At 69.0% G+C, this 113734-nt stretch carries 101 protein-coding genes and 13 pseudogenes (2 of these 114 only partly in view); 61 read left to right on the top strand and 53 right to left on the bottom strand.

The genetic code is table 11. The features are described 5' to 3' along the window. The 14 genes from ACK8N7_RS00530 to ACK8N7_RS00595 all read left to right on the top strand — a co-directional run. Positions 1 to 432: the 3' portion of a MaoC family dehydratase gene (locus tag ACK8N7_RS00530; protein ID WP_500440341.1), read on the top strand. The gene continues 111 nt to the left of window position 1, outside the view; 432 of the gene's 543 nt are visible here — the last part of the coding sequence; the start codon falls outside the window, past its left edge; the stop codon is at positions 430 to 432. Positions 433 to 447: 15 nt separating this feature from the next. After that, positions 448 to 1623, top strand: a complete 1176-nt coding sequence (locus ACK8N7_RS00535; RefSeq protein ID WP_500440342.1) for a GNAT family N-acetyltransferase — start codon at positions 448 to 450, stop codon at positions 1621 to 1623. Positions 1624 to 1738: 115 nt separating this feature from the next. Then, a complete protein-coding gene (locus tag ACK8N7_RS00540) occupies positions 1739 to 2629 on the top strand; it encodes an aminoglycoside phosphotransferase family protein (protein WP_500440343.1) in 891 nt (296 codons plus the stop codon). A gap of 110 nt (positions 2630 to 2739) precedes the next feature. Beyond that, entirely contained in the window at positions 2740 to 3783 is a 1044-nt protein-coding gene (locus ACK8N7_RS00545; protein WP_500440344.1) for an Ldh family oxidoreductase, read from the top strand. 25 nt (positions 3784 to 3808) lie between these two features. Then, positions 3809 to 4954 carry an LLM class flavin-dependent oxidoreductase gene (locus ACK8N7_RS00550; protein WP_500445635.1) on the top strand — a complete coding sequence of 382 codons (1146 nt, stop codon included), beginning with the start codon at positions 3809 to 3811 and terminating at the stop codon, positions 4952 to 4954. Continuing rightward, on the top strand, positions 4951 to 6492 hold the full coding sequence (locus ACK8N7_RS00555; protein WP_500440345.1) for a Gfo/Idh/MocA family protein: 1542 nt from the start codon (positions 4951 to 4953) through the stop codon (positions 6490 to 6492). The genes ACK8N7_RS00550 and ACK8N7_RS00555 overlap by 4 nt, the downstream gene beginning before the upstream one ends. Further along, entirely contained in the window at positions 6489 to 7508 is a 1020-nt protein-coding gene (locus ACK8N7_RS00560; RefSeq protein ID WP_500440346.1) for a phosphotransferase family protein, read from the top strand. Before ACK8N7_RS00555 ends, ACK8N7_RS00560 begins: the two co-directional genes overlap by 4 nt. Continuing rightward, the gene (locus tag ACK8N7_RS00565; RefSeq protein WP_500440347.1) at positions 7505 to 8809 is read left to right on the top strand and encodes a phosphodiester glycosidase family protein; all 1305 of its coding nucleotides are present in this window, start codon (positions 7505 to 7507) and stop codon (positions 8807 to 8809) included. The genes ACK8N7_RS00560 and ACK8N7_RS00565 overlap by 4 nt, the downstream gene beginning before the upstream one ends. Beyond that, a complete protein-coding gene (locus ACK8N7_RS00570; RefSeq protein ID WP_500440348.1) occupies positions 8806 to 9558 on the top strand; it encodes a PIG-L family deacetylase in 753 nt (250 codons plus the stop codon). Before ACK8N7_RS00565 ends, ACK8N7_RS00570 begins: the two co-directional genes overlap by 4 nt. Next, positions 9555 to 10550 carry a phosphotransferase gene (locus ACK8N7_RS00575; RefSeq protein WP_500440349.1) on the top strand — a complete coding sequence of 332 codons (996 nt, stop codon included), beginning with the start codon at positions 9555 to 9557 and terminating at the stop codon, positions 10548 to 10550. The genes ACK8N7_RS00570 and ACK8N7_RS00575 overlap by 4 nt, the downstream gene beginning before the upstream one ends. A gap of 234 nt (positions 10551 to 10784) precedes the next feature. Continuing rightward, complete coding sequence (locus ACK8N7_RS00580) at positions 10785 to 12155, top strand: glycosyltransferase family 4 protein (RefSeq protein ID WP_500440350.1); 1371 nt, start codon at positions 10785 to 10787, stop codon at positions 12153 to 12155. A 687-nt stretch (positions 12156 to 12842) separates the two neighbouring features. Then, positions 12843 to 13232: a hypothetical protein gene (locus ACK8N7_RS00585; protein WP_500440351.1), complete on the top strand. Its 390-nt coding sequence runs from the start codon at positions 12843 to 12845 to the stop codon at positions 13230 to 13232. Positions 13233 to 13418: 186 nt separating this feature from the next. After that, positions 13419 to 13922, top strand: coding sequence for an NUDIX domain-containing protein (locus tag ACK8N7_RS00590; protein ID WP_500440352.1), 504 nt, complete (start codon positions 13419 to 13421; stop codon positions 13920 to 13922). A gap of 543 nt (positions 13923 to 14465) precedes the next feature. Further along, entirely contained in the window at positions 14466 to 14669 is a 204-nt protein-coding gene (locus ACK8N7_RS00595; RefSeq protein WP_010982331.1) for a cold-shock protein, read from the top strand. A gap of 733 nt (positions 14670 to 15402) precedes the next feature. Here the strand turns inward: ACK8N7_RS00595 and ACK8N7_RS00600 are convergent. After that, positions 15403 to 16530, bottom strand: a complete 1128-nt coding sequence (locus tag ACK8N7_RS00600; protein ID WP_500440353.1) for a hypothetical protein — start codon at positions 16528 to 16530, stop codon at positions 15403 to 15405. A gap of 120 nt (positions 16531 to 16650) precedes the next feature. Next, positions 16651 to 16800: pseudogene (locus ACK8N7_RS00605) on the bottom strand (telomere-protecting terminal protein Tpg); the annotation flags it as partial. 206 nt (positions 16801 to 17006) lie between these two features. Here ACK8N7_RS00605 and ACK8N7_RS00610 point away from each other — a divergent pair. Beyond that, the gene (locus ACK8N7_RS00610; RefSeq protein ID WP_500440354.1) at positions 17007 to 17528 is read left to right on the top strand and encodes a hypothetical protein; all 522 of its coding nucleotides are present in this window, start codon (positions 17007 to 17009) and stop codon (positions 17526 to 17528) included. 152 nt (positions 17529 to 17680) lie between these two features. Here the strand turns inward: ACK8N7_RS00610 and ACK8N7_RS00615 are convergent, their stop codons facing one another. From ACK8N7_RS00615 to ACK8N7_RS00645, 7 genes are all read right to left on the bottom strand, one after another. Beyond that, entirely contained in the window at positions 17681 to 17842 is a 162-nt protein-coding gene (locus ACK8N7_RS00615; RefSeq protein ID WP_500440355.1) for a hypothetical protein, read from the bottom strand. 388 nt (positions 17843 to 18230) lie between these two features. Continuing rightward, positions 18231 to 19283 carry an RHS repeat-associated core domain-containing protein gene (locus ACK8N7_RS00620; RefSeq protein ID WP_500440356.1) on the bottom strand — a complete coding sequence of 351 codons (1053 nt, stop codon included), beginning with the start codon at positions 19281 to 19283 and terminating at the stop codon, positions 18231 to 18233. Positions 19284 to 19517: 234 nt separating this feature from the next. Beyond that, on the bottom strand, positions 19518 to 20390 hold the full coding sequence (locus ACK8N7_RS00625; RefSeq protein ID WP_500440357.1) for an IS3 family transposase: 873 nt from the start codon (positions 20388 to 20390) through the stop codon (positions 19518 to 19520). Next, a complete protein-coding gene (locus tag ACK8N7_RS00630) occupies positions 20387 to 20698 on the bottom strand; it encodes an IS3 family transposase (RefSeq protein WP_032774357.1) in 312 nt (103 codons plus the stop codon). The genes ACK8N7_RS00625 and ACK8N7_RS00630 overlap by 4 nt, the downstream gene beginning before the upstream one ends. Positions 20699 to 21064: 366 nt before the next feature. Beyond that, positions 21065 to 21541 carry a hypothetical protein gene (locus ACK8N7_RS00635; protein ID WP_500440358.1) on the bottom strand — a complete coding sequence of 159 codons (477 nt, stop codon included), beginning with the start codon at positions 21539 to 21541 and terminating at the stop codon, positions 21065 to 21067. Between the two features lie 219 nt (positions 21542 to 21760). Then, positions 21761 to 22024 (bottom strand): hypothetical protein, encoded by a 264-nt coding sequence (locus ACK8N7_RS00640; RefSeq protein ID WP_403218764.1) that lies wholly within the window; start codon positions 22022 to 22024, stop codon positions 21761 to 21763. 448 nt (positions 22025 to 22472) lie between these two features. Next, positions 22473 to 23180 (bottom strand): hypothetical protein, encoded by a 708-nt coding sequence (locus ACK8N7_RS00645; RefSeq protein WP_500440359.1) that lies wholly within the window; start codon positions 23178 to 23180, stop codon positions 22473 to 22475. A gap of 89 nt (positions 23181 to 23269) precedes the next feature. On the opposite strand from ACK8N7_RS00645, the pseudogene ACK8N7_RS00650 reads away from it, so the two are divergent. Then, positions 23270 to 23461 (top strand): annotated as a pseudogene (locus tag ACK8N7_RS00650) (IS5/IS1182 family transposase); the annotation flags it as partial. 41 nt (positions 23462 to 23502) lie between these two features. Here the strand turns inward: ACK8N7_RS00650 and ACK8N7_RS00655 are convergent. Both ACK8N7_RS00655 and ACK8N7_RS00660 read right to left on the bottom strand, forming a co-directional pair. Further along, a pseudogene (locus ACK8N7_RS00655) lies at positions 23503 to 23754 on the bottom strand (transposase family protein); the annotation flags it as partial. Between the two features lie 67 nt (positions 23755 to 23821). After that, positions 23822 to 24022: pseudogene (locus ACK8N7_RS00660) on the bottom strand (helicase associated domain-containing protein); the annotation flags it as partial. A 247-nt stretch (positions 24023 to 24269) separates the two neighbouring features. On the opposite strand from ACK8N7_RS00660, the gene ACK8N7_RS00665 reads away from it, so the two are divergent. After that, the gene (locus ACK8N7_RS00665) at positions 24270 to 24524 is read left to right on the top strand and encodes a galactose oxidase early set domain-containing protein (protein WP_403218839.1); all 255 of its coding nucleotides are present in this window, start codon (positions 24270 to 24272) and stop codon (positions 24522 to 24524) included. A 241-nt stretch (positions 24525 to 24765) separates the two neighbouring features. After that, entirely contained in the window at positions 24766 to 28020 is a 3255-nt protein-coding gene (locus tag ACK8N7_RS00670) for a phosphoinositide-specific phospholipase C-related protein (protein WP_403218768.1), read from the top strand. Here the strand turns inward: ACK8N7_RS00670 and ACK8N7_RS00675 are convergent. After that, entirely contained in the window at positions 28004 to 28456 is a 453-nt protein-coding gene (locus ACK8N7_RS00675; RefSeq protein ID WP_500440360.1) for a hypothetical protein, read from the bottom strand. The genes ACK8N7_RS00670 and ACK8N7_RS00675 overlap by 17 nt on opposite strands. 437 nt (positions 28457 to 28893) lie before the next feature. Between ACK8N7_RS00675 and ACK8N7_RS00680 the strand changes: the two are divergent. Further along, positions 28894 to 29046 (top strand): annotated as a pseudogene (locus ACK8N7_RS00680) (IS5/IS1182 family transposase); the annotation flags it as partial. 19 nt (positions 29047 to 29065) lie between these two features. Here the strand turns inward: ACK8N7_RS00680 and ACK8N7_RS00685 are convergent. Then, on the bottom strand, positions 29066 to 29671 hold the full coding sequence (locus ACK8N7_RS00685) for a peptidase inhibitor family I36 protein (RefSeq protein WP_500440361.1): 606 nt from the start codon (positions 29669 to 29671) through the stop codon (positions 29066 to 29068). 90 nt (positions 29672 to 29761) lie between these two features. Then, a complete protein-coding gene (locus tag ACK8N7_RS00690; protein WP_403218774.1) occupies positions 29762 to 30736 on the bottom strand; it encodes an AraC-like ligand-binding domain-containing protein in 975 nt (324 codons plus the stop codon). A 726-nt stretch (positions 30737 to 31462) separates the two neighbouring features. On the opposite strand from ACK8N7_RS00690, the pseudogene ACK8N7_RS00695 reads away from it, so the two are divergent. The 5 genes and pseudogenes from ACK8N7_RS00695 to ACK8N7_RS00715 all read left to right on the top strand — a co-directional run. Next, a pseudogene (locus tag ACK8N7_RS00695) lies at positions 31463 to 31705 on the top strand (transposase); the annotation flags it as partial. Between the two features lie 84 nt (positions 31706 to 31789). Beyond that, complete coding sequence (locus ACK8N7_RS00700) at positions 31790 to 32833, top strand: site-specific integrase (protein ID WP_403218778.1); 1044 nt, start codon at positions 31790 to 31792, stop codon at positions 32831 to 32833. A 2-nt stretch (positions 32834 to 32835) separates the two neighbouring features. After that, positions 32836 to 33312, top strand: a complete 477-nt coding sequence (locus ACK8N7_RS00705; protein ID WP_403218780.1) for a hypothetical protein — start codon at positions 32836 to 32838, stop codon at positions 33310 to 33312. A gap of 243 nt (positions 33313 to 33555) precedes the next feature. Next, on the top strand, positions 33556 to 33924 hold the full coding sequence (locus ACK8N7_RS00710) for a hypothetical protein (protein WP_403218782.1): 369 nt from the start codon (positions 33556 to 33558) through the stop codon (positions 33922 to 33924). 17 nt (positions 33925 to 33941) lie between these two features. Beyond that, positions 33942 to 34952, top strand: coding sequence for a quinone oxidoreductase family protein (locus ACK8N7_RS00715; protein WP_393849624.1), 1011 nt, complete (start codon positions 33942 to 33944; stop codon positions 34950 to 34952). A 340-nt stretch (positions 34953 to 35292) separates the two neighbouring features. Here ACK8N7_RS00715 and ACK8N7_RS00720 read toward each other — a convergent pair whose 3' ends face one another. Then, positions 35293 to 35865, bottom strand: coding sequence for a Tn3 family transposase (locus tag ACK8N7_RS00720; protein ID WP_403218785.1), 573 nt, complete (start codon positions 35863 to 35865; stop codon positions 35293 to 35295). 538 nt (positions 35866 to 36403) lie between these two features. Then, on the bottom strand, positions 36404 to 36976 hold the full coding sequence (locus ACK8N7_RS00725; RefSeq protein ID WP_403218786.1) for a TetR/AcrR family transcriptional regulator: 573 nt from the start codon (positions 36974 to 36976) through the stop codon (positions 36404 to 36406). 48 nt (positions 36977 to 37024) lie between these two features. Between ACK8N7_RS00725 and ACK8N7_RS00730 the strand changes: the two genes are divergently transcribed. Continuing rightward, positions 37025 to 38011, top strand: a complete 987-nt coding sequence (locus ACK8N7_RS00730) for an NADP-dependent oxidoreductase (RefSeq protein ID WP_457810845.1) — start codon at positions 37025 to 37027, stop codon at positions 38009 to 38011. Positions 38012 to 38172: 161 nt separating this feature from the next. Here ACK8N7_RS00730 and ACK8N7_RS00735 read toward each other — a convergent pair whose 3' ends face one another. From ACK8N7_RS00735 to ACK8N7_RS00755, 5 genes are all read right to left on the bottom strand, one after another. Next, positions 38173 to 39066, bottom strand: a complete 894-nt coding sequence (locus ACK8N7_RS00735; protein ID WP_403218788.1) for a recombinase family protein — start codon at positions 39064 to 39066, stop codon at positions 38173 to 38175. A gap of 48 nt (positions 39067 to 39114) precedes the next feature. Beyond that, a complete protein-coding gene (locus tag ACK8N7_RS00740) occupies positions 39115 to 39540 on the bottom strand; it encodes a zinc finger domain-containing protein (protein WP_457810846.1) in 426 nt (141 codons plus the stop codon). An 18-nt stretch (positions 39541 to 39558) separates the two neighbouring features. Continuing rightward, entirely contained in the window at positions 39559 to 39795 is a 237-nt protein-coding gene (locus ACK8N7_RS00745) for a hypothetical protein (protein WP_500440362.1), read from the bottom strand. Beyond that, a complete protein-coding gene (locus ACK8N7_RS00750) occupies positions 39792 to 39992 on the bottom strand; it encodes a hypothetical protein (RefSeq protein WP_403218792.1) in 201 nt (66 codons plus the stop codon). Before ACK8N7_RS00750 ends, ACK8N7_RS00745 begins: the two co-directional genes overlap by 4 nt. 774 nt (positions 39993 to 40766) lie before the next feature. Further along, positions 40767 to 41105, bottom strand: a complete 339-nt coding sequence (locus ACK8N7_RS00755) for a MerR family transcriptional regulator (RefSeq protein ID WP_500440363.1) — start codon at positions 41103 to 41105, stop codon at positions 40767 to 40769. A 1023-nt stretch (positions 41106 to 42128) separates the two neighbouring features. Between ACK8N7_RS00755 and ACK8N7_RS00760 the strand changes: the two genes are divergently transcribed. Then, positions 42129 to 42365: an STAS domain-containing protein gene (locus ACK8N7_RS00760; protein WP_500440364.1), complete on the top strand. Its 237-nt coding sequence runs from the start codon at positions 42129 to 42131 to the stop codon at positions 42363 to 42365. A 231-nt stretch (positions 42366 to 42596) separates the two neighbouring features. Here the strand turns inward: ACK8N7_RS00760 and ACK8N7_RS00765 are convergent. The 4 genes and pseudogenes from ACK8N7_RS00765 to ACK8N7_RS00780 form a co-directional block, all read right to left on the bottom strand. Further along, positions 42597 to 42782, bottom strand: a pseudogene (locus ACK8N7_RS00765) (MerR family transcriptional regulator); the annotation flags it as partial. A 45-nt stretch (positions 42783 to 42827) separates the two neighbouring features. After that, the gene (locus tag ACK8N7_RS00770) at positions 42828 to 43367 is read right to left on the bottom strand and encodes an SMI1/KNR4 family protein (RefSeq protein WP_500440365.1); all 540 of its coding nucleotides are present in this window, start codon (positions 43365 to 43367) and stop codon (positions 42828 to 42830) included. Positions 43368 to 43785: 418 nt separating this feature from the next. Beyond that, positions 43786 to 43959, bottom strand: coding sequence for a CsbD family protein (locus ACK8N7_RS00775; RefSeq protein ID WP_403218799.1), 174 nt, complete (start codon positions 43957 to 43959; stop codon positions 43786 to 43788). 115 nt (positions 43960 to 44074) lie between these two features. Next, positions 44075 to 44436: pseudogene (locus ACK8N7_RS00780) on the bottom strand (DUF6009 family protein); the annotation flags it as partial. Between the two features lie 154 nt (positions 44437 to 44590). Here ACK8N7_RS00780 and ACK8N7_RS00785 point away from each other — a divergent pair. Both ACK8N7_RS00785 and ACK8N7_RS00790 read left to right on the top strand, forming a co-directional pair. Further along, complete coding sequence (locus ACK8N7_RS00785) at positions 44591 to 44785, top strand: ArsR/SmtB family transcription factor (protein ID WP_500440366.1); 195 nt, start codon at positions 44591 to 44593, stop codon at positions 44783 to 44785. A gap of 208 nt (positions 44786 to 44993) precedes the next feature. Further along, positions 44994 to 45377 carry an SH3 domain-containing protein gene (locus ACK8N7_RS00790; RefSeq protein ID WP_500440367.1) on the top strand — a complete coding sequence of 128 codons (384 nt, stop codon included), beginning with the start codon at positions 44994 to 44996 and terminating at the stop codon, positions 45375 to 45377. A 139-nt stretch (positions 45378 to 45516) separates the two neighbouring features. Here ACK8N7_RS00790 and ACK8N7_RS00795 read toward each other — a convergent pair whose 3' ends face one another. The 3 genes from ACK8N7_RS00795 to ACK8N7_RS00805 all read right to left on the bottom strand — a co-directional run bounded on the left by ACK8N7_RS00795 (position 45517) and on the right by ACK8N7_RS00805 (position 47686). Continuing rightward, positions 45517 to 45651: a flavodoxin family protein gene (locus tag ACK8N7_RS00795; RefSeq protein ID WP_403218805.1), complete on the bottom strand. Its 135-nt coding sequence runs from the start codon at positions 45649 to 45651 to the stop codon at positions 45517 to 45519. 68 nt (positions 45652 to 45719) lie between these two features. Next, on the bottom strand, positions 45720 to 46805 hold the full coding sequence (locus ACK8N7_RS00800; protein WP_403218807.1) for an LLM class flavin-dependent oxidoreductase: 1086 nt from the start codon (positions 46803 to 46805) through the stop codon (positions 45720 to 45722). Between the two features lie 104 nt (positions 46806 to 46909). Next, on the bottom strand, positions 46910 to 47686 hold the full coding sequence (locus tag ACK8N7_RS00805) for an MBL fold metallo-hydrolase (RefSeq protein ID WP_403218809.1): 777 nt from the start codon (positions 47684 to 47686) through the stop codon (positions 46910 to 46912). 86 nt (positions 47687 to 47772) lie between these two features. On the opposite strand from ACK8N7_RS00805, the gene ACK8N7_RS00810 reads away from it, so the two are divergent. Then, positions 47773 to 48390, top strand: a complete 618-nt coding sequence (locus ACK8N7_RS00810; protein ID WP_403218811.1) for a CGNR zinc finger domain-containing protein — start codon at positions 47773 to 47775, stop codon at positions 48388 to 48390. A 79-nt stretch (positions 48391 to 48469) separates the two neighbouring features. Here the strand turns inward: ACK8N7_RS00810 and ACK8N7_RS00815 are convergent, their stop codons facing one another. The 7 genes and pseudogenes from ACK8N7_RS00815 to ACK8N7_RS00845 form a co-directional block, all read right to left on the bottom strand. Continuing rightward, positions 48470 to 50023 carry a PQQ-dependent sugar dehydrogenase gene (locus tag ACK8N7_RS00815; protein ID WP_500440368.1) on the bottom strand — a complete coding sequence of 518 codons (1554 nt, stop codon included), beginning with the start codon at positions 50021 to 50023 and terminating at the stop codon, positions 48470 to 48472. Between the two features lie 117 nt (positions 50024 to 50140). Beyond that, a complete protein-coding gene (locus tag ACK8N7_RS00820) occupies positions 50141 to 50812 on the bottom strand; it encodes a lytic polysaccharide monooxygenase auxiliary activity family 9 protein (RefSeq protein WP_403218815.1) in 672 nt (223 codons plus the stop codon). Between the two features lie 1119 nt (positions 50813 to 51931). Beyond that, entirely contained in the window at positions 51932 to 52060 is a 129-nt protein-coding gene (locus tag ACK8N7_RS00825) for a hypothetical protein (RefSeq protein WP_500440369.1), read from the bottom strand. Continuing rightward, positions 52057 to 52575 (bottom strand): peptidase dimerization domain-containing protein, encoded by a 519-nt coding sequence (locus tag ACK8N7_RS00830; protein ID WP_500440370.1) that lies wholly within the window; start codon positions 52573 to 52575, stop codon positions 52057 to 52059. The genes ACK8N7_RS00825 and ACK8N7_RS00830 overlap by 4 nt, the downstream gene beginning before the upstream one ends. A gap of 2 nt (positions 52576 to 52577) precedes the next feature. Next, positions 52578 to 53333: a transposase family protein gene (locus ACK8N7_RS00835; RefSeq protein WP_403218819.1), complete on the bottom strand. Its 756-nt coding sequence runs from the start codon at positions 53331 to 53333 to the stop codon at positions 52578 to 52580. 317 nt (positions 53334 to 53650) lie between these two features. Beyond that, positions 53651 to 53851, bottom strand: a complete 201-nt coding sequence (locus ACK8N7_RS00840) for a hypothetical protein (protein ID WP_500445948.1) — start codon at positions 53849 to 53851, stop codon at positions 53651 to 53653. 19 nt (positions 53852 to 53870) lie between these two features. Continuing rightward, positions 53871 to 54212: pseudogene (locus tag ACK8N7_RS00845) on the bottom strand (DinB/UmuC family translesion DNA polymerase); the annotation flags it as partial. An 871-nt stretch (positions 54213 to 55083) separates the two neighbouring features. On the opposite strand from ACK8N7_RS00845, the gene ACK8N7_RS00850 reads away from it, so the two are divergent. Beyond that, positions 55084 to 55506, top strand: a complete 423-nt coding sequence (locus ACK8N7_RS00850) for a peptidoglycan-binding domain-containing protein (protein WP_364503294.1) — start codon at positions 55084 to 55086, stop codon at positions 55504 to 55506. A 526-nt stretch (positions 55507 to 56032) separates the two neighbouring features. Here ACK8N7_RS00850 and ACK8N7_RS00855 read toward each other — a convergent pair. Both ACK8N7_RS00855 and ACK8N7_RS00860 read right to left on the bottom strand, forming a co-directional pair. After that, complete coding sequence (locus ACK8N7_RS00855; RefSeq protein ID WP_403218821.1) at positions 56033 to 56959, bottom strand: hypothetical protein; 927 nt, start codon at positions 56957 to 56959, stop codon at positions 56033 to 56035. Between the two features lie 554 nt (positions 56960 to 57513). Then, on the bottom strand, positions 57514 to 57960 hold the full coding sequence (locus ACK8N7_RS00860) for a hypothetical protein (RefSeq protein ID WP_500440371.1): 447 nt from the start codon (positions 57958 to 57960) through the stop codon (positions 57514 to 57516). Positions 57961 to 58368: 408 nt separating this feature from the next. Here ACK8N7_RS00860 and ACK8N7_RS00865 point away from each other — a divergent pair, with 408 nt between their 5' ends. Further along, positions 58369 to 58632 carry a hypothetical protein gene (locus tag ACK8N7_RS00865; protein WP_403218825.1) on the top strand — a complete coding sequence of 88 codons (264 nt, stop codon included), beginning with the start codon at positions 58369 to 58371 and terminating at the stop codon, positions 58630 to 58632. Beyond that, the gene (locus tag ACK8N7_RS00870) at positions 58629 to 58994 is read left to right on the top strand and encodes a hypothetical protein (protein WP_403218827.1); all 366 of its coding nucleotides are present in this window, start codon (positions 58629 to 58631) and stop codon (positions 58992 to 58994) included. Before ACK8N7_RS00865 ends, ACK8N7_RS00870 begins: the two co-directional genes overlap by 4 nt. Here ACK8N7_RS00870 and ACK8N7_RS00875 read toward each other — a convergent pair. Beyond that, a complete protein-coding gene (locus ACK8N7_RS00875) occupies positions 58975 to 59883 on the bottom strand; it encodes a zinc finger domain-containing protein (protein WP_500440372.1) in 909 nt (302 codons plus the stop codon). The two genes, ACK8N7_RS00870 and ACK8N7_RS00875, sit on opposite strands and share 20 nt — an antisense overlap. Positions 59884 to 59967: 84 nt before the next feature. Between ACK8N7_RS00875 and ACK8N7_RS00880 the strand changes: the two genes are divergently transcribed. The 4 genes and pseudogenes from ACK8N7_RS00880 to ACK8N7_RS00895 form a co-directional block, all read left to right on the top strand. Next, on the top strand, positions 59968 to 60273 hold the full coding sequence (locus ACK8N7_RS00880) for a transposase (RefSeq protein WP_500440373.1): 306 nt from the start codon (positions 59968 to 59970) through the stop codon (positions 60271 to 60273). Then, positions 60270 to 60923 (top strand): IS3 family transposase, encoded by a 654-nt coding sequence (locus ACK8N7_RS00885; protein WP_500440374.1) that lies wholly within the window; start codon positions 60270 to 60272, stop codon positions 60921 to 60923. The genes ACK8N7_RS00880 and ACK8N7_RS00885 overlap by 4 nt, the downstream gene beginning before the upstream one ends. A 20-nt stretch (positions 60924 to 60943) precedes the next feature. Beyond that, positions 60944 to 62356, top strand: a complete 1413-nt coding sequence (locus ACK8N7_RS00890) for an IS30 family transposase (RefSeq protein WP_500440375.1) — start codon at positions 60944 to 60946, stop codon at positions 62354 to 62356. Positions 62357 to 62360: 4 nt separating this feature from the next. Further along, a pseudogene (locus tag ACK8N7_RS00895) lies at positions 62361 to 62663 on the top strand (integrase core domain-containing protein); the annotation flags it as partial. A 601-nt stretch (positions 62664 to 63264) separates the two neighbouring features. On the opposite strand, the gene ACK8N7_RS00900 reads toward ACK8N7_RS00895, so the two are convergent. Beyond that, positions 63265 to 63606, bottom strand: a complete 342-nt coding sequence (locus ACK8N7_RS00900; RefSeq protein WP_403218833.1) for a DUF5713 family protein — start codon at positions 63604 to 63606, stop codon at positions 63265 to 63267. A 113-nt stretch (positions 63607 to 63719) separates the two neighbouring features. Continuing rightward, the gene (locus ACK8N7_RS00905; protein ID WP_403218835.1) at positions 63720 to 64196 is read right to left on the bottom strand and encodes a MarR family winged helix-turn-helix transcriptional regulator; all 477 of its coding nucleotides are present in this window, start codon (positions 64194 to 64196) and stop codon (positions 63720 to 63722) included. Between the two features lie 87 nt (positions 64197 to 64283). Here ACK8N7_RS00905 and ACK8N7_RS00910 point away from each other — a divergent pair, with 87 nt between their 5' ends. The 3 genes from ACK8N7_RS00910 (at position 64284) to ACK8N7_RS00920 (ending at position 69514) form a co-directional block, all read left to right on the top strand. Then, positions 64284 to 65174, top strand: coding sequence for an alpha/beta fold hydrolase (locus ACK8N7_RS00910; protein ID WP_500440376.1), 891 nt, complete (start codon positions 64284 to 64286; stop codon positions 65172 to 65174). Between the two features lie 1016 nt (positions 65175 to 66190). Beyond that, positions 66191 to 66679 carry a GGDEF domain-containing protein gene (locus ACK8N7_RS00915; RefSeq protein ID WP_500445637.1) on the top strand — a complete coding sequence of 163 codons (489 nt, stop codon included), beginning with the start codon at positions 66191 to 66193 and terminating at the stop codon, positions 66677 to 66679. Positions 66680 to 67297: 618 nt separating this feature from the next. Then, positions 67298 to 69514, top strand: a complete 2217-nt coding sequence (locus tag ACK8N7_RS00920) for a tetratricopeptide repeat protein (protein ID WP_500440377.1) — start codon at positions 67298 to 67300, stop codon at positions 69512 to 69514. 254 nt (positions 69515 to 69768) lie between these two features. On the opposite strand, the gene ACK8N7_RS00925 is transcribed toward ACK8N7_RS00920, so the two are convergent. Then, positions 69769 to 71004, bottom strand: coding sequence for an IS30 family transposase (locus ACK8N7_RS00925; protein ID WP_500445639.1), 1236 nt, complete (start codon positions 71002 to 71004; stop codon positions 69769 to 69771). Positions 71005 to 71413: 409 nt separating this feature from the next. On the opposite strand from ACK8N7_RS00925, the gene ACK8N7_RS00930 reads away from it, so the two are divergent. Both ACK8N7_RS00930 and ACK8N7_RS00935 read left to right on the top strand, forming a co-directional pair. Beyond that, entirely contained in the window at positions 71414 to 72136 is a 723-nt protein-coding gene (locus ACK8N7_RS00930; RefSeq protein WP_403218500.1) for a zeta toxin family protein, read from the top strand. 82 nt (positions 72137 to 72218) lie between these two features. Next, the gene (locus ACK8N7_RS00935) at positions 72219 to 72680 is read left to right on the top strand and encodes a hypothetical protein (protein WP_403218499.1); all 462 of its coding nucleotides are present in this window, start codon (positions 72219 to 72221) and stop codon (positions 72678 to 72680) included. A gap of 149 nt (positions 72681 to 72829) precedes the next feature. Here the strand turns inward: ACK8N7_RS00935 and ACK8N7_RS00940 are convergent, their stop codons facing one another. Both ACK8N7_RS00940 and ACK8N7_RS00945 read right to left on the bottom strand, forming a co-directional pair. Next, entirely contained in the window at positions 72830 to 73414 is a 585-nt protein-coding gene (locus ACK8N7_RS00940; protein ID WP_403218498.1) for a hypothetical protein, read from the bottom strand. A 122-nt stretch (positions 73415 to 73536) separates the two neighbouring features. Further along, positions 73537 to 74124 (bottom strand): DUF4913 domain-containing protein, encoded by a 588-nt coding sequence (locus tag ACK8N7_RS00945; RefSeq protein ID WP_403218497.1) that lies wholly within the window; start codon positions 74122 to 74124, stop codon positions 73537 to 73539. Between the two features lie 172 nt (positions 74125 to 74296). Between ACK8N7_RS00945 and ACK8N7_RS00950 the strand changes: the two genes are divergently transcribed. Next, positions 74297 to 74992 (top strand): hypothetical protein, encoded by a 696-nt coding sequence (locus ACK8N7_RS00950; protein ID WP_500440378.1) that lies wholly within the window; start codon positions 74297 to 74299, stop codon positions 74990 to 74992. 16 nt (positions 74993 to 75008) lie between these two features. Continuing rightward, positions 75009 to 75199: pseudogene (locus ACK8N7_RS00955) on the top strand (IS5/IS1182 family transposase); the annotation flags it as partial. A gap of 406 nt (positions 75200 to 75605) precedes the next feature. Here the strand turns inward: ACK8N7_RS00955 and ACK8N7_RS00960 are convergent. Further along, positions 75606 to 75812 (bottom strand): hypothetical protein, encoded by a 207-nt coding sequence (locus tag ACK8N7_RS00960; RefSeq protein WP_403218495.1) that lies wholly within the window; start codon positions 75810 to 75812, stop codon positions 75606 to 75608. A 516-nt stretch (positions 75813 to 76328) separates the two neighbouring features. On the opposite strand from ACK8N7_RS00960, the gene ACK8N7_RS00965 reads away from it, so the two are divergent. The 4 genes and pseudogenes from ACK8N7_RS00965 to ACK8N7_RS00980 form a co-directional block, all read left to right on the top strand. Then, a complete protein-coding gene (locus tag ACK8N7_RS00965; RefSeq protein WP_500440379.1) occupies positions 76329 to 76667 on the top strand; it encodes a hypothetical protein in 339 nt (112 codons plus the stop codon). Positions 76668 to 76714: 47 nt separating this feature from the next. Then, a protein-coding gene (locus ACK8N7_RS00970; RefSeq protein WP_403220033.1) for an IS3 family transposase occupies positions 76715 to 77967 on the top strand; the annotation gives its coding sequence in 2 pieces (ribosomal slippage) (positions 76715 to 76997 and positions 76997 to 77967; 1254 coding nt in all). 60 nt (positions 77968 to 78027) lie between these two features. Continuing rightward, positions 78028 to 78750, top strand: a complete 723-nt coding sequence (locus ACK8N7_RS00975) for a hypothetical protein (protein ID WP_500445641.1) — start codon at positions 78028 to 78030, stop codon at positions 78748 to 78750. Positions 78751 to 79195: 445 nt separating this feature from the next. Further along, positions 79196 to 79569 (top strand): annotated as a pseudogene (locus ACK8N7_RS00980) (aminoglycoside phosphotransferase family protein); the annotation flags it as partial. A gap of 648 nt (positions 79570 to 80217) precedes the next feature. Here the strand turns inward: ACK8N7_RS00980 and aztD are convergent. The 4 genes from aztD to aztB form a co-directional block, all read right to left on the bottom strand. Further along, positions 80218 to 81417 carry a zinc metallochaperone AztD gene (gene aztD, locus ACK8N7_RS00985; protein ID WP_500440380.1) on the bottom strand — a complete coding sequence of 400 codons (1200 nt, stop codon included), beginning with the start codon at positions 81415 to 81417 and terminating at the stop codon, positions 80218 to 80220. A 110-nt stretch (positions 81418 to 81527) separates the two neighbouring features. Further along, the gene (gene aztC, locus ACK8N7_RS00990; protein WP_500440381.1) at positions 81528 to 82505 is read right to left on the bottom strand and encodes a zinc ABC transporter substrate-binding protein AztC; all 978 of its coding nucleotides are present in this window, start codon (positions 82503 to 82505) and stop codon (positions 81528 to 81530) included. Further along, positions 82502 to 83737, bottom strand: coding sequence for a hypothetical protein (locus tag ACK8N7_RS00995; protein ID WP_500440382.1), 1236 nt, complete (start codon positions 83735 to 83737; stop codon positions 82502 to 82504). The genes aztC and ACK8N7_RS00995 overlap by 4 nt, the downstream gene beginning before the upstream one ends. Before the next feature lie 21 nt (positions 83738 to 83758). Next, complete coding sequence (aztB, locus tag ACK8N7_RS01000) at positions 83759 to 84619, bottom strand: zinc ABC transporter permease AztB (RefSeq protein ID WP_500440383.1); 861 nt, start codon at positions 84617 to 84619, stop codon at positions 83759 to 83761. Between the two features lie 15 nt (positions 84620 to 84634). Here aztB and aztA point away from each other — a divergent pair, with 15 nt between their 5' ends. Further along, positions 84635 to 85378, top strand: a complete 744-nt coding sequence (aztA, locus tag ACK8N7_RS01005; RefSeq protein ID WP_500440384.1) for a zinc ABC transporter ATP-binding protein AztA — start codon at positions 84635 to 84637, stop codon at positions 85376 to 85378. Positions 85379 to 85583: 205 nt separating this feature from the next. On the opposite strand, the gene ACK8N7_RS01010 is transcribed toward aztA, so the two are convergent. After that, the gene (locus ACK8N7_RS01010) at positions 85584 to 86444 is read right to left on the bottom strand and encodes a DUF3592 domain-containing protein (protein WP_500440385.1); all 861 of its coding nucleotides are present in this window, start codon (positions 86442 to 86444) and stop codon (positions 85584 to 85586) included. Between the two features lie 271 nt (positions 86445 to 86715). Here ACK8N7_RS01010 and ACK8N7_RS01015 point away from each other — a divergent pair. The 3 genes and pseudogenes from ACK8N7_RS01015 (at position 86716) to ACK8N7_RS01025 (ending at position 90298) form a co-directional block, all read left to right on the top strand. Beyond that, positions 86716 to 87695: pseudogene (locus ACK8N7_RS01015) on the top strand (IS5 family transposase). Positions 87696 to 87754: 59 nt separating this feature from the next. Beyond that, the gene (locus ACK8N7_RS01020; RefSeq protein ID WP_403220031.1) at positions 87755 to 88900 is read left to right on the top strand and encodes an IS701 family transposase; all 1146 of its coding nucleotides are present in this window, start codon (positions 87755 to 87757) and stop codon (positions 88898 to 88900) included. Between the two features lie 264 nt (positions 88901 to 89164). After that, a complete protein-coding gene (locus ACK8N7_RS01025) occupies positions 89165 to 90298 on the top strand; it encodes an IS630 family transposase (protein WP_500440386.1) in 1134 nt (377 codons plus the stop codon). Between the two features lie 7 nt (positions 90299 to 90305). Here ACK8N7_RS01025 and ACK8N7_RS01030 read toward each other — a convergent pair whose 3' ends face one another. Continuing rightward, the gene (locus ACK8N7_RS01030; RefSeq protein ID WP_500440387.1) at positions 90306 to 91562 is read right to left on the bottom strand and encodes a hypothetical protein; all 1257 of its coding nucleotides are present in this window, start codon (positions 91560 to 91562) and stop codon (positions 90306 to 90308) included. A gap of 8 nt (positions 91563 to 91570) precedes the next feature. Between ACK8N7_RS01030 and ACK8N7_RS01035 the strand changes: the two genes are divergently transcribed. From ACK8N7_RS01035 to ACK8N7_RS01045, 3 genes are all read left to right on the top strand, one after another. Then, positions 91571 to 92131 carry a hypothetical protein gene (locus ACK8N7_RS01035; protein ID WP_500440388.1) on the top strand — a complete coding sequence of 187 codons (561 nt, stop codon included), beginning with the start codon at positions 91571 to 91573 and terminating at the stop codon, positions 92129 to 92131. A 706-nt stretch (positions 92132 to 92837) separates the two neighbouring features. Then, entirely contained in the window at positions 92838 to 93437 is a 600-nt protein-coding gene (locus tag ACK8N7_RS01040) for a hypothetical protein (RefSeq protein ID WP_403218485.1), read from the top strand. A 710-nt stretch (positions 93438 to 94147) separates the two neighbouring features. Then, positions 94148 to 94852: a hypothetical protein gene (locus tag ACK8N7_RS01045; RefSeq protein ID WP_500440389.1), complete on the top strand. Its 705-nt coding sequence runs from the start codon at positions 94148 to 94150 to the stop codon at positions 94850 to 94852. A gap of 108 nt (positions 94853 to 94960) precedes the next feature. On the opposite strand, the gene ACK8N7_RS01050 is transcribed toward ACK8N7_RS01045, so the two are convergent. Together ACK8N7_RS01050 and ACK8N7_RS01055 are read right to left on the bottom strand one after the other, a co-directional pair. Beyond that, positions 94961 to 96094, bottom strand: a complete 1134-nt coding sequence (locus ACK8N7_RS01050; RefSeq protein ID WP_500440390.1) for an outer membrane protein assembly factor BamB family protein — start codon at positions 96092 to 96094, stop codon at positions 94961 to 94963. Positions 96095 to 96794: 700 nt separating this feature from the next. Further along, positions 96795 to 97691 (bottom strand): LysR family transcriptional regulator, encoded by an 897-nt coding sequence (locus tag ACK8N7_RS01055; protein ID WP_500440391.1) that lies wholly within the window; start codon positions 97689 to 97691, stop codon positions 96795 to 96797. A 124-nt stretch (positions 97692 to 97815) separates the two neighbouring features. Between ACK8N7_RS01055 and ACK8N7_RS01060 the strand changes: the two genes are divergently transcribed. Beyond that, positions 97816 to 99024 carry an MFS transporter gene (locus tag ACK8N7_RS01060; RefSeq protein WP_500440392.1) on the top strand — a complete coding sequence of 403 codons (1209 nt, stop codon included), beginning with the start codon at positions 97816 to 97818 and terminating at the stop codon, positions 99022 to 99024. A gap of 117 nt (positions 99025 to 99141) precedes the next feature. Here ACK8N7_RS01060 and ACK8N7_RS01065 read toward each other — a convergent pair whose 3' ends face one another. Continuing rightward, complete coding sequence (locus tag ACK8N7_RS01065; protein ID WP_403218480.1) at positions 99142 to 99960, bottom strand: alpha/beta fold hydrolase; 819 nt, start codon at positions 99958 to 99960, stop codon at positions 99142 to 99144. Positions 99961 to 100139: 179 nt separating this feature from the next. On the opposite strand from ACK8N7_RS01065, the gene ACK8N7_RS01070 reads away from it, so the two are divergent. The 6 genes from ACK8N7_RS01070 to ACK8N7_RS01095 all read left to right on the top strand — a co-directional run. After that, complete coding sequence (locus ACK8N7_RS01070) at positions 100140 to 107372, top strand: amino acid adenylation domain-containing protein (RefSeq protein ID WP_500440393.1); 7233 nt, start codon at positions 100140 to 100142, stop codon at positions 107370 to 107372. A 1-nt stretch (position 107373) separates the two neighbouring features. After that, a complete protein-coding gene (locus ACK8N7_RS01075) occupies positions 107374 to 108588 on the top strand; it encodes an FAD-dependent monooxygenase (RefSeq protein WP_500440394.1) in 1215 nt (404 codons plus the stop codon). Positions 108589 to 108608: 20 nt separating this feature from the next. Further along, a complete protein-coding gene (locus ACK8N7_RS01080) occupies positions 108609 to 109487 on the top strand; it encodes an SDR family oxidoreductase (protein ID WP_500440395.1) in 879 nt (292 codons plus the stop codon). A gap of 91 nt (positions 109488 to 109578) precedes the next feature. Then, positions 109579 to 111315 (top strand): phenylacetic acid degradation protein PaaN, encoded by a 1737-nt coding sequence (paaN, locus tag ACK8N7_RS01085; RefSeq protein ID WP_403218476.1) that lies wholly within the window; start codon positions 109579 to 109581, stop codon positions 111313 to 111315. Between the two features lie 35 nt (positions 111316 to 111350). Further along, a complete protein-coding gene (locus tag ACK8N7_RS01090) occupies positions 111351 to 112571 on the top strand; it encodes a LuxR family transcriptional regulator (protein WP_500440396.1) in 1221 nt (406 codons plus the stop codon). A 64-nt stretch (positions 112572 to 112635) separates the two neighbouring features. Beyond that, on the top strand, positions 112636 to 113734 hold the 5' portion of the coding sequence (locus tag ACK8N7_RS01095) for an NAD(P)/FAD-dependent oxidoreductase (protein ID WP_500440397.1). It continues 359 nt past the right edge of the window; 1099 of the gene's 1458 nt are visible here — the first part of the coding sequence; its start codon is at positions 112636 to 112638; its stop codon lies beyond the right edge, outside the window.

A 113734-nucleotide genomic window follows, 5' to 3' on the forward strand; every position in this document is an offset into this window, starting at 1 on the left:
ATCGAGCACCGGCCCGCTCGGACGGTGACCGAGACCGAGCACGTGCAGGTCCTCGCGCTGATGGGCAACGAGGCACCCGTCCACTCCGACACCGAGTACTGCCGCCGTACCGGGCACCCGCAGGTCCTGGTGTGCGGGATGCTCACCCTGAACATCGTGCTCGGCATGACGGTCCGCTCCACCAGCGGCATGACCACCGGCAATATCGCCCTGGACGCGGTCAGCTGGACAGCGCCCGTCCACGTCGGCGACACCCTGTCCGCGCGCAGCACCGTCCTGTCCGCCCGGCGCTCGGGCAGCCGCCCCGATCAGGGCATCGTCACGTGCCAGGTCGCCGGGTTCAACCAGAGGGGCGAGCTGGTCGTCACCGGCACCCGCACCTTCTTCGTGCCCGCCGACCCGGACGTTGTCCGCGACGCCACCGGCTATTAGAACGGGGGCCGATTCATGGATGTGGAGTTCGCCGAGGCCGACGACGGCCAGTGGGAGGAGTACGACGCTCTGGCCGGCCGCGCGTACGGCCGGCCGGTGCCCGACATCACCCGCCTGGGCCCGTATGCGGACCGGCGCGTGGCGGTGCGCGGCGGCCGGGTCGTCGCCGGGGGCATGGGATTGCTGGTGCCGCAGTGGTTCGGCAGCCGGCCGGTACCTGCCGCGAGTATGGGCTGCGGGTGCGTCGCCCCGGAGGAGCGCGGCGGCCGCCTCGCGGCCCGTCTCGTCTCCGAGCGGGTGCGCGCCGTGCAGGAGAAGGGTGCGGTGCTCGCCACGCTGTGGACGTCGTCCAACGGCTACGTGCGGCGCCTGGGCTGGGAGTCCCCGTCCCAGGTGTTCTCCTGGACCGTGCCGACCACCGCCCTCAAGCACCCGGCCGCCGACACCGTGGAGATCGCCCACGGCGACACCGCGCAACTGGAACGGTTGCGTGATGGGCTGGCCGGGCGGTGGAACGGCCCGTGGCAGCGCCCCGGGTGGTGGGGCTCCTGGCAGCAGGAACAGCATCCGGGTCTGGCAACGTACGCGTTCGCCGAGCACGGACGGGACCCGGGCGGCGTCCTGACGGTTGTCACCCAGCACACTCCGGACGGAAGGCAGCTGGTCGTCCACGACTTCTGGGCCGCCGACGCGGTGGTCGCCGACGCGATGTTCGCCTTCCTCGGCCGGCACCACGGACGCATCGCCACCGTGCTGTTCGAGCGCACCGGTCTGCCGCCCGGACCGCTGCTGCAGCAGCGCCTGGCGAGCGTCGGAGCGGCGAGGGCCAGGTCCTGGCATCCGTGGATGCTGCGTGTCCTGGATCCGGTCCGCGCCGTCGAGCTGCGTGGCTGGCCCGGCCACGTGGACGACGAGATCGTGCTCGATCTCGGCGGCCCGGGCGGCGCCGGCTCCAGCCGGTACACCCTGAACGTCAGCGCGGGCAGCGCCCGCCTTGCCCCTGGGGGCGCGCGGCGCGGCCGTACTGCTGACGTCACGCTGACCAGCGGGCAGTTCGCGCTCTGGTACGCCGGCGGCTACCGCACTCCGGCCGCCGCCGCGATGGCCGGTGTGCGCGGGGAGAGCTCCGCCATTGGCCGGCTGCTGGCCACCACCGCCGACCGGGAGCCCTGGCTGGCCGACTACTTCTGACCTGCAGGCGCTCACCCCACCCCTCCTCCGGCCGTTAGACCGGCGGGAACTGAGACCGGCCTCGTGCATCCACCCAGGGATCCCCCCTTCCCACGTCTGTTCGGAGACCAATGTGATGACGACCGCCAAGCCCTTTCCTCCCGCGCTGCGCGACTGGGTCGCCGCCCATCTGCCCGGCCTGGACACGTGCGAGGACCGTTCCTGGCCGCGCAGCACCTCCCGCGTGTGGCACGTGGGGGCGGGGATGCGGGACGCCTACGTGAAGATCAGTCCCAGCGCCCTCGAATTCGAGCGCGAGGTGGCCGGATACGCTTTCACCGCGGCGCACCTGAGTGTGACGCAGGCGCCGCGGCTGCTGGCCAGCAGCGCTGACCTGGGTGCGATTCTCAGTTCGCCGCTGCCCGGACGCGTGGTGCGGGACCTGCCGCTGGAGCTCGGTGCCGAGCTGGGTCTGTACGAGGACGCCGGGCGTCTGCTGCGTCGCTGGCACGATGCGTCCGCTCCCGGCACGGGTGCGGACCGCGCGGCGGTGCGCTCCGACATGGAGGACAAGGCCCGCGAGGCCGCCGACTGTCTCCGGGATGTTGCGCCGCATCTGGGCGCCGACCGGCTCGCTCTGGTCGAGGCCGCCTCGCAGGAACTTCAGGGTCTCGCTGAGCAGTTGCCGCTGGTCTACCGGCATGGCGACTACGAGACCCGGAACTGGCTGTACGACGAGAGCACTGGTGCTCACGGTCTGATCGACTTTGCGACGGCCACGCACGGCGTCGCCGCGTCCGAGTTCGTATGGCTGCTCGGGGCCGTCTGGTCCGTCCGTCCGGAGCTGCGCGAGGCGTACTTCACAGGCTACGGCCGTCCTCTGACGGACATCGAGGACCGGCTGCTGCACTTGCTGACCGTTCGCCTGGGCGTGTCCTACCTGCGCACCGGCCTGACCAAGAACCTCGACGAACTCGTTGCGCGCGGCCACCTCGTCCTCGACCGCATGGCCGTCCACCGGCCGTAGCCCGCACCAGCCGCCTGCCGCTACTCCCCCACCCGATGTGTCACCACCAACCAAGGCCGAGGCCTCACCGGAGCCCGGCTCCACCTAGCCATGTCCAGAACGGGAGAGTTATGTCCGACACCGCTCCCTCGCTCCGCCGCACCACGCCGGCCGAACCGGGCGTCGTACTGGTGCCGATCGCCGAACTCGCGGACCTGATGGTCCGCACCTGCCGGGCCGCGGGCGTTCCCGACAGCGCGGGCCGCAGAGTGGCCGATCACTTCCTTACGGGAGAACTGCGTGGCAAGCGCTCCCACGGTCTGGCGAAGTTCGCTTTCGAGTCCCGCTTCTTTCCCGAGCGGCAGGGGCCGCCTGAGATCGTCCGTGAGCGTGGCGTGTTCGCCGTCATTGACGCCCAGCGCGAGCTCGGACCGCTCAGCGCCGAGTTCGCGACCAGCGTGGCCATCGAGCGGGCCCGCCGTTTCGGTGTCGGTCTGGTCGGGGTCATCAACACCCAGCGCTACGGTGTCCTGTCCACGTTCACCGAGGCCATCGCCGCCCACGGCCTGATCGGTATCGCCGCCAACACCTCCCGGGCCGAGGCCGTCCCGGCCGGCGGCGCCACTGCGGTGCTCGGCGTCAATCCCCTTTCCTTCGCGCTGCCCACCCTCGGCGAGCCCCTGAGCGCCGACATGGGCACCACCCTCGCGCCGATGGGCGTGCTGTGGGAGCACCGCCGCTCGGGCAGCCTCCTGCCCGAGCGGTGCTTCGTCGACGCGGAGGGCCGCACCACCCGCGATCCGCACGCCGCCTCCTCCGCGGTCGTCTTCGGCGACCACCGCGGCTTCGCACTGTCCCTGCTCCTGCAAGCCCTGACCGGGTCCCTGTTCGGCTTCCCCATGGGCAGCGACGTCGACTCCACCTGGGGCACCGGCTACGCCTTCATCGCCCTCGACCCCACGTTCGCCGACCCGGACCACGACGCGGCCGCCGCGAACACCCGCCTCGGCGACCAGCTGCGGGCCGCGGCGGCGGCCGACGGCACCTGGCGGATGCCGGGCGACCGGGGCCGCGCCCTGGAAGCAGCCGCCCGTTCGAGCGGCACCATCGCGGTCCCCGGCCCGCTCCTTGACCGCCTGTCCGCCCGCGCTGCAGGCGACTTCACCTCCGACTGACCACCAGGAGAACCCCGTGACTTCCCTGAAGTTCCACTGGTTCCTGCCGACCGGCAGCGACGGCCGCACCCTGACCACCGGGATGCGCGGCACCCACGGCCCCGGATACGACACCGCCGCGACCGCCGGACCGGGTGCCGACCGGCACCGCTCCCCCGACCTGGGCTACCTCACCCAGATCGCCCTGGCCGCCGAGCACACCGGCTTCGACGCGATCCTCACCCCCGCCGGCACCTTCAACGAGGACCCCTGGATCACCTGCTCAGCCCTGGCCCAGGCCACGGAGCGACTGAAGTTCCTGGTGGCGCTGCGACCGGACTCCATATCCCCGGTGCTCGCCGCGCAGATGGCCGCGACCTTCCAGCAGCAGTCTGGGGGCAGGCTGCTGCTGAACGTCGTCACCGGCGGAGACCCCGCCGAGCAGGCCCGCTTCGGGGATCACCTCGACAAGGCCGCCCGGTACGCGCGCACGGACGAGTGGCTGACCGTCCTGCGCGGTGCCTGGGCTCCCGAGCCGTTCGACCACACGGGCGCGCACTACGACGTGCGCGGGGCGGCGGTCTTCTCACCCCCCGACCCGCTGCCCGGAGTGTACTTCGGTGGTTCGTCGGCGGAGGCCGCCCCGGTCGCCGCCCGGCACGCGGACGTCTACCTCACCTGGGGTGAACGGCCCGCCGACGTCGCCGCCAAGCTGGACCGCATCCGTGACCTGGCTGCCGACGCCGGGCGCAGGTCGCCGCGGTTCGGGATCCGGTTCCACGTCGTCGCCCGCGACACCACCGAGCAGGCGTGGGCCGCCGCCGAGCGCCTGCTGACCGGGATCGACCCGGCCCACGTCGCCCAGGTCCAGGCCACCTTGACCGGCAGCCAGTCCACCGGGCAGTCCCGCCAGAGCGGCCTGCACGCCGCTTTCCGGGACAGCGGCCGGACCTCCGACCTGGAGGTGTGGCCGAACGTGTGGGCGGGGGTGGGGCTGCTGCGCGGCGGGGCGGGCACCGCCCTGGTCGGCTCGCACCGCGAAGTCGCCGACCGGATCAGCGAGTACGCAGAGCTCGGCATTGAGGAGTTCATCCTGTCCGGGTTCCCGCACCTGGAGGAGGCGTACGAGGTCGGGGAGGGCGTTCTGCCGCTGCTCGGCGCCGGCAGCCTCGCCGTGGGGGTGGGCCGGTGAGCACCACTGTGAACGTGCTGGTCATCGGAGTCGGTCCGCACACCCGCCTCAACCACCTACCCGCGCTCGCCGCCGCCCAGGACGCCGGGCTCGCAGGAACCGTCACCGGCCTCGATCTCCCCCACGCGGCGGCCTGCTCGGTGGAGTACGGCACGCCCGGCCGGCCGAGACGGATGCCGGTCATCGCTGTCCAGCCGTTCCCCGCCTCCCACCGGGCCCTCCCGGGCGCAGTGCGCCAGGTACTGGACGACGTGGTCGCCCGGGAGCGGATCGGTGCGGTGGTCGTGGCGACCGAGCCGTCCGTCCACCTGCCCTACGCCCTGTGGGCGGTGGAGCGGGGACTTCCCGTGCTGCTGGACAAGCCGCTGACCGTTCATCCGGGCGCGTCCACCGATCCGGCGGCCGCGCAGGCGATCGCCGACGACTTCGATACCCTGCTGGGCGCTTACCGGGCCGCGCGGCGGCGCCACCCGAAGATGGTGGTCAGCGTGCTGAGCCAGCGTCGCTGGCACCCCGCGTTCCGCCGGGTTCGGGAGCTGATCGACGAGGTCGCCGAGGCCACGAACTGTCCGGTCACCTCCGTCCAGTCCAGCCACGGCGATGGCCAGTGGCGGCTGCCCGACGAACTCGTCGACCTCGGCTACCACGGTTTCGACCGCGGCTACGGCAAGGCGGCACACTCCGGCTACCACCACTTCGACACCGTGCCGTGGTGGCTGGCCGCGGGCGAACGCGCGGGCAAGGAGATCGACGAGATCGAGGTCCACGCCGCGTGCACCAGGCCCTCCGACTTTCTCGCCCAGCTCACCGTCGCCGACCACGGCCGGCTGCTGCCCGCCTTCGCCGACCGCAACCCGTACACGGAGCAGGATCTGCTTGGGCTCACCGCCGGGCATGGCGAGGTCGACGTGTTCCTCAATGTCGCCTACCGCCACCGCGGCCGGGTGATGGCGCTGGGCAACCACAGCCTCGCCCACACCAGCTTCTCCCAGCGCGGGCCCCTCCCCCCGGTGTCCGGCGGCCTCTACAAGGGCAACGGCCGGATCGGGCAGGAAACCCACATCGTCCAGCAGGGGCCCTTCCAGGCCGTTCATCTGCAGGTCCTGCAGACCCTCCACGGCGACGACGAAGGGATCGACCCGCGTGCGGTAGGCGGCGCCGACCACATCGAGCTCCACGTCTTCCGCAACAACCAGGCGCGCCCCGACTGGCAGCGGCACCAGCCGCTCCACTTCACCGACCTCATCCAGGGCGGCGGCGACAGCACGGTGCTGCCGACCCAGCGCTCGGCCCGCACCTGCGCCGTCACCGAGTTCCTGGCCCACCTCAACGGCCGTGTCCCACGGTCGGAGTTGGCCTCGGACCTGGCCGATCACCGGCGCCCTGCCCGCCTGATGGCCGCCGCCTACCTGTCGATGGCCCGCCGTGCGGCCAACGACGGGCGGCCTACGGCCCCCGCCGTGCTCGACTTCCACCGCACAGCTCTCCCCGCCGAGCGCACCGAACGCTCGCTCACCACCCTCGGGGCCACGCGATGACCGCCCCGTCGACCGCCATGCTCACCCAGCCCACCGGTATGGGCGCACTCCTGGGCCCGCACCTGCGTCCGGTCCTCTCCGCATGCCGCCTCCACACCGGGCGCCCCACCCGTGTGGAGTCATGCACCGGCGGAAACGTCAGCCACGTCTTCCGCGTGTCCGGCGACAGCGGCAGCGTGATCGTCAAGGTCCGCGGCCGCCGCTTCGCCCGCCTTGCGCACATCGCCACCGACCCGGCACTGATCGCCATCGAACACCGGGCCCTGACCCTCCACCACCGTCTGCTGCCCGACCTGTTCCCGAAGGTCCTGGCGTTCCTGCCCGCCGCGCACGCCATGGTGATGACCGACGTCTTCCCCGACGGCCGCTCGTGGCGCGAGCACCTCGATCAGCGGCCCGCCACCGCCGATGAATGCAGACGTCTGGGCACCGCTCTGTCCCGCATTCACCACGCGACCACCGGTCTGCCGCCGCTGCGTGACGGTGACGGCGACGACCGGTTCCGCGCCGAGCACGCCTACGGCTATAGCCTGCGCGCCGCCGGCCACCGCGCCCTCGATGACGCGTGCCGTCACCTGGACGCTCTCCCCGGACAGCAGCTGATCCTCGGGGACACCTGCCCCAAGAACCTCAGCCTCGCCGCCGGGAGAGCTGCGTTCGTCGACCTCGACAACGTGCACACCGGAGCGCCGCTGTTCGACCTCGGCTACCTCCTCGCCCACCTGGTGCTGCACCACATCACCCGGCCCGAACACCTGCGCCCGCTCGCGACCGTGTTCCTCGACACCTACAGCCTCCCCTCCCCTCCCCGCCCCTGGCGCGGCGACGGCCTCCTCGCCACGGTCACCGCCGGGATCCTGCTGTACCGGCTGGAAGCGCGTACGGTCCCATATCCGCCGACTGCCCCGCCCGGCACCGCAGATCGGCTGCGCCGACGCGTTCGTCATCTGCTGGACGCCGGGGCGTTCACCGTCCCCGATGTGCTGGACACCGCCGCTGGGGTGGTGACCGGATGAGCGTCCCCGTCACACCGTCCGGGTGCCACCCGGACCGGGTCTCACTCGCCGAGCTGGGCGCCCGCGGCATCCACCTGGCCGATATCCAGTCCCTCGCCCACGACCAGAGCGCGTTCGCCCGCCCCACCCCGCTCTGGACCCGGCACCCCGCGCCGGGCGTCGCCCTCACCGCCCGCCCGGTCCACCTCCCAGACGGATGCCTCACCAACGCCTACACCCTCACCGTCGACCTCGACCGCGCCCGGGTCCGGCCCGTTTCCTCCCGCGCCGGATTCCACCTGCGTGACCTCGTCACCGGCCCTGCCGTCGCCGCGGTCTCCGGTGCCTTCGCCTACATCTCCGACGACCCCGACTACCAGCCCGCCGAACCCTGCCTCGACCTCGCCGTCCGCGACCAGCACGTCGCCAGCCTGCCGACCACCACCAAGCCCGCCCTCCTCATCCACCGGGGCCGCCCGCTCGTGCGGACCGTGGCCGCCACCGGCACCCTCACCATCGCCGGGCACCCGCACATCTGGTCCGGCTCCAAGGAACCCCCGCCGCCCACGCCCCTTCCCGGCCATCTCACCGTGTTCGGCGCGGCCAACTGCCGCATCCGCTACCACGACGACGCCCGCACAGGCTTCCGCCGCGACACCGACCCGGCCACCAACACCACCCCCCGCGACCCGCTCGCGCTCGACTGCACCGTCACCACCACCCCCACCGGAGCGCGGATCACCGCCCTTCACCCCGGCGGCGGCGCCGACCTGTTCGTCGGCGCCCACGTCCTACGCAGCCACCGCCCGTGGCCCAGCCACCTCGCCCTCGGCGCACCCGTCCACGTCACCCAGATCGACTCCCTCGCCGCCGCCGACGTGGACAGCGCCCTCTCTCTGGGGCCGTCCGCAGCTGACGCCGCCGCCGGGCGCACCCCCGCCTGGGACCAGAACCTGGGGACGAGCCCGTTCCGCCCCAACGCCCGCTACGCCCGCACTCTCCTCGCCGTCGATGACCGGCGCCTGACCCTCACCGTCCTGGACGGCGCGCCTCTCGCCTCCGGGTTCCAGGGCGTCACCGCCCGCGAGGCCGCGGAGCTGTGCGAGCGCGCCGGCCACGACCCGGCAGCGGTGTTCCACCTCGACGGCGGCCAGACCTCCAAGATCGCCTACCGGAACGGCCGCGGACCGGTGGACGCCGTCGGCAGCCTCCACTACCTGCGCTGGCCCCGCCACCCGCACGAGCCGTTCCGCTGGCAGGGCCTTGACGGCCGCCGCCTGCACAGCGCCATGAAGATCACCACCACCGAGGAGTCCCGTTGACCACCTACCGGGCCGTGCGGTCCGTCCTGGTCGTCGTCGCTCACCCCGACGACGCCGAACTCGCCATGGGCATGCGCATCCGCGATCACGTTCTTTCCGGCGACCGCGTCCGAGTGCACTGCCTGAGCGCCGGGCCGACCGACGGAGACGACGGCGCTGCACGTCGCGACGAATGCCTGGCCGCCGCGAAGGTCCTCGGCGTCAGCGACTACACCTTCTCCTCGATCCCCGACACCCGCTTCACCGACCACCGCGGTGCCATCAACGGGGCTCTGTTCGACACCTTCGCCACCGACCGCCCCGACCTCGTCTACACCCACTACCCCGACGACCAGCACCTGGACCACGCCGTCACGGGTGAGGAGGCCACCACCGTCGCGCTGCGCGAGGCTGCCGACCTGATCCACTTCCGCTCTCCCTACAGCCGGAATCTGGAGCCGAACCTCTACTTCGTCGGTACCCCCGAGCTCCTGGCCGCCAAGCGTGCCGCCCTGGCCTGCTTCGCCTCCCAGCAGCAGCTCGACATGACGGTCTTCGACGGCCTGACCACGCTGGCTTACCGGCAGCACGTCCATCACCGCGTCGTCGAACGCTTCCCCGCCAACGCCAACGGCGCCGAGATGTTCCACACCGCCCGCCAGATCCTCCACGCCACCCCAGCGGCTGCCCGCCCGCAGACGCGGCGCCGACCGCACCCGCACACCTCAAGCACCCTGCCCACCACCCGATCAGGGAGGCACACCCGATGAGCACCCTCACGCACAGCGGCGAGGGAACACTCCCCGCCCTCCTGGAAGCCTGCCTCCGCGCAGGCTTCGACGCCTCCCAGGCCCAGTTGATCCGTGCCCTTGACAACGGCATCTGGCGCCTGACCGCCGGCATCATCGCCCGTGTCCACCAGCCGGGCACCATCGACAGTGCCCGAACCGAGATCCGCGGCGCCTACTGGCTCTACGGCAACGGCATCCCCGTCTCCCTGCCCAGGCGGCCCGAACCTGTGGTGGCCGCCGGGCGCCCCGTGACCTTCTGGACCGACCTCGGCCCGGGCGGCCCGGCAAACCCCGCCGACGCCGCCCGGCTGCTCCGGACCCTTCACAACCTCCCGGCCGCCGCCGACCTCCGCCTCCCCTCCCACGACCCCTTCGCCCGCTTCCGCGCCCAGATCGCCGCCGCTCACGCCACCCCCGAGGAGAAGGACTGGCTGACGGCTCACGCCTCCCAACTCCGCGAGCTGTGGCTCGCCCTGGACTGGCCGACTCCCCGCTGCGTCATCCACGGCGACGCCGGGCCCGGCAACACCACGGGCACCACGGCCGGAACGTTCCTGATCGACTGGGAACGGCTCTCCATCGGCCACCGCGAATGGGACCAGGCCACCGCCGCCTGGCACCGCGACCTCTTCGGCGCCAGCTCCGACGACTACACCGCCTTCGCCCACGTCTACGGCCACGACATCACCACCTGGCCCGGCTACCACGTCATCCGCGACATCCGATCCCTGTGCGCCACCCTGTTCGCCTTACGCCACGCCACTGTCAGCCCTGAAGTCCGCGCCGAAGCGGACCACCGCCTGTCCTGCCTGCGCAGAACCGCCGGCCCCACCCCGAAGCCGTGGATCGGCCGCACGTGGCAATGGGCCCGTCCCGCTGCGGGTGCCGCCGGGCGGCCCGACGAACCCACCCGGCCCGTGCCCGGGCCCCTGAACCTCGGCATCCCGGCCGAAAAGCCCGTGAAGGTGTGATCCCGCCCGGCAAGGGCCCCGCTCCCGCAAGCCGCAGCACGACCTGACCCGGACGAGCACGTCACCCCGCACAGCCCGCCTCGAAGGCCAGCCCCTCACCCAGCGGATCCACGCCGGACTGCACCGCCTGATCCGCCGCACGCCACAGATCCGTACGCCGTCGGCCACCGCGACGCCGTCCCCCACCCGCGTCCCTCACCAACAGCGCACACCCACCAAAGGAAAGACAACTCCGTGAGCACTGACAGGGCCGTGGACCACGGCATCCTCTTCTACCCCCGCGGCGGATCCTCCCTCGTCGTCAAGAACCTCACCGAGCAGACGCTCGCCGCCGACCGCCCGGCCCGAATCTTCGCCGGCTCCCTGGGACAGCCGGGCGCGTACTCCCACGCCCCCACCTTCTACGACGGCCTGCCACTGATTGTCTCCGACTACAACCCGGCCGCAGCCGCCCACGCCCTGGGCGAGGACGCCCTCGCCCAGGCCATACCCCTCCACCCCAGCTACGAGGACCGTGTCGATGTCCCCGACCAGGTCTTCGCGGCCGTCGCCCCGCGGACCGCCAACGCCATCGAGGACTACTGGCGCCGCCACCTGACCGCCCACCGGGCAGGGGCGGGCAACGTGCTGCACCTGCACCACCTCACCCCCCTGCACGGCATCGCCCGCCGTGACGACGTGCCCGTGGTCACCACCCTGCACGGCACCGAGCTGAAGTTCCTCGCCAACGCCCAACGCCGCCTCCGGCTCGCCGACGCCCTCGGGCTGTCCGCCGCCGAGCTCGGCCAGCAGTACCGCGAGGCCCCCCGCTCCACCCTCCGGCGCATCAGCCGGACCGTGGGCGCCCCCGCTCTCGACGAGGCAGAGGCGCTGCTCGCCGACCGCTGGCACATGTGGACCCACGCCAGGCACTGGGTGGACCGCCTGCGCAGCTACGCCCGTACCAGCGCCCGGACCGTGGTCATTTCCGAGCAGGACCGCGCCCTGGCCCAGTCACTGGGAGGCATCCCCGACAGCCGGATCGACATCGTGCCCAACGGCGTCGACACCGAGCGTTTCACCTCGCCCGCAGCCTTCCACGAGTCCGACCGCCACAAGATCCTCACGCAGTGGCTCGTCGACGACCCGCAGGGCTGGGCTGCCGGAGAGGCACCCGGCAGCATCCGTTACACCGCCGCCGACGTCCGCCGCCTTCTCCACGACGACCAGGGCCGCCGACGCCCGCTTCTGCTGTGGATGGGCCGCTTCCTCGCCTTCAAGCACCTCAACCTCCTGCTGCAGGCCATGGTCGCCCTACGCGACCGCGCGCACGTCCGCCCCGCACTGCTGATCCTGGGAGGCAACCCCGGCGAATGGGAGGGCACCCACCCCTACACCCTTGCCCTCGACCTGGGCATCACCGAGGACGTCTTCTTCGCAGGCTGGCGCCCCTACGACCTCGTCGACGGCCTGAACTGCTCCGACCTCCTCACAGCCCCCTCCGTCAACGAACCCTTCGGCCTGATCTACCTCGAAGCGATGGCCTCCGGCACTCCCGTCATCGCCTCCGCCAGCGGCGGCCCACTCAGCTACGTCTCCACCACCGGCCCCCGGGCGACCGGGTAGTTCCCTGCCCCCGGCGACCTCACCGACCTCGTCGCCACCATCGAACAGGCACTCGCCAACCCAGCGGAGCTCACCCGCCGCGGCGAAGCAGCCCGTCAGTTCACCCACGCTCACTACTCCTGGCGATCCCTCACGCCCCGCTACCTCGACATCCACGACCGCGTCCTCTCCGACCGCCCGTGACCGTCCAGCCTGGACCAGTAGCCCTCAGGCGCCCTCCGGGCGCGGCCCTGCCCGCTCCGGGGCCGGCCGAGTAGCCGGGCGGCGGCGGAGGCCACCTCGGGTGATCAGACTTCCTCGCCCACGCGTTCTGGGGTACCGACGGCCACCAGGCCGTGCCCGGGGCCGACAGCGGCACCGTGCAGCCAGAGTCCGCCGCCCTGACGCTGCGCTGCTCACCCCGTCCGCTCCAAGGGGCGAGGTACAGCTACCTCTCGGGTCGGACCCGGAGCGGGGCGGCGGCCTCGGTCACCACGGTCCGGTCTGGCGGGGGTTCATCTTCCCTGTCGAAGTCAGGGTGCTGAGATGTCTGGCCGACGTGCGCCGTGCAGCCCGTCACCGGCCGAGACGAACCGGCACTGCGGGCGGGCGCTGTGGCGGGACGGCGGCGCGTGTCGCTAGGGTCGTCGGATGACTTTCAATGATGAGTTCGCCGTTGACTTACGACTGAGTGAGGCACCGTCCGGGATGATCGTCAACGCGTTGCGCTGGGATCTCCTGAACGATTGGGTCCGGTACCTGAACGACGACGGGTACCCGGACAAGACGGCCGAGATGGCGTACGTCTGGGGATTCATCAACCGGGACTTCGGCGGCGACGCGCTGCGGTGCCTGTGGGGCAAGCACGAGACCAACTACCCCATGTTCGCCGAGACGGTGTGGCTGCTGCACCGCGAGTTCAGCGAGGGCGCCGGGGCGGACGCGTATCCTCTCTTCGCAGGCCTGCCGTCTGTCCCCGCCGACATTCTGTTCCGGAAGATCGCGAGCGCGTCCGCGCCGGCCTTCCGGAAGCTGACCGCGGATCAGATGCTCGCGATTCTTCGCAAGGCACCGCAGGACTACTCGTCGATGGGGTAGAAGCCCACCCGAAACGCGGATGCCCCCGCCCGGGAGTTCACCCGCTGGGCGGGGGCCGTCTATTGGTTCTCGACAGCTTGTGCGGCCTACTCCCGGCGGCCGGGGTGTCGGACGGAATCAGCCGATCGCGGCGAGTGGGGTGCTTAGAGCCGGTGTGATGGCTGAAGCTGTCTAGGCTCGCTTGGCATGAGTACTGCTGCTTCGAAAGACCCTGCAGGCGAGTTGTCGGAGTACGACCGGAAGCTGCCGCGAAGGCGGGTGGCGGCCGGTGTGCTGTTCTTCGACGCGGACGGCCGCGTCATGCTGGTCGATCCGGTCTATAAGACCCCGTGGGAGATTCCCGGCGGGGCCGTGGAGTGGGACGAGTCGCCCCGCGACGGCGCCGTGCGGGAGGTGTGGGAAGAACTCGGGCTGGTCCGGCAGCCGGGCAAGCTGATCGGGATCGACTGGGTCGGCCCACGGCCGGGACGCAGCGAGGGCATGGTCACCATCTTCGACGGTGGCGTCCTGGACCCCGAGGAGGTCGCCGGGATCCGGTTGCAGGACGAGGAGCTCCGGGCCTTCGAGTTCGTCGGGCTGGAACAGGTTCGTGAGCGGTTGATCACGCTGCTCGCGAGGCGAGTGGAGGCGTGCGTGGCCGCTCGCGAGCGCGGGGAGACGGTCTGTCAGGAGAACGGCGTCCCGGTGTGACCGGCCGGCCCAGGACGGCGGCGTCTAAGGCCCCTCAAGGCGTGAAGGCGATGAACGTCGACGGACCCACCCTTCCGCCATAGCCGCCGCCCTCACTCTGGTCCCCTACACCAGCGTGACCACGGAACAGGTACACCCGGGAGGTGGCCCGGACTCATGTTGACAGCTTCCGCGAGACCGCCGCCGCGAACAGAAATCACGCCGAGGGCCCGCCGACCCTGACCACTGTTCGTGCGGCCGCTCCTTCAGCCGGGTTCACGCGGCGATCACGGTCGCCCGCGACCACAGCGTCCTGATCCGCGCCCGACCGACGCCCGGCCAGGCTGCTGGTAGGCAGAATCCCCCTCGTCTCGTCAGCGTTTCGTGGTGGCGGGGGAGCTGTCGGTGTAGCGTCTGTCTCAGCTGTCATGGTTCCGAAGTACCTGTCGCCCGTGAGCATGTGCGCACGGGCGATTCTGCTGTTCAAAGTCTCTGAGGACCAGGGCGATCACCTCCGGATCCCGCAAGGTGCGGGTCCGACTTCGAGTCCCCTTGGAGGGCAAAATGGCCAGTGGAACCGTCAAGTGGTTCAACTCGGAAAAGGGCTTCGGCTTCATCGAGCAGGACGGCGGCGGCCCCGACGTCTTCGCCCACTACTCCAACATCGCCAGCTCCGGCTTCCGCGAGCTCCAGGAGGGCCAGAAGGTGAACTTCGACGTCACCCAGGGCCAGAAGGGCCCCCAGGCGGAGAACATCACCCCCGCCTGACATGAGCCTGCACGGCACCCGCCCCGCACTACACGCTAGGCGGGTGCCGCTGGCCTCCCAGACGGACTCATGCCCAGGACCGGGCGAACGCTGTGGCCAGCCATCGCGCCGGCGGGGACGACGATGGTGTCGGCGGCCGGTGCGCTCTCGCGCAGGATCTAGGGCCCGGCGAGACCAGCAGCCAGCCCCTGCAGGCGATGGCCTCCCCTGGAACCGGACAGCCTGAACGCCGACTTCGAGCCGTCGCTGGTGCCCTTGGCCCCCACGCTGCACACTGCACCACCGCAACGGCAACCTTCTGCCTCAACTCACCCAGCTCGCGCCGAGATCGAGGAGACTGCTGTAGTAGCGGTCGTTGACCGTGCCGAGGACTGCCGCCCAGGCTGGCCGGTGGGGGCGAGCCTCTCGCCGGGACCGTGAGGTGCTCGGGGATGTGCTCGGATGACTACGAGCAACACCCCCTGCCAGGCGCCTTGTTGCCCTTCCGGGTACTCGGCTCTGCCACCACCCCGGTCCGAAGGCCGTCTACGACTGCGCGGGATCGGGACTCTGCGGGGCCGCGGCGGTAATGGAGGTGTAGAAGACCGAACGCCCCTGCTTGCTGCGCTCGACCCGCCCCTGCGCAACCCCCTGCGAGCGTCTCGGCAACAGCTTCCTTGAATGCCTTCGTCTTCCGCACCAGGCTTCATCAGCATTGGGCCGACGGAACTCAATCCCTGGGCGGGCCCCAGTATCAGTCGCCGGTCCGTGACGCGATGAGCCGGTTGGTGAGCTCGACCGTTCCGAGGTACCACCAGAAGATCCAGTCCAGGAACGCTTCGTCGTAGTCGCCGCGCTGGTCTGCTTTCCGGTGGCGCAGGTCGTAGCGGTTGGCGATCTCGAAGAGGGCTCCTTCGTCCTTGCCGAGCTGGTCCTTGAGGAGGGACCGGCGTTCCTCGAGGATGCCCGCGAGGGTCACGATCGCCGATCGTTTGCCCTCCGCCGCCGCGTCTCTGCCGCGGAACAGTGCGACGGCGTGACGGACCCGGGCCGTGATGTCCGGGGCGCTGCCGGTCAGTGCTTGGTGCACCAGTGCGCTGCGGGCGTCGTCGGTGATGGCGACCAGTCGCCCGAGGTCCTCGCCTTCGGCGGCCAGCTCATACTCGATGCCGGCCTCGCGGAGCAGTTCGTTGACCTTGCTGCGGTAGAGGATGCGGGCGGGCCCGTTGTGGAACTCCGAGTGGTGCCAGCCGCACCCGCTGTAGGAGTGGTAGCGGCGGGTTCGGGGGCGGCTGACGAAGTCGTGGAAGACCTCGATCAGCCCGAAGAAGGTGTCCTCGTCCCACGTGACCGGGGTCAGGGGCCACAGGCCGGGGATGCCCAGGCGGTGCTCGATCACCCGCGAGGCGTCCGGCAGCTCGGCAGAGTCGTCGACGCATTCCTCACCGAAGACCTCCACCAGGTAGCCGCTGTCGGCGAAGTTGCTGATGATCCGTTCGAAGTCGCGCCGGGAATCCCGTGGGGTGCTGCCGTCGTGCGAGAGGCCGCGCCCTTGCCGCTGTGGCCAGTACGGCCGCGGGGCGACGGCACGGCGCAGCTCGGAGGCGCGGCCGACCAGCTCTGTGAGCCAGTCCCGCTTGTCCATCCCCTGCCGCTTCCCCCAGCCGGGGGTGGTGCTGGCCCACGGGTCGTCCGAGGGCGCGGGGCGGTTGGGCAGCTCCTCGAAGTCGGCCACAACCGTAGTACCGGCGAAGGCCTCCGTAAGGAGCCAGAGCGCCTGGTCCTCCCACCATCTGTTCGGATGCCGCAGGACCCGCTCGCCCTCGGACGCGAACAGCGGCACCGGCCAGCGGAGCTCGTAGTTACTCAGATCCAAACTCACTGGCTCATCATCGCCCACCCCGGCAAGCATCAACTGGCCAACGGGGCAAGCCGATACGCGACCGAGCCCCCGGACCAGTAGCGGTCCGAGGGCTCGCGGGCTGTCCGGACGGAGGGGCTGCTACAGGTCGAACTCAAGGTGCTCGATGTCCGTGAACCTGACCTCGTCCAGGGAGCCGGCGCGGCGGCCGCCGTCCTGGAAGTAGACCTCCTTGAGTGCTTCGGCGGCGATCTCCTGGAGGCGGGCGTCGGACGCGCCTTGTTTGCGAGCTCCGCCAGCTGCTCGAACTCGCCGACACCCTCCGCCCTCTCGCGGAACTCCAGAAGCCGGCTGACGAACCCGAACCCGACGTTGAGGCCGGCGCACCGGTGCCGGTGGCGTCTGGGGCTCCGGAACACAGTCTCGAACCCGGCGACGACCCCGCCGCCACAGCGGCACAGCCACGCTCATCCGACACCGACTCCCAGGGGGGAACCATGGAGAGCAATCAGCAGCAGCCGCAGCCCGAACCGGGACCGGAGCGCCGGGGCCAGGACGACGCTCTCAAGCACGCGATCCAGGCCGCCTACCAGGGCAACAGCACGCCTGCTGCACCCTCGTCCGCCCCTGCGCAGACCGGTGGCGAGGACCCGCGGGTCCACCACGGTGTCCTGCTGCTGAAGGCGGCCGGGGTGGCGTCCGTGGACCTGGTCGCGCACCGCGACACCTGGGAGTGGCTCACCGCCCTGGCCGTCGACCACGATCACTTCCGCACCCCGCCCTCGGTCGAGGACGTCAAGGAAGGACGCGTCCAGACGGTCCTGTCCGGCCGCTCCCTCATCGGTCTGCTGATCAAGCTGTGGGACACCCGGCACGCCACCACCCCGCTGGAGGCGGACTGGGCGCTGGCCACGACCGCCTACAACCGCATCGCCGCCGAACTCACCGGCGTCGACGGCGAAGGCCAGACCATCCGCATCGTCCTGGACGACGGCCTCCCCCACGAGACCGGCGACTGACATCACCGCCGCGCACCGGCCAGCGGTCGTGCGTAACGGCTTGGACGGCCGCCCGCCGTGGCACAGCAGGAAGCCCTCACCGATCAGTGGTGAGGGCTTCCTGCAGTACAGCGTGCGACGGGCGAATCCCCGTGGCCCGCGCTACCCCTTGGTCAGGGGGGTTCGGGGTCAGGACTGCTGGTGTCCTGGCTGGCGTGGAAGCGCGCCCAGGATGCGCGCAGTCGCTGCCCGGCTGCGCGGTATGTAGTGGCCCGGAACTTCGCATGCAGCCTGCGGTAGAGCAGATCGACACCGTCGTACGCAATCTCCTCCACACACATATAATAAGCCGGGCTCAATGAGCGGAGGCAGAGCGGATGTGCTCCGCTCCGCCCCGCCCAGTAGGGCGCAACTATCGTGTTAGGGGATCAGCGCGCCACGTGCTACATCAATTGTTCTCCGAAGGGACATGCTCGTTCCGTATGCATGTCCAATGGTGCTTGTGCGCGAATACTCCGGATGCGATCAGGAGAATCCATCCGGCATCGATCAGTCCGGCTCCTCCAGCGCCACCTTCACGCCACGTGGGCCACGTTCGTGTGAGCTCCCAAATCCATACAGCGGCAGCAGCTGCGAGAAAGAGAAGCGACAGTTTCCCTTCCCGTGAAGAAAGGACGGGTTTTCTAGACACAACACACCTCCGGGAGGTCGGAACTACGAATATTATTGATGCCAGGCATAGTTGCACCCGTAGCAGTGGTAGTAGGCGACTATTTTGGTTCCTCGCTTCGGATACCACTTCAGCAGGTATCCCAGGTACCAGGCGTAGAACTCTGCAGCAGCCCAGACAACGGCTGCCACTAGCATCGCCCTTCCCGGGGACACCCCTCCGGCTAGGGTCGCGATCGCAGCGGCAACAGCACCGAGCTTGGGAAGCCCGGCCAGAGTGTCGATGAGCCGGTCGGTCTTCTTTCGGCTCAGTTTCAGTGTGCAGCTCCACGTGCTGCACTTGAATGATGTTTTATTGTATTTTGCGATTGCCTTGCGGCCGTCCAGGTCGAACTTGTTGACCGGGTCGGCTGGGTATGTATAGGCGTTGGCATTTCCGCCGTACACGGAGTCGGGGCTGAGGAAACGTCCCGTGACGGGATTGTAGAGGCGCACGCCCATGAGGATGGTGCCTGTGACAGTTTCGGTGGAGCGTTGCTTTCCGCCGAGCCAGCCGTAGCGGCTGGCTGCTGTCTCGCTCTCGGTATTGCCGAACTCATCGTATGCGAAGGCGACCGACGCCATGGACGTGTCGAGCGGGAGTTGAACGGTGACGTCGCCGTGGATGTTGGTGAGCTGCAGAACAGTGGTGCCGGTGGCGGTGGTGGCGGCCGCCAGGGAGCCGCTGATGCCTCGGACGTTGCGGGTGATAGCGCCCGAGGTGTCGTCCTTGATCCAGTCAGGACTGTCGGAGTTGCCACCGTAGTGATTGGTCTTCGCGCCGGTAGTGCTCCAGGTGCCAGCGTTGTCAGTTTCGGTGGTCCAGGTGGCTAGGCGTCCGGCTGCATCCAGGTTCCAGGTCTGGCGGTTCGCGCCGGCCGTCTGCTGCCGGACGAGGTCGTTGGCGTAGTAGCCGACGGACACACCGGGGGCCTGGGTGGTGCGGCCAAAGGCGTCGTAGACGATGCCCGTAGCGATGAGCCGGTCCGCGCTGTCGTAGCCGCTGGTGGTGGTCGTCGCTCCGGTGGAGGTGCAGGTCGCGCCGGGGGCACTTGCGGCAATGGCCAACGCGGTCCGGTTGCTGTTGCCGTCGAAGCTGTAGTTCCGTCGGGTACAGGTGCTGTCGGGAGCGGTGTTGTCTGCTCGGGTGAGCCGTCCGAGTTTGTCGTAGGTATAGGCGCGGGCGTGCGTTTCGGTAGTGAGTGTCAGAGGACGGGCGGCACTCAGGGCTTACCCACGCCTGGCACGGGCTCCCAACCGACTGAGCTTGTTCCGCTTTGACGGACACCATTGGTGTGGTGGTCAGGCTGTGAGTGCGGTCTCGTACTCGGCGGGGCTGAGGTAGCCGAGGCTGCTGTGCAGTCGGTGCAAGTTGTACCAGCCCTCGATGAAATCGAAGATCGCGGTTCGGGCGGCGGCCCGGCTGGGCCAGGCGGAGGTGCCGAGCAGTTCGCGTTTGATGGTCGAGAAGAACGACTCGGCGAGCGCGTTGTCCCAGCACTGGCCGGTGCGGCCGACCGAGAGTCTGACCCCGAACTGGGCTGCCAGGGAAGCGAATTGCTGGCTGGTGTATTGACAGCCGCGATCCGAATGGAAGATCACGGGGTGGGTGGGGCGACGCTGCCGGCAGGCGGCTGTCAGCGACTCGGCCACCGGTTCGGTACGCAGGTGATCTGCGGTTGCCCAGCCGACTACGCGCCGGGAGGCGATGTCGATGACCGTGGCCAGATAGAGCCAGCCCTCCTCCGTCGGGACGTACGTGATGTCGCCGCACCAGCGGGCATCGAGCCCGGCGCGGTCGGGCTGGAAGTCCCGGACGATGAGGTCGGGACGGAAGGCAGCCCTGGGATCGGGGATCGTGGTCACGTGCCGTCGTCTGCAGTGCCGGCCCTGCAGCCCGGCGGCCCGCATCAGTCGTGCGACACGACGACGGCCACACCCGGCACCCTCGCGCTTGAGCACGGCATGCACGCGCGGGGACCCGTAGGTTCCGCGGGACTTCGCATGGGCCTCGAGAATCTGCTCGGTCAGCTCGGCATCCCGCAACGCGCGGGGTCCGGGCAGGCCGGAGCGACGGGCATAGAAGGCGGTCCGGGAGACCTTCATCAGCTCACACGCCCGTTTGACGCTGTGACCTGCGCGCTTCTCCGCCTCGATGAACGGGTGCACCGTCACCGGGTCTCCTTCGCGAAGAAAGCTGTGGCCCGCTTGAGGACGTCGACATCCTCACGCAGCCGGCGGTTCTCCCGCCTCAACGCGGCCAGTTCCTCGCGCTCGCTGCTGGTCAGCCCGTTGCGCTCGCCCGCGTCGACCTCGGCCTGCTTCACCCAGTCCCGCACCGCCGTCTCGGTCAGTTCGAAGTCTCTGGCGACCTGCCCGACCGAGCGGTCACCTCGTCGGCACAGACCGACGATCTCGGCCTTGAACTCCGGCGTGAACGAACGACGAGGGCGGCGAGGCTTCTTCTTCCCCATGCTCTCCATGATGGACATCCTCCCGGGGCAGAACCCCAGATCTCGAATGTCCGTCAAAGCGGATCAAGCCCAGTACGGGGTACCGGGGCCGTGGCAGGTGACCGTGGCGCCATCCCCTGGCCTTGTTCACGAGAACCGGCTCTGGCTCAACTTCTGTGGTGTCAGCTCGATGATCGGTGCACTGGAACTCCGAACGATGGAATTCAGCATGTCAGTCCATTGACCGACGCGGGCGCGGGCGCATACGGCCAAGCTCCACAGAAGTTGAGCCAGAACCCAACTCGGACCAGGCACAAATTCCGTGAGGCCGATCAACGGGGTTCGGCCTCCGTGACGCAACGTCATCTGGGCCCGTCGTCGACGTTCAGGACGGGGTTATCGGAGCGGTCCTTGTTCGTCGATGGACACGGTGGGCGTGGAGAGGAACACATCGGCGTCTACCGGGCCGTAGGCGATATTGAACGTGTCCAGCCAGTACGACCAACCCCGGATCCCCAGTGCACTGCTGAAGCGGTAGTTGAGCTGCCAGCGCACCCACTGGCCGGGGTCGAGTCGCACTGCCGGGGGCCGTCGCGGCCGGGGCGGCAGGGCAAACATGGGCTGGACTCGCGGGAAGACCCGCAGCCGTCCGTCGGCTTCCCGAAGCTGGACATCGACTTTTCCGCAGTCTTCCTGGGTGACATAGGGCTTGAAGCCGTCACGCTCATGCATGCGAATCACGTGTGCGGAGGTGGTGGTCTCGGCAGGCAGGAGGGCGAAGCCGATCGGGGTCGCGTTCCTGCGCGAAGCAGCTTCCCCTCCCCGGGACTCCTTCGTCCAGGACGTCCGTATCCACTGGACGGTGATCTCCATGGCGTACTCCCGCCGGGTTGTCGAGAGAGTCACTCTATGTCGCTCTCAAGAATCACTAGACCTGTCCGGTTGTGGTTACTGGCTGTGCGGCCAGGCGGATGGCGGTGAGGAGGACGCGCTTGCGGAGGAGTGGGAGTTTGGCCCGGCCGAACATCTGGCGCTTGATCATCTTGATGTGGTTGACCCGGCCTTCCACCGGACCGGAGTTCCAGCAGGTGGTCAGGCCCTGAACGACCGCGTCCCAGTCCTTCTCTCAAGGCCGGTGGCGAACGTGTGGAGTCCGGGCAGATCGTCGGCGCGGGTGGCAGTGATCCAGCCTTTGAGGTGCTGGCCGGAGCGGGCGGTGAGGATTTCGGCGAAGGCGCGGACGTGTCCATGGTGCGCCCGCGCTGGAGGAAGACGGGGGTCTCCGAGCAGCTGCACGAAGCTCTGCTCGCCGACCGGGTCGAGGCCCTTGCCGTACTGCTTGTCGACCCGGGTCACCCCAGGGTCGTGGACCTGTACGGAAGCTGGGGGTACCGCAGGGTGGGGAGTCGGCGGCCATTTGCGGACAGCCCGAACTACGCGGTGATGGTGCGGGACCTGACCGGTCTTTCGAGTCGCTGACGCCGAACGAGCAGACGGCGCCCGATCGCCTGGCAGTGGAACGGTCGTGCCCTGTCCAGCCGCACCCGCATGGCTGCCTTCACCACCCGCCGGGCGAGCGGCGGGCGTACGACCCTGACGTGGAGGAGTCCGGCCGGACACTGGTGAGGACCGGTCCTCCGGATTTGGCGGGCCCGCTTCGGGGCGGCAGCGGGGTGCAACGGCATGACGGGACCTCTTGGCGGGACTGGGCTTCGACACCGCAGTTGTTACCAAGAGGTCCTGGCCGTGCACGTCGCTTCGCCGATTCGAATCCGTCCCCGACGATCAGTTCGTTCACGGGGTCTCAGGTCAGGGGTTCGGCCAGCTCCGGGATGTACCGGACGTCCTTGAGGGGCGCTGTGGGCTGTGCGCCAAACTTTTCCACAACGGTGCCGCTGGTGCCGACGTGCACGACCTGGAGGGCGACGCGGGTGTCCTGTTCGCGCAGGTCGATCCGCACGCGGAAGGAGCCGTCTTCGGGCTTCATGTCCACGATTCGCTCGTCGGGGTATCCGGCGCGCTTGAGTGTGGCTCGCACCGCGGCGGCGTTCTCGCCCGTGCCCTTGAGGGCGGTGGTGACGTGCGCGGCGAACCTGTCCGCGTAGCAGGCCTCGGGCTTGGTGAGCGTGACCGGCTTCAGGATGTTCCCGTCGGGCATGGGCGGCACAGGGTCGTCGGTGGCGGGCGGATCGGCGGAATCGGGGTCGACGGGCAAGGGGAGGCGGTCGCCGGGCTTGCCGGTGGGCTTGCTGGAGGGGCCTTGGGGGACGGTGGGGACGTCGCTGGGGCCGAGGGACTTACCGGTCTTGGTGCCGTCCAGCGACGGGCAGCCGTCGGTGATCTTGAGGGACAGCTTCATGAAGTCAAGCTGCGGATTGTCGGCGTCCCCACCCTCGGGTACGGAGGCGACCTTGTCCGTCTCGATGGTGGTGGCCGGGAAGGTGCTGGAGCAGGCGGTGAGGGTGAGTGCGCCCAGAGCGAGGGCGGCTGCAGTGTGTGCTATTCGGGGCATGACGTCAACTTAAAGTCGCATGCTGACATGGCCATGAGTACGCGTGCTCATCTCGAAGAGGACGAGTTGGCTCGGGCCGCATAAGCCGCCAACTCACCACCGAGCAGCAGACGTTCAGCAAGGTGATCCGTGGCGTCCACAGTGTCTCCGAGTGCGCCAACGCGCTGCCCAAGGTCACCTTCAAGGCCCTGCGCCGGGTCAGCCTCGACCCCGGGAGCATCACCCGAATTGCCCGAGCCGCCCTCGTCCTGCTCCATCCGGAGCACGGCCGCACCACCTGACCGAAGATCACGAACCGTCACGAGACGTTACTGAGCCTCTTTCATCCTCTGTAGTCGCAGGTCAGTAGGGTGTGGACGGCTTGGACGATGGTGCCGATACGGCGGGTGGAGCATCGGGCTCGTCGGAGGATTCGCCAGGTCTTCAGTTGTGCGAAGGCGCGTTCGCCAGGAGCTCTCAGCCGGGCGTGGTCCCGGTTGAACTGCTGGTAGTGCTCGGGCTGTTCGCGGTGGTGGTAGTAGGGGGTGCGGAAGGTAGCGCCGGCGCCCTGGTAGGCGCGGTCGGCCAGGACGAGGGGGCCTCCCCCTGTCACAGGCTGCGAGGAAGTCCACCCACACGCTCTCCTTCGGAGACCAATCCACCCCCAGCTCCTCCAGGGCCGCAACCCGGTCTGCGGACAACCGCCCCCGGCGGCGCTTGTGACGCAATTCCACCAGCACCGATCCGAGCGCAATTCCGTCCGCAGTCCGGTACACGGTCGGTACGTCCACGTGCCCGTGTTCGGCACGGTAGGCGCGCAGCGCAGCCAGGTTCGCGTCCGGGTTCGCCTGGCCCGGCACCATCACCCCGATGGCGCGCAGTCGTGTTGCTGCCGCGCGCCCCAGGCGGCGTTCGCCCCTGACGGCCGAGGCGAGCCACTGTGCCGGCCGCGCCTGTGTGTCCAGGTACTTGAAGTCCTGGGGGATGTCTGTGTGCCCATGGGCGGCGTGGAAGCGCTCCACCGCGGCAATCAGGTCGGCCTGTTGTTCCGGATGAGTCCAGCGGAAGCCGAGGTGGTCGAGGGCGGCGGCCTCCTCAGTCGACAGGGCGCTGACCGTCACCACCGGCGGCCCGGTCGTCTCCTTCGTCCTGATGCGGGCCGTGGCCGCGACCCACTCCACGGACAACGCCCAGCGGCGCGTCCCGCTGACCTCCGCGCCCGCAGGCACCGGCGCGTACACGGTGTCCCTCCCGGCCGACAAGGGTGTGGTCCTGCCGGGCACGTACATGCTCTTCGCCCTGGACGCCCAGGGGGTGCCCAGCACCGCCCGCTTCATCACCGTCACTGACCCCGCGGCGGGATGACGGCAGAACCGCGTGACGGCCGAACGGCGGCTATGGGCGGCTTGATCACTCTTCGTTCACCTCGGGGTAAAACCCCGTCACTTTACGGCGCTAGAGTGCTCGTTCCCAGGTTGGAGGATTTCCGTCCGGTTCAGGTGCGGAACCGCCTGGCCAGCCGGGGTGCTCGCGCCGAGCCGGGCCCCGCGGCCCGGGCGGCAGGCCGGGGTCCCACCTGCCGTTCCGAGAGAGAGTGCCTCCTCCCATGTTCAACAGAGATCGCCGCAGCATGCGGCTGGTCTTCGCAGCCGTGGCCGCGCTCACGGCCGCGCTCGTCGCCTCCGTCCTCCCAGGGGCGGCCGTCGCCGCGCCGGGACCACCCAACCGGCTCGGGCCGGTCCAGATGCAGAACGCCGTCAACGGCCTCGCCGTCGACGCCGAGGCCGGGGACATGGAGGAGGGCCGCAAGATCCTCCAGTTCACGTACGGCGGCCGGCACGGGCAGCAGTGGTGGTTTGAGGCCGCGACCGGCTCCTCGTACTACCTGAAGAGCAACGTCAACGGCGCCTACTGCATCGGCCTCGACGGCACGCTCGCGGTCCTGAAGCTGTGCGGCGGCGACGGTACGACCTGGGAGTTCGACCAGGTCCAGGCCGATACCTACCTGCTGAAGACGCCCGGCGGCGAGCAGTACCTCACGTCCCCCACCACGGCGGGCGGCAGGTCCAACAGCGGCGTCCAGCTCGCCCTCGGCAGCCGCGCCGAAGCCGACACCGGCCGCGGCCACTGGCACCTGACCGACCTGGTGCTGGAGGAGTACACCCCGCCGGCCGACCCGCGGCTCGACCAGGCGACGTTCCTCACCACGCACAACGCCTTCAACTCCTACGGGGACGGCTTCGTCTTCCCCAACCAGTCCCGCAGCATGGCCACCCAGCTGGACGAGGGCGTCCGCGGCATGATGCTGGACGTCTACGACGGCAGTGAACCCGAGGATCCGCTGCGCATGTGCCACGGCACCTGCGTGGTCGGCGGCAACCGGGTCTTCCAGGACGGACTGGCCGACATCGTGACGTTCCTGCAGAAGGACGCCGACGCTGTAGTCACCGTCTTCATCGAGGACAGGGTCACCGACCGGGCGAAGATGGCCAGCGAGATGGCCGCCATACCCGGCCTGAAGGAGCTGGTCTTCGACCCCGAGGTGCAGGGGGTGGCCACCCACGGCTGGCCGACCCTGTCGCAGATGAAGGGCTTGGACAAGCGGCTACTGATCTTCTCGGACCACAGTGACGTCCCCGAGGTCGGGGTCCGCCTCCAGCGCAACTGGACGGTCGAGAACTTCTGGAGCATGGGCGGCCTCGCGGGCAACAAGGACTGCTACACCCGCTGGGACGAGATCCCGCTCACGCGGCAGGAGCCCGGCTTCACCCGGCTGTTCGTGATGAACCAGTTCCGCGACGCCCCCACCGCCATCACCGCCGCCATCGACAACGGCGACTCCCTGGTCGACCGGGCGCTGAACATCTGCGGCCCGGCCGCCCGCAAGACGCCCAACTACGTCGCCGTCGACTTCTACGAGCTGCCCCTCGGCGGCTCCACCCACCGCGCCATCGAGACCATCGGCCGCCACCGGTACACCTCCGAAGCCGCCGCGAACCCGAACCCGCCCTCCCAGCTCCTGAGCGCCTACAACCGCAAGGCGCAGCTGCCCGGCATGCCGAACTGGTCGGCCGCCGGCTACCGCGGCGGCAGCCCGCTGCCCGGCGAGGCGCAGCACACCGGTGACGAGGCCTGCCGCATCACCCCGGAAGAGCTCGACGGCACCTACGGCGTCAAGCCGGACGACGAGGCCGACGACTCCGCCGGCCTCCAGCGGGCCATCGACGACATCCGCACCCGGTGCGGGGGCGCCGCGCAGTTCGAGCGGCTGTCGCTGATCACCCTGCCCGCCGGCAAGCTGAACGTCAGCCGCCAGATCGCCGTGGACGCCAGCTACCTGACCATCCGCGGCCAGGGCAGCGACCCGGCCCGGCCCGGGGGCACCCGGATCGTGTTCCGCCCCGACGACAGCACCAAGTACGACACCCTTACCTCGGACGGCAGCCGCTGGGACCAGGACGCCATGTCCTACGGGTCGGGCGCGGACACCGGCAAGGGCGGCTGGATGTGGCCCGGCCGCGGCCTGTTCCGCGTCTCGACCCGCGAGGTCGCCCCCCGGTACGCGGACGAGCTGGCCGCCGCCCCCGCCAACCGCAAGGACCTCTTCGAGGGCTCGGTCAACCAGCACTGGGCCTCGGGCGTGAAGCTGCGGACCTCCGCGGCCGCGCCGGGCTTCTCCGCGAAGGAGGGCGACCGGGTCGTCCACCTCGACGCCAAGGCCGACCCGGCCCGCTTCCCGGTCGGCGGGCACGTGTGGGTGGGCGCTGCTAACAGCCGGAAGTTCTACGCCCTCCAGAGCGCCACGGACGAGGGCCGGTACGAGAACCTGCACATGCGCCAGCAGGTCTTCCGCATCAGCTCCGTCGATGCGGCGAACCGTACGCTGACCCTGGACAAGCCGCTGGAGTTCGACCTCCCGGTGGACTCCACCTCGGACGGCTCCGCCGCGATCGACGGCACCGTCTATCCCAGCAAGGTCACCCCGCTGAAGATGGTGGTCGGCGTCGGGTTCGAGAACTTCTCCTTCACCCAGGACATGCCCGGGATGACCCCCGAGCAGGCCCGGCACAACTACGGCAACCTGGCCCCCGCGTACGCCATGCACGGCCTGGTCTTCAAGTGGGCCGCCGACTCCTGGGCCCGCGGCGTCCGCGCGGAGATGACCGGATCGCACCCGATCGTCACCGAGGTCGCCAAGAACCTCCAGTTCGAGCGCAACCACCTCGACGGCGCCTGGAACAAGGGCAAGGGCGGCAACGGCTACTTCCGCGGCAGCCGCGTCTGGGACTCCCTCTACGCCCTCAACACCACCCGCAACCTGCGCCACTTCACCCTCCAGTGGTCGGCCTCGGGCAACGTGGTCTACGGCAACGACTTCGACTCCGACCTGAACCTCCACGGCGGCTGGGAGCGCCGCAACCTCTTCGAGAACAACACCGTCCGCGTGCCGTACGAGCACTACTCGGGCAACTGCACCGCCCGCTGCGGCGGCGAGGGCGGCGACGTCGAGGCCGGGACCTGGTACCCGATCTGGTGGGCCGCCGGAGCCAAGGCGCTCAAGTGGTCCGGCTCCTCCGGCCCGCAGAACGTCTTCCACAACAACACCCTGTCCAAGCAGCTCACCCCGGGCGGCCCGTACACGGACTACCTGCCGTACGGGAAGACGGGCGCGGGCGCCCAGCCGGTCTACCAGTTCGGCTCCGCGCCGGGCGACCCGTCCCGCTTCCAGCACCTGACCCAGGGCGGCAGCCCGATCGCCGACTGGAACGGCCGCGAGAAGGCCGACTTCACGGCGGGCGCGGGCGTGGACTCCACCCACACCGCACCGCTCACCTCCGTGTTCCTCAGGAACGCGGGGTAGCGGCAACCCGCTGAACGCACGGCCCGGGCAGTCCGTCTGCCCGGGCCGTCGCGTTCGATACGAGCGCGTCCCGACACGGGTGCGTCCCGCCGCGGGCGCCTCCTGACACGGGTGCGTCCGCACCCGGAGGCGGCTGCATAGGACCGCCGATGGTCCGGTGCAGGTCAGGGCAGTGGGCGAGGAGCTGGGACTGGAGGTGGGCGGCCAGGGCGCGGGCGAGCCAGGCGTCGACGTCGGCTTGGACGTAGCCGCCGGCGCGCCGGGTGAGCTCGTCACGGACGGCTTCGTCGCCGTCGCGGGGCTCGGTCTGCTCCAGGGTGCCGAGCTCGCGCACCGCCTGCCCGCGCTCATCATTGGCCAGGTCTTCGTGCCGGGAGTCCTGCCGGGCCCCGAAGTAGGCGTCATCGAGCGCGGCAGCGGCCTCCATGTGCGTCATGCCCCGGGCGCGTCGGCGCACCGAGCCGCGGCCCACCTTCGCCTGGTCGACTGCCTCACGGGGCGCAGCAGCGCGTGGGGGCAGCGGTCGACGGATACCGCCGCCGGGCGGCCACATTCTGGTCACCTTCGGCCTCGCATTTCAGGGGGGAAGAAGGGGGACGGGCCGCCGTCAGAGCGCTGTCCGGCAGCCCGCTGGGAATCGGATCTCACCTCTACAAGATCTTCCCCACACTCGGCATCACCGCCAGAAAACAACTCGCCACCACCGTCTCGGGCGTCACCGCGGCCACGTCTCCCGCTCGGCATCCGCCGTGCCGTCACTCCGCGATCGCCGGTGAACCTCTCCCGTGATGACATCGCCTCTCCGCCTCCATGAAGTACGTGAGGTGATGGCCTGAAGGAGGACCAGTCCGCCAACGGTAGAAGAAGGGCGGGGAACGCAACAGCGTTGAGCGCCTGATCAACAAGCTGAAGGCCTGGCGAGGCATCGCCACCCGCTACGACAGGACGCGCGAGAGCTACCTCGCGAGCCTCCAACTCGTTGCCTCAATGACCTGGGTCGACGGCCTGCTCAAGGCCTCCGAGTGATCACGACATCACACAGGCCCTAGCAGGGGCTGAGATAGTAGACCCAGTCCCAGGGGGCGTTGCTGTCCTGGCTGTACCCTCCGGGCGAAGTCCAGCCGAGATTGGCGTTGATGTCGTAGAACTTCGCCCGCAGGTGAGATGCCTGGTTGTTCTTCCAAGAGCCGTTCTGGCTCCACGGAATGCTGTTCAGCGTGTTGCAGTCGTAGAAGCTCAGGCGGGCACCCTCGAAGTTCGGGAGTGCGAACGCGCATACGTAGGTGTACGTGCAGGTGCCGGCCGCGGCGATCCGCGCGCCGTTCTTGTCGGCGAGATCACGGGCGTACTTCTCTCCGGGCAGCGGGATGAGCAGTTCACCTCCGGCGCGGGTCACGATCTTGTTGATCGCCACCTGGGTGCCGTCTGTCTTGGCCAGGTACTCGTCGGCTGTGCGCTGAAGTCCTGCCGCCTGGGCGCTGGTCAGCCCCAAAGAGCTCGCCTGCGCCGCGAACCCCGGGGTGCCATTCCGATCGGCTGCCGGGGAAGCAGCGGCCGCACTCGTTGTGGCCGCCAAGGCAAAGAGCATCGTCATCACTGCGACGACGCCCCTCCCCCACGCGATGGATCTGAACGTTCCTTGCTCTTCCACGGAATTGCCCCTCTGATCGACGACGTGTTTCGCACTGGCCACAACATTGCTGTGTACGACCGCCGCCGTCATTGGCAAAGAGCGCAGCCTTCATTCACGATGCGCGCGCTGGTACTCACCGGGCGTCACCCCGAAGGTGGTGCGGAACAGGCGGTTGAACGTGGCGGCGTTGACCAGGCCCCACCGCGCGCCGATGTCCTGCACAGGCATCGCGCGCAGCCGGGGGTCGGCGAGGTCCACGCGGCAGCGTTCAAGCCGCAGGCGGCGGATAGTGGCCGCCACGCTATCGTCGCGGCCACGGAAGAGATGATGCAGGAGCCGTACGGAGATGTGGTGCTGCGCGGCGACGGCACGGGGGGTGAGCCGGGTGTCCGACAGGTTGTCCCGGAGGAACCTGTCGACCCGGGCCAGCAGCATCGCGTGCCGCGCCTCCGGCGACAGGTACTCCTGGGCATCGAGGTGGTGGGCGAGGAACCCCGTCGCCAGGTCGAGGCTCGCCCCGCCGAGCCGCTCCCGTTCGGTCGCGTCCAGCACGGACGCCTCGTGTACCACGGAGTCGAGGAACTGGGCCATCACCCGGCCCATCCCTGACCTGGCCGGGATGCCGACGGCGAGCAGCCGGTCGATCTTCGCCTCGGGCAGCGGCACCAGCGCGCGCGGCAGGTGCAGGATGATCGCCCGCGAGTCCCCGATGACGGGGCCACTCTCGGCCTGGCCGTTGTACGGGCGCGACGACGTCCACATCGCGAAGTCGCCCGCACACAGCCGAGTCTCGTTGCGGCCCTGGCCCACCACCATCACGCCAGCCAGGATCAGCGTCAGCTCGTACGTCTCGGGGTCGGAGCGGCGTATGAGCCCGGCGGTTCGCTCCGACCGGAGCCCGGGGAAGGACATCGTGGTGATCTGAAGCCGCCCCAGGTCCAGCGACCCCGCGCTGCCCGCGAAGTCGGCGGCGTGGTCGCTGGTGATCCGGGTCGGCGCCACCCCCCGGGCGACCACCTCGCGCCACCAGTCGAACCGGTACTCTGCCGGTAAATCCGCCGTGTCGAACTCCGTGAACGCCATAGAAACCCCCGTACGCCGTGCGCCTACCGTGGATGTGGCACCTCGGTGGCCTTCCCAGCGTCGGCACCTGCTACGACCGGCGAGCAGCCGTCTGCCGCAACATGGCCGGTGGTGGCCCAGGATTGGCTGAGGTGACCTGAGGTACAGGGGAAACCCGGCAGTGCAGGAGCAGCGCGTGGACATACACCATCTGGCAGTGCTGTAGATCAGAAGATCATGCGCTGCCAACTCGGTTGAGACGGGACACCCTGCGGTCGTCGACCACCTGCGATCCGCTTTGGACCTACCGACGGGGGCCGCCAAGGCCGTCGGCGGCGCGAAGACGGTCGAGGACCTCCTGGATGCGCTCGACGAGCAGGAAGAGCCCTCGTCCGCGGCGTCCGCGCTGTCAGACCGCATCCGGATCTGGCGAGGCTGCGACCTCGGCTTGTACGTGTTCGACGAATACGCCACCCCGTTCACTGCTTCACGGACTACGACACGATGCCCGGCAAGGCTTCGTTGCCCGATCTGATTCGGCGGCGAGAATCAGACCTCAAGCGCGGTGAGCTCGCCCTGCTGAGCTTGCTAGATATCGCGAGAGTGCGCCCCGAGGACTTCCAGGACTCTGACCAGCACGAACGACTCATCCGCGAGCTGGAGAATGCGGGCAACGTCACTTCGGACGAGGCCTTCGGCTACTGGCCGCAGAACAAGGAGCTGGAGGTCCAGCTGAAGGTGCAGGGCCTCGTGGCCGAGCGGGAGTGGCTGTCGGTGTTCCTCCTGCCCGCCTACTCACCCGACCTGAACCCCGTCGAGTGGGTATGGGCCCACGTCAAACGCAGCCTCGCCAACCTCGCGGTCATGGCCCTCGACCGCCTCGAAACCCTCGTCCGCAACCGCCTCAAACGCCTTCAATACCGGCCCCACACACTCGACGGCTTCATAGCCGGAACCGGCCTCACCCTCGACAACCCAGCCTCACCCTGAAGCGCCGAAGTCAGTAACCGGGCCCAACAGGCCGCCCGGGCACTGGGAGAGGCCCGCGGCTGGAGCCGCTGGATCACCAGTGACGTGAACCGAGCCCTGGTCATCATGCTGTCCGGCTTCCGCGAAGGTGAGTCGATCCGGTACTCCGAGCTCTTCCCGGCCCTGCGCGTCCGTGGGCTTCCCGTCGTGCGGATCGCCGAAGTTCTCGACCGTCTCGGCCTGTTCACCGACGACCGGGCACCCGCAGTCGACCGGTGGTTGGAGCGAAAACTCGACGGGATGCCCCCGGGCATCCATCGCGCCGTCGAAGCCTGGATCCGCACCCTCCTCGACGGTGGCCCGCGGTCCGAGCCTCGCTCCCGGCACACGGCATGGGCTTACCTGGGCGAGATCCAGCCGGTGCTGCTGGAGTGGTCGAGCCGCTACGACCACCTGCGAGAGGTCACCCGGGAAGACATCATCGCGGTCCGGTACGCTGTCACCGGCAAACAGCGCGAGAGCCGGATCGTCGCGCTGCGGTCGCTGTTCCGGCACGCGAAGAAGAACGGCCAGATCTTCCGCAACCCCACGATCCGCATCCGTGTCCCCCGACAGACCGGTGGCGTCCTCCAAGCCCTCGTCCAGGCGGACATCGACGAGGCCCTCGCCGCCGCCAGCGCCCCAGACATCCGGCTCATCGTCGCCCTGGCCGCCGTCCACGCGGCACGGCCGAAGATGATCCGGACGATGCAGCTGGACGACGTCGACCTGGACAACAGGCGCATCACCGTCGGCGGCCACATCCGCCCACTCGATGACCTCACCCGCCGTGCCGTCCTGGACTGGCTCGACCACCGCCGCAGCCGCTGGCCGAACACGGCCAACTCCCACCTGTTGATCACCCAGAAGACCGCCGTCGAACTCGGCCCGGCCGGCAAGCTCTGGACCACCCGAGCCACCCGCAACCTCACCGCCACCCTGGAACGGCTCCGCGTCGACCGACAGCTCGAAGAGGCCCTCACCCACGGCGCCGACCCGCTCCACCTCGCGCTCGTCTTCGGCATCGACGAGAAGACCGCCATCCGCTACGGCGACGCCGCTCGGCAGCTTCTAGCATCAGAAGCCGAGAAACACCACGGGAGGTCATAGGCATGCGCATCTCAACCGACGACGGCCGATTCGGTCTGATCTTGACCCCAGCAGGTGACCCCTGGGATGCGCGTTTCTTTCGTTTCCAACTCATCGTGGACTCGATCATCATGGGCGATTCAGAGCCCTGCATCCTCGGCTCGATGATGCTGACACTGCAGAACATGGCCAGGCTCGAGGACCCGCGTCTGGCCCAGCCCGACGCTGACCCTGCCGCGACGCTGTCCGTGTTGCTCTCCGATGCCGCCCTAAACGATCCATCGCTGCTGGGGGCCGCCGAGTCCCTCGACCATTGCCTGGTCCGCGGGTATGTCCACGGCACGAACGCGATCGTGATCGGCGAGCCCGCCGAACCGCCAGTGGGGACGCGCACGCCCCACGTCGCAGTCATGTCGCTGCACGACTTTCAAGCGATCGTCACAGCCGCCGCCCACTACTGGGGTGTGACCCAGATACGGCAGAAACCCGCCAGAACTTGATCTTGGGTTGAGCCGGTGGTTTACCACGTCATGCGTTGGGCTGTCGTGGCTACGGGCCTTCTGCCTCGCGGCATGATCTCGGGCGGCACGATGCGGCGCGGGTGCCTGGAACGTCGTTGGCTACCGGATCTTGCGGGGCGTGGGGATGACTTCGATCGAGCGGACTGCGTATCCGCGTTTCAAACGGCTGGTCAGTGCGCATGAGCTGCATCTGTTCTTCGCGCCGACGCGGGAGGAGGCGGCGTGGGCGGCGGAGCGGATGGAGATCAGCTGGCCCTGCTGCTGGCGTTGAAGTCGTATCAGCGGATGGGCCGGTTCCCGAGGCCGGAGGAGTATCCGGAGGCGGTGGTCGATTTCGTGCGCCGCGCGGTGGAGCTGCCGGAGGCTACGCCGGTCCGGGTGGGTGGCCGTACGGCGGTGCGGAAGCGGCGGGTGGTGCATTCCTCGACCCTTGACGGCCTCGGTCTCCTGTCCCAGACCCGGGTGCAAAGCAGGCGTCTCAGCTCTCGGCGGGGGCGGCGGGCTGGTCTGCTTGCCGGGAATCGGATCGCCATCAACGGGGTTGGTGGGGATGAGCCGTTAATCGCCATCAACGGGGTTGGTGGGGGATGAGCCGTTATTGGAGGGCCATGCGAGCGATTCAGGTGTACGAAGTGGGCGGTCCCGAGGTGCTGCAGGAGGCCGAGGTGGACCAGCCGCGGCCGGGTCCGGGCGAGGCGATCGTGGAGGTCGCCGCATCCGGGGTCAACTTCCTCGACGTCTACCACCGCGAAGGCCGGTACAGCCTCCCGCTGCCCTTCACCCCGGGCGCTGAGGGCGCCGGCACGGTAGTCGAAGTTGGACCCGGCGTCGCTGACGTCGCAGTCGGGGACCGGGTCGGTTGGGTGGAGATTCCCGGCACGTATGCCGAGCGGGCCGTCGTGGACTCCTCCCGGCTGGTGCCGCTGCCCGACGATATCGACTTCGAGGCCGCTGCCGCCGTGCTCCTGCAAGGTATGACCGCGCACTATCTCGTCAAGGACGCCTACCCGGTTCAGGGGGGCGACACGGTGCTCGTGCATGCGGCTGCTGGTGGCATGGGGCTGCTTTTGACCCAGCTCATCACCCATCTCGGCGGCAGGGTGATCGGCACGACGTCGACCACGGCGAAGGCCGAGCTGGCGAAGCGTGCCGGGGCCGCTGAGGTGATCCTTTCCTCCGCAGTCGACGATCTCGCAGCCGAGGTGAGGCGGCTCAACGGCGGTCAGGGACTGCCGGTTGTCTTCGACGGCGTCGGCGCGCACACCTTCGATGCGAGCCTCGCCAGCCTGCGAACCCGCGGCCATCTCGTGCTCTTCGGCGCGGCAAGTGGTGCCGTGCCGCCGTTTGATCCGATTCGGCTCGCCCACGGCGGTTCGCTGACCCTGATCCGGCCCAGCCTCGGGGACTTCATCGCCGATCGGTCCGAACTGCTCCGACGGGCCGCCGATGTGTTCGAGTGGGTGCGCTCCAAGGCGCTTGAGGTCACCGTAACGGGCCGCTACGCATTGTCCGAGGCCGCCCAGGCCCACAGCGATCTGGAGGCTCGGCGTACCACCGGCAAGCTGCTCGTCGTACCCGATGCGGCCGCTATTGGACGCCGCGAGGAGACGCAGAGCTGATCGCGGGTGACGAGGTCGGGGATCTTGGAGACTGAGATGTCGAGGGCATGGCCGACCGTCATCGCCAAGATCCCCGACACCGTCGGGCACTCAGCAGGCCAAGATCAAGTTCTGGCGGGTTTCTGGCGTATCTGGGTCACACCCCCTACTGGGAAGAGGTTCAGCGTGATGCACGGCTCAAAACCCTTAACCGATGAGGCAGCACCTTGAGTTCACCCAGAACACGGGGTGCCGTTAACGAGCGGCGAACCAGGTGACAAGTAACCCACCAGTAGCTTTCAGATCAAAGGTCGGCCCCCTTGCCGGGACGTGGCGTGGGGGCCGAGTGGTGTTGCTGGCGTCAGGCGGCAGCCGGCTCGGGCTCCGGTTCCTGAGGGACGGGCTGAGCGAGCTGGAGGCGGCTGCCCATTTTCAGTCGCACCTCGCCATAGGGCTGGATGTGCATCCAGAACAGCGGGGTCAGGGCGCGTTTGTCCTCCTCGGTCAGGAGGTTCGCCCACTCCGGATCGGCGAGCATCTCCTGAATCATCAGCGTATTGACGAAGACGAGCGCCGTTTGGAGGAGATGGAGCGCGAGGACGGATAGTTCTTGCTGGTCACGGCGGTTGCTGCTGAGTTCGCCGCTCTTGCCGAAGAAGATGATGTCGTTGGCGCCGTTCCAGCCCTCGACGACGTTCAGCCCTTCTTGGATCTCGCGCTGCAGGTCGCGGTCTCGCAGGTAGCGGGCGACGAAGATGGTCTTCTGCGCGCGGCCGACTTCGAGCATGGCCTGGTAGACGGGGTGGGAGGCGGTGCGGGTGAAGCGCCGCAGGATGGCCTCGGTGGAGGCGGTGCCGACGCGGATCGCGGTGGCGTACTTGATGAGCTGGTCGTAGTTGTTCTCGATGACGTCCCAGCGGATGGGGCGGGTCATCGCGTCGGCCAGGCGCTCGTAGCTGTCCTCGTCCTCGCGGCTGTGAGTGGGATGAGACCTGGCGGATGTCCTGGTCCCCCGGTACTGAGCCCGGCGCCGTCCCGATCACTGCCATGCGCCACCCTGCTGCCTCGTCGGCGGGCGGTGACCTGCAGGAAATCCCGGTGAGAACGATCAAGGATCATCCCCGTTGCCAGGCCCCGCCGCGGGAGTACGCTCTCTTCCGCTGCGGCGGGTGTGCGACATCCCGTGAGTTCCTCCGATCCCTGGTGAGTCCTTGCCCCCGTGGCCAGGGTGTTCTGTCTCCTCGAGGTGTTCTTCGCGCTGGTGACGTAATTTCAGGGTTCTTGAAGTGTTCTCACTTCGTCCGACCGATCGGCGATCGGGGTGAAGGTGAGGAGACTCGGGTTGGTGCTGGCAGCTGTATGCGACCTGGGCGAGTTCCGCGATCCGGTCTCAGCAGAGGGACTGGAGCAGTTCGAGACCGACGCGCTCGCCGGGTTCGTTCTCGCGACAACTTCGGGAGTCGTGGGCCGATTCAGCGGGCTGTCGGAGCCGGCAGCGCGACCGTCTCACGCAGCTCGGCGGCGGCCTGGGCCATGAGCTGAGCGAGGGTGGTGTCGGGCTCGGCTAGCCAGCGGGGCATGGCGCGCCGGTGGATCGCCAGCACTACGTCGATGATGAAGCGTGCCTTGCCGGGCTCGACGCCGCGGCGCTCGAGCGCCAGCGCCAGCGCGTCGGCGATGTCGGCGAGCTTGATCAGATCGCGCTCAGCCAGTGCCGGGTTGGCGGCGATCACTCTTCCCCGGCGCAGCAGGAACTCGCGCGGGCGGAAGATCTCCTCGGCGGTTCCCAGTGCGGCCAGCAGCGCCTCGATCGGCGTGAGGCCCGGGTCAGCCGCCTCGACCTGGGCGACGAGGTGGGCCTCGAGTTCGTTACCGGCGAAGAGGACTTCCCGCTTGTCGGGGAAGTAGCGGTAGAAGGAGCGCTCCTTCAGACCGGCGGCGCCCGCGATCTGCGCGACCGAGGTGCGCTCGAACCCCTGTGTCTCGAACAGCTCGAGCGCCGCGCGCTCGAGTCGGCCTTGTGCGTCGGATTCCCATCTCGGCATACCCGCCAGGATACGACAACAGCATCTGTTGTCACGATGATATCGTCGATGACGACAGATGCTGTCATCACTCGGGAGATCGTCATGCAGGCTCTTCAGTTCGACCGGTTCGGGCCCCCGGACGTGATCGTGCTCCGCGACGTCCCACAGCCGGAGCCTGGACCCGGTCAGATCCGGATCGCCGTGCGGGCGTGCGGCCTGACACCGGCCGACTGGCACATCGTCGACGGTCTCCTCGCCGACCATCTGCCGCCGCTGCCGCGCGGGCTCGGCCTCGAGATCGCGGGCACCGTCGACGCGCTCGGCGAGGGCGTCACCGACGTCCGGATCGGCGACCGCGTATTCGGCCCGGCCACCTTCCACGGCCAGACGGCCGGCGCCGCCGAGTACGCGCTGATGCCGGCCTGGGCACGCATCCCCGAAGGTGTCACCGCCGAGCAGGCCGCCGCGCTGCCGATGGCGGCCGAGACGGCGTGGCGCGCGCTCGACGACCTCGGCGTCCAGCCGGGCGAGCTGCTGCTCGTCCACGGCGCGGGCACCACCGTGGGTGAGACAGCGGTGCGCTTCGCGCTGCACCGGGGTATTCGGGTGATCGCCACCGCCGGGCCGACCCGGGCCGCGGCCCTGGAGGAGATCGGCGCCCAGGTGACCGCCTACGGCGAGGACATGGCAGGACGTGTCAGGGCACTGGCCGGAGGCCGCATCGATCGTGCCCTCGACGCGACGCCGACCGGGGGCCGGATCGACCGCGCCGACCAGCCCAGCCCGGCCGGCGGCTCACTACCGACCCTGATCGAGCTGACCGGGGATCCCGACCGCGTCCTCACCGTCTCGGACTTCGCCGCCGCGGCCGAGCTGGGCGTCCGGACCACCACCGAGATCCGCTATGAGCAGATGGACGAGTTCGCCCGGCTCGCCGGCGAAGGCATCTTGGTCGTACCGGTCGCCCGCACCTACACGCTCGACCAGGTCCGGGAAGCGGCCGAGCTCAGCCAGTCCCGCCGACCCGGCGGCAAGCTCATGCTCGTCCTGTGAACACCCTGCCGGCCTGACAAGCGATAGCACCTCGACGAGGAACGGGCTCAGCACTCTTTTCCAGACCAACCTCAAAGCCGCTCCCGCGTGTTCGCCGCGAACCCACGGGTCAACCCCCGAGAAGGACGTCCTTGAACCCTCGGGTTCCCGCTGAAGAACCTTCAGTTCCCGCGAACTCGCGGGGATCCTCGGGCTTGGGGAACACCGGTACAGCGGTGGGCGCTGAAAACGATCATGGGCTTGGCCAGCAGCTTGGCGCCGGAGGAGGCCCAGTTCTCGTATAGCTGCCGCCAAGTGGCGAGTAACACTGCGTAACTACACGGGGCTGCGGTCGCGTTGCCGAAGAGCGGCGAAGTCGTCGTGCGCCGCCTCGACAGCCTCGGGGTACGCCTGCTTCTTCTGTGCTCGGCGAGCGCCCGGTAGATGCTGGCCACGGACGGGCTCTGTCCCTTGCGCTTGCCGGTGGGGATGATCAGGTCGGGCTGGATCTGCTCGACGGACTCGCCGAGCGCTTTCCGGCGGAGCACGGTGTGCAGCATGTCGTCGGTGATGACCGGGGGCCGGCCGCCGTACTTGCCCTTGCGGGCCGCGGCGTCGAGCCCTTCCAGCGTCGACTCGCGGATGGTCTCCCGCTCGGTCTCCGCCATCGCGGCGAAGAAGCCGAACAGCAGCTTGCCAGGCCCGGTGGGGTCGTAGATGCCGGGCAGCGGTCCGGCGAGCATCTCCAGCACCAGGCCGTGCTCGGTCAGATGGTCGGCGAGGGCGGTGAGCTCGGCCGCGTCCCGTCCCAGCCTCTTCATCTCGTACACCGTGAACAGGACCCGGCAGTGTGGGGCGTGTGCCTTGATCTCCCGGGCGGTCTTCAGCGCCTCCTCGAAGGCGGGGCGGACCTTGATGCGGGTGCTGATCTTCTCGCTGAAGATCTTCTCTCGCTCGATGCCGTGATTGGCGAGTGCGTCCAGCTGCGAATCGAGTTCCTGCCCGAGCGTTGAGCAACGGGCGTAGCCGATACGGATGTCCGCGCTCGGCAGGTCCGGATCGACGGCCGCGGGCACCGGAGCCCCGGGCCGCCACGGCTGGCCCGGCCCGCGGTCGGCCGGCGTCTACACCCGCAACTCCTTCGCGAGCTTCGGCACCTTCGTGAAGCGCCCGGTGTGATAGGCGGAGGCGACCGCGCCGGAGCGGGAGCGGCACGGCGAGCCGGGAGCCGCCTTGCACTTGGGGCACGGATGGCGTTCGACGAGATCGGCTTCCGACCCGGCCGGCAAGGAAGACTCTTGAGGGTCCGTCACACACCGGATTTTCGCACAACGCAAGTCGCAGAACCCCACTCCTGCCCTTCTTGAGTGAGAACGGCTTCTGCGACCCGATCCGGGAATTCGCGGTCTCCGGACGCCTCTATTTGATCTTGCTCGGGCAAAGGACCGTTTCTGAGAAATAAGCTCTGCCGGACGTCCGCCCGAAGCCCGCACGTCCGAGCGGACCTCGGCCGCTGAGTCGGTCAGTGTCAAAAGTTCTGACAGCAACACCGGTTTCCTGGTCCGTTCCTACTCGGACCCCGGACTCTCATGGGCAGCGGTGACAGTGCGGTGGGTCCACCACATCTCATACCAGCGCGAGGCGCTGGCCCGGTCCTGGTGCACGGGATAGAGAGTCAGGTCCGCGTGCGTGCGGCCGCTCTCGGCGGGCCAGGTGGCGACTTCACTGAGCGCCGCGCGCAGGAGCCTCACCGGAGTGTGATCGTTGAGGCCCTCCACGAACAGGGCGACGGGCAATGTCTTCATCGCTGAGCCTCCAGCAGGGCGTCGATGTCGGCGATCCGGGCCAGCAGTCGCGCACGCTCGGCGCGCAGCGCCTCCAGGTCCACCGGCTGCTGGTCCGGGACGATCTCGTACGAGTCGGCCTCTTCGGTCTCCAGCGCCCCTCGCGGCAGGTCCCGGATCTCCACCACCACGTCGTCCCCTGCGTTGATCTGGCGCACCCTCCGCAGGGCTCTGACCTGCGGAAATGATCAATGGATTGGCATCCCAGGATGCCAATCCATGACGCCTATGGTCATGTCGCGTGGGGTAATCGAAGGAACCTCAGGATTCCTTCGCGGACGCCCGCCGACATGTCGTCACGGGTCACCGAAGGAATCCTCGCCGCGTCCTTGGCGCAGGACAAGGGGGACGCGGGTTGCGGGAAAGAAGGGGTGTTTGACCGTAGAGATCAGGGAGACCTGAGAGACAGCTCGGGACGGCCCTTTTCATTCCCCGCCGATGGGGGCCGACCAGCTGCGGCTCCTCCGGCGTGACGAAGCCCGCCGGAGGAGCCGGCCCCGGACAGAATCCGGTCCGTGCTTCCCCCCCGTTCGACGTTGTGCCGGTGGGTCCCCGGCGCGTTCAGATCGCCTGGCGGTCAGGTCAGGAGATCCGAGAAGCAGTGCCTAGCCCCGCAACCCCCAGCTGGTGAATCTGGGCATCACCGTGACGGCCCGAGCTGGTGGTGGGCTACCGCGCCTTTTGAAGCAGTCGGGAAGCGGCCGCCCGGAAGGCTGCCGAGAACAAGCAGCGAGCGCGATAGGGCTGCCGGTCGGATCCTCGCGCTGACGCCGGAGCGGGTGAAGCACCTGTCCGAGGCCGAGATGCAGTGATCGAGGGGCATCGGCGTCACCGCGGCCGCCGCGCTCGCGTCGCGACTGTGCAAGGTGTTGATCACCGGCGGGTACGCGTGTAGCCCGCCGGTATTCCGGCGGGCGCGCAGAGTCCGAGTTTCAGGCCGCGGGCGGTGTGCTGCCCGGCTTGATGCCTTGGCGGTGTTCGGCGTTGATGCGCTGAGCTTCTTCGAGCTGGTCCTCGAGGATCACGATGCGGCAGGCGGCCTCGATCGGGGTGCCGCCGTCGACGAGCTCACGGGCCCGGGCGGCGATGCGCAGCTGGTAGCGGGAGTAACGGCGGTGGCCGCCCGGCGAGCGAAGCGGGGTGATGAGGCGGGCCTCGCCGATGGCGCGGAGGAACCCTTGTGTGGTGTTGAGCATTTCTGCTGCCCGGCCCATGGTGTAGGCGGGGTAGTCGTCGTCGTCGAGTCGGCCGAACGAGTCGTCTGCTGTCATCTGTACCTTCCTGTGGAACACGCGTTGGAGGGGCCCTGGTGCCATTGGCACCAGGGCCCCGAAGGAACTGCTACACCATCGGCCGGCCATGATCGGCTGTGCCAGCCTTTCTTGTTCCGCATTCCCACCTGGGAGAGGTAGGGGGTTGCGGGGATCGCGGTTGCTTGACCGGAGACCACCTCACTCACGATGTCCTGCGGTACCCGGGCCCTGTACTTCCGCCCGGGCGATCCTGATGGCGCTCAACTCCTCCGTTCTTACCCTCTGAATCACTTACTGGTACTGCTTCACTGCGTACTACTTGGGTGATGCGTACTGCTCGGTGACCTGTGAAAGCGCCACTCCTTCGGCAGCCAGCCCCGTCGCCCGTGATGCAACTGCCCTGGCTTAGAACCCCACTGCCGAACTTCCCGGTGCGCACGCCCACAGCCAGACGCCTTCACCGAGGTGCTGCTTTGGTCCTGCTGCTGTGTGATGCCACTACGTGTACTGCGGTACTGCATCACGGCAGCCCCTGATCACTGCGGGCCACCCGGTCCGGAGCCAGTCCCGTCGCCGTCCTGCAACTGCTCTGGCTTCGGAACTCCACCACCGGACCGTCCAACATCCTGCAACTACGGTCCTGCGCGTATTGCGGTGATGCTCCCGGCAGTTCATCTCTGCCGGGCCCTGCTGTCCTCTGGGCTACGAGAGAAACCATAACCACACCACCACCCAATGTCTACTCCATCCACCACAGGTTTCCGCGTGGCCTGTAAAGAGGTAATCGAACGTAGGCAGCACACAGGGGAAGGGCCAGGGTTCAGGCAGTGTCGCAGGCCCTGGGCGGCACAGGTGTCCGCCCCGTCGCGTCGTAGGGCTGATCGCGGTGGCGCCCTCGCCCGACCGTCCCGGCGAGCGTCCCTTCGTAGAGGTGGGGCCCGGATCAGGCGCTTCGGAACCCTCCAAGGGACGTCACGGCGGCATACTTGCCCCATTACGTCTCCTGCAAGCCCCCGGCACCCCGGTGCCGGGCCCCTGCCCGTGATCGCGCCACAAGGCGAGTTCGACTACGACACGGTGCCCTGGCTGCAGGAACAGATCGACACCGCTGTCAATGAGTACGGCGGAGTGATCCTGGACGCGGGAGGGATCACGTTCCTCGACTCCACGGTGCTCACACTGATCCTGATGACCCACCAGCGCACCCACCTGCGCATAGCCAATCTGCCGCCCGGGCTGACCCAGGTCTTCGGCTCTACGGCATCGACCACGTCCTGAACCTCTACCCGACTGTGGACGCCGCCCGCACCGCCTGACACCGCCCACCACCGTCCCCACCGCAAATCGGGGGTAGGAGGCAAAGGGGCGGGGGCAGGTACTGTCGTCGAACCGTTCGACCCCGGCACGAACCGCCACGTGTTCCCCAGTATCTGGCGGACAAGCCAGGCCCCCAGGGCCTCGGAGGATGCCTAGCACTTCAGGCTGCGGCAGGCGGTTTCACTCAGCGTTGATGCGCCGGGCAGCGTCGATGCGGGTGCCCTGGTCGACGAGCTCGCCGGCACGGACGGCGATGTGCAGCTGGTAGAGGGAGTAGCGGTGGCTGCAGGTGCTGCGGAGCGGGGTGATGAGGCGGGCCTCATCGATGGCGCGGAGGAAACCGTGGGTGGTACTGAGTATCTCGGCAGCACGGCTTATCGTCCAGGCGGGATAGACATCGTCCTCGAGACGGTGAAGAGTCGTCTAGGGGCACGCTGCTTCCCGCACCATGGCGGCGAAGTCGTGGTGAGGCTCGGGGTCGTCACCGTCGCCGGGCCACCACACATACGCGGTCCACTCGCCGTCATCCCCGATGCTGTCGGCGTGCAGCAGCCAGTAGCAGCCGCTACCGCCGTCGTCGTCGCCGACCAGCAGGCATCGCCTGAGTACAGTGAGCTGCTCCTCGAAGCTGTTGAGGTCCGACCACGCTTCGAAGAGCTCGGCGTCGAGGTCGGCAAACCAGCCGATTGCGCCGACCTGGAACAGGTTGACAAACCCGATGTCTTCCCAGCCGTCGCTGACCTGGAGGAAGTTTCGGTACGAGGGAGGAAACCTCACCCCGAGCCGCTCCTCGGCGGCCACTATCGCTTGCTCGCCCGCCGGTTCGGCACCGGCCCACTCGGCCTCCAGCCGCTCATTGCTGATGACCTGCCGATGCTCTTCGATGGCCTCACGGACCTCGTCCGAGCTGATGTGCCTGGCGTTGTAGTCGCTGAGGAACGCGCGCCATTCCGCGACCGTCATGGGCGAAGGGGTCGTCATACCTGAACTCCGGTGAATCGTACGGTGGGTCTCGGACAGACTCACACGACCCACTGACAATCGAAGCGTGTGCTGGCTCGGCAGCGACCTGGCCCTTGAAGCCGCCGCTCGGGACGCGGCGCTGCCTCGGCGGATCCCGCGGCGGGTACGTCTTGGCTTGCAGCAATAGCCCCGCACGGCGCTGCCTGTTGGCAGACGCTTCACGGGTTAGCCGGGAAATCGCGAGGAGCTGGCTCTACTGCTCGGCACGGCTCCGACCACGATCCGCCGGACAGAACCTAGGGCTGCAGCGTGGCTTCATCCATCTACCTCGAAGCACCTGTTCCGTGCCAGGTCCTGACGCAGCACGGCCCCGCCGGAGCAGTGCTCCGCGGGGCTTGGTGCAGTCGGCTGGACTGTGTCAGTCGGTGAGGGTGTCCTTGACCTTCTCCTTGGCCTGACGGGCGTCGCCCTTGGCCTGATCGGTCCGGCCTTCGGCCGTGAGCCGCTCGTTGCCGGTAGTGCGGCCGGCGACTTCCTTGATCTTGCCCTTGGCCTGCTCGGTCTTCGCCTGGGCCTTCTCATCAGCAGCCATGCCACTCACACCCTTGCTGTGCTGGACGTTACGGTCCCCCACCACCTGACCCCCGACACCGTCTCCAAACATGCCGCCCGAAAACCCCCTCACGTGGGGACGGCCGCCGTGGGGGTCAGAGCGGAAGGGTTATCCCGAGTTCCTGCATAGCAGTGGAGGGTGGGCCGCCAACCAGAGCGTTCGGTTTTGTAGCCCTTGGTGGCGGGTGCCAGGGTGCGGGGGTCGACGGCTTCGGCGGGGGCGCCGGTGGCGTAGAGGCCTTCTGGCTGGGTGTCGCGGTCGTGCGGGAGGAGCCAGAAGACGCGTCGGCGGAAGGTGCCGGAGGAGCGGGAGGCTTTGGCCTGAGGGCCCAGGAGGGCGTAGCCGATCATGCGGCCGTCGCGGTGGTAGGGGGGGTTTGCCGCGGCGGGTGGGCAGGCGGTCAAGGCTCTGGCGGACGTAGTCGAGGTCGGTGGTCTCCTCGAGCCAGGTGAGCTTCCTGTGGGACCCGCTCGATACTGCCCAGCCACCCCGACTGAGCGTGCCAACTCTCCGCCAGCCGCTGATCGATATCGGACCGGCGGAAGCGGACGGCTCCGCCATACGGAACCTGGGATCTCTACTCGGCCGCACGCGAGCCGCCGCTCTACCGGTGACAGCAGAAGGCTGCACGACGAGCGAACTGGCCCGGCGCCTCAACGTCACGGCGGCAGCGGCCAGTCAGCACGCGACCGTGCTGCGCAACTCCGATCTCATCACCACCAGCCGCCGAGGCGGGTCCGTGCTGCACCACATCACCCCTCTCGGGCTGGCTCTGCTGCGGACCGGCGCCCTGACAAAACCGTGAGGCCCGAGGGCACCACGGCGTCCGGCTGGGCGCGAGACCCCCGCCTGCCGACCCGGCACCTTTAAGCCGTCGCTTAAAAGGTGGGCCGCAGGTGGCCGACCCCTCCAGGATGTGAAGCCACAACCAGGTGACACCGCTAGGCCAGCCGAGTCTGCTCCTCCGTACGTGTGCCGCACCCAGAACCGACGACACAAGGGGAATCGATTCCATGACCGTCACAGCAGCACGCCGCACCATGTCACCGCGTCGCTCCGCCGCCCGCGCGGCGGCCGTGGCGGCGCTGTCCGCCGCCGCGCTCCTCGGCGGCGGTCTCACGGCCCAGGCCGCCGCACCCGCCCGCACGACGGGCGCGGCCGTGGAGCTCACGCCAGCCGGTGCGCTCGCCACCCGGTGCTACTACAGGGTCAACGCGACCGGCGGTCTGGTGATCCGCAGCGGTCCCGGCAGCAGCTACACGCGCGTCGGGTCCTACCCCAACGGCGCCACGGTCCTCGCGTCAGCGTCCACCACCAACGGCTTCCGCAACGTGGGCACCAATCGCTGGGTCTCTGCGGCGTACCTCGTCCGCATCACCAGCTATCCCTGCGAATGACAAGGGACCCGCGCCGGGGACACGGTTCCTAAGCCCTTCAACGGGCCGCCGGCCGCAGGAATCCCTGCGGCCGGCGGCCCGTCCGCGGCTTTCCGACCGGTCTCCGAATTCGTCAAAGCAAGTGACCGCGGCCTACCTGTCAGCGTGCGGGATGCAGGTCGCGCAGGGCGAGTTGGTGGGTGTGGTGACCGCGGTTCCGCAGGCCCGCGGCGGTGTACTCGGCCAGCAGGGAGGTACGGGAGGGACTGCCGGACAGGGCGAGAACGGTGGCCACGGGAACCCCTGGGACTACAGGGGGGATCGGCAGTGAAGAGCGGCGGGCGGAAGGTCTCCCGTCCCGCGTCAGTGCGCGTTGTCTGGCATGCCGTAGGCGTCGGCGATCAGCTCGGTGGAGCGCAGCCGGGCCTGGACGGAGTGGCCGACGCTGCCGATCATGAGCTCGTCCGCGCCGGAGTCCCCCTGGACCTGGTTCAGGTGGGCGGTGACCTGCTCGGGGGTGCCGTGCGGGACGTGGGTCAGCCAGCTGTCGACGGCTTGGCGTTCCTGGGGGTCGTAGGTGTAGGCGTCCACTTCCTCGGGGGACGGCAACAGGTAGGACTTGCGCTGGAACATGCGGAGCATGGCGTGCGCGAGGGTGCCGGCCTGGCGGCGGGCCTCGTGTTCGTCGTCGGATGCCGCGACGGTGAAGCTGACCAGCGCGTACGGCTCTGCCAGGGCCTCGGACGGAGTGAACTGCTCGCGGTACAGGCGCAGGGCGGCCACGGCATCGCGCGGATTGAAGTGCGCGGCGAAGGCGAACGGCAGGCCGAGCCGGGCGGCGAGCTGCGCCGAGTAGCCGGACGAGCCGAGCAGCCACACCGGCAGGCGGCCCGCGGTCGGGGTGACGCCGTTGAGCCGGTCCTGGGCGGGGCCCGGCACGGCGTACACGCGCTCGGCGTAGGGGTGCTCGGCCGGGAAGTCGTCGCCGAGAAAGTGCAGTAGTTCGAGGACCTGTTGGGGGAAGTCGTCGGCGTCGCTCGCGCCGCGGCGCAGGGCGGCGGCCGTGGTGTGGTCGGTGCCCGGGGCGCGGCCCAGGCCCAGGTCGATGCGGCCGGGGGCGAGGGCGTCCAGCATGCCGAACTGTTCGGCGACGACCAGCGGCGGGTGGTTGGGGAGCATGATTCCGCCCGCGCCGAGCCGCAGCCTGCTGGTCTCCGCGGTGAGCCGGGAGAGCAGGACGGGCGGGCTGGAGGTGGAGACGCCGGGCATGGCGTGGTGCTCGTTCATCCAGTAGCGGGTGAAGCCGCGCCGGTCGGCGAGCCGGGCGAGTTCGATACTGCCGGCCAGCGCCTCCGTGGCCCTCTGGCCGGTGCCGGTCATGGCGGAGTCCAGTACGGACAGGGGGGCGGGGGCGGAGCCGTGGCGGGTGCCGCGGATGGGGTCGGTCATGGTGGTGCGGTCCTTCGGTGGTGCGGGAGGTGGGGCCGGGCGCCGGGCGACATCAGCGGCGGGTCTGTGTCGCCCGGCCCCGGCCGTGTCTGGCGTACGTGGGGTCAGCCGCGGACGCCGAAGTCGACGCGGTCGGCGAGACCGGCGGCGGCGAAGGCGGCGATGAGCTCCTCGCGGCCTTCGGTGAAGTGGGCCCAGCTGTCGAAGTGGACCGGCACGATGCGGTGGGTGCCCAGGATGCGGGCGGCCTCGGCGGCCTGAGCACTGTCGAGGGTGAGCAGCGCGCGGTCCAGGACGGGAGTGCGGACCGCGCCCGCGAACAGTACGGCGGTGTCCACCGGGCCGAAGCGGCTGGCGATCTCGCGGACCAGGGAGAGCTGGGCGTTGTCGCCGCTGACGTAGACGGTGGGCAGGCCGTCACCGCTCAGGACGAAGCCGACGACCTCACCGACGACGGGTTCGAGGTCCTCGCGCGGTCCGGGGCCGTGCAGGGCCGGGACGCCAGTGACGGTGATCGTGCCGCCGCCGGGGCGGTCGAGCGCGATGGACTCCCAGTCCTTCAGGGGGCGTGCGGTGCCGCCCAGCCTTCCTGCGCCACTGGGCGTGGTCAGGGTCAGGGGGGCATCGGCGAGCAGGGTCCGGCCCGAGGCATCGAGGTTGTCGTCGTGCTCGTCGTGCGACAAGAGCACCACGTCAATACGGCCCAGATCAGCGGGCGCGGCCGAGGCGGGCGCGGTCTTGGCTAGCCCCGAGGGATAGCTGCCGGGGGCGTCGAAGGTCGGGTCGGTCAGGAACCGCAGCCCGCCGTACTCGATGAGCGCGGTCGGACCGCCGAAGACACGTATGGGGACCTGCTCGCTGGACGTGCCGGTTGTTGCCATGACGAAATCACCTCACGGATAGATTGGCTTACATCCGTGACCATAGGTGTTTGTCACGGATGAAAGCAAGCTGTAGCGTGAGATGCGTGAGTGAGACCGATTCCCCCGCCGCCATCGAAACTGTCGACCCCGGGCTGCCGTCGGCACCGGGCGCTGAGCGCTACCCCGCGCTCGACCTCGCCAACAGCGCCATCGCCCTGCCGGGCGGCCAGTTCCTCGACTCCTTGGGCACCCCCTCCGGCGCCAACCAGTGGCTGGACGACCATGACCTGGCCCCCGCGGACGCCGGCCTGCAGGAGATCTGTGCGGCACGCCTGCGTTCCCTGCGCGAACAGGTACGGGCCTTGCTCGCCGCCCAAGTAGGGGGGCATCCGGCTCCCGCCACCGCGCTGGCGGCCGTCAACGACGCCCTCACACGGGTCCCCACCGCCTCCCCGCTCGGCTGGGACGCGGTCCGCGGCATGCACCGCACCGCACCGCACCCCATCGACCAGATCGTCGACCAGGCCCTGGGCATCCTCGCCGCCGACGCCGCCGACCTGCTCACCGGGCCCGACGCCGAACGGCTGACGGCCTGCCCCTCCACCCCGTGCAACCGCTACCTGCTCCGTGCCGGGCGCCGCCACTGGTGCTCGGTCCGCTGCGGCGACCGCGCCCGCGCCGCCCGCGCCTACGCCCGCCGCACGCAGAACACCACCGGCTGAGTCCGGCCGCCCCGCCCGCGGGTCACGACACCCGCGCCGGGGCCCCTCGACCGGATCGCGGACGCCGCAGCAGCTGATATCAGCGGCCGACCGCGCAGGCGTCCCCGTTGAGCGTGAACCGCGGCGGTGACGACGAGTCGCCGGTATGGGCGGCGAGATAGCCGAGGGTGACGCTCGCGCCGGGAGCGATCGTGGCGTTGTGCGAGGTGTTGGCGGCCGTGATCGTGTTGCTTCCCTGGGTGAGGTCGGTGTTCCAGTCGGAGGTGACGGTCTGCCCGAGGGCCAGCGGGAACTCCAGTGTCCAGCCGTTCACCGGAGTGCTGCCGGTGTTGGTGACCGTCAGGTCGACCGTCGTGCCGGTGCCCCATGCCCGCACGGTGGGCTGCACGCGACAGGTGGGTTCCTCCTGGGCGAAGGACACCCGGTGCAGGCCGCCCGGCAGGTCGTTGACCACGTAGAGCTCCCCGTCGACGGCCGTACCGATCGCCGTCACCTGGGTGGGCATCTCCCCTATCTCGGCCTGCTCGTAGCCGCCTTCGCCATCGGGGCGCAGCGCCCAGACGGTGGAGGAGCAGTAGTCGGTGGCGATGTACGTGCCGCCTACGAGGTCGGCGTGCTTGTCGCCCCGGTAGACGTGACCGCCGATGACCGAACAGCCGCCGGTGTACGGGGAGTAGGTGAAAACCGGCGCGGTGTACGTTTCGTCGGCGTCGCAGTCGCCGCCGGTGAACTTCTCCAGTCCCTCGTAGCAGGACCAGCCGAGGTTCAGACCTCCCTGTCCGGGCCTGATGTGATCGACCTCTTCCCACCGGCCCTGGCCGACGTCGCCGATCCACATCGAGCCGTCGATGCTGTCGAAGGAGAATCGCCACGGGTTGCGCAGCCCGTACAGCCAGATCTCGTCGCGGGCTCCGGGGGTGTCCACGAAGGGGTTGTCTTCGGGCACGCAGTAGGGGAGCCGGCCGCAACTGCGGCTTACGTCGATGCGCACGGTCTTGCCCAGCAGGGTGTCCAGTCGCTGCCCGGCGCGGAGGGGGTCCGCGGAACCGCCGCCGTCACCGATGCTCCAGTACAGGTGACCGTCCGGGCCGAACGCCAGCTGGCCGCCGTTGTGGTTGCTGAACTCGGAATGTGGCTGGGAGAGCAGGACCTCCAGGCGGGAATCGTCGAGCCGGTAGCGGGCTACGGTGACCGCGCCGTCGGGCAGTGCCGTGTACGCCAGGTACACGCTGCGGCTGTCGTCGAAGTCGGGCGGAACGGCGATGCCGAGCAGGCCGCGCTCGTTGCCCGATTCGTCCACGGCCGACGTGATGTCGATGAGCGGCTCCGGGGTCAGGCCGGTGCGGGGGTGGTAGGCACGTACAGTTCCGGACTTCTCGGTGATGAACAGGCGATCAGTGCCGTCATCGGGTGCGACGACGGCGGTCGGCCGTCTCAGTCCGGAGGCGACCTGGGTGGTGGTCGCGCGGAGCGACGGAAGGGGGACGGAGGAGGAGTTCGTCGCCGCGTCGGTCGGTGTGGTGGTCGCCGTCGCGGGAGCGGCTGCCGCGAGGGACTGGGCGGCGGGCAATGCGGTGAGAGTGGTCAACAGGACGGCCAGCAGGAGCTGCCCGGTCCAGCGGTGTCGCGACATGTCGGCTCCGGAATCGAGGACGCTTGCACGGCGGTGGCGTCGGTACACGAGGGGGGTCGGGACACGGGAGCCCCGCCGGGCATGTGGCGTCCGGCGGGAACCCGGTGAGCGGTGGGGTCAGTCGAAGTTCACATCGCTGCACAGGAAGTACGTCTGGTCCATGTGCGATGCCTGCCAGATCGTGTAGACGACGTGGTGACCGGTGTAGCCGGACGTGCTCACGGGGATCGAATAGTTCTGGCTGGGCCCGTACCTTCCGGTCTGCGCGACCAGTTCGAGGTCACTCCAGCGCAGCGCCTGGGTGGTGGGGTCGAAGCCTTGCCGGCTGACGTAGACCTTGAAGTAGTCCGCGCCGTGGCTGGCCTGGTCGTACAGCTCGACGGTGAAGTCATCGGTGATGTTCGCGGTCTTCCACGCGCCCACGGTGTCCAGCGCGTTGTAGCGACCGCCCTCGGTCCGCCCGCCGCTGCACAGCTGGCCGTCCGGTACGACCGCCTGGAAGTTGCCTCCGGAACCGTTGCGGTACAGGCCGTTCCAGTTCCACATGGCGTTCGGGTTGGCCTGCCACGCCTGCCAGCACATCGGGTCCTGCTGTGCCATGGCCGGATTCTGGAAATCGCTGCCCCAGCGCTGCCAGCAGCCGTAGGCGCGTGACGCCGGGTCGACGACCGACCCGTGAGCCATGGCCGTGCCGCTCCATGTGGTCATGCTGAGAAGCACCGCTGCGACGGTGCTCAGGACGAGCGTAAGACTGCGCCACCTCCACGTGGCACGTACATGACAATTCATGATCTCCTCCTTCGGTGGGGGAGCCGGAGAAACCGGCGGAGTCGAGGGTGTGGGAGCGCTCCCGCACGTCCACAGTGCGCATGGCGTGACGGGGCGGGCAATATCTGTTCACGCCACTTCAACGCCGCATGGCGCAAAGCGCTTGTCCTCCGAGGACGGACGCCGGGCGCCGCCCCAAGGGCTCCTCTGCCATGCCCCGACCCGACCGCGGGCTTACCGTCTCCACATCCGCTGGACCGACATGCTCGACGACACGATGGCTTTCCAAGCCGCCCGTGTGCCGGCGTACCGCTCGGCAGCTGCTGCTGCTCACCGCCCCCAGAGATGGTCCAGCCTGCCGTTCCGAGCCCCGCCGATCACGTTTCGGCCTCCAGGGCATCGCTGTGGGCCAGTGGGCCGGACGCCTTGAGTGCAACACCCGTTCACAGAGCCCGCCGAGACGGCTGTTTCAGGCCTCCCGTCCCTTCTTCAGGCGGTGCCCCGATGCGGCGATCCCCTTGACAGCGAGCGGCCCCCAGCGAGGAGGTGGCCGGTGCGTGGACGGCGTGGTCAGGAGGCATCGCCTGGCTGGGGCGGACCGAGACCGGCGACGTGGCCGCGATCGTAAGGCCTGGGGCAGGAGATGGCGGCTCGCAGCGCCTGCGGAGGTGCGGCAGAGGCTCCGCGTCGAGCGTCAAGAATCTCCGAAAGCCGCTCTGAAGGCGTCGCTCATGCAGGCACCTCGCTCACGAATCAGCAGGTCAGCGAGTTGTGAAGATTGATCCGCCCGCTCGAACACTACCCGGAGCCAAACAGGTCGAGCACCTCACCCCGGGACGGTATATCCGCAGGTCAGAGCCCCTTCGCCGCAGGCTCAAGGATCGCCACGCACTCCACATGGTGCCGTCATCGGATAGACGTCAGGCAGCGCCGCAGTAAGCAAAATGCCTGGTGGGAGCCGGGTTTCAGCCCCCTTTGTCGGCCATCCGGGTGCCGGAGCGTCAAACGAGCGTCAGCGAACCACCTGCTCGACAGCCGTCGGGCGCGGGCAACCCGCGCGCATCGACCTGCGGGACCTTTTCATCACCGCTCGGCTCCTCGGCCCGAGGCCCGAATATCCGGCACGTGGCGTGCAGACGATTACGGACCGCGCTCGCCGTCCGGCAAGGCCACGAGGGTTGCGGCGTAACGAGTTCCGGCCAACGTGTCGGCCGGGACGGCCTCGTCGATCCTGCCGAGATCATCCTCGGCCGTGGCCAGGTCGCTCACCCCAGTCGGCTCAGCGCCGCCGACACCAGTGTCCGGACACCGGGCAGGAGCACCGAAAGGTCGGGGGCGAACAGAGGACTGTGGTTCCCCGGTACGTTGCCGATCTTCTCGGCCAGGTCCGCTCCGGAGGCCGCGTCCCACACCGCGGGTGGGGTCGACGTCACGTAGCAGAAGTCGTAGGGCACGCCCCCGGGCGCGAGGAGGGAGAAGTCCTCGCTGCCCATCGCGGGGCCGAAGTCGAGCACCGTGGGCGGTCCGAACAGTTCGCGGTGCACGGCGGCGATCTCGCCGTCGAGGACGGTGTCGTTGACGGTGTTCGGGTAGCCGGGCCGGACCGTGACCTCCGGTGGGGTCGGGCAGCCGGCGGTCCGGCACTCACCCTCCACGATGCGGCGGACGGCTCGAAAGACGCGGTCGCGCACACGCGTGTCCTGGGTGCGCAGGTTCAGGGAGAGCCGGGCCTCGGCGGGGATGATGTTGTGCTTCGTACCGGCGTGGAACTGAGCCCTTTCCAACCTCAGGCTGAGGCGTGGTGAAGGACGAGGACGGCCTTCACGGTGTCGGTGATCCGGTTGGTGCTGCAGCGGAGCTTCCGTAGAAGGCGCCAGCCCTTCAGGGTGGCCATGGCCTGCTCGCCGAGGCAGCGGATCTTGGCGTGGGTGCTGTTGTGGGGCCGTCTCCATCCCTTGAGGCGGCGGCTCCGGAAGGGCACTCGCACGAGGCGGCCGGCGCCTTGGTATGCCTTGTCCGCCCAGCATTTCAGCCCGGCGGCAGCGAGGGCGTCGATGATTCCGTGGGTTCGGGCGGCGGTCAGATCGTGGGTGGCTCCGGGCAGGGCGGGCGAGGCCCACAACAGCCGCCCGCAAGGGTCGGTCAGGACCTGCACATTCATGCCGTGCCGCTTGTGCTTACCGGAGTAGTACGGGGTGTCGGCGGCGATCCGGTCGATCGGGAGCAGGGTGCCGTCCAGGATGGCGAATGCCTTCGCCCGGATCACCTTCATGGCCTCGTCCAGGGTTGGAGCGAGGGTGGCCAGCACCTCGACAGCCTCGCGTATGTAGCGGAACGCGGTCGCGACTCCGATGCCGAACCCTGCGGCGAGCTGGGCATACGTATCGCCGCATCGCAGGTGGGCCAGGACCAGCAGAGCCTGGCGGCCGGTCGACAGTCGGCGCCACCGTGTCCCGATCTCTCGCCGCCGAGCGGCGAGTTGCCTGCTCAGGTATCTCAGGGTGCGGCTGGGCAGATCGATCGAGGACGGGTAGACGAGCACGCGAAGCTCCTGGCGGACACGGGTGATCTTGGTCGTGAACCCGTCTACCAGGAGCTTCGTCGTTCCCTACAGCCATCACGGGTCAACACCCGGACGCAGACGTCAGGTTGGAAAGGGCTTACTGTTCCCGTAGATCGACGAAGCCAGCGGCGGGTTTCGCGGCGGTCCGCAGCGCGCACATGCCGAATCGTTCGCCGCAGCCGGGGAGGCAGCGAAGGGTGCGTCAGACGGCTCGTCCGTACGCGGCGGCGGGGCCGACGGTCCCGGCGCCGAGGCGGAGGTTAAGCGCGTCGATCGCACTCTCGGCGCGCAGCTGGTCATCTCGGTGGGGGTTCGGGTGTGCGGGCGGCGTCTTGGAGTTGTTCGCAGCGGGCGGTGACGGCGCGGATCCGGGCGCGCTGGAAGCCGCAGTCGGCATAAAGGTCGTAGAGGACCTGGCGGAGGTCGTCGGTGTGTGCGGAGGGTCCGCCGTGCAGGCGTCGGAAGCGGATGACCTTGCCCTGGTCGGCCAGGGTCACGGTTAGGGGTGACGGTCCGGGCGGTCTGCTGGCGGTTGCGGAGCCGGTCGCCGAGCTCGACGGCGAGGGAAAGCAGGGCCGCGCGGACGGTAGCGGGGTCGAGGGTGTCGATGGGGAAGCGGCGCTGGGCGCTCGCGCTGTAGGGGAGGTCGGTGGGGACGACGGCCCGGCGGTCGATGCCCTGGGCACGTTCGTGAATCAGTCGTCCGGAACGCCCGCCGAGGATGCGCTGCACTCCCGACTCCGGGAGCGTGGCTAGGATTCCGACGGTGTGGACGCCGAACGCGGTCAGGGTGCGGGCCTGGGCAGGGCCGATGCCGTACAGCTCCCCCACCGGCCGTGGAGACAGGAACGCTTCCATGTCCTCGCGGGTGGCGCCGACGGTGCGGATGCCGCCGGGGCCGGTCTCGTTCGAGGCCATCGCGGCGAGCGCCCAGGTCGTGGCAACCCCGATCTTCACGTCCAGGCCGTAGCGGGCGCACCCGGGTCCGGATCATCCGGGCCAGGCCGGAAGTCCGAGGTGATTGCGGCAGTCGACAACTGCCCGGTGCAGGCGCCCCTCAGCGAAAGCCTCCTCCCACTCCACGGCCCGGTGCCAGATCTGACGCTCAATCGGCAACGCCTGCAGACCCGGGCCCGGAAGCGTCGGGCAACGTCGGAGGGTCCGGTCATCCCCGCGTGTCCAAGACAAACGCGGCAGGGCCACGGGACTGCACATACACCAACTTGGCGGAAGGCCGGGGCGGTCGCTCCGGGCCACGTTAGGGGCCACCACCCCTGATGACGATCAAGAGTTTTCGGCCCGCAGAGTGCCTTCTCCGGTCTCGGCTGCTCCGAAGGCCTACAGCCCAGATGCGCTGCGAGGTTTCTGAGCACACTGCGGTCACCGTCCCCTCGCCAGGGACTTTCGCAAGCTTCTTCTTTTTGCACAGGCGGGTCTGCCTGCGACATGGATGTAGGAGTCGGCGGAGACCGGGGCATCGAGTCGTAACCATCCAGCTGTGCCGCAGTCCTGGGCGGAAAGAGACGCTCGTTGTCCTCTGGTGAATTCCAGCGGTGACCGCCGTATCAGAATCATGATTCCCAGCAGGGCAAGGCAGTCGCTGGACACTTTCGGTCTGTCCTGAACAGAGTGATGTTTCTGGTGGGCATGTCCCTGTCGTGCCAGTCTGTCGCCGCATCAGCCGGACTCGGCCTGATCCCCAACAAACTGCACCGATCAAGGAGAATTCATGAGCATGCGGTCTTCGATGCGGTTCCGTGGCGCGTTCACCGGAGCAGCGGTCTGCTCGGCCCTCGCCCTGGGAACCGTCCTGGCAGGCCCCGGCACGGCAGTCGCCTCGACGGAGACAGGGCGCAGCTCGACGGCCGTCTCCGCACAGGCCGCGTGCTCCGTCTACTGGAAAGTGGGCGTGGACTACGCGGGACTGACCGCGGGTTACAGCTGGGCGTGGAACGTCGTGATCAGGCAGGGAGACACCGGTGACCGGGTCCGGGAGATCCAGTGCCTCGCCATCTATCACGGCTACAGCCTGACGGTCGACGGGCAGTTCGGCCCCGCGACCAAGAACGCGGTCACTGCCTTCCAGCGCGCCCGGGGAATCGGGGCGGACGGCATCGTCGGGTCATCCACATGGCGCCAGCTGCGTAAGTAGCGATCCCGTTCCACGACCCCCGAGCCGCCACGATGGGACCGGGCGTTCGTGGACCTGGTGGGCGGCCCCTCGACGGGGCGGGTTCTCGAAGTCACCGGCTGGTCCGGCGAGCAGCTGGCGGAAGATGCACTCCTGATCACGGACCGGTGCTTGTACAGAGCTGGCGGCCGGGCGCTCTTCGGCCCCATCGAGGCTGATCCCGAAGGACCGTTCCTGTGGATCGGTGACACTGTCTGACCCAAGTGCACCGGTTGGGCGATGTCGGGCCGGCGTCCGTCACGCACGTCCTGATGGGGTTCGGCGCCGGGGACGTGAACTGTGCAGCCGAAGATGTCGAGGAGCAGGCGTCGCTTCCCAGCGTTGGCCCCGGTCCGTGCGCATGCCAGATCTGGGTACGCCTCGCCGCTGAGAGCCGGCGAGCTGGCTCTCAGCGGCGAGGTGGTGCGGGTCCCGGCCGTCACACCCTGGGACCGCACCACAGGGTGTCCTTGGCCGAGGGATGGTGCGGGGCACCGGTCGCGGCGGGTCACGGTGTTCCGTTGGCCCCGTTCGCGCAGGGGCTGCCCAGACCGGAGGTACCACCGGCTCCGCCGGTCCCGCCGCGGAAGAGGAGGCCCCCGGTGCCGTTGCCGCCGGCGCCGCCGTTGCCGCAGGCGCCATCGGCGCTGGCGCCCGACTTGGCGCCGCCGTTGCCCCCGTCACCGCCCTTGCCGCCGAAGTTGAGGATGCCTCCGGAGCTCAGGCCCCCCGCCCCGCCGATGCCCGCGGCACCGCCCGGGTAAGCACCGCCGGAGCTGCCGTTGCCGCCGTTTCCGGCCTTGCCGCCCTTGCCGCCGTTGCCAGAACTGTTGATGCCGCCGCGGCCACCATTACCGCCCGCACCGCCGCCGTGGCCGATGCCGCCGTTGCCCGCGTTGCCGCCCGCACCCCCGTCTGATCCCCCGGCGCCGCCGATGCCACCGCGGCCACCTGCGCCGGCGTTGGCCCCGGAGTTGCCGCCGACGCCGCCGATGCCACCCTCACCCCCGTGGGTGCCCGCTCCGCCTGCTCCGCCCTCGCCGCCGGCACCGGTCAGGCCCCCGGCCGCACCGGTGCCGCCGTTGCCACCCGCGGCGCCGTTGGGGCCGGCGTTGCCGCCGAGAGCACCCGCCCCGCCGGAACCGCTGCCGAGGCCGGCACCGCCGTTGCCGCCCCTACCGCCGACCCCGCCCAGGACACCGTTGCCGCCGGGACCCCCCGCACCGCCGGCGCAGTCCCCGGTTCCGGTCGCGGGGCCACCCGCGGTGCCGGGAAAGCCGTTGGGATGGGAGGAGTTGCCGTTGACGCCGGCAACGCCCGCGGTCCCGGCAGTGCAGGCGAGAGCGGAGGCCGCGGCGGGAGAGCCGAGCAGGAGTGCTGCGCCGGCGAAGAGCGTGGGCAGGGCGAGGAGCGCTGTGGTCTGGTTCCTGTTCATGACGGGGTTTCCTCAGACTCGGGTAAAGCGCGGGTTAGTGCGGGTCACTGCATCAGGCCGGTGCGGAACCAAATGGGGAACACCCGTTCCCCGAACCGGTTTCCGTGCCACATGGCCGGAGGCAGTCGGCGAAATTCCGGACTGTTTCCAGTGGGACAGCCCTTTTCAGCTCGTCATAGGCGGCCAGGTCACGGCGCCGGGCAGGGCTGCGAGCAGGGCAGTCTTCTCTGAACGGTGGGGGCGGTTCCCCCGGCACGTTGCCGAGCCAGGCAAACATGAATCGGGCCGGCCGTCGCCTACGAGATGCGTGGCCCGGCGGTGGATGCGCAGGACACCGGCCCCTGCGGGGAGTGCCGCCATCCCGGCCCTGGGAGACGAAACTTCGCGGCACCCAGGCATCTCGTTGTCAGGCATACCGTGCGGGCGGGCACGCCTCCGGGCCGGGCCGTCAGAACGGAACCGCCCCGCCCTCACAGCGTCTGCAGGGGCGGGGCGCGCCGAGGGATGCGTGTCGTCCTACGGGAGCTGGCTCGGCAATCCCCGCGAGGGTCGGTTCAGCAGGGAAAGGTGGAGTTTCCGGCGGCGCCGGTGGCACCGGTGGTGCCGTCCGCAGTGAACGTGGCGGCAGTGCCGTTGCCACCGGGCTTGCCGGGACACACCGGGCTGGCCGCGCCACCCACACCGCCGGCACCGCCCTTGTGACCGCCACCGACCGTGGACGCTCCCCCATCGCCGCCCTTGCCGCCGGCGATACCGGAACCCGCGTTGCCCACACCGCCCACACCGCCGTTACCCCCGGTACCGCCCAGGGCGGCCCCGCCCCCGGAACCGCCGATACCGCCATTGCCGTTGGCACCCCCGGCGCCGCCGGCACCGCCCGCGCCACCGACACTGGCGCTGCCGCTCGCGTTGCCGCCGTCACCCCCGGTGCCACCGTTCCCGTTGGCACCGGCCGCGCCACCGGTACCGCCCAGGCCACCGATCCCACCACCGGTGCCCACACCGTTAGCCCCATTACCTCCCGGAAGACCCAGGAGGCTGAACCCGCCCACAGCCCGGACGCTGCCCGTCTCGGCACGGGCCGACGCGGAAGCCAGGGCAGGGGCGGCGGTGAGACCGGCCACAGCGATCACGGAGACCAGGAGAGTCCGGGAAAGAGCAGGGGTGCGCATGAAGCGCATGAGGAAGCCTCTCGAAGTGCGCGACCGCAGATGCTCCACGACCGACACACCCGCAACCTACACAAGAACAGACCACCTCATACGTCGCACAATGATCCAATAGCTTGAAACAGATCTTATGGTCAAAATTTGGCCTTAACACCCACTGAGAGGTGCCCGTGCGTGGCGGGGGGAACTGTTAAGCCGCCTACTAGCCGGTGGTATCAGGGACTAGCTATGGTGGTGGGTATGGCAAAGCAGACGAATATCCGATTGGACGACGCTGTCAAGGCGGCGGCCGAGGACCGGGCCAAGCGCCGCGGTCTGACCTTGCAGGGGTACGTGGCCGACTTGATCGAGGCCGATGTGAATCAGGCACGTGCCACTTTCATGGCCGGCGCTGCGACGTTCCTGGCTCAGTACTCGGACGAGTTCGAGGCGGAAGTCGGCGAAGACCGGTACCCCGGCCTTCCGGAAGAGCTGGCCGAGAGCGCGCCGCGGGACGCCGCGTGAATCTTCGCATCGATCTCGCCTGGATCCTGGCAGTGGCGCAGCAGATCCCGGGGGATCCCCAGGTCGTCGACTACGGGGTGCCGGTAGCAGCCGAAGCACGTCATCGGGCAGAGGTCCTGGACCACGAGGTATATCCCGAGCCCCATCACAAGGCCGCGGCTCTGTTGTGCGAGCTGGCGCGAAACCCAAGCCTGGAGAAGCGGAACCTGCTATTCGCGGCCACAGTGACTGCGGCCTACCTGTCAGCTTGCGGGATGCCGGTGAGCCCTGGCCTGGACACCGTCCTCCCGCTGGCCCGCGCCGCCCGGGACGGTCTCCCGGTACGGGAAGTCGCTGCTCAGATCAAGACCTGGACGAGCTGACCTCCTCGTCGGGTGGCATCTCCCCGGACGCACAGGCCGGCCCGAATGCCGTCGCAACCCTGCCGGTCGACGGCGGCGGGGCACCAGGTGCCGTGGCACGGATTCTGCGCAGGCGTTCGTCGTGCGGCAGTTGGCGGGTTCGGCCGGGGCCGACCCGGTCGTCGTTGTCACACGGCTTCCCGAACCTGGCATAGCACCGGGGGCACGTTTCGCTGTACCAGTCCGCGCGCGCCACCTGTTGGTGCAGCCGGACCTCACCCTGCTGCCCGGTGTCGGTGTTCCGGACCCGGTCAAGTTTCGGTGACCGCTCCGGATTTCTCTGCACGGGGAGTTCAGGTGCCGGCTTTCGCTCGCGCTGCACGCGGGCTTTCCACGCCTTGATCTGGTTGATCTCGCTGCGCGTGAGCTGGTCACCAACCTTGTCGGCCAGGTCGGTGAGCATGGCGACCTTTCGTCGCTTCTCCGTTCCCAGCATGGTGCGTCCGTTACGGCGCAGGGTACGTAAGGTCGTGCGCACCCGCGCCACCGCGTTCGCTTTCTCCCAGGCCGTTCGTCGGCGGGCCTCTTCCTTGGCCTCGGCTGCGGCGTTGAGTCTGCGGGCAGTCTCTTCCTGTTCCCGGAGCGCCCCGGCGAGGAAGGTGGCGGCCCCTGCGGCGGTCTGGTTTTCGGTGTCGGTGCGGTCGTGGGCAGCGATCGCGTTGACGTGGGCCAGCAGCCCGCGGGTCTCCTGGACGTCGCCTCCGGCCGCGGCGTCGCTCAGCCGGGAGAACATCTCCTGCCGGGCCACGGCCTGCTTTTGCAGCCAGACCGTGGCGTCCTCAAGGACGGTGTTGATCTGGGCCTGGGTCTCTTGGTCCGCCCCTTCCAGGGTTTCCAGGGCGTGGCTCACCCGGGCCACGGAGCTTGACCCCGGATTTTGGGCACCGGAGACACTTGGATCTTGATGGTCCAGGAGAACGGAGTCCCCGTGGGGATGAAGCACTACCCGGCCACGTTCAAGACGGACGCGGTCGCGTTGTACCGCTCGAGGCCGGGAGCGACGATCAAGTCGGTCGCCGCTGATCTCGGGGTGAACACCGAGACGCTGAGGAACTGGATCCGGGCCGCCGACGGCCGCCGACCTGGCGCCCATTCCGCACCGCCGGCCACCTCGCAGGCCGTCGGCGACGCCGTTCAGGCGGAGCTGGCCGCCGCCCGCAAGAGGATCCGCGAGCTCGAGGAAGAACGGGACATTCTCCGCAAGGCAGCCCGGTATTTCGCCGGGGAGACGCGCTGGTGAACCGCTACCAGTTCGTTGACGATCACCAGCGCCGTCACGGCGTGAAGCGGCTCTGCGACATCCTCGGCCTGGCCCGTTCGAGCTTCTACTACTGGCGTCGCACCGCGGCCGCGAGAGCGGCCAGACAGAGCGTCGAGGCCGGGCTCGCGGCCCGGATACGCAAGATCCACCAGGACTCCGACGGCACCTACGGAGCCCCCAGAATCACCGCGGAACTCCGCGACGAGGAGGGTCCGGCGGTCAACCACAAGCGGGTCGCCAGGATCATGCGGACCATAGGGCTCGAGGGAGTCCGTCTGCGCCGCCGGCACCGCACCACCGTCGCGGACCAAGCCGCGTCGAAGGCACCCGACCTGATCGGACGCGACTTCACCGCAGCCGACGTCAACAGAAAGCACGTCGGCGACATCACATACCTGCCGGTCAGCGGCGCGAAACCGCTCTACCTCGCGACCGTCATCGACTTGTGCTCGCGCCGGCTGGCCGGGTGGGCGATCGCCGATCACATGCGAACCGAGCTCGTCATCGACGCCCTGGCGGCAGCCGAGCGGACCCGTGGAAACCTGGCCGGAGCGATCATGCACACAGACCACGGATCCCAAGGTGAGTTCAACTGGTCGTCGCAACACCTTGATCACGAAGGTGTGTAATGAGACTGCCGAGGAAGCAGATGTCGCAGGCGCCATCCGGTCCGCGTCGGCAGTGGGCCGCGGATAGGGCGATGCGGCCGCCGATGCGCTCACCGGGCCGGCCTGAGCCGTCGCGCGCTGTGCAACGAGAGTTCTGGCGCCTGATCGCATCCGGGATCACCTCTGTCCGGGCCGCCGAGGGTGTCGGGGTGTCGGCACCGGTCGGGATTCGATGGTTCCGACACGCTGGCGGAATGGCACCGCTGAGTCTGGACGAGCCCTCGGGCCGATACCTGTCGTTCGCCGAACGGGAGGAGATTGCACTGCTTAAGGCTCAGGACAAGGGCGTGCGTGAGATCGCCCGCACGATCGGGCGAGCCCCGGGAACGATCTCTCGCGAGCTGCGTCGCAACGCCGCGACCAGGGGCGGTAAGCCGGTCTACCGCGCCGTGGTGGCCCAGTGGAAAGCGCAGCAGGCCGCGAAGCGCCCAAAGACGGCGAAGCTCGTGGACAACGACCGTTTGCGTGAGTACGTGCAGGACCGACTCGCCGGTGACATCCGCCGACCCGACGGCACGAACGTTTCAGGTCCTGCGACGCCGCCGTGGAAGGGCCTGAACAAGCCCCGTCGCCAGGACAGACGATGGTCAACGGCATGGAGCCCGGAGCAGATCGCACGCCGACTGCGGGTCGACTTCCCTGATGATGAGTCCATGCGCATCAGCCATGAGGCGATCTACCAGTCGCTGTTCATCGAGGGCCGAGGTGCGCTCAAGCGCGAGCTGGTCACGTGTCTGCGCACGGGCCGTGCGCTGCGGGAGCCAAGGGCGCGGTCCCGAAACAAGCCGCAGGGCCACGTTACCGCTGACGTCGTTCTGAGTGAGCGCCCGGCCGAGGCCGACGATCGCGCTGTCCCTGGCCATTGGGAGGGCGACCTGATCATTGGGACGGGTAGGTCCGCGATCGGCACGCTCGTCGAGCGCAGCAGCAGGGCCACGCTCCTGGTCCATCTGCCACGGCTGGACGGCTGGGGCGAGGAACCGTATGTGAAGAACGGGCCATCGCTCGGCGGATACGGGGCCGTCGCGATGAACGCGGCACTGACGGAGGCGATGACCAAGTTGCCCGAGCAACTACGCAAGACCCTCACCTGGGACCGCGGGAAGGAGCTCTCCGGTCACGCCCAGTTCGCCATGGAGAGCGGGACGCGGGTGTTCTTCGCCGACCCCCACTCGCCCTGGCAACGACCGACGAACGAAAACACCAACGGGTTGCTGCGACAGTACTTCCCGAAAGGCACGGACCTGTCTCGGTGGTCCGCCGAAGACCTCGAAGCCGTCGCGTACGCACTCAACAATCGGCCCCGCAAAATCCTCGGCTGGAAGACACCCGCCGAAGTCTTCGAAGAGCAACTACGCTCACTTCAACAACCCGGTGTTGCATCGATCGGTTGAACTCGCCCAATATTCGAGCAGGGCCTTCGCTGAAATCTGCAGGTCAGCCGGGGTCCGGCAGAGCATGGGCGCGATCGGATCCAGCGCCGACAACGCCGCCGCAGAAAGCTTCAACGCCGCCTTCAAGAGGGAGACGCTCAATGGCCGCAAAGCCTGGTCGAGCGAGCGCGAGGCCAGGCTCGACGCGTTCCGCTGGCTGACCCGATACAACACCCGCCGCCGGCACTCCCGCCTCGGCCACCAGTCCCCGATCGCCTACGAGAACGACCTCCAGCCAGCTGCAACTACCCAGACCCAAGCCGCATAGACGTGTTCAAAATCCGGGGTCAAGGCCCCCCTGGCCGGAGCAGGCAAGCCGCCGCCGGGGCCAGGCCAACGAGGGAGTCGAGAAGAGGTGCCAGAACAGCGTCGGGGGCTTCTCGTTCTGGCTCTCCTGCTCGGGGCGTTGGAGAGTTCGAGGACGACGGCTCGCGGTGCTGGGGTTGCGGCGCTGCCACGGGTGGTGTGCGGGCTATGTGCAGTCTCGGAGCGCTGGCACACCTGTTCCCGTGTCACCAGTGTGGGCGAGACTAGGCAATTGAAGGTATCTGCACTCGCGATCTCTCCCATCGGGCCGGGCTGACGAGTGCCAGGTCCATGCGCTTACCGGAAGGATTCCTGTTCATGCGTCTTACGCGTCTCTCTGCTTCCCTGGCGGCGGTTGCCGCTTTCTTCCTCGTCCCTCTCGCCGCGGTTCCGGCCGGTGCCGCTGCGGCACCGGCCGGCCTGGCCGTCGAGCGGGCTGTGAACGAGGTCAGCACGGTGAAGTGGTTCGACACGAGTAAGGGCTATGGACATCTATGAGGCGACCATCCTGGTCGCAGTCCTTAACGAATGGCTTTGACCGGAGATGGTTCTCCCGTCCTCGGTCACCAGTCCCGGCCGGCGGTCAGCTCCTCCGCATCCGCGTTCGTGAACCCGTATGCCGACGCAATGAGACAGAAATCGTCACAGATCCACTCACGCGCAACCGTCTCGATCCCGCTCCCGGCCGCCACGAACTCCCTGTCCAGCAGGTTGAACTCCTCCGTCGCAGCCTGGGTGAGCGCAAACAAGGTCGCCAGATCCGACGGCTGCTCGGCCTCAATTCGTTCGCACAGCCGCAGCAGGATCGCCTTCCCCCGGTCGATTACACGATCAGGGAAGTACGAGTCGTCGTACATCTGCAGCAGGAACGAGTGCCCCGCTACCTGCTGGTTTGTGATCCGCATGGCGCCTTCCTACCTTCGCGAAGAGCTGGTGCGCCGATCATGCACAGCACCACTGACAACGATGCCCCCCATGGACACCAGACCCCACGTGGCCAGCACTTTCACAACAGGCCCTAGCGCAGTTCCTGTCCCGCCGCCCAGCCCGGAGCGTCGAGGTTGATGGGCGAGTCGCCGACGAATTGGGCGAGCTGCGTTTCCAGCTCGGCGAGTTCGTCGGCGCCCAGACGCACTTCCCAGCGGGCCCGCACCTCGTCGAAGATCGCCGTGCTCTCGGTGATCAGCCCGATCCCGTGATCGGTGATCCGGATGTTCTTGCGGCGGCTGTCGGCGGGGTCGGTCTCGGTGGTGACGTACCCGCGTTCGACGAGCGCGGCGATCGTCTTCGCTGCGGCCTGCTTGGTGATGGCGAGTCTGCGGGCCAAGTCCGAGGCGCTGTCGGCGCCAGCTCGGATGGCCCGGATCGCGTACTCGTGCGACGGCCGGGCGTCGGGGTATCCCCGGGTCGCCAGCTCCCGGACCACTTCGTCCACCAGATTGCGATAGCTGCCCAGGAGCAGCAGGGCGAGATCGGCGCCGGATCGTGAGGACATGACCACAGTCTAGATCTTCCCTTGACGTGGACAACCAGGTTGGCCAACATTACAGTCAACCTGATTGTCTATCTTGGGAGTCATCGCATGACCAGCTCTTTCGTGACCGCCTCGCCCGCCGTGGCGGGCGTCACGCACCACACCGCCGAGGTCAACGGCACCACGTTGCACTACGTCTCGGCGGGCGACACCGGCTCCCCGATCCTGCTGGTGCACGGGTGGCCGGAGTCCTGGTGGGCCTTCCGCGACGTCATCCCGCTGCTCGCCGCCACCCACCGGGTGTTCGCCGTCGACCTGCGCGGCTTCGGCGACTCCGGCATCGCCGACGGCGACCACGACTTGGCCACCATGGCGGAGGACCTGCACCGGCTGGTCGCCCACCTCGGCGTCGGGCCCGTGCACGTGACCTGCCAGGACATCAGCGGCGGGCCGGTCTTCGCGTTCGCGGCCACGCACCCCGGCGACGTCCTAAGCTTCACCGGCGTCGAGACCACCCTTCCGGGGTACGGCTGGGAGATGCTGGCCGACGTGAGGAACGGCGGCTCCTGGCACGTGGGATTCCTGGCCGCCCCGGGAATTCCGGAGCTGTTCCTGGCCGGCCGCGAGCGAGTGATGCTCGACTGGGCCGTCTCGGTGATGACGATGGTGCCGGGTGGGGTCACCGAGGCCGACCTCGACGAGTTCGCCCGCACCTACGCGCGGCCGAGCGGCTGGCGCGGCACCGAGGGGCTCTACCGTTCCTCCCTGACTGGCGGCGACCGGATGCGGGCACTGGCCGAGTCGCGGCCGCTGACCGTTCCCGTGCTCGCCGTCGACGGCATCAACGCCCCCTTCACCGAGCGGACGATGCGCCAGGTCGCCGGCGACGTCACCGCGGTCACGATCCCGGACGTCGGGCATTTCGTCGCGCAGGAGGCGCCCGCCGCCTTCGCCACCGCGGTCGGCGACTTCGTCGACCGCGTCGACCGGAGCCGCTGAACGGCCGAGTCCCTGCACCGCCACCCTCCGTGCCCTCTCCGGCCTGCCGCTGACGCGGCCTCGAGCCGGGGCAGCGCCGTTGCCTCCCGGATTCGTGCTGCCGAGGTGGGCAACTCCCGCGCCGACACCGCGTGTTTCAACCGCGGATACGCCGTCCGCTCGATCGACGCCACGAAACCACCACCCGACCATCAACCGGACAAAGGCCCCCGCGCGGCGACGACTCTGACGAACATCAATGCGACAGGAAAATCCCCAGCTCAGCGCGATGCATCACTGCCCTACGGCAGGTTTCCGGCGTACTCCGGTCGGACCCGCTCTTCGGCCTGCTCTTTCTACTTCTCGCGCAGCTACGTGAGCTGATGCGGCAGATCGGCCGCACCATCGACGAGTGGCATGACCTGCGCGGTTCGGGGGACGACGAGCCCTCCGACAAGTAGCAAGACAGAAGGCCCCGCTCCTCGGCCACCGAAGGGCGGGGCCTTCTCCGTACCCAGGCGGCCCACGCCGTCTAGATCAACTGCCTAGCGTTGATTTTTCGCTGAAAGCTACGGACGGTCCGACGGCCAGGTGGGGCCAAAAGAACCTGGAACAACCGTCCCCGACCCACCCCGCCCTGGGGCCAAACCACGTTGCCCGAGTGGGGCCAGAACTACCTGCTCAAAACACCCTCATGAGTCGCTCTGTGATCGGCGCAGGTGCGGGCCCGATCAAGCGGACCTCCTCAGCGCTCCACACACCGCTTTTGGCGGGTGCGTCACCCGCTTCCGCGATGATCACCATTCCGACCGGGCCTATGACGACACTGGCACCCCCCACTGTGAAGCGCCCGGCTACCACCGAGCCGCCGACGAGCACGGGTACGTGCTCCCGATCGAACACCAGCGCTGGGATTACGGCGGGAACCTGATCATTCATTCCCGCATCATCCTCGACCACGACCGGTCACCCCCAATGCCCCGCGTCGAACCCGCTTCCGACACCGCATCCAAGGCTGAGAGGCGAGTGGGTTCGTCATCTCTCCGCTCCCGGAATCCGCGAACCCACGCGTTTCCGACGCGGACCACTTCAAGCAGATCAATGACGGCATGGGCCACGAGGCGGGCGACTCCGTCCTCGCTGCGATCGGAGCCCGCCTCACCGCGTGGGCAGGCCCGCGCGCGTCCGTCGGCCGCCTCGGGGGCGATGAGTTCGCCGTGGTCCTGGAGCTCGCCGCCGATCGCCGAGCGCTGCGCCTGGAGCAGCTGGTCCGGATGCTGCACACCCCGGTCACCCTGGACGACGGCCGCACGGTCGACGTCGCCGCGTCCGTCGGCGCAGCGGCCCCGGCCTCGGTCGGCTCCCGAGACCTGACTTTGTTGCAGAGGGCGGCCGACGCCGCGCTTTACGACGGTAAGCACTCAGGCCAGGCGGTCCTCGCCAAGGCCACGCACGCGGCCACGCCGTCCACCAATGGGCGCCGGGCCGGCCGCCCGGGGACAGCGGTGTGGGGGCGAGCAGCATGAGTGCCCTGACCCTGCCCGAGGGCGACTGGATCCGTGGCATCAGCATCAAGCAGCCCTGGACGACCGCGATCCTGACCGCACCATAGCGGCCCTTGCTGCCCGGATCTGGGCGGCAAGGGCCGCTCTTTTGCGTTCCGGCGCCGTACCAGACAGCCGGACCACCGTCCCGCGCGCGGGCCAGGCACAGCTGTTTCCCAAAATGCTGTCACGGCTGCGTACCGGAAGTACCGGCCCTGCCCGCGAGCCTGTAGCTGAAGACATCCTCTGTGTATGGGGAGCGATCGGTGCGGAGGAGTTGCGGGCATGGTGGGCGGGCGTATGGAGCGGTGGCGTTGGGCGCCTGGCCGGCTGCTGCGGGCGTTGGTATGGGCCGTGGTTGCGGGCGGGGTTGCCTGGGGGATCACGCGGGTGGTCGCCCAGGTTGGGCTGGAGGTGGCGGATCAGCTCTCCAGCGTGATCGGCGGATTCGTCGGGACGATCGGCCTCGTCGTAGCACTGGTCGCTCTACGTTCACCCGCGCCCGCCAATCAACCCCCGGCAGGCGGTGGGGCGAGTGGGCGTTGGGTGCGGGCTGCCGCTGCTCACGCTTCCTACCGTGCTCCCACTGTCCAGGCGCAGGTGCATGGCCGTGACAGCGAGCTCGCCGACCTCCACCGGCTGGCAGCCGGCCGTAACGGTGGGCTCGTCGTTCTCTGCGGGACGGGCGGGCTGGGCAAGACCACCCTCGCAGCCCAGGCCGCCCAACAGGCCGAGAAGAAGGGGCGGGCGGTGTTCTGGGTGCGGTGGCAGGACGATGCCACCCGTCTCGCTCACGACCTCACCCGCATCGCCCAGGAACTGGGACTCGCCGAAAGCCGTCTCCATGACGCCCAGAGCGGCCGGGCCGCCCTCGTCGACGTGGTGTGGGAGCACTTGGCCGCCGTGCCAGGGTGGGTCATCGTGCTCGACAACGTCGACACCCCCCGCAACCTCGGCCCCGGCAGCGAACTGCCGGGCTCCTACCGGGGGTGGGTGCGCCCCGAGGGCGCCGGACTCCTCCTGGTCACCACCCGCGACAGCGCACGCGACACGTGGGGGCCCAGGGCCCGCCTCGTTCCGCTCGAACCCCTGTCCGTCGACGCTTCGGGCGCGGTGCTGCGCGACGCCGCACCCGCCGCCGGGACCACGGAGGAGGCCGCCGCTCTCGGAGGACGACTCGGCGGGCTCCCTCTCGCTCTGGACACCGCGGGGCGCTACCTCGCCAACCCCACCAGCCGCTACCGCACCTTCACCGCCTACCAGCACGCCCTCGACACCGAGTTCGGCGACCTCCTCGGCGCCGAACACCCGCAAGGCGCCGACCCGGAGATCGCCCGCAGGGTGGTCCGGCACACCTTCGACCTCTCCCTCACCCAGCTCCACACCGACGGCTACACCCTCGCCCGCCCCACCCTGTTCCTCCTCGCCCTCCTCGCACCGGCGCCCGTCCCCCGCGCGTTCCTCACCCCCGCCCTCCTCACCGACGCCACCGGGCAGAGCGCCACAGCGGCCGAACTCGACGCCGCTCTCGCGGCCCTCCACCAGTACAGCCTCATCAGCACCCCCACCGCGCCGCCGAACGGCACGAGTGAGCTGCAAGCGCTCACCGTCGGGCAGGTCGTGCTGCACCCCCTGGTCCACGACGTCATCGGCCTCACGGCACCCCCCGGCACCGACCGCACCACCTGCCACACCGCGCTCGACACCCACCTCACCCGCACCGTTCACGACACCACCAGCGCCGGCCGCGCCGGCTGGCCCACCGCACGCCTCCTCGCCCCACACCTCCCAGCTCTCCTCCACCGCACGTCTCCCACCGACTTCACCACCACCCGCAACGTGCTCGACAGCGTCGCCGACACAGTCCGAGACGCCGGCGCCGCGGCCGAGGAACACCTGCTGCGCCAGTGCGTCCTCGACGCCGAAACTCACCACCTTGGCCCGGATCATCCCGACAGCCTCATCAGCCGCAGCAATCTCGCCCACACCGTGCGCGCGCTCGGCCGTCACCAGGAGGCTGCCGACCTCCACCAGCAGACGCTCGCCGACCGCGAACGTGTGCTGGGGCCCGACCATCCCGACACCCTCACCAGCCGCGGCAACCTCGCCAGCGCTCTGCAGGCGCTCGGCCGTCACCAGGAGTCCGCCGACCTCCACCAGCAGACGCTCGCCGACCGCGAACGCATCCTGGGGCCCGACCACCCCAACACCTTTCCCAGCCGCAGCAACCTCGCTCGCGCCCTACTTGCGCTCGGCCGTCACCAGGAGTCCGCCGAGCTCCACCAGCGGACGCTCGCCGACCGCGAACGTGTGCTGGGGCCCGACCATCCCGACACCCTCACCAGCCGCAGCAACCTCGCACTCGCTCTGCAGGCGCTCGGCCGTCACCAGGAGGCCGCCGACCTCCACCAGCAGATTCTCACCGTCTCCGAACGTGTGCTGGGGCCCGACCATCCCGACACCCTCACCAGCCGCAACAACCTCGCCAGCGCTCTGCAGGCGCTCGGCCGTCACCAGGAGGCCGCCGACCTCCACCAGCGAACCCTCACCGACTGCGAACGTGTGCTGGGGCCCGACCACCCGCACACCTTCACCAGCCGCAACAACCTCGCCAGCGCCTTGGGCTCGCTCGGCCGCTACCAGGAGTCCGTGGTCCTCCATCAGCGAACCCTCACCGGCCGCGAACGTGTGCTGGGGCCCGACCACCCCGACACCCTCACCAGCCGCAACAACCTCGCCAGCGCCCTGAATGCGGCCGCTCGGAGCCAACGGTGGCGACGGCCATGGCGGCGCACTCGGTCCTCCCCGGCCCGCTGACCACGCCCGAGCCTGTCCGCCTGACCCGACCACAACCTCACCACCCACCGGAGAGCCGCGCCCACCCGCACTGAGCGGTGCGGCTCTCCACCCTCGCCTCCATCCGAGCTTCCCGCGCAGCCCCGGTGACCCTGTCGGCTTCCCTGATCCCCACGAAGGTGCACCCGCTACCTGACGGCCTCGCACCTGGATCAGCGCCACGAAAAGGCCCGCCCCCCCTTGGGTTCCAGGGGTCATCGCAACACCACTTGGTTTTAGGTGGTGAGTAGATCACGTAGACGCTCGGCTGGGGTATCCCAGTCGAGCGTCTTGCGTGGGCGGCCGTTGAGTTCCTGGGCGACGTGTTCGAGGTCTTCGGGGCTGTGGAGGCTGAGGTCGGTGGCTTTGGGGAAGTACTGGCGGAGCAGGCCGTTGGTGTTCTCGTTGGAGCCGCGTTGCCAGGGTGAGGCGGGGTTGCAGAAGTAGACGGGCATGCCGGTGGCCAGGGTGAACTGCTGGTGGCGTGCCATCTCGCTTCCCTGGTCCCAGGTGAGCGATCCCCGCAGATGTGCGGGCAGGGTCTGGATGGTGCGGACGAGGCCGTCACGGACGGTTTCGGCGTCGTGGGCTCCGCCGGGCAGGTGGACCAGCATGGTGTAGCGGGTGCTCCGCTCGACCAGGGTGGCGATCGCGGAGCGGCTGCTGGCTCCGATGATCAGGTCGCCTTCCCAGTGCCCGGGAACGGCCCGGTCCTCGATAGCGGCGGGACGATCGCTGATCATGACCATTGGGTCGGTGAACCGTGGCGTGCGCCGCTCGGGGTCCCGGCGTGCTTTGCGGCGGGTGCGACCGGAGCGGATTGCTGCCTGCACTTCCCGCTTCAGGCCGCCACGGGCCTGGAAATACAGTGCCTGGTAGATCGTTTCCACGCTCACCCGCATGCTCTGGTCGTCGGGATGCTCCTTGCGCAGAGCGTGGCAGATCTGCTCCGGCGACCATCGTGTCCGCAAGCCGTCCTGGACGAAGCGGCGCAGCCGGCTCTCGCGTAGCAGCTTGCGGTCCTTGGGCCGGGGCCGGCGTGCTGCGGCTGCGCGGTGGGCCGCATAGGGCTGATAGCCCTCGACGCCCGAGTTCGCATCGATCTCCCGCTTGATCGTGCTGGCGGGCCGGCCCAGGGCGCGTCCGATCGCCCGCAGCGAGTGGCCCACCGCGAGCAGATCCCGGATCCGCTCGCGCTCGGAAAGAGCCAGGAACCTGGGGTGCAGCTGCTTGTCCAGGGTCGCCAGACCCATCGATGCTGTGGTCACACCGAACATCGTGGCGGTCCCCGCCGCGTAATCGACACGGCGGCCGTCGGCGTAGGTCCGCGTGGTGCGAGTTTTCTTGACGCCCTGGTCCCAGTCCCTGGCTGTGCGCCTGTTCACCCCGATGCGCCGGGCCGCCTCGGACTGCGAGGCGCCCGTGGCCCGCAATTGCTCGTACTCCTCCCGCCGCGGATGCCGCCGCGGCAGACGTACCGACCCGCGACCGGATCTCCGAGCCCAACCGAACGCCGTGTTCCGGTTCACACCCAGCTCACGCGCCACCACCGTCACGTTCCCCACGGCATCCAGCCGTGCAAGGAAACGCTCCTTCAACCCCGCAAGATCAACCCGCTCAACGGCCACGGTCCTCGCAACTCCCACAGATCGTGGGTGTTGCGAGGACCGTTAGAACCCAAGCCCAAAGCAATGGGGTGCGGGCCTTTTCGTGTCTCAGGGCCGGTAATGGGCAAGCAGGCAGCTGACGCTCTCGGGCCTTGATCCAAGGCCCACACCGACTTCGCCCGGCGTCCGGACTCTCCGACTTTCCACGCGGCCCGCTCGGCCGGGGTCAGCTCGCGGTTGAAGGCGACACACCGGACCCGACGGATGGGCCTGGATGAAGCAGGCACAGCAGTTCGTGCGCGGCGAAGACCTCTCCGGTGGCCGGAAGCTCAACGCCCTGGTCCAGGAGACCGCCATGGACCCGCAGTTCCTGGCTGAGACCATGCGCAGCTACCGGGACGTAGGCACCCGCATCGACACCTTCGTCCTGGCTGTCTCCCAGGCGTTGAGTGAGCAGGGCGTCCTCAACCGCTATCACGAGCAGGTGCTCGACCGAGGACAAGGCCGCCTGACCGTCCCGGAGAAGGCGCTGGCCTCGTACACGGGCATCGCCGACTCGTGCGAGGTCATCGTGCGCGAGGGGCTCTCGGACTTCGCCGCCGTCTACCGCCGCGGCGAGTCCACGCCCCGGTTCGCGGCCGACGCCGTCGAGCTCTCCCGCAATCGGATGGCGCTGCGCCAGAGCGTGGAGCGGGAGCGCAACCGGCCCTGGGCGCCGGAGGAGTCCCAGGACTTCCTCGGCGTCCAGCGCAAGCTGCGTGAGGGCCTCCCTGCGGACTTCGGCCCTCAGCTCGACCGCATCGACCAGCTGGCCGCCCCCCTTCTGGCAAGGGTGGGTCCCGGCACCCCTCGCATATCGAGCGCGGCCGCCCGCTCGCGCAGCACCACCACCCCCAGCTGCCCGCCGGTTCCCGGGAAGGGCCCGGCACCGACAGACCAAGCCGCACCGCGCGGCGGCGCCGAGGGGCCCGGGCAACGCAGGGGACGCAGCAAGTAGCCATCTTGTGGGGAGCGGGGCCGGGCATCTGCTCCTCACCATCACTCGGGGGGTGCCGACGAGACCGCATCCGGAGAGGTTCATGAGGATCACCATTGAGGGCGCCAGCGAGGCGTTCGCCGAGAAGGTGCTTGCCTTCGCCGCGCAGCAGGGCGCGGAGTTGACTGTCACCGCCATCGACACCGGTTGGACCCCTGAACGCGCGGAGCGGTACCTCGCCTCCCTGCCGGCCAACGCCCTGCGCTTCGCCCAGCTTGTCGTGGACGCGGACGGCGACAAGCCCGCCGAGGAGCTGCGCGAGGCCTTCCGCGGCGAACTGCGCGGCCCGACCATCGCCCTGTCCCGTGCGGTGCCGCGCGGCGTGCGTCGCAAGTGGTGGCCCTCGGGCACCGAGGCACCCATCACGCCCCGGTACGACCCCGAACACCCCAGCTGGCAGAAGGCCATCGCCTACACGATGACCAGGGAGAACGTCGCTGTCTTCCGCATCGCCTTCGCCCAGCTGGGCATTGGTCTGACAGCCTCGGTGGATGGCGGCAACTGACCGGGCCACCGCCAGCGGGCGCTGAGGGAGTCCGTGGCCTTCTGACTCCACCGGCTACGCCTGCGGATGAGCACACGAGGCTGAGGCGCTCAGGCCAGACACGAGAAAGCGGCGCCCGATTCACTCGGGCGCCGCTTCGCTTCGCGACGTCAGCTACGGCTTCGAGACCATGCAGGCGCTCGCGCTTCACGGGCGGCCCGTCCACGCTCCTGCGCCTGCTGTAACCGCGCGGCGAAGGCTTTGTCGCGCTTTATTCTGGCGTAAACGACACCCTCACTGATTCCGATCTCGATCGATGCCCCGGCGACGCTGTACCGGCCGGTCTCCAGCAGCGCGAACAGCTTGGTCGCGTGCTCCGGGACGAGGTTCGCGCGCGACCGCCTCGATACGGCGAATTCCTTGGTGTACCGGACGACCGCCTGGTAGGCCCGGCCGAAGTGCGGGTCGGCGTCCGCCCACTTGCGGACCTGAGAGGTGGTCACGTCGGCGGCGCGTGCGGCATCGGCCACCCGCACGCCCAGGGCCAGCTGGCCCAGGAAGACGCCGCGCTGTGCGATCTGGCGCTCCTGCGGGGTGTAGGGGTCCCGGCCGACCAAAACGATGGCGAGCTGAGGGTCGTACGGCACGCTGTCGAGTACGTGCTGCAAGTCGAGCCCGCATTGCTCGGCGGCCTGGTCCAGCGACTCCCCCTCCCGCAGACGGGCGATGAGGACGTCACGTGCCTCCTGGCCCATCTGGGCCGTCGTCAGAGCAAGAATTGGCTGGTCGTCGCGCAGCGCCCCATGGTGTCAGGCCTCGGCGAAAGGCGTACGACACCCCAGCCCAGCTCACGCATGATGGCCCCGGCCCCGGTCGATCATGCGCCGTCTTCATGGGTCCAGGCGCTGGGCACCAGACTGGGCAGGCGGTGTGTCACCTGGTGCTCGCCCTCGGTGCAGCCTGCGAAGGGCCCGGCCGCTCCGCGCAGTTGCCGCAGGGCGGGGTCCAGGTGGTCGCGGTGCCACACGGACGGTCCGGTGTATCCGCAGGAGGCCGGGTCGGTCAGCTCCTGCCCTGCCAGCCACGCGGCGTGCAGGCGGGCGATGGCCACGGAGTGCTCGAACCACCGGTGGCACCATTTAGCGTCGGCCGACGGCTCGCCGAGGTAGCCGGGCACGAGGACGCCCTCGACCCACTCGATCAGGCCCCGCAGCTCGTCGTCGTACTGCGGCGGGTCCAGCAGCAGGATGAACGGCGGATACTGCCACTCATCCTCGACCTCTGCCTCTCCGCCGGCCGGTTCCTCCTCGTCGGCGGAGGTCTCGCCCGGCTCCGCGCTGTCGCCGCGGGTACGAGCCTCAACCAGGGCGGTCAGGCCGGCGAGCTGGCTTTTGAGGTCCTCGATGTCCTCGAACATGCCGACCGGCACGTCCAGGTGCGGCACCTCGTCGGGCTCATCGGCCACTGCGCGTCGCCTTCTTGTCCTCGTACGCAGACCAACGAGACACCTGCGCCATTGAGTTGAGCCGTTGAACACCTCTCTCAACGGCACGGGTGTCTCGTGCGTTGCGGCCGGCCTCGCCGTCATCCCATCAGAGCGGCCGCTCTGATGGGATGACGGCGTTGAGAGGTAGAGCATGATCTACCAGGTGACGACGGATGATACGGGCGTGGGCATCGATGGTGTCGGTGTGTGGTACGAGCGGCTGGGTTGGGCGTACGGGCTGATAGCAAGCGATCCGGCTGTACGTGCTGCGGCGCTTGCCCGTCTGGCTGACGCCGAGAGGAACACCCGGGATGCCTTGAATCGGTACAACAGGACATGGCGACGGGGGTATTCGCTGAGACGGAAAACGGCGAGCAGGAACTACGAGGAGATCCGCAAGTATTCGCTGCCCGACGCGTTGTGGGACCGGCCGGCCGGCCCCGACATCGTCGTGTGGCCGGGTCTCCCCTACGCACTGCTCTTCCTGGAATGGGAGGCAAGATATCCGCAGGAGTGGACACGGCTTGCCAAGGCATGGGGAACGAAGCAGAGCCTCATCCGAGACGTGGCTGTCGCCCACCACGATGAGACGGTCAGAGCCAAGCTTGCCGACCTGATCGAGATCGTTGTACAGCGGCCTTACCGGTGCAAGGACCGCGAGTACGTGCGCGCGGCCAGGGCTGTGGACAGTGACGACCTGCGCACCAGGCTAAAGACGGCCGCCCGTTCGGACAATCCATGGGCGCAGCGCCATGCCGGATACATTCTCTGGCTCCTGGACCGCCCCAAAGTGCCGAATACGCGTCACGTCTGGCAGACCTGGCTGGCGGCGGCATCCAGAGAGTAAGGCACCGCCCGGGGGGTGCGCGATCGACTCGGTGAACATGCGGGCCCTGAAAAGGGGGACCTGACAGGTCCGAATCCCGTCGACCGGGGCAAGTACGGCTCGAAGATCCACCTGATCACGGAACGATCGGGTCTGCCCGTATCCGTCGGCATCTCCGGGGCCAGCCTGGACGACAGCCAGGCCCTGATCCCGCTCGTGAAGGGCATCCTCATCGGCGGCTCCAACGCCTACCTGGTGCGCGGCCAAGCCGGCGACGCCTGGTGGTGGCCCCCTTGTCTTGGCACCAGGCAGGGTGGTGTGGAGGGTTCAGGCGGTCTGCTATTCGTCGGCGGGCACCCAGATGCCATGCCGACAGGGTTTGAAGTCCACGAGAACCACCCGGCGTCCGTCAATTGTCGGGTCCTCGACACGTGACACGACGCTTTCCGGGCCCTCGTCGCAGATCGGACATGACACGAGCGCGGGATAGTCGGGTTGCTGAAGGACTCCGAGGAGTACCTCCTCTTCCCTGCACAGCAAAGCTGCCGTGAGGTCAGCCAGCCAGGCACCTGTCATGCGAATGCGATCCATGTTTTCTCCTCCGGGGCTGCCATGGTGCCGGGCGGATGCGGGGTTACGGGGTTTGGGCTGGCTGGTCGTCCTGCCACACCCAGCGGCCGTTGGTGTCGGGTGCATAGATGCTGCTGCCGCCAGGGAAGGTGCAGCCGTCGTTGGGAAGCGCAACCCAGGGGTCCTCATCCGTGAGGGTCACAGAGGTGGTTTGCCCATCCAGGGGTCCGCCGTGCAGTTCGACTGTGATCGAGATGCTGTTGTCGCTCATGTCGCTCTTCTGCCCCGACAGGTACAGACCAATTGCGGTGGCCTGTCAGCCGCGACCTGCCCGGCCGATCACTCGCCTCGTCAGGGTGACCCCACAGCAAGGAGGTTGAGCACAGTGCAGATGAGAGGGACTCGGACTACGGCCGTTGCTCTCGTCCGTGCAGCGCGCGCCGGTATGCCGGGACCGAAGGATCAAGCACCCTGGCCCCCGCCGTCGCGCGCTGTCCTTCAGTACCCAAGCCGGTCGAAACCTGCAAGACAGCCAGAAGCAACCCATCCCCCGCTACCGTTGAAGCGCAAGTGCAACCGGCAGAGGAGTGCATATGAGGCTCTTACAGACGCACGTCCTGGCTGATGGTGATGACCGGCAGTCGGGGGACGGCCAAGTCGGCGGCCCCTACTCGAGCCCAGGCGATCCGGGGAACCCCATGCCGGAGCCCGACGACTCCGACGACTAGACGTGGCGCCGCAGATGCCGGTCGATGCTGCAGCGCTCCGTCGCCGCTGCGCAGAGGAAATGGACGCCGCATCCGCCGGTTTCGGGAACGCCGCCTGGCTTAGGGATATCTTCCTCTCCGTGCACCGCGAGCACTTCGTACCTGCCCGCGTCTGGTGGCCCTCCCCCCGCGCGGACGGCCTGCACAGTCTGATCGACTGGGCCGAACGTCCCAACGCCTGGCTGAAAGCTGTCTACAGCACCGGCGCCCCGCTGATCACTCAGCTGGACGACGGCCGCGTCCCGCCAGCCGGACCCGCGAAGGGCCACTTCTCATCCAGCATCTCCTCCAGCGGCGTCATCATCGAACTCCTGCGCCACCTCGCACCCCGACCCGGAGAACGCGTACTCGAACTGTGAACCGCCCCGTGTTCGATAGAGACTTGATTCCGTGAAAGGATTGAGTCATGGCGCGCCCTTCCTCCTATCCCCCTGAGCTGCGCAAACGAGCGGTCCGTATGGTCGCCGAGATCCGTGGTGACTATCCGAACGAGTCGGCCGCATTGAGAGCGGTCGCCCAGAAGCTCGGGATCGGTTCGGCCGAGACCCTGCGGAACTGGGTGAAGCGGGACGAGGTCGACTCCGGGAAGCGTCCGGGGACGACCACGGAGGAGTCCGCGCAGATCAAGGCGATGAAGAAGGAGATCGCCGAGCTGAAGCGGGCGAACGACATCTTGAAGGCTGCGGCAAGTTTCTTCGCGGCCGAGCTCGACCGGCCACACACACGCTCGTAGCCTTCATCGACGAGCACCGGGCCCGCTTCGGCGGTGTCGAGCCGATCTGCCGCGTGCTCACCGAGCACGACTGCAAGATCGCCCCCTCCACCTACTACGCGGCGAAGAAGCGCGCCGCCGAACCCTCGGCCAGGCGGGTGCGCGATGCTGCCCTCAAGGAGTTGATCACCGAGGTCCACGAGGCCAACTTCCGCGTCTACGGCGCCAGGAAGGTATGGCGCGAGCTGCACCGCCAGGGCCACCCCGTGGCCCGGTGCACCGTCGAACGCCTGATGCGGGAACTCGGCATCACCGGCGCCGTCCGCGGGAAAAAGATCATCACCACGATCCCGGACAGCGCCGTCGAGCGGGCACCGGACCTACTGGACCGCAACTTCGTCGCGGCCGCCCCCAACCGCTGCTGGGTCGCCGACTTCACCCACGTCAAGACCTGGTCGGCAGTCGTCTACGTCGCCTTCGTCGTCGACACGTTCTCCCGCCGGATCGTCGGCTGGTCCGCCGCCACGTCGAAGGAGACCAGACTCGTCCTGGACGCCCTGGACATGGCCCTGTGGCAGCGCGACCGCGACGAACAGCCCCATCAGCGGGGCGAGTTGATACATCATTCCGATGCCGGGTCGCAATATACGAGTTTCCGGCTCGCCGAGCACCTGGACGCCGCCGGCATCGCGGCCTCGATCGGCTCCGTCGGTGACGCCTACGACAATGCCCTCATGGAGTCTGCGATCGGCCTGTTCAAGACTGAGCTGATCAAACCGGGGCGGCCCTGGAGGACGCTCTCCCAGGTCGAGCTGGCCACCGCGGAATGGGTCGACTGGTACTGCCACCGCCGCCTCCACGGTGAAATAGGGCACATCCCACCCGTCGAATACGAGACCAACTACTACCTCACGACCACGAAAACCCAGGTCACAACCACAATCTGAAGTCTCTACCGAACCCGGGGCGGTTCACTGGGTACAGGTACCGGATACACCACCGCCCTGCTGGCCACCCGAACCGGCCCAGGGACCGTCGTCAGCATCGAAGTTGATCCCGCCATCGCAGCCCAGGCGCGCAGGAACCTCGACGGGCTGGGCCTGGACCCGCTTGTCATCACTGGCGACGGCGAACAAGGACACCCGGCAGCCGGCCCCTACGACCGGATCGTCGCCACCGCTTCAGTCCGCCGGATCCCCCGAGCGTGGCTGGAACAGCTGCGCCCCGGCGGTGTACTCCTCGCTCCCCTCGACAGCCCTTTCGGTTGCGACCTGCTGGTACGCCTCACCGGTGCGGGCGGCACAGCCGCGCGAGGGCACTTCGTGGCGAAGGTCGAGTTCATGCGCTTCCGCGGCCAGCGCATGCCCCGCCCATACGCGGAGTTGGGATGGCCCGAGACCGCCAGCGTTGAGCGCTGGCAGGAGCTGCAGGTCGAGGCGGGGCTTCGTGGTCAGCAGATCCTTGACCCCTCTCCGCCGCGAGCCACCCGTACAGGCATCGACCTGCGCCCCGGTGATCGTCTCGTGTTGTGCACGGACGGCAAGGCGATGCGGATCTTGTTTCCCTATGAACGTTTTCCTCATCGCCGTAGTCGGCGTACTGAAGAGCGGTTCTCGACAGTTGCATGTCAGTCGCAACAGGGTCAGATCCTTGCCGGTCACGTCCCTGCACGTGGTGAGGTTGGTGAGTTGACCATGGAAGAGTACCCATTTCTCCGAATTCACTCTTAGCTACCCAAAAGCGACGTTCAGAATGGGGCCTCAGGCGGCCTATCTCGGCACTCCGGGTATGAGTGGATGCAGGGGCAATCGAGAGGGCCTTAGCTGGCCGCACAGGCGCTTTTCGCTCGCCCGAGTAATCCCTGAGCTGCCGTCAGGAGGCCAGGAAGCCGCAAGAGCACACGATGAAGGACTGCGCGCGGACATTCAGGCGCGGACACCCGAGCAGCCTGGTCTTCCGGAGCAACCTCCACCGTCGACTGCCTGGAAGCACGATGAAGCCCGGTGGACCCGGATCGATCCCCCCTTCTGGAGTCCCAGCAGAAGCAGGGGGCTTGGCCTGGTCAAGTGTCGGTGTCGCGCGCGAGGCTGTCGGTCAGCGGGACGCAGCTTGCTGTGTCATCGCATGCGATGAAGTCGGCAACGTCGGCGATCACCTCCGGGATACTGGTTGCCCATGGATGAGGTCGAAGTCGTCGTCGCCCATACCGAGCGCGCGACCCTGCGCGTCGGCGACGTGTTCCTGAAGGTGGACACCGATCAGGCGCGCATCGACATCGAGGTCGAGGCGATGTCCCTCGCGCCGGTCCCGACCCCGGAGATCCTGTGGCGCAAGCCGCCCGTGCTCGCGATCGCCGCACTCCCGGGAACGAACTCGGGCGCCTCGGAGGGCCGTCGACCGGGGCGTCGGCGGCGTGGGCCGCAGCGGGTGCCGCCATCCGGAAGCTGCACGACGCACCGCTGCCGCCCCGGACCGGCAGGGCCGGCCGGAGCAGCGTCGCACTGGCGACGGAACTCGACGCCGAGTGCGAGCTGCTCGTGACGAACGGCCAAGCATCAAGCGGCCCTGAACGACCGCGATCCTGACGGATGCGAAGCGGGTGGAGAACCGCCCGCAGCACTGGTCCTAGCGTACCTGGGTGCTCCTACACGCGGGCCAGCAGATCGACCGCCCCGCCCTGCGTCTCCCGCGCGTCTCCCGCACGATCCGCGGCCGCTAGCTTGTCACCGGCGCGATGGTCGGCATCGCCCGGCTCACCTGCTGCCCCAGCTGCCACCAGGACCCGACGGGTCCCCGCTCTGCTCTCCCTGGGCGCACCCGGGCGCCTGGCACCTCGAGCTCGCGGACGTCCAGGAGTTGCCCCTGCCCGTCCCCGTACGCGGGCAGCTCGGCCCCTGGAAGCCGACCACCGACCTGCGGGGACAGGTATTCCAGCAGCTGCCCGGCTTCCGCCCGTGACACGCACACGGGCCGAGAAGGCGCCGGTGGAGCCGGGACTGATCCCGGCCCCCGGTGCGGCCTGCTCGACGGGCGCGACGCCAGCCACTTCGACCGCTGGCAGGAACTACTCTGAGGGTGCTTGCAAATCGGCTCACAGTTGACCCGGCCCTGTGAGTGGGTTCCGGCGGGGTAGGCGTGTGTCCTTGCCTCCACGTCGTCAAGCCGTGGCGGCGAGGGCACAAGCGCGGTCAGTGGGGTCAGTGTTCTGCGATGACGCCCGACAGCTCGTTGGTGCTCTTCGGCAGGGTGACGGAGGTGATCTTCTTGCCCGTCTCCACGTTGATGGCGTGCAGCGCCTTCTTACCGGGCTCGGAGACATACGCAACGTGCCCGCGCACGAACAAGGTGGGCCGGGCTTGCTGCCAGTCCAGTGGCTCCTGCCACTCCCCCACCGCGGGGATCTTCTTCTCGATGGTGGCGGTGGTCGGGTCGATGACGTGGATGGCGCCGTCGGTGCCGAGGACCAGGGCCTCGCCGTGGGGACCGCGGGCCAGTGAGCGGAAGGAGTAGCTGGTGCCCAGGTCCACCAGGCGCAGCTTCTTCTTCTCGGTGTCGATGAGGGAGATGCGGGCGGGGCGCTCCAGCTCGGCTTCTGGGTCGGTCTTGTAGTCGCCCATCAGGACGGGGGAGGTGTCGCTGCCGGCCTGGTTGCCGATGCGGCCGTAGCCGTCGGGGGAATCGATCTTGGTGAACGTGCCGTCCTTGTAGATCAGGATGCCGTCCTCGCAGCCGACGCCGACGGCTTCGTTCTTCGCGGCGGCTTCGCCGTGGACACCGGGGCAGTCCTCGCTGCGCGCGATCTCCTTGTTGTTCCGGTCCAGCACCAGCGCGCCGGTGCGCTTTTCCTCGGTGCCCAGGGTGCTCACGAGTTTGCCGTCGGCCAGTTCGATGGCGACGCCGTGGTGTGGCTCGGCGGAGGTGTAGGTGCGACCTGTCGGCTTCTTGCCTCCGCTCAGTGCGGTGGGGTCGAAGACGTTGACTTCTCCAGTGCCGTCGGTGAAGAGCGCGGTCTTTGCGGCGTGGCGGACTACGTGGCCCGGCTTGGCGCCCTTGTACTCGATGTCGGTGAGGGTCTGGTCGGTGGCGTCCAGGACACGGAATCCGCTGTCGGTGGAGACCATGACGTGGTCCTTGTCGCCTGCGGGGTTGACCCGGTTGAAGCCAGGCAGGGCAATGGTCTTGGCAAGCTTCAGGCTTTCGCCGTCGAGGATGTACAGGCCGCCGTCGAAGGTGGCGACCAGCGGCTCTTTGACCGCCAGCGCTGGCGTGGTGGTCGCGGTTGTGTCGGACTTGGTGTCGGTGGAGGAGGTTTCTCCGCCGCAGGCGGTCAGGGCCGTGGCGGTGGCCAGGACCAGTGCGGTGCCTGTGAGGGCTCTGCCGCGTATCGGCTTGTTCATGGGTTTGTTCCTTTCTGGACCGCGGGGTGGCGGCATGGGGGTACGACGAGCCGGCGCCCGATGGGCGGGCGTGCCGGGAGGGCCGGGGGGCTGGGGGTCAGGGTTGGGGTTCAGGCGCCGGTCAGGCCGGTGACCATGGCGGTGGTGTTGGCGCGCATCATCCGCAGGTAGGTGTCGGCGCCCGCACCCTTGGTGGTGAGGGACTCCGAGTGGAGTTCGACGACGCGAACCCCGTCGCCCATCTCTGTTCGCAGTACCTCGGCGAGCCGTTTGGGCTGGGAGGAGTCGGCGAAGACGGTGCGCACTCCTGCTCGTTGCATCGCCTTGGTGAGGGAGCGCAGGTCCGAGGAACTGGGTGAGGCCAGGGTGGTGCCGCTGGGGATGACCGCGCCGATCACCTCGAAGCCGAAGCGGTCGGCGAGGTAGCCGAAGACGTGGTGGTTGGTGACCAGGGCCCGGTGGTCCGCGGGGACTCGGCTCAAGGATTTCTGCATCCAGCTGGTGAGGTCGGCGACCTGCTTCGCGTAGCGGTCGGCGTTGGCCCGTATCGTGCCGGGGTCCACGCTGGTGACGTGGTTGATGACCTGGTCGGCTATCAGGTCGGTGACTTTGTGCATCCGGTCGGGGTCTGTCCAGAAGTGGGGGTCGGGCTGTCCTTCCTCGCTCTCGGGGCCGCCGTTGTCGGCGGTGTGGAAGGTGAGCGGGTGGGCGGCCTCGCCGGCGGAGAAGGTGGCGACACCGGCTTCGCGGGCGGCGTCCACGTGACGCAGTACGTTCTCCTCCAGGCCAAGGCCGTTGTAGACGACCAGATCGGCCTGTTCCAGCTCGGCGGCCTGCACCGCGGACAGGCCGAAGGAGTGCGGGTCGGCATTGGGTTTCATCAGGACGGTGACGTCGGCCTCGTCGCCGACTATCTCGCGGGTGACGTCGCCGAGGATGTTGGTCGTGACGACGATGCTGGGCCGGTCGTCGTCGGTGGTGCAGGCGGTGGCGGTCATTGCTGTCACGAGGGCGAGGAGGCCCGCGATCAGGTGTGGCGGGCGAGGGGTGCGCACCCTCGCGCGACGCTTCGCTTCGGTTCGGCTCATCGTCCTGTCTCTGCCATGAGGACCGGTTTGACGTCCAGGTCGAAGGAGCGCGCGATGCGCAGGCCGTCGTTGTAGTCGATCTCGAACACTCTCTTGCTCTCTGGGTCGTTGACGTAGGCGCGGCTGCGGTTGACCTCGATGACGGGGGTGTTGCCGTCGGAGTCGGCCCGTTCCCCTGCTGTCAGTAGCGGCTTGGTCCGTGCGGTCTGCTTTCCGGTCGCGACGTCATAGCCGTGTAGGGAGCCGTCGGTCTCCAGGACGAGCAGCGGGGAGTCCTCGCCGGCCGTGTTGACCGCGACGACGGGCCCGGTATCGATCCGCTTCCAGGTCCGCTCGGCGACGTCCAGGATCCAGATGGCGTCGTCTCCTGCTGGGGCGGTGAGGGTGTCGCTGCCGGGACGATGACGGAAGGCGGTGGCGCGTTCCTGCGCCGGGACGTGCTTTCCGTACGGGATCTTCTCGGCAGTGAAGGCACCGTCCTGTGCACGCACGAGCAGGGCGCCGTCGGCGCAGCCGAGAATCACACCGCGCCGGGTGACCGCGTCACCGTGGGGGGCTTCGCACGTCACGTCCGGGGAAGCAACTCGTTCGCCCTTGCGGTCGAGGACGACGAGTTCCGTGGTGCCGTCCGTGTTCGCGAAGGCGAGCAGGTTTTCCTCGTACGGCACGACGACGCCGGTGTATGTGCCGCGTAGCGTACGAGGGGTCGCTATTCGCCCCTTTTCCAGTTTGCTGCGGTCGTAGAGGACGGTGCGGCCGTTTTGGTCGGTCACCGCGGTCACGGCGACGTCACTGCGTATCTGGGCTTGGCCGCCGGCGGGAAGCTCACCCAGATCTCGTATCGCCGCGCTGTAGTAGTGGACGTGGTCTCCGTGGTCCACCATCCAGGCGCCGCTGTCGAGCACATGGGTGCCGTCGGCCGCTTGCAGGTAGCCGAACCTGCCATCCGTGCTCAGCCGAACGGCGTCCTTCACCTGGGCCGTCGTGTGCACCTTGCCGGTGACGAGGTCGAGAACTCTGGTGTTCCCGCTGGTGGGGTCGTTCAGGAGAAGCCGGGACTGCTGCTCGGCGGCCTCCTTCGCTCCCTCGACGTACCCGTGCGGAGTGGCGGGCGGGGGCTTCGCCGCGGATCGCCCGGCATCGGCCTCCTCACTCGCACAACTCGTGGTGAGCAGCGCGGTGAGGACCAGTGCGGCCGAAGCCCACGGAGTGACGTTTCTGCGGACGGTCATGATGATCGCCTCTGGCTTCTTTCAGTTGACTTCGGGCAGGGGCGCCGTGAAGTGGACCTGGCGCGTACGACGGTCACGCAGGCCGGACAGCACGTGGGAGACGAAGAACAGGCTCACCGCGAGGGCCGCGACAGTCGCGCCAGCTGCGGTGCTCAGATGCCAGGACAGCAGCAGGCCGCCGAACGTGGCCAAAGTGCCGAGCAGGGCGGCGAGCACCATGACGCCGCGCACGGAGCGAACCCAAGGCAGAGCGGCCGCCGGCGGTGCGATGAGCAGTCCAAGGACGAGCAGTGTTCCCACGATGTGGAACGAGGCGACGATCGCCAGGCCGAGAAGGCCAAGGAGCACAGCGTGGGCCAGGCGCGGCCGCAGCCCCAGGGTGTGGGCCTTGCGTGAGTCGAACGCCAGGGCCAGGAAAGCACGGTGACCGAGGACCGACACCGCCAGCGCCGCGAGCAACGCCGCCGCGAGCACGAGGAGATCCTGCTGCCTGACCGCGAGGACGTCCCCGAAGAGAAACCCGGTCAGGTCGACCGCGAAGGACTGCGAGCGCGACACGATGATGACCCCGAGCGAGAGCATGCCGACGAACAGCAGCCCGATGCCGGTGTCCTGCGACAGCCTGGGCGTACGGCCCAGCGCGGTGACGCCTGCCGTCATGACGACAGCGCTGACCACCGCGCCCACCATCAGGTTGCCCCCGAGGAGCGCGGCGACCGCGACGCCCGGCAGCAGCCCGTGGGACATGGCGTCACCGAGGAAGGCCATCCCCCTCAGCACCACCCAGGTGCCCGCCAGCGCACAGATAGCGGACACCAGCACCCCGCCCCACAGGGCCCGCTGCACGAAAGTCACCTCGAACGGGACCGTCAACCATTCCATGACCCAGACACTACAATGAAAATCATGTTCAATAAATCCCGCCCCTCCCCCGCCCCACCCCTCGACCCGACCACCTCCCTCCACTTCTCGGAGCTGTGCGCCGGCTATCCAGGGCGCCCAGTTCTCCACCAAGTCAGCGGAGAAATAAAGAAGTTGACCACGACAGCACTCGTCGGCCCGAACGGCAGCGGCAAGTCGACCCTGCTCGGCGTACTCGCCGGTGTGATCAAGCCGATATCCGGCGACCTCCTGCGCACCAGTGACCGGCCGCCCGCCTTCGTACCGCAGCGCGGAGCAGTCGGCGACACTCTCCCGCTCACCGTTCGGCAAACCGTAGAGATGGGACGCTGGGGCGAGCGCGGTCCGTGGCAACGGCTAACCGCACGGGACCACGCGACCGTGGACGCGATGCTCGACCGGCTCGGCATCGCCGACCTCGCCTCACGCCAACTGGGCGAACTCTCGGGCGGGCAGCGTCAACGCGCGCTCATCGCCCAAGGCCTGGCGCAGGAGTCGGACCTACTGCTCCTCGATGAGCCGACCACGAGCCTGGACCCGGAGGCAAGGAACCGGATCGGGACGCTGCTGACGGCGCTCGTCGCCGACGGGGTGACGGTCGTCCAAGCCACACACGACCTTGAGGTGGCGCGCGCGGCGGACACCTGCCTCCTGCTCCAAAACGGCCGCCTTGCCGGACAGGGGTGTCCGGACCAGGTCCTCACCACGTTGTCACTGACGCGCCTCTGGCAAACGCTCTGAAGAACCCGGCACACAACGGGCCATGCCGACATGGCCTGGAGGGCGATGTCTCCCTGATGCTTGCGGAGCGGGAGTGCGGTGGCGGCCCCGGAGGCGGTGCGGGCAATCATGTCTCCCCGGCTGGCGTGCCCGGCCCGCTGCGAGCCGGCAGCCATCTGGCCGGTCAGCCAGCATCGACGCCTCGGCAGCAGCGCTGAACGCTGCCTCAAAGCATTGCCATCCCCGCCACGGCCGTCGCCAGGAGTACGACGACAGCCAGCGCGTTGATCACCACGTCCAGCCTCTCCCCGCGACGTTCGGCGGCTCGGTCCAAGGTGAAATCGGCAAGGTCGCCGGGCGCGTAGTGGACCGTGACATCTCGGCTGTACGAGCCGGCTGGGTCCGGGAGGTTGGACGTGCAGTGAGCCGTGACGGCCATGCCCTCGTGGGTGGTGAACGACACGACCGGGGTGATGGTGGTTGAGGTGCCGTTGTCCTGGTCGACGGTGACGTCCTTCAGGACCGCGATGATCCGTCCGTGCACGGTGTCCATCGCGGCCAGTTTCTCGATGCGGTGATTCTTGGCACGTACGGTTCCGGGCAGGTGAACGGCGGCGAACACCGCCAACGGCCCGCCGAGGCCGATCAGCGCCCACGGCCACTCCCAGGCGACTCCCGCGAGGGCCACCAGCCCGCAGTAGACCATGAAGAGTGCGAGAGTCGGCTGGCCCAGCCCACGACTCGGTTCCTGAGGTGTGTTGGCAAGCCGGTAGGCATGCGGCCTGCCTCGCGGGTGGCTGACCCCTATCTCCCGTCCCTCCCATGCCACGGTGATGACCTCCCCTCGCTCGCCGTCGTTGGTCACGGTGACCTCCTCATCGGAGGTCGCGTCGCGGTAGGAGATGACCACCGATATGCCGCCCGTACTGGACCCGCCGTGCCGAGGCATCCTCACCTGCTCGATCCGCCCTGTGCGCCGGACCGTCCGCTGGGCCCTGGTCACTCCGGCCAGCGCCATGCCGTACCCGGCCAGCGCCAGCACAGCCCACACCGCGCACCACAGTGCGAGGAGCTTTTCCCAGTCCATGACGCCCACCTCCTGCTGGTCCGGTCAGCCGCCGTTACGCCTGAGCACTTCGCCCTTCCCGTCCGCCTCGAGCGTTCCCGTGCCCCCGTCCCCGGTGACCACGACTCTGAGCCTGAGCGGCCCGGTGACGCTGTCGGCGATGAGCTGCCAGCTCCGCGGTGAGTCGACGTTGAGGGTGGTCCGGGCCTCCTCGACTAGGGCCTGTGTGATGTCGTGATCAATTGCCGGGTTCTGTGCTCTTCGTGGGGTGGAATCCGGTAGGACTGTGGTCGTGACGCGTAGGCAACTCACCAATGCCCAGTGGAAGTTCATCGAGCCGTTCCTGCCGATCGGTAGGTACGGCCCGTATCCGGAGCGTTTGCGGGAACAGTTCGAGGGGGTGGTCTGGCGGTTCCGCTCCAGCGGTCAGTGGCGGGAGATGCCTGCCGAGTTCGGCCCGTGGGCCACCGTCTACGGACGTTTCCGCGTCTGGCGGGACGCTGGTGTGTTCACCGCTCTGCTGGAAGGACTGGTCGCTCAGGCAGCCCGCGCGGAGCAAACAGACTTGTCGCTGGTCAGCGTGGACTCCACTACGGTCCGCGCCCACCACGACGCCGCCGGGCTCCGCGTCAGCAAGCACCTCATGTCGGCCCTGGAGGAAGCCGCGCTGGAGCAGGAGACAGCCCGGCAAAAAGGGGTGGCACGGAGGAACAGAACGGACAGGACGAGCGCCGGCGTATCCGGCGCCGACGCAAGCTCCGCCTGAAGCAGGCCCAGCTCGGCCGGTCCCGGGGCGGCCTCACCAGCAAGATTCATCTCGCGGCGGACCGCAGATGCCGTCCGCTCGCGTTCGTCCTGACCGTCGGGCAGGCCGCGGACAGTCCGCAGTTCATCCCCGTGCTCGAGAAGGTGCGAGTCCGTCTGCCGGTGGGCCGTCCCCGCACCAGGCCCGGCGCCGTCGCCGGCGATAAGGCCTACTCGTCGCGCGGAAATCGCCGCTACCTGCGAAAACGCAACATCAAAGCAGTCATCCCGGAGAAGAAGGACCAGGCCGCAAACCGCAAGAAGAAGGGCTCACAAGGCGGCCGGTCCATCAGCCACAACGCCGACCTCTATAAGGAACGGAACACCGTCGAACGCCTGATCAACAAGCTGAAAGCCTGGCGAGGCATCGCCACCCGCTACGACAAGTCGCCCGAAAGCTACCTAGCCGGCCTCCACCTCCGAGCCTCCATGATCTGGATCGACGACCTACTCAAGACCACCGCGTGATCACGACATCACACAGGCCCTAGTACTGCAATCACACTTGCGTGTGGTTGAGTTGGTGTATGGCTGAGCTCGGGGTGGGGTTGGTTGGGCAGTGGGACGGGGTGCTGGCGGGTTTGCATGCCAGGTTCGCGTCGCGTTTCGTGAGGTCGGAGCCGCGTGCGCGGGCGCTTGCGTATATGCGGGGCCTGATCGCTCCGCTGGAGCGGAAGAACGGCTGGACGCTGGCGGAACGGGCCGGTGACCGGCTGCCGATCGGGATGCAGCGGCTGCTGGGCGAGGCGGACTGGGACGCGGATGCAGTCCGTGACGACGTGCGGGACTACGTTGTCGAGACGATCGGTGACAAGGACGGCGTCCTGATCGGAGACGACACCGGCTTCCTGAAGAAGGGTGTGCGCTCGGCCGGCGTCCAGCGGCAATATTCCGGAACGGCTGGACGTACGGAAAATTGCCAGGTCGGCACCTTTCTGGCCTACGCCTCGACGAAAGGCCGGGCTCTGATCGACCGGGAACTGTATGTGCCCGCCTCGTGGACGGACGACCGTGAGCGGTGCCGGGACGCGGGGATTCCGGACGAGGTGTTGTTCGCGACGAAGACGGAGCATTTCAAGGCCATGCTCCTTCGTGCGGTGGAGGCCGGCGTGCCGTTCGCTTGGGTCACAGCGGACGAGGCCTACGGGCAGTCGAAATCCCTCAGGTGCTGGATGGAACAGCGGGCCATCAGCCATGTGATGTGCGTGAAGACCAGCGACACCGTCATCACCCGCGGCATGGGCGAACGCCGTGTCGACGACCTCGTCACCGGTCTCGCACCGCAGGCGTGGAAGCGTCTGTCCGCCGGGAAGGGATCCCACGGCGAGCGCATGTACCAGTGGGCGCGGATTCCCATCCGGATCTGGTGGGAGAACGGCCACGGCCACTGGGTCCTGGCCCGCCGAAGCCTCAAAGACCCCACGGACCTCGCCTACTACGTCTGCTACGGCCCCGTCGCCACCCGACTGAAAGACCTGGTCAGGGTGGCCGGCGCCCGCTGGGCCGTCGAAGAATGCTTCCAGACCGCGAAGGGCGACTGCGGCCTGGACCACTACCAAGTCCGTCTCTACCACGCCTGGTACCGGCACATCACCCTCGCCATGGCCGCCCTCGCGGCCCTGACCGCCGTCCGCGCCCACGAACTCTCAAAAGGGGAAACAGCGGTGGCCTGATACCGCTGTCCGTAGCGGAGATACGCCGCCTCATCGGCCACCTCCTCCGCCCCGCCCACCTCACCATCCACCACCACCTGCACTGGTCACACTGGCGAAGACTCAGCCAGACACGCGCCCGCGACAGCCACTACAAACAACGCGGACACACCCCGTAACTGTGATTGCAGTACTAGTGCCGCCTCAGGCAACGTTTGCCTCGTCGTGACGTGACGCACCGTTTGGGTCCTGTCCTGGTCGGCGTGCGGCCGCCAAGCTGTGCGGGTGGCTGAACGAGTACGCGTCCGTGAGATCGACGACGATGAAGGCCGACGGTTGTTGCGCATCGTCCGCCACGGCACAGGGTCGGTGGTGACCTGGCGCCGGGCCCAGATGGTGCTGCTGTCCGCGCAGAGCATGCCCGTGGTGAAGATTGCCGAGGTCACGTTCACCAGTGCGGACCGGGTCCGGGACGTGATCCACAATTTCAACACCGACGGGTTCGCATCGCTCTACCCGAAGTACAGAGGCGGCCGGCCGAAGACTTTCACCCTGCCCGAGCGCCGGGATATCAAGAAGATCGCCAAGTCCAAGCCAGCCGAGCACAATCTGCCCTTCTCGACCTGGAGTCTGATCAAGCTGGCCGACTTCCTGGTCACCGAGGGGGTGGTCGACGACATCAGCCACGAGGGCCTGCGCATCCTGCTCCGCGAGGAAGGCGTCTCCTTTCAACGCGTGAAGACCTGGAAGACCTCGAAAGACCCGGACTACGCGGAGAAGAAGGCCCGTGTCGAGCATCTCTACGCCATCGCCGACGGCGAGGTCATACCCGAGGACGGCGAGCCCGAGATCATCCTCTGCATGGACGAATTCGGCCCGCTCAACCTCCAGCCCCACCCTGGACGCCAGTGGGCCGAACGCGGTGGTCGGCACAAGGACCCCGACCGAGCCCCCCGGCCACGGCGGCGGGCGACCTACACCCGCCCGCATGGCGTCCGGCACCTGTTCGCCGCCTACGACCTGGGCAAAGACCAGCTCTATGGTCACATCAAGAAGACCAAGAACCGCTCCAAGTTCCTGGAGTTCTGCCGCTACCTGCGCTCCTTGCACCCAGCGAAGGTGCGGATCGCCATCATCTGCGACAACTACTCCCCGCACCTGACCACGAAGCGGTGCCAACGGGTCGCAACGTGGGCGGACGCGAACAACGTCGAGATCGCCTATACCCCGACGAACTCCTCCTGGCTCAACCGCATCGAAGCGCAGTTCACCGCCCTGCGCTACTTCACCCTCGACGGCACCGACCACGCCAGCCACAAGGAGCAGGGCAGCATGATCCGCCGTTACATCATCTGGCGAAACCGCCACACTCACGACCAGCAACTACGAACCGTGGTCAAACAAGCCAACATCGCCTGAAGCGGCGCTAGAGTGGGATTACCCGGACTCGCACCGCGAGCTCGGTTCCGACCTGACGCGCGATCGTAGCCACCAACTCCTCAACCATGGGTTTGTCTGGTGTGCCGTGAACCGTGACCTGAAGGCCGGGCATTTCCCAAGCGAACTCAATCTCCATGCCCTTGACAGCGATCCGGTAGTGGCCATCGCCAGCCACCGGCACCGCCCCCCAGCCCGTTGGCTGAAGCACATCCGGGCACCTATCCGAGCGCACCGGCCCGAGGAAAACGTCGTCATCGGTCGCAAGCAAGTACTCAAGCACACCATCAGTATGTCGGCCTGACAGGGCGAACGTTGCTTGATGCGGCACTAGGTCGGCGACGCGATCGTAGGGAAGGGACCTCGGCTCGAACCCGGCGACCTCCGCGCCGGCGGGCGTGAAGACAACCGTGAGCAGGCGGTCCTGCACGATGACGGTGAACGCGCGACGCTTGTCCGCGCCCTGTGTCAACGACTCGACAGCCCGGCGCAGTTCGCTCTCATCGAGCATCGATCGGCCGGGGCCAATGGCGACCGTTCCTGTCATGGACGTCACGGTGATCGTCGATGACGAGGAGGAGACAGACGGTCTGGGGACGGCGCCGTTGTCGCCCTCGTGAAAGTCGAACAGGTCGGCACGGAACAGCAGAAGCACGGCGGTCACGCCGAGCAGCAGCCCGCTGAGATTGAGGAATCCGTTGAAGGAGCTGTCCGGGGTCTCGCTCCTCATAACCGGGCCGGGCACCGAGACCACCCGGGCCACAGCCGCCCGTTCCTCCCATTGCGGAGTCGGCCGTCTCACGATCTGCGTCCTCCACGGGCGGTCCGGCGGATACTCCACCACTACGGTCCCGCCTGACCGGTACTCGGTCAGCTCGACGCGGTTGACGTCCTGCCACATCTCGACGCGGAACGCAGGCGCGTCGTCCGGCACGACGGACAGATCGAATCGCACTGGCACATCGCTGGTCTCACCCCAGACCGGCTCACGACTCTCGATCACCGCGAGCGCCCTGCGCGGAACGACGGCGGCCTCGCTGGCACGACGCGGCAGTGTAGCAAGGAAGAAGAGAAGGCCGTAGAGCGCGGGCACGACCAGCCCCGTGACAAGCATGGGCACGCTCTCGACCATGCAACCGCCGATGAAGGCCGTCAGGGACGCTCCGATGACACCGGCCGTCAGGAACCCCGAAGCGAGGTCGGCAGGCGCGTGGTGCGTGAGCGGAGCACCCACAGTCATCGTCATGCGGCCGATTGTGCCCGTCATGGGCAGCAGCGAACAGACCTGGAAGTCGTGACACCGATAGGGGATCACCCACGACACATAGGCGGCCCGCTGAAGTCGATCCCGGCATCGCAGCCCAGGCGCGCAGGAACCTCGACGGGCTGGGCCTGGACCCGCTTGTCATCACTGGCGACGGCGAACAAGGGCACCCGGCAGCCGGCCCCTACGACCGGATCGTCGCCACCGCTTCAGTCCGCCGGATCCCCCGAGCGTGGCTGGAACAGCTGCGCCCCGGCGGTGTACTCCTCGCTCCCCTCGACAGCCCTTTCGGTTGCGACCTGCTGGTACGCCTCACCGGTGCGGGCGGCACAGCCGCGCGAGGGCACTTCGTGGCGAAGGTCGAGTTCATGCGCTTCCGCGGCCAGCGCACGCCCCGCCCATACGCGGAGTTGGGATGGCCCGAGACCGCCAGCGTTGAGCGCTGGCAGGAGCTGCAGGTCGAGGCGGGGCTTCGTGGTCAGCAGATCCTTGACCCCTCTCCGCTACGAGCCACCACGCGGAGAACTCGAGCGGAGGGCTCCGCCCCGTAATTTTCAGGCTTCTGTCAGACCCCGTCGGTAGTCTGCCCGTATGACTTTCCCGTCCGCAGCCGGCATCCCGATGCAGCCGCTTACCAGGGCCGCCGTGGTGAACGCACGGATCCGCCAGTTCGTGGACCGGCCGGACCTCGACGACGTCGATCGTGCGCAGCAGTACGCGGCCCTCCTGGAGGAGAGGGCTCAGGCAACTTGCCCTTGTCCCGCTCCTGTTCGTGCCGCCTGACCCGGCCTTTGCCGAGTCTTCCCCTTCCCCGACCCCGACGCGCGAAAGATCACACACCGCGTACAGCAAACGGGCGCCTCCGTATACGGGGGCGCCCGAACCTTGCTGTGCACGATCAAGCCTACCCGGGAGGCGCCCAGGGCTGGGCGGGAAGAGGAGGGCTGATCATATCTACGCTCGACCCTGCGGGGCGTAGATATGGTTCATCGCGGCGCCAGGAATGTCGACGCTAAGAACGGAAATTGCGGCAGATGTCGGCTTCTGAAGCCGATAGGAGGCGCCGCTCCTCAAGAGCAGATCTGGGTTTTATCTCGGCACAGAAAGAACACTGCGGATGTCCCCTTCGAGTCCTCAGCTCTGCGTTAGTCGTTGCCATATCGAGGCACTTCGGGGTATCCCCGAAAGGAAATTACCGACCCTTCTCGTGGTAGAGTATTGATGAATTCACAGGGCGTTGCGATAAAGGGGACTGGCGTGAATACCGAGAAGGTTGCGGCTCGACGTCTTACGGCCGACGAAATTTCAGCTTTGGGACTCCAGGACGAAACCCTTGTCCAGGTAGGAATGGATGGAGTTTCTCACGACTGCTATGCGCCAGCTTTCCTCACGAAGCCGGGTGAGAATTTTGAGGGAGGGTCCTTCGTCGCGCGGACCGTATTCGGCGAGGAGGTTCATGTTCTTCCCGAAAATGCGGAAGAGGGTGGGATCTGGATCGCCGACAAGGCGGGGGAGGAAATCGAGGTGCTCCAGAGTGCCGGCGTTCTCCTGAACCTGGCCCTCTTCGTTCCCAACGGCAGCAAGGAATCCCTGGAATCGCTCTACTCTGCCGCTCGGGACGCGTTCGGTGCGGGGGTGGTTCAGCGCTGGAGCGAGGAAGTCGTCGAGGTACCTGATGCCAAGGTCGACCTTTACGAGGAACCGGCACGGGGCCGGAAGAACGCCAACAGCCAGAATCGCGACCGGCGCGCCCTTGACATCTACCCGACGCGAGTGCGGTTCCTGGAGCCCAGCGAAGGCTGGAAGTTCGTCGTCGAACCGCACAAGGAGATCATCGACGAGACACCGACGATCTGACCTCACAGCAGGTTAGCTTCAACGCTTCGCGGGAGCCCGTCAGCATGCTGACGGGCTCTTCGCCGTGATGGAGGACAGCCTCCCCTCAAAAGTCAGGGCGGGTTAACACGCCGACGCTCACAGCGACGTCTTCTCCCACACAACTTTGGCCGGTCGCACTGCTGGATCCCGTGTGAAGTCCACGAACACGGATACCGCCTGTTCACGGTCATGAAGCACGCAGCGGTAGTGCCGCTCGGGGGAACCGGCGCGGAACTCGACCGCGTATGCGCCCGCAGCGCCGTCGGCCCGAGCGTCGGTTCCACCTGGATATACCGCCTTGGTGGGGCCTTGAGGATCACGAACCAGTTCTCGGCCGACGTCGGCGCACCGCCCGCTCCACGCTCTCCAAGTCCGGGTCGCGGACCGGCAGGCCGACACACGACTGCAGTTCCAGCGCGTCCGCACTCCGCAGCGCGGGTGGAACATGTACTACGCCGGCTTGAGGGTCGAAGTGAGGTGACCCCCGGAGTGTGGACACAAGGGTTCATGCTGCGAGTTGGAGTTTACGTAATCCGGAACAGGGCAGCCGGACTCACCGAACTCCTGGCCCGAGAGCTTCGCGGCCGCGGCCGCGAAGTCGTAGTCGAGCACCTGCACGTCCATCTGCCGCGCGTCATCAAGACGCCCGCAGGCCCCCGCACCGCCAACCCAGAGAAGGAGAGGGTCCGATGATCCGTCCCTTCCGCCGCTGCGGCCACGCCCCCGGCACCCTCTCCGCCCAGGACCAGACCGTCGTCGACCAGTTCCGCGCGACGCTTACCGCCCTGCGTAACCCGCAGCCCTGGGCGCCCGGCCGCTCCCAAAACATTGCCGTGCGCATTGGCCCGTTCGTCGAGCGCGCACACACCCGCCCCGGCGACGACCACAGCCCCGAGATGATCGCCGTCGCCCTGGTCCACCCCGCCGCACCGCACGCCGCGGCCTACCGGAACGGCCGCCAGCTCGGCTACACCGAACGCGGCTGGCTGCGCTGCCAGACCAGCTCAATCCTCGGCATCCGGCAGCCCAGCTACGAGACGCTCACCCACGCCGCCGCGAACCTCCTCCAGCCCGACGACCTCGGCATGGACCCCGCCCGCTACGCCCTCTGCATCGAAGCCCGCAAACGCGACGACAGCCCCGACGGCCACACACTGCTGCGCCTCGGCCCGTACACCCAGACCGGGCACGCGCAGCAGGACCACGACCGGCTCACCGCCGCACTGGACAGGCAGGAGACCACCCTCGTGCCGGGACGTGCGGTTCGGCCCCCTCGATGTCAGCGATCACCAGCTGTTCACCAACCCGTACGAGACCGACGCAGTCGGGCTCCCGAACACCGCAGTCGCGGGGTCGGGCGCGTGACGGCCCAGCCAGGCTGGTTCCTACCGTGAAAGCCCGCACCCCCGCCGCGAAAGCTGTGGCGGGGGTGCGGGCCTTCTTGCGTTTCTACGTGGCTCCCCAGCCCCTGCGAACGGCACCCGGGGGCTACAACAAGGAGGTCACCAGCGCTCGTACGCGGTGAAGGGCTTGGCGGAGCTGCCCGAGCGGACGGCGATGATCCGGTCCTTGTACGGGAGCAGGCCGTCGAAGGAGCCCACGTTGTCCCGGAAGGTGCGGTCCTCCTCCTCGTCTCCGGTGGCGGCGTCGAAGCCGTACAGGTGGTCCCCGTATCTGTCGGATGCCTTCACAGCCATGACCCGACCTGCATGGGCATGCAGTCCCTGGATGGCGTAGGCGGCCCCGCCGATGTCGTCGTTCTGCCACAGTTCGTCGCCGGATGTCAGGTCGAAGGCTACGAGACGTCCCCAGGGGCCGCCGTCGGTGAGCGCGAAGAGTCGCTTGCCGGAGACGACCGTGTCCGGGCCGATCGAGCCGTAGTCGTCGCCGGTGACCTGGACCCGCGCTCCGGGGCGGCCGTCCGGCCCGAAGGTGAGGAAGGCCTCAATGCCCCGGTCGCCCTCGTCGACTCGCAGCACGATCGGGTCGGTGGCTGTGATCGTCACGCTCGAGCCGGTGGCGACGCCGTTGCGGGTGTCGAGGGGTGTGGTCCACCGTTCCTTGCCGTCGGCAGGGTCGAAGGCGGCCAGCTTCACCTCCTCGCCGCAGGCCAGTACTGCGACAACCTGCTTCGGCGCGATGGCGGTCCTGGCCGGGGCGCAGCCCTTGGGCACCGCGGCCGTCCAGCGTTCGGAGCCGGTGAGCAGATCGAATGCGCGCACGGTGGTGGTGCCCGTTCCGGTCCCGGCGTCGAGGACCACGCCGAGCCCGCCGCCCGCGGCGAGTGCATCGGATCTGTCGGCGGTGCCCCCGGTCGCCGTGGCGAGGGTGGTGTTCCACAGTTCGCGCCCGTCGGTGAGGTCAAGCGCGGTGACGACGGCACAGCGCCCGCTGGCTTCTCCGGTCTTTCCGGTGTGTGCGACCAGCACGCGGGTGCCGTCGGTGGTCTTGCTGGCGGCGCAGATATCGGTTTGCCGCGGCGGGACGAACTGCCAGCGCTCCTTGCCCGAGTCGGCGTCGAAGCCGGTGACGGCGTCGTACCGGGCGAGCGTGAGGGTGTCGCCGACGAGCCAGGTCTGGTGGGTGCTGTCCTCGGGTGCCCTTTTTTCGCTCCGGGAATCCCAGGCTGTCGTCATCGAGGATCCCGGCCAGTAGCCCAAGGAATCCAGGGTCGCCCAGGCAGTGCCGCCGACGATCGCCAGTGCGACGCCTATGCCGGTAAGGCAGCCGAGCTGGGACCTCCATGCGCGTGGAGTTCCCGTGCCGCCTCTTCGGGCGCTGTTCGTTCGCTCCGCCATGCAAATCCCCGCCCCTGGTCCGCCACTCGGATGGCCTACAGCGTAGATGCCGGTGATCATCAGTGCCGCACCGCGGACGATTGCAACCCGTGAGGAGAAACCATCCCGCGTGCGGGAGGAGAGGCGAAGCCCCCTGCGCTGCCTGGACGTCCACCAACGAGCGCTGCCTCCTCCAGCACGAACAGACCGGAAGGTGGAAAGTCGCCAGCGGCGCGTTCGGCGACCACGTCCGCGCGTCCCCCACCAGATCACTCACAGACCATCAACGAGCGGGCCTGCGCTCGCAACAGCGCATCAGCTGGCCGTAAGTGCCGGCGTCGACAACGAATTTTCTTTGGCCAACCTTTTGGCCTGCGGCATCGATGGTGACTTTGATATAGGAGGACTTATGGGGGCTTCCGACAGTGATCACGCGCATCCTGACCTGATGCTCGAAGCGGCAGAAGTGTGCGGTGGGCACCCTGGCTTGAAGCGGCTAGCGATCCGCACCTGGCAGCGGTAGTGCCGACAGATCGGCAAGACGTTCCCGCCGGGCCGCTCACCCGGCGTCGGCGACGGCCGCGAGGGCCTGGGAGAAGGCGCGGGTGCGGGCGGTCTCGTGGTTGCGGTGCCACACGAGGGCGAGAAAGGAGTCCTGGAGGCCGGTGAGGGGGACGAAGGTGACCGCGCGGCGGCCGTAGTAGTCGGCGGTGGGGTGGCACAGCAGCATCGCGCCGCGGTCCGCCTGTACCAGCGCCAGGCCCTCTTGGAGCGTGCTCACCGAGGGGCCGGCGGCGATGGGACGGCCCTCGGGAGTGGCGGCCGGGGCCTGGGCGCGGCGCCAGTATTCCGGGGCCGCGCCGTGGACGCCGATGAGCGAACAGGCCGTCAGGTCCTCGGCGTCGAGGGCCTTGCGCTTCGCGAAGGGGTGCCGGGTGGACACGGCGAGTGACTGCGGCTGTTTGGAGAAGACCTGCCCCAGCACCAAATCGCTCTCCTGGACCGGCATCAGTACCACGGCCGTGTCGACCTCCCGCCGGCGCAGCGGGCCGAAGGGGTCGGAGAAGGGGATCTCCACGATCTCCGTGGCGCAGTCCGGATACCGGCTCTGGAAGAGCGCGATGGCGTTCATGACCTGGTCGTTGGCCGTGCCCTGGAAGCCGACGCGGAGCAGCCCCCCGACGCCCCGCGCCACGTCCCGTACCTCGTCGATCGTCTGCACGATGGCATCGAAGGCCGGGCGCAGTCCCGCGAGGAGCTGTTCGCCGAGTGGCGTGAGCCGGACCCGGCGGCTGGTGCGCTCGACGAGCCGGGCGCCGACCTTGCTCTCCAGGGACCGCAGCAGTTGGCTGATGCGGCTCTGCGAGACGTACAGGCGTTCCCCTGCCCGACCGAAGTGGAGTTCTTCGGCCAGTGCGAGAAAGGCCTCCAGTTCGCGGGCGTCCAGACTGCTCACAGCGGTTTCTCCCCCCACCGCGGCACGGGTGCTCGCGGACGGCCGATCTATCGATGAGCCCAGCTCATAGAAGGATGAGAGGTTGGCCGTTGTTCCCTCGCCCCGGGGTCTGTTGGCTGGAGGCATGACGCAGGTTGAGGAATCCACAGGTACACCATCCGCCCGGCAGAGGTCGCCGCTCAGTGGCTGGCTGGGCGTGGTGGCCCTGGCGCTGGGCACGTTCACGGTGGTCACGTCCGAAATGCTGCCCGTCGGGCTGCTGACCCCGATGGGCGAGTCGCTCAGGGTCTCCGAAGGGGTGGCCGGCCTCACGCTGACGATCACCGGACTGGTCGCGGCGGTCTCGTCCCCGGTACTTGTCTCGATGCTCGGCAGGACCGACCGCCGGATGGCGCTCTGTGCGCTGGTCGCCGTGCTGGTGGTCGGCAACCTGGGCGCGGCCTGGGCTCCGAACTTCGGGATCATGGTTGTGGCCCGCATCCTGGTCGGCATCGGCATGGGCGGCGTCTGGGCCATCGCAGCCGGCCTCGCCGTGCGGCTGGTGCCGGCGAAATCGGTCGGCCCCGCCACCTCCCTGGTCTTCAGCGGAATCGCCGTGGCGTCCGTGCTGGGCGTTCCGGCCGGAACGTACCTGGGAGCGGCGGTCGGGTGGCGCTCCGCGTTCCTCGCGGCCGCCGGGCTCGGACTGGTGGTCCTGCTCGCGGCGGCGGTCCTGCTGCCGCGGCTGCCGGCGGAGCGCGCCATCCCGCTCGGCGGTGTGATGGGACTGTTCGGCAACGCCCAGGTGCGTACGGGCCTCATCGTCGTCGGGTTCGTGGTGACCGGTCACTTCGCCGCGTACACCTACATCAGGCCGGTGTTGGAGGACGTCTCCGGCGTCGGCGCGGGAATGATCGGCACGTTGCTCCTGGTGTACGGGGTCGCCGGTGTGGCCGGGAACTTCCTGGCCGGGGCCGGGGCGGCCCGCTCGCCGCGCAGGACGCTGCTGGTGATCAGCGCGGTCATGGCGGCCACCGTGATCGCCCTGCCGTGGCTGGGCGGGTCGGTGGCTCTCGCCGCCGTGCTGATGGCGGTCTGGGGGCTGAGCTACGGAGGTGTCTCGGTCAGTACGCAGACCTGGATCCTGCTCGCCTCCCCGGATGCCCGCGAGGCGGCATCCTCGCTCTTCGTCGGGGTGTTCAACGGAGCCATCGCGCTGGGCGCGCTGATCGGCGGGCTCGCCGCGGACGGCATCGGCATCACGGCGGTGATGTGGGTGGGCGGAGCGCTCGCGGTGGGCGCGTTGGTGACCACGACGGTCGGCTGGTCCCCCGCGCCGGCCGTCGGAGCCTGACCGCCCTGGTGTATGGATTCACCGCGCCCGTGTCGCGTGAACGGCATCCGGGAGGGACCCCGCTCCTGTTACGTGAACGGTGCCCGGGGGCGAGCAACCCCCGGGCACCGGTGCGGGTTACGGCTGGTTGGAGGCCGGCTCCCCGGCAAGGGGCAGGGCGGTGAGGAACTTCGTCATCGCGTCGGCCCACGCCTCCGGGCGTTCCGCGGCGATGGCGTGGCCGCAGTCCAGCGTGACCAGCTCGGCGTGCGGGATGCCGTCGGCGAGTTCCCGTGAGTGAAGGGGAGTGGTGATCAGGTCGGCCAGGGGGGAGATCACCAGGGTGGGAACGGTAATCGTGCGGAGATCCTCCCGCACGTCGATGTGGTCGAACATCGCCAGCTGTGCGTCGGCTCCGACCGGCATTCCGGCGGAGAACAGGGCGACCTGCTCCTCGACTTCTTCCGGGCTGCGCCCGTCGAGCCACTGCGGGCCACCCACGAGGAGTGACAGATAGGACGCGAGGGTCCTGGGGTTCCTGGTGTCCCGGGCGAGCGCACGCCAGGTGTCGATGACGAGGCGGAGCCGGGAATTCGGATAGGCGAAACCGGAGGACAGGATGAGTCCGGTCACTCGGTCGGGATGACGGGTGGCCGCTCGCACGGCCACGGCCGTCCCCATGGAGAATCCGGATATCGCGAAGGATTCTACGCCTGCGCGCACCGCGCTCGCCACAAGGTAATCCGCTGTTCCGTCCAGTGTGAGCCGGCCCTGCGGTAAGGGGCAGTTTCCGGACCCGGGGAAATCGGGGCCGACCACGGTGCTGACTGCGGTGAGCCGCTCGATCACTGGCCCATAACTGTCTTGAATGTCACTCCCCGCGCCATGCGCAAGGAGGAGACCTGGTCCTTTGCCGAGTTTCAGTGGATCGGGTATCGAGGCTGCATCAATGTCCATGTCGAGATCCTAAGTGGTCTCCCGTACATGGTGCCGCCTCTCGATGAAAACTGTGTGGAGTTTTCAATAAGCTACTCGAAGGAGTAGTCGTATTGACCCGATCGATCAGTAGAGTGCTGGGCGGAGCGCGGACGGATCCGGGCTTCGGTAGCGGCCGAAAAGAGTCGGCGAGAATTCCTATGGAAGGTGTCGCAGTGACCCCCGATCATGGCTTTGCGCTTACTTCTTACCAGCGGGACATCTGGGTGTCCGATTCCACCGGATATCCGGACCCACAGTTCAACGTCGTCTTCGAGGAGGAGATCGGTTCCGACGTGGACACCGAAACCCTGAGAGGGTGCCTGGAGCGGGTCCTCCGGAGCAACGACGCCTTCTCCCTGCGCTTCGACGAACAGGACGGCATACCCGTCCAGTGGTTCCACGCCGGCACCGACGGCGAGGAGGACGGCACAGCTCCTGTGGCGGTCGTCGACTTCTCCGGCGCGAGCGACCCGGCCGAGGCGCGCGCCGCCTGGCAGGCACGCTCGCTGGCCCGGCCCTTCGTCCTGCGCCGCTCACGGATGTTCGCAGTCGCGATATTAACGACCGGCCGGGGGCCCGCACAGCTGCACCTGAAGGCCCATCACCTCATAGCCGACGCCTGGGCGCTCAACCAGGTCAGCCTCCAGCTGTGGGCGGAGTACGACCGCGTCCAGGCCCCCGGGAGCACCCCCGGCGCCTCCACCGACGGCGCATCGCGACCGCCGTCCTTCCACCGCCTCGTCGAGGCGGACGTCGCCTACCGCAGGTCCACCGCCTACGAACGCGACCGCTCCTTCCACCGCACCGCACTGGAGGGCATCGGTCCTGCCCTGTTCACTCGGAACCCCCTGAAGCCGGCCGACGCCGAACAGCCCCGGGTCCGCCACTCCTTCACCGTGGCCGCCGAGCTGGCCACCCGCATCCGCCGGCAGGGCAGCTCCCCCTTCGCCTTCCTCTCCGCAGCCCTCGGGACGTATCTGGCGCGGATCCACCACACCGAGGAGGTCGTCCTCGGCATCCCCTTCCGCAACCGGTCCGCCGACGCCGAGCTCACCGCCGTCGGACAGCGCGCGAACAGCTTGCCGTTACGGGTCGCCCAGCGCCCCGGCGCCACCCTGCACCAACTCGCACAGCAGGTCCGGGCCGCCACCGATGCCCTGCGCGGCCACGAGCGGCTCGCCCTCGGCGACGTACTGCGCGATCTCCCGGCCGGCGCGGACGGTTCCCGCAGGCTCTTCGACGTCACGCTCTCGTACCTGCGCCACCCCCGCCCGGACGGCCGGCCCCACACTGCCGTACTCGCCCCGGTGCACGTCCAGGAGGCGCTGTCCGTCATGGTCAACGTGGCCGGTGACGACGGGGACCTGCGGATCGACCTCGACGGCGCCCCCGACGTCTTCGACGACGACTTCCCCCTCGACACCGTCGCCGGGCACCTGCTCACCCTTCTGGAGAACGGCGTCGCCGACCCGGAGCGCCCGGCGGAGGCGCTGCCACTGACGGCCGGGGACGAGCGGCTCGGGCTCCTGGAGCAGAGCAGGGGCCCCGTCGTCCCGCACGCCCGGGACCGGACGCTGCACGACCTGATCGCCGAGCAGGCCGCACGGACACCCGACCGGGTCGCCGTGCGGCCCGCGGACGGCTCCGCCCCGCTCACCTACCGGGCCCTGGACACCCTCGCGAACCAGGTGGCCCACGGACTGCGGGCCCGGGGCATCGGCGCCGAGGACCGGGTCGCCGTGATGATGGAGCGCAGCCCTCAGCTGCTGGCCGTCCTGCTGGGCGTACTCAAGGCAGGCGGCGCGTACGTGCCGGTGGACCCCGGCTACCCCGCCGAGCGCATAGCCCTGCTGCTCCGCGACAGCCGCGCCCGCGCGGTGCTCGTGGACGCGGGCTCCCCGCCCCCGCCGGCCGAGGAGGGCGTCGTGGTGATCAGCGCCGGCGAACTGGCCGACGGCCCAGGCACGCCGCTCGAACCTGCCACAGACGCGCGCGGCCTCGCCTACGTCATCTACACCTCGGGCTCCACCGGCAGGCCCAAGGGTGTCATGGTCGAGCACCACTCGGTGGTCAACCGGCTGGCCTGGATGCAGAACCGCTACCCGATCGGCGACGACGACGTACTGCTGCAGAAGACGCCCGTCTCGTTCGACGTCTCGGTGTGGGAGCTGTTCTGGTGGGCCGTCGAGGGCGCGAGCCTTTCGCTGCTGCCGCCGGACGGCCAGAAGGATCCGCGCACCATCCTCGACACCCTGGCCCGGCACGGGGTCACCACCGCGCACTTCGTCCCCTCCATGCTCGGGCCGTTCCTGGACCTGCTGGAGGTCCGCCCCGACCTGCGCCAGGAAGCGGCTTCGCTGCGCCGGGTCTTCTGCAGCGGAGAGGCCCTGCCCGCCGCACTCGTCGAGCAGTTCAACCGGGTCTTCGACGGGCCGGGGCAGCCTCCTCGGCTGGTGAACCTGTACGGGCCGACCGAGGCCACCGTCGACGTGTCCTACCACGACTGCCCCACCGGCCCCGGGGCCGCCGTGACCCGGGTGCCCATCGGCCGGCCCGTCGACAACACCCAGCTGTACGTCCTGGACGCGCACGGAAACCTCCAGCCCGGCGGCATACCCGGCGAACTGTGCATCGGCGGCGTCCAAGTGGCCCGGGGCTATCTGGACCGGCCCGAGCTGACCGCGGAGAAGTTCACCGACGACCCCTTCGCACCCGGAGGCCGCATCTACCGCACCGGCGACCTGGCCCGGTGGCTGGCGGACGGCACCGTCGAGTACCTCGGGCGGATGGACGGGCAGGTGAAGATCCGCGGCAACCGGGTGGAGCTGGGCGAGGTGCAGCACCAGCTCGCTCAGGCGGCCGGCGTACGCACCGCCCTGGTCGTGGACCACCACTCCACCGCACGCGGCACCTATCTCGTCGCCTACTACGTCGCCGATACGGAGCTGGACGCGCGACGGCTGGACGCCGAACTCCGTGCCGCACTGCCCGCCTTCATGGTTCCCGCCCACTTCGTCCGGATCGACCGCGTGCCGCTGACGCCCAACGGCAAGGCCGACCGGCGTGCCCTGCCCGAACCGGTGACCGCACCCGCGCCCGAGAGCGCCCCGGCCGCCGCGCGTAACGCCACCGAGGAGGCGATCGCCGCGATCTGGGCCGACGTCCTCGACCGGGACGCCGTCGGCGTCCACGACGACTACTTCGCGCTCGGCGGCGACTCCATCACCGTGCTCCGGGTCCGCGCGCTGGCCGAGAAACAGGGCATCCACTTCACGCTCGACGATGTGGTGCGCCACCCCACCGTGGCCGCGCTGGCCGAACGGGCCACCACCCAAGCGCCCGGCAAGTCCCGGCGGCTGGAGCCGTTCGAGCTGGTCTCCGGGGTGGACCGGGCCCGCCTGGCGGGCCGGGAGGACGCCTACCCGCTCACCCGCCTCCAGCTCGGCCTGATCTACCACAGCCGGGCCCAGGAGAACTCCGCCGTCTACCACGACGTCTTCCGGTACAGCTTCACCTTCGGATGGGATGCGGAAAGGTTCGAGCAGGCGTTCGCGCGACTGGTCGCCCGGCACCCCGTCCTGCGCTCCGCCTTCGACCTCGGCGGCTTCTCCGAACCGCTGCAGATCGTGGACCACACAGCCCTGGGCGGGCTGCAGGTCGTCGATCTCCGCGACCACGACGAGGCGGAGGCCGAAGCGGAGATCGGCGACCACATCGACGAACGGCGCTACTGGCCCTACGACATGGAGCAGGCCCCCCTCTACCACTTCCGGGTGCACGTGCGGCCGGAGACCGTGGAGCTGGTGCTGAGCTTCCACCACGCGATCCTCGACGGCGCCAGCGTCGCCAACCTGGTACGGGAGCTGCTCCAGGACTACCTCCACAGCCTGGGCCTGGACATCCCGGCCGTCCCCGTACAGGAGCTCCCCTCGCCCGCCCACCACGTGCTCGCCGAGCGCAACGCGCTGGAGTCCGCGCCGAGCAAGGAGTTCTGGACCCGATACCTCAAGGACGCCGAACTGCTCCGCCTGGAATCCTTCCGGCAGCACGAGGCGCCCGGCCCCGATGACCTGATCACCCGGGTCGTCGACCTGCCGGACGAACTCACCGCCGAGGCCCGCGCCTTCGCCCGCGACCGTCAGCTGCCCATGAAGTCCGTGCTGTTCGCGGTACACGTCCTGGCGCTGCGCCTATACTCCGGCACCGAGGACGTCACCACCGGCCTGGTCACCCACGGACGCCCCGAGTACGAGGACGCCGAGCGCATCGCCGGCCTGTTCCTCAACACCCTCCCGGTCCGCGTCGACACCGCCCAGCCCACCTGGGCCGACGTGGTCGAGGAGGCACTGCGCCAGGAACGGGCCACCTACCCCCACCGTCGCTATCCGCTCAGCGCCGTCCAGGAGGACCTGGGCGTCACGGTCCTGGAGACGGCCTTCAACTACATCCACTTCCGGCAGCTGACCGAGGTGTTCACGCTGCCCGGCGTCTCCATGCACTCCTTCCGGGCCTGGGAGGAGACCAACTTCCAGCTCCTGGTCAACGCCATGACCGACCCGGTCGACGGCCGGATCCGGCTGCGGGTCGACTGCCACGGACGCACCTTCACCCCGGCCCAGGCCGACCTGTACGCCGAGGGCTTCACCGCCGTCCTGGCGCACCTGGTCCGCCACCCCGACGAACCGGCCGACCCCGGACTGCTGGAGCTGCCGACCGGTGCTCCCGCACCCGAACGCACCGCGGCCAAGCCGTTCACGGACGTGGTCGCCGCCGTACGGGAGCAGACGCTGCGGACCCCGGGCGCGAGGGCCGTGGTCTTCGGCCGGGAGGGCCGCACCTACGCCGAACTCGGCGAGGCCTCCGATCGGGTGGCGCGCCGGCTGGTCGCCCTCGGCGCCCGCCCCGGCGACCGGATAGGCATCGCCATGGACCGCTCACCGGACACCGTCACCGTGATCCTCGGCGTGATGAAGGCGGGCGCCGCGACCGTACCGCTGGACCTCGCCTATCCGGTCGAGCGGCTTCTGGACATGGTGGAGCAGGCCCGCCCCTTCCGGATCATCACCGGGGCCGAGCAGCCGGACGGCCTGGGGAGCGTCTCGCCCCTGGTCCCCGCCGCCGAACTGCTCGCCGCCGGACCCGACGACGCCGACGACACCTCCGGCCGGCCGCGCCGGATCGTCCCCGAGGACACCGCGTACATCCTCTTCACCTCCGGATCCACGGGGCGGCCCAAGGGGGTCATCCAGTCCCACCGGACCCTCGGCCGTCTGATCGCCTGGCAGAACAGCATCCCCAGCGGCGTCCCGGGAGGCGTCACCGCGCAGTACGCGCCGATGAGCTTCGACGTCTCCTTCCAGGAGATCTTCTCCACGCTCTGCGGGGGCGGCACCCTGCTCGTCCTGGCCGAGGAGCAGCGCCGCGACATGCCGGCCCTGCTGCGGCTGCTCGACGAGGAGCGCGTCCAACGGGTGTGCCTGCCCTACGTGGCGCTCCAGCAGCTCGCCGAGACCTCCCAGGCACTGGGCCTGGTGCCCCGCCACCTCAAGGCGCTGCTCTCCTCCGGGGAGCAGTTGCGGGTCACCGAGGAGATCCGCCGGCTCTGCGCCGAAGTACCCGGGATCATCCTGGAGAACCAGTACGGGCCGACCGAGTCGCACGTCGTCACCAGCCACACGATGACGGGCGATCCCGCCGCCTTCCCGGCGATGCCTCCCATCGGCACCGCCATCGACGGGAGCCGGGCCCACGTCCTGGACTCCCGGCTGCGACCGGTGCCCGCCGGAGTGAAGGGCGAGATCCACCTTGCCGGATCCTGCCTCGCCGACGGCTACGTGGGGCTGCCCGAACTGACCGAGGAACGCTTCCTGCCGCACCCCTTCGGGGCCCCCGGCGAGCGGCTCTACCGGACGGGTGACCTCGGCTTCACCCTCCCGGGCGGCGAGATCGTCTGCCTGGGCCGGGCGGACTCCCAGGTCAAGGTGCGCGGCTACAGGGTCGAGCTCGCGGAGGTGGAGCTCGCGATCACCGGCTTCCTCGACGACCACCCGGGCCTGACCGAAGCGGCCGTCGTCGCCCGTCGGCGCCGGGACGACGAGTCGTTCCTGGCCGCCTTCCTGGTCGGGCGGCTCTCCGACGCCGGGCGGGACCTGCTCGACAAGCAACTGCGCAGCGTGCTGCCCGAGTACATGGTGCCCTCGTACTACCAGGCCCTGGACGCCCTGCCCCTCACCCCGAGCGGGAAGCGGGACGACGCGGCGCTGCGGCGGGTCCCACTCGCAGCGAGCACCGCGCACGACGTGACACCGCCGCGCGACGCCTACGAACGCACACTCGCCGAGATCGTCCGCGACCACCTCCAGCTGCCCGAACTCGGAGTCCACCAGAACTTCTTCGACCTGGGCGGCACCTCGCTCACCGCGATGCGCCTGGTGGTCGTGATCGAGCAGCGCTACGGCCTCAACGTCCCCATGTCGGAGTTCATCGCCGCGCCGAGCGTCGCGGCCCTCGCCGCCACGCTGCGCTCCGGCGGGGCCAAGGGCGCGTTCGACCCGCTCGTCCCGATCCGCGCGACCGGCGCCAGGCGGCCGATGTTCTTCGTCCACCCCATGGGCGGCAACGTGCTCTGCTACCTCCGGTACTGCGCCCATCTCCCCGACGACCAGCCCTTCTACGCGCTCCAAGCGGCCGGTGTCGACGCCGGCACCGAACCGCTCCGTACGGTCGAGGAGATCGCCGCCCGCTACATCGAGTCGATCCGGCGCGTCCAGCCCACCGGCCCCTACACCATCGGCGGCTGGTCATTCGGCGGGTTCGTGGCCTTCGAGATCGCCCGCCAGCTGCGGGCGGCCGGGGAGCGGATCCAGCGCCTGGTCCTGCTGGACACAACGGCGCTCAACCCGGGCCGCCGGCTCACCACCGACGACGACGCGCTGCTCGGCTGGTTCTTCTGGGAGCTGCTGTGGCTCAAGCGGGGCGGGAGCTCGCCCCTGGAGCTGATCCCCGTCGAACTGACCACACTTGAGGCGAAGTTCGACTTCATCGCCGAACTCGCCATCGACGAAGGCGTGCTACCTGCCGGCAGTACGGGCACGATCGTGCGCCGGCTGTTCCGGGTGTACGAGGCGAACTGGCGGGCGGCGTTCGACTACCGCCCCGACCCGGCCGAGCAGGACATGGTGCTCATCCGGGCCACCGAGCCGCTGCCCGCAGTCCTCGACTCCATGCACACCGCGATCGACAGCATGCACAAGGACCCGTCCAACGGGTGGCGGGAGCGCACGAGCGGCAGGCTCGACGTCGTCCTCGTCCCCGGAGACCACCTGACCATCATGGAGGAGCCGCACATCGGCCACATGGTCAGGACCGTCAACGAGCTGATCGGCCACTGAGATGACAACACTGCGAACCGACCACGGGACAGCGCGCGTATCCGGCCGGGGCCCGCGGCGCAAGGCCCTCGTCATCGGCGCGGGGATCGGCGGGCTCACCGCCGCCGTCGCGCTGCGCGCTGCGGGCCTCGACGTCGAGGTCTACGAGCGGGCGGGCGAACTGCGGGCCGCCGGATCAGGGCTCTCCGTGATGAGCAACGCCATCGCCGCCCTGGACTCGCTCGGCCTCGGCATTGACCTGGCCAAGCGCGGCAGCGTGCTGGAGTCGTATCACGTCCGTACCGCCAAGGGCCGCCTCATCCGCGAGTTCCCCTTCCCGGAGATCATCGGCAGGCTGGGCGTGCCCAGCGTGCTGATCACCCGCTCGGACCTCCAGCAGACCCTGCTCGACGCCGCGTCGGGCGTCCCGATCATCCTCGGTGCCCAGGCCACCGGATACGAGAGCGAAGCCGACGGAGGCGTACGGGTCCGCTTCGCGGACGGCACCGAGGCGCGCGGGGACGTCCTCATCGGCGCGGACGGCTTCAACTCGGTGGTCCGCCGCCAGGTGACCGGCCCGGAGGAGTCCATGGACAGCGGATACATCTGCTGGCTGGCAGTCGTCCCCTTCTCCCACCCCCACTTCGCACCCGGGTCCGTCACCCACTACTGGGGCAGCGGCAGCCGCTTCGGCCTCGTCGACATGGGAGGCGGACGCCTGTACTGGTGGGGCACCAAAAACATGCCCACCGAGGAGTCCCACGACTGGAAGGGCGGCAAGGCCGACGTACAACGGGCCTACGCGAACTGGGCCGACGTCGTCCAGGAAGCCGTCCGGGCCACCCCGGAGGAGGACATCCTCGCCGTGCCCTCCCGGGACCGGACCTTCCTGGAGCGCTGGGGCGAGGGCCCCGTCACGCTCCTGGGCGACGCCGCGCACCCGATGCTCACCAGCCTGGGCCAGGGCTCGTGCATGGCCATCGAGGACGCCGTCGTGCTCGGCCGCAGGCTGGCGGGGGCCACCGACCTCCCGGCGGCGCTGCGCCGCTACGAAGACGACCGTCGTGAGCGCACCCGCGCCCTGGTCGCAGCCTCCCGCGCCATCAGCACCTTCGAACAGTCCGAGAACCCCGTCCGCAGGCCGGTCCGGGACGCCTACTTCAAGTTCCTGCCGAAGCGACGGCTGGTCCGCACCCTGGAGAGCGCCCTCACCTATCCCGCCGTCCCGTCCGGCTGACCCGAACCGAAGGAGCGACCATGACCTACCGCTCAGCGAAGTTCCTCCCTCCAGGGGAGAAGCACGTTCTTGTGACGGGCGCTTCCTCGGGCCTCGGGCACACCTGCGCGCTGCAGCTGGCCCGGGTCGGCTTCCGGGTCTTCGCCGGCGTCCGCAGGACGCACGACGGTGAAGAGCTGGCGGCCCTGTCCCCGTCCGGGCGGATCCGGCCCGTCCGTGTCGACGTGACCGACGAGGAGTCGGTGGCCGCCGCCGTCAAGGAGGTCACCGCGGAGACGGGCGGTTCCGGGCTCTGGGGCCTCGTCAACAACGCGGGCATCGCGGTGTCCGCCCCGCTGGAGTGCGTCACCCCGCAGCGGATGCGGCAGCAGCTCGACACCAACGTCATCGGCCAACTGGCCGTGACCCAGGGCTTCCTGCCGCAGCTGCGCCGCTCCGGGGGCCGGATCGTCAACGTGACCTCCGGCCTGGGCAGCGTCGCGCTGCCTTTCCTCGGGGCCTACGCGGCGGCCCAGTTCGCCAAGGAGGCCATGTCGGACGTGCTGCGGCGGGAACTGCGCCGGTCCGGTGTCGGCGTCTGCGTCGTCCAGCCCGGGGCGATCATGACACCGATCTGGGGCAAGCTCACGGAGAGCGCCCGGAGGGACTTCGACGACCTCCCCCCGGAGGTCACCGAGCCCTACCGCACCGCGTTCGGACGCTTCCTCGACGCGAACGAGCAGCAGACCGGGACCGGAACCAGCCCCGAGGACTTCGCCCGCACGGTCTACCGGGCGCTGACGGCCGCCGAACCACGCACCCGCTACCAGGTGGGCAAGGACGCCCGTTCCTTCCACGTCCTCAAGCGGGTGCTCCCGGACCGGGCGCTGGACCGGCGCTTCCGAGTCCGCGCCGACTGACCGCTCCCGATGCCGGCCCGGCGGGACCACCGCGTCCCGCCGGCCCGGCGCACCCACGTCCCGACCGTTCCGGCCCCCTGGAGACAACCGCATGACCATCGCCCGGCCCGAGAGAGCAGCCGCCGCACCCGCACAGGACCTGCTGGAGCGTCACCGAGCACCACTCGAACGCGCCGTCACGGCGATCCGCACCAGGGAGTACTGGTCCCCCTACCCGGACGAGGCCGCCGCCTACGGGGAGCTCGCCCGGACTGCGGGGGACGAGACCTTCCAACGGTTACTCGGCCAGGAGTTCACCTCGGACCAGCCGGGCCGGGACGGTTCGGTCGGGCCCGGCCCCGAGGACGGCGGCGAGCGCTCCCCGTACGGATTCGGGCTGGGCATCACCTACCCGCACGCCGACCCCGACGTCCTGCTGCCGGCCATGGAGGGCGCGATGGAGGGGTGGCGGGAGGCCGGCCCGTGGAAACGCGCCGCAGTCTGCGCCGAGATCCTTGAACGGATCAACGCCCGCTCCTTCGAACTCGCCCACGCGGCCGTGCACACCAGCGGCCACAACTTCCTCATGGCCTTCCATGCCGGAGCCGTGCACGCCCAGGACCGGGGGCTGGAAGCGGTCGCCTACGCACTCTTCGAGCAGACCCGGATGCCCACGGAGGTGACCTGGAGCAAGCCCATGCCGGACGGGCGGCTGTTCTCCCTGGCCAAGACCTTCACCGTGGTGCCGCGCGGGGTGAGCCTGGTGATCGCCAACCGGGTCTTCCCCACCTGGAACGGCTACCCAGGGCTCTTCGCCTCGCTGGCCACCGGCAACGCCGTGCTCGTCAAGCCGCACCCGGGGGCCGTCCTCCCGCTCGCGCTGACCGTCCGCATCGCCCGCGAGGTGCTGCGGGAGTCGGACTTCGACCCGAATCTCGTCGCGCTGGCCCCCGAGCGTCCGGGTGAACGGCTGGCCGCGACCCTGGCACTCCGTCCCGAGGTGCGCATCGTCGACTACGCCGGAACATCGGAGTTCGGTGACTGGCTGGAGGCCAACGCCCGCCAGGCCCGGGTCTTCACCGCCAAGTCCGCCGTCAACTCCCTCCTCGTCGAGTCCACCGCCGACTACCGGGGCATGCTGCACAACCTCGCCTTCTCGCTCGCCCTGTACAGCGGCCAGCTGTGCACCAGCCCGCAGAACCTGCTCGTTCCCCGCGACGGGATCGCGACGGACCAAGGCCACCGGACCTACGCCGATGTGGTGCGGGACCTCGCGGCCACCGTCACCGCCCTGCTCGCCGACGACCTGTCCGCGATCGCGGTGCTCGGGGCGCTGGTGGGGCCCGACGTCCTGGAGGACGTCGAGCACGCGGCCTCCGGTGCCATCGGGCCGGTAGCTCTGGCGCCGCGTGCCGTGACGCACCCCGACCACCCGGGGGCGACCCTGCGCACCCCGGTCCTGGTCGCGCTGGACGCCTCCCGGGACGAGGACCGCGAGACCCTGGGGCGGGAGTGGTTCGGGCCGGTCGGCTTCGTGGTGGCCGTGGACTCGGCCGCGCACGGGGCCGAGCTGCTGGGCGCCGTGACCCGGCGAGCCGGTGCGCTGTCCGTCGGCGTCCACACGACGTCCGCGGAGGTGGAGGCCCTCGTCGCCGAGGTGTGCGAACACGCCGGAGTGATGCTCTCGGTGAATCTGATGGGCGACTGGTTCATCACCCAGTCCGCCGTCTACTCCGACCTGCACAGCACCGGCCTCAACCCCTCCGGCAACTCCGTCTACTGCGACGGCGCCTACGTGGCCGAACGCTTCCGCACCGTAGGGGTCCGCCGCTACGGCGACTCCCGCTGACCGCCCGCCCCGGAGGGACTCGGACTCCGACCCCGATGGCACGCCCCGCGCCGGCACCACCCAGCCCCGACGAGGAGAGACCCCTGTCCAGCACTCCGCCCACTCTGCCCCAGCGCGGAAGGGAACCCGAGACCCGTCGTGTGTACGAAGCGCTCGACTGCGCCTGCACGGGCGGCAACGCCCTGATGCATGTGGTCGGCCCCCGGGGAATGGGCAAGACCAGGATGCTCCAGGAGGCGGCTGAAACCGCGCGCAGGCGGGGATTCCGCCTGCTGCGCGGGGAGACGCAGACAGCCGCGCCCGGTGATCCCGTGCCCACTCTCGTCGTGGTCGACGAACCCTTCCACCCCGGCAGCGGGCCGGGCCGGGAAGGCCCCGGCCCCCGCCCGGCCAGCCACACGGTGTGGATGACGGCCTCCCCGGCGGGCACGCCGCCGCGCCGGGCCGACGGCATCGATGTGCCGCCCTTCCTCTGCACGACGCGCCTGGTGCTGGGCCCGCTGTCCCGGGGCGCCGCCCGCGACCTGGCGTCCGACCTCCTCGACGCACGGCTCGACGGACCGCTCCTGCGGCTGCTGGAACAGGTCGGCGGGCACCCCGGACTGCTCATCGAACTCGTCCGCGGGCTCCAGGAGGAGGGCAGCGTGCGGACCGTGTCCGGGGTGGCCGAACTGGTCACCTCCCGCGTCTCGGAACAGGCAGGCTTCTACGTCCGGGACACCCTCGCCGGCTCCTCCGGCCTCTGTCATCAGCTGCTCTGCCTGATGGCAGTGCTGGACGACGGGTGCGGCCCCGAGACGCTGGGCCGGCTCCTGGGCACCTCCACCGCCGCCCTCATCCCGGTACTGGAGGAGGCGTACGCGACCGGCCTGCTCCACGACCGGGGCGGTGCCCCCGCCTTCGTCAGCCTGCTCGCGCGCTGCCTGGTCGCAGAGACGGTCCCCCAGGTGCTGCGGACCGTACTGCGCAGCGAGCGGGCTGCCCTGGGAGGACCGGCGGCGCCCCTGCCGCCCCTCGACGGGCGGGCAGGCCCCGAGCTCGACGAGCGCCAGCGCCTGCTGCTGCGGCTGGTGGCCGAGGGACTGACCAACCAGGAGATGGCCGGACGGCTCCGGCTGTCCCCCCACACGGTCAACTACCACCTCCGCAAACTGTTCCGGACGTTCGGCGTGGGCTCCAGGATCGACCTGCTCAACGCCGCCGTGCGGGCAGGCGTCCCCGTCGCTTTGGACCCCCGGGACCCGGACCCGCGATGAGCGCACCGCACCCCGCCCGATCTCGTAACCCGTATCCCTGCCCGATGCCCGACGGAGAGATGCTGTGACCGATCTGGTTCTGCCCCGTACCTGGCCGCACCACGACGCCCCCACCGCCGGACACCGCTCCGGATGGCTGCACGAAGCCCTGGCGCACGAGCCGGACGACGGCCGTTCACCGGCGCTGCAGGACGAACTGCGCTGCGACGTCTGCATCGTGGGCGGCGGCTTCACCGGCCTCTGGACGGCTCTGGAGATCGCCCGCAGGGCCCCCGGCACCGATGTGGTCCTGATCGAGGCGGACCTCTGCGGCAGCGGCGCTAGCGGCGCCAACGCCGGCTTCCTGATGCCGATGTGGGCACGGTTCAGCAGCCTCGTCGCCATCAGCGGCCCGGAGGAGGCCCGCTGGATAGCGGAGGCCTCGGCCCGGGCGGTCGACGAGATCATCGACTTCGCCGACGAGTACGCCATCGACATCGGGCACCGACGCGGACCGTGGCTGCTCGCGGCGTCGTCCCCGGCCCAGCGCGGCTCCTGGCGGCAGACCCTGGAGGACCTGCGCCGCGCCGGCGTCGAGCCCCTGCACCAGGTCTCAGCAGCCGAGGCGCGCGCAGCCGTCGGCGTCGAGAGCCACTACGGCGGATTGATCGACCCGGGCTGCGCCACACTGCAGCCCGCCGAGCTCGCCCGCGGACTGCGCCGGGCCGCCCTGGCAGCCGGCGTGCGCATCCACGAGCGCACCCCCCTGCTCGCCCTGCGCCCGGGCCCGCGGACCCGGGCGGTCACCCCGTACGGGAGCGTCCTCGCCGACAAAGTGGTGCTGGCCATCAATGCCTGGGCGTCCGCCCTGGAGGACCTGGGCCGCACCATGGTGACCATAGCCAGCGACACCCTGCTGACCGAGCCGATCCCCGCCAAGCTGGACGCCCTGGGATGGGACGACGGCACCTCGGTCTGCGACGCCCGGCGACGGCTGAACTACTACCGCAGGACTCCGGACGGCCGGCTGCTGTTCGGCAAGGGCGGTGCCGGGATGGCCTACGGGAACTCCGCGCCGAGCACCCAGTGGGGGCCGCCTCTGCGGATGGCCGAGATGCGCCGCCATCTCGTCCGGCTCTTCCCCTCCCTCGCCGACGCGCCCGTGGCCTCGTCCTGGACCGCCC

The organism is Streptomyces griseobrunneus (assembly GCF_046713465.1).
Taxonomy (GTDB): Bacteria; Actinomycetota; Actinomycetes; order Streptomycetales; family Streptomycetaceae; genus Streptomyces; species Streptomyces microflavus.

What these genes read in the sequence shown, in the direction of transcription:
- ACK8N7_RS00775 (WP_403218799.1), bottom strand. Translation starts at nt 43,959, where the DNA reads ATGGCTGCTGATGAGAAGGCCCAGGCGAAGACCGAGCAGGCCAAGGGC.
- ACK8N7_RS00790 (WP_500440367.1), top strand. Translation starts at nt 44,994, where the DNA reads ATGACCGTCACAGCAGCACGCCGCACCATGTCACCGCGTCGCTCCGCC.
- ACK8N7_RS00930 (WP_403218500.1), top strand. Translation starts at nt 71,414, where the DNA reads ATGAAGCAGGCACAGCAGTTCGTGCGCGGCGAAGACCTCTCCGGTGGC.
- ACK8N7_RS01060 (WP_500440392.1), top strand. Translation starts at nt 97,816, where the DNA reads ATGACGCAGGTTGAGGAATCCACAGGTACACCATCCGCCCGGCAGAGG.
- ACK8N7_RS00545 (WP_500440344.1), top strand. Translation starts at nt 2,740, where the DNA reads ATGTCCGACACCGCTCCCTCGCTCCGCCGCACCACGCCGGCCGAACCG.
- ACK8N7_RS00905 (WP_403218835.1), bottom strand. Translation starts at nt 64,196, where the DNA reads ATGTCCTCACGATCCGGCGCCGATCTCGCCCTGCTGCTCCTGGGCAGC.
- ACK8N7_RS00560 (WP_500440346.1), top strand. Translation starts at nt 6,489, where the DNA reads ATGACCGCCCCGTCGACCGCCATGCTCACCCAGCCCACCGGTATGGGC.
- ACK8N7_RS00910 (WP_500440376.1), top strand. Translation starts at nt 64,284, where the DNA reads ATGACCAGCTCTTTCGTGACCGCCTCGCCCGCCGTGGCGGGCGTCACG.
- ACK8N7_RS01090 (WP_500440396.1), top strand. Translation starts at nt 111,351, where the DNA reads ATGGCACGCCCCGCGCCGGCACCACCCAGCCCCGACGAGGAGAGACCC.
- ACK8N7_RS00800 (WP_403218807.1), bottom strand. Translation starts at nt 46,805, where the DNA reads ATGACCGACCCCATCCGCGGCACCCGCCACGGCTCCGCCCCCGCCCCC.
- ACK8N7_RS00745 (WP_500440362.1), bottom strand. Translation starts at nt 39,795, where the DNA reads ATGAAGACATTGCCCGTCGCCCTGTTCGTGGAGGGCCTCAACGATCAC.
- ACK8N7_RS00900 (WP_403218833.1), bottom strand. Translation starts at nt 63,606, where the DNA reads ATGCGGATCACAAACCAGCAGGTAGCGGGGCACTCGTTCCTGCTGCAG.
- aztB (WP_500440383.1), bottom strand. Translation starts at nt 84,619, where the DNA reads ATGGAATGGTTGACGGTCCCGTTCGAGGTGACTTTCGTGCAGCGGGCC.
- ACK8N7_RS01065 (WP_403218480.1), bottom strand. Translation starts at nt 99,960, where the DNA reads ATGGACATTGATGCAGCCTCGATACCCGATCCACTGAAACTCGGCAAA.
- ACK8N7_RS00950 (WP_500440378.1), top strand. Translation starts at nt 74,297, where the DNA reads ATGATCTACCAGGTGACGACGGATGATACGGGCGTGGGCATCGATGGT.
- ACK8N7_RS00590 (WP_500440352.1), top strand. Translation starts at nt 13,419, where the DNA reads ATGAGTACTGCTGCTTCGAAAGACCCTGCAGGCGAGTTGTCGGAGTAC.
- ACK8N7_RS00720 (WP_403218785.1), bottom strand. Translation starts at nt 35,865, where the DNA reads ATGACCCGCCCCATCCGCTGGGACGTCATCGAGAACAACTACGACCAG.
- ACK8N7_RS00890 (WP_500440375.1), top strand. Translation starts at nt 60,944, where the DNA reads ATGTCGCAGGCGCCATCCGGTCCGCGTCGGCAGTGGGCCGCGGATAGG.
- ACK8N7_RS00935 (WP_403218499.1), top strand. Translation starts at nt 72,219, where the DNA reads ATGAGGATCACCATTGAGGGCGCCAGCGAGGCGTTCGCCGAGAAGGTG.
- ACK8N7_RS00540 (WP_500440343.1), top strand. Translation starts at nt 1,739, where the DNA reads ATGACGACCGCCAAGCCCTTTCCTCCCGCGCTGCGCGACTGGGTCGCC.
- ACK8N7_RS00820 (WP_403218815.1), bottom strand. Translation starts at nt 50,812, where the DNA reads ATGAATTGTCATGTACGTGCCACGTGGAGGTGGCGCAGTCTTACGCTC.
- ACK8N7_RS01045 (WP_500440389.1), top strand. Translation starts at nt 94,148, where the DNA reads ATGATCCGTCCCTTCCGCCGCTGCGGCCACGCCCCCGGCACCCTCTCC.
- ACK8N7_RS00880 (WP_500440373.1), top strand. Translation starts at nt 59,968, where the DNA reads ATGAAGCACTACCCGGCCACGTTCAAGACGGACGCGGTCGCGTTGTAC.
- ACK8N7_RS00965 (WP_500440379.1), top strand. Translation starts at nt 76,329, where the DNA reads ATGGACGCCGCATCCGCCGGTTTCGGGAACGCCGCCTGGCTTAGGGAT.
- ACK8N7_RS00635 (WP_500440358.1), bottom strand. Translation starts at nt 21,541, where the DNA reads ATGGAGATCACCGTCCAGTGGATACGGACGTCCTGGACGAAGGAGTCC.
- ACK8N7_RS00850 (WP_364503294.1), top strand. Translation starts at nt 55,084, where the DNA reads ATGAGCATGCGGTCTTCGATGCGGTTCCGTGGCGCGTTCACCGGAGCA.
- ACK8N7_RS01010 (WP_500440385.1), bottom strand. Translation starts at nt 86,444, where the DNA reads ATGGACTGGGAAAAGCTCCTCGCACTGTGGTGCGCGGTGTGGGCTGTG.
- ACK8N7_RS00725 (WP_403218786.1), bottom strand. Translation starts at nt 36,976, where the DNA reads ATGCCGAGATGGGAATCCGACGCACAAGGCCGACTCGAGCGCGCGGCG.
- ACK8N7_RS00630 (WP_032774357.1), bottom strand. Translation starts at nt 20,698, where the DNA reads ATGGAGAGCATGGGGAAGAAGAAGCCTCGCCGCCCTCGTCGTTCGTTC.
- ACK8N7_RS00595 (WP_010982331.1), top strand. Translation starts at nt 14,466, where the DNA reads ATGGCCAGTGGAACCGTCAAGTGGTTCAACTCGGAAAAGGGCTTCGGC.
- ACK8N7_RS00730 (WP_457810845.1), top strand. Translation starts at nt 37,025, where the DNA reads ATGACGACAGATGCTGTCATCACTCGGGAGATCGTCATGCAGGCTCTT.
- ACK8N7_RS00855 (WP_403218821.1), bottom strand. Translation starts at nt 56,959, where the DNA reads ATGAACAGGAACCAGACCACAGCGCTCCTCGCCCTGCCCACGCTCTTC.
- ACK8N7_RS00715 (WP_393849624.1), top strand. Translation starts at nt 33,942, where the DNA reads ATGCGAGCGATTCAGGTGTACGAAGTGGGCGGTCCCGAGGTGCTGCAG.
- ACK8N7_RS00770 (WP_500440365.1), bottom strand. Translation starts at nt 43,367, where the DNA reads ATGACGGTCGCGGAATGGCGCGCGTTCCTCAGCGACTACAACGCCAGG.
- aztD (WP_500440380.1), bottom strand. Translation starts at nt 81,417, where the DNA reads ATGAACAAGCCGATACGCGGCAGAGCCCTCACAGGCACCGCACTGGTC.
- ACK8N7_RS00805 (WP_403218809.1), bottom strand. Translation starts at nt 47,686, where the DNA reads ATGGCAACAACCGGCACGTCCAGCGAGCAGGTCCCCATACGTGTCTTC.
- ACK8N7_RS00670 (WP_403218768.1), top strand. Translation starts at nt 24,766, where the DNA reads ATGTTCAACAGAGATCGCCGCAGCATGCGGCTGGTCTTCGCAGCCGTG.
- ACK8N7_RS00610 (WP_500440354.1), top strand. Translation starts at nt 17,007, where the DNA reads ATGGAGAGCAATCAGCAGCAGCCGCAGCCCGAACCGGGACCGGAGCGC.
- ACK8N7_RS00645 (WP_500440359.1), bottom strand. Translation starts at nt 23,180, where the DNA reads ATGCCCCGAATAGCACACACTGCAGCCGCCCTCGCTCTGGGCGCACTC.
- paaN (WP_403218476.1), top strand. Translation starts at nt 109,579, where the DNA reads ATGACCATCGCCCGGCCCGAGAGAGCAGCCGCCGCACCCGCACAGGAC.
- aztC (WP_500440381.1), bottom strand. Translation starts at nt 82,505, where the DNA reads ATGAGCCGAACCGAAGCGAAGCGTCGCGCGAGGGTGCGCACCCCTCGC.
- ACK8N7_RS01020 (WP_403220031.1), top strand. Translation starts at nt 87,755, where the DNA reads ATGGCTGAGCTCGGGGTGGGGTTGGTTGGGCAGTGGGACGGGGTGCTG.
- ACK8N7_RS01075 (WP_500440394.1), top strand. Translation starts at nt 107,374, where the DNA reads ATGACAACACTGCGAACCGACCACGGGACAGCGCGCGTATCCGGCCGG.
- ACK8N7_RS00995 (WP_500440382.1), bottom strand. Translation starts at nt 83,737, where the DNA reads ATGACCGTCCGCAGAAACGTCACTCCGTGGGCTTCGGCCGCACTGGTC.
- ACK8N7_RS00675 (WP_500440360.1), bottom strand. Translation starts at nt 28,456, where the DNA reads ATGACGCACATGGAGGCCGCTGCCGCGCTCGATGACGCCTACTTCGGG.
- ACK8N7_RS01030 (WP_500440387.1), bottom strand. Translation starts at nt 91,562, where the DNA reads ATGACGATGACTGTGGGTGCTCCGCTCACGCACCACGCGCCTGCCGAC.
- ACK8N7_RS00705 (WP_403218780.1), top strand. Translation starts at nt 32,836, where the DNA reads ATGCGCATCTCAACCGACGACGGCCGATTCGGTCTGATCTTGACCCCA.
- ACK8N7_RS00815 (WP_500440368.1), bottom strand. Translation starts at nt 50,023, where the DNA reads ATGTCGCGACACCGCTGGACCGGGCAGCTCCTGCTGGCCGTCCTGTTG.
- ACK8N7_RS00690 (WP_403218774.1), bottom strand. Translation starts at nt 30,736, where the DNA reads ATGGCGTTCACGGAGTTCGACACGGCGGATTTACCGGCAGAGTACCGG.
- ACK8N7_RS00585 (WP_500440351.1), top strand. Translation starts at nt 12,843, where the DNA reads ATGATCGTCAACGCGTTGCGCTGGGATCTCCTGAACGATTGGGTCCGG.
- ACK8N7_RS00565 (WP_500440347.1), top strand. Translation starts at nt 7,505, where the DNA reads ATGAGCGTCCCCGTCACACCGTCCGGGTGCCACCCGGACCGGGTCTCA.
- ACK8N7_RS00865 (WP_403218825.1), top strand. Translation starts at nt 58,369, where the DNA reads ATGGCAAAGCAGACGAATATCCGATTGGACGACGCTGTCAAGGCGGCG.
- ACK8N7_RS00575 (WP_500440349.1), top strand. Translation starts at nt 9,555, where the DNA reads ATGAGCACCCTCACGCACAGCGGCGAGGGAACACTCCCCGCCCTCCTG.
- ACK8N7_RS01050 (WP_500440390.1), bottom strand. Translation starts at nt 96,094, where the DNA reads ATGACGACAGCCTGGGATTCCCGGAGCGAAAAAAGGGCACCCGAGGAC.
- ACK8N7_RS00535 (WP_500440342.1), top strand. Translation starts at nt 448, where the DNA reads ATGGATGTGGAGTTCGCCGAGGCCGACGACGGCCAGTGGGAGGAGTAC.
- ACK8N7_RS01080 (WP_500440395.1), top strand. Translation starts at nt 108,609, where the DNA reads ATGACCTACCGCTCAGCGAAGTTCCTCCCTCCAGGGGAGAAGCACGTT.
- ACK8N7_RS00960 (WP_403218495.1), bottom strand. Translation starts at nt 75,812, where the DNA reads ATGAGCGACAACAGCATCTCGATCACAGTCGAACTGCACGGCGGACCC.
- aztA (WP_500440384.1), top strand. Translation starts at nt 84,635, where the DNA reads ATGAAAATCATGTTCAATAAATCCCGCCCCTCCCCCGCCCCACCCCTC.
- ACK8N7_RS00940 (WP_403218498.1), bottom strand. Translation starts at nt 73,414, where the DNA reads ATGGGCCAGGAGGCACGTGACGTCCTCATCGCCCGTCTGCGGGAGGGG.
- ACK8N7_RS01070 (WP_500440393.1), top strand. Translation starts at nt 100,140, where the DNA reads ATGGAAGGTGTCGCAGTGACCCCCGATCATGGCTTTGCGCTTACTTCT.
- ACK8N7_RS00755 (WP_500440363.1), bottom strand. Translation starts at nt 41,105, where the DNA reads ATGACAGCAGACGACTCGTTCGGCCGACTCGACGACGACGACTACCCC.